96 protein-coding genes, 2 pseudogenes and 1 riboswitch (1 of these 99 only partly in view) are annotated in these 115343 nt (G+C 73.3%); of the genes and pseudogenes, 59 read left to right on the top strand and 39 right to left on the bottom strand.

The window, feature by feature from the left end; translation table 11 throughout:
* From HOY81_RS01645 to HOY81_RS01625, 5 genes are all read left to right on the top strand, one after another.
* Window positions 1-1330: the 3' portion of an aspartate aminotransferase family protein gene (locus HOY81_RS01645; RefSeq protein ID WP_237317198.1), read on the top strand. The gene continues 14 nt to the left of window position 1, outside the view; the window shows 1330 of its 1344 coding nt (coding positions 15-1344); its start codon lies off the left edge, out of view; it ends in the stop codon at window positions 1328-1330.
* Window positions 1323-1790, top strand: a complete 468-nt coding sequence (locus HOY81_RS01640; RefSeq protein WP_237317196.1) for a type II toxin-antitoxin system RatA family toxin — start codon at window positions 1323-1325, stop codon at window positions 1788-1790. The genes HOY81_RS01645 and HOY81_RS01640 overlap by 8 nt, the downstream gene beginning before the upstream one ends.
* Window positions 1791-1836: 46 nt before the next feature.
* Window positions 1837-2850 carry a beta-ketoacyl-ACP synthase III gene (locus HOY81_RS01635; protein WP_237317195.1) on the top strand — a complete coding sequence of 338 codons (1014 nt, stop codon included), beginning with the start codon at window positions 1837-1839 and terminating at the stop codon, window positions 2848-2850.
* Between the two features lie 68 nt (window positions 2851-2918).
* Entirely contained in the window at window positions 2919-3155 is a 237-nt protein-coding gene (locus HOY81_RS01630; RefSeq protein WP_237317193.1) for an acyl carrier protein, read from the top strand.
* Complete coding sequence (locus tag HOY81_RS01625) at window positions 3155-4405, top strand: beta-ketoacyl-[acyl-carrier-protein] synthase family protein (protein ID WP_237317191.1); 1251 nt, start codon at window positions 3155-3157, stop codon at window positions 4403-4405. The genes HOY81_RS01630 and HOY81_RS01625 overlap by 1 nt, the downstream gene beginning before the upstream one ends.
* A 188-nt stretch (window positions 4406-4593) precedes the next feature.
* On the opposite strand, the gene HOY81_RS01620 is transcribed toward HOY81_RS01625, so the two are convergent.
* From HOY81_RS01620 to HOY81_RS01610, 3 genes are all read right to left on the bottom strand, one after another.
* The gene (locus HOY81_RS01620) at window positions 4594-4911 is read right to left on the bottom strand and encodes a RedY protein (RefSeq protein ID WP_237317189.1); all 318 of its coding nucleotides are present in this window, start codon (window positions 4909-4911) and stop codon (window positions 4594-4596) included.
* Between the two features lie 125 nt (window positions 4912-5036).
* Window positions 5037-6179 carry an L-prolyl-[peptidyl-carrier protein] dehydrogenase gene (gene redW / locus HOY81_RS01615; protein WP_237317186.1) on the bottom strand — a complete coding sequence of 381 codons (1143 nt, stop codon included), beginning with the start codon at window positions 6177-6179 and terminating at the stop codon, window positions 5037-5039.
* Window positions 6176-9052 (bottom strand): polyketide synthase, encoded by a 2877-nt coding sequence (locus tag HOY81_RS01610; protein ID WP_237317183.1) that lies wholly within the window; start codon window positions 9050-9052, stop codon window positions 6176-6178. Before HOY81_RS01610 ends, redW begins: the two co-directional genes overlap by 4 nt.
* 417 nt (window positions 9053-9469) lie before the next feature.
* On the opposite strand from HOY81_RS01610, the gene HOY81_RS01605 reads away from it, so the two are divergent.
* The 6 genes from HOY81_RS01605 (at window position 9470) to HOY81_RS01580 (ending at window position 18022) form a co-directional block, all read left to right on the top strand.
* A complete protein-coding gene (locus tag HOY81_RS01605; RefSeq protein WP_237317181.1) occupies window positions 9470-9730 on the top strand; it encodes an acyl carrier protein in 261 nt (86 codons plus the stop codon).
* Window positions 9727-11574: an aminotransferase class I/II-fold pyridoxal phosphate-dependent enzyme gene (locus tag HOY81_RS01600; protein WP_237317179.1), complete on the top strand. Its 1848-nt coding sequence runs from the start codon at window positions 9727-9729 to the stop codon at window positions 11572-11574. The genes HOY81_RS01605 and HOY81_RS01600 overlap by 4 nt, the downstream gene beginning before the upstream one ends.
* Window positions 11575-11655: 81 nt before the next feature.
* Complete coding sequence (locus HOY81_RS01595) at window positions 11656-13317, top strand: amino acid adenylation domain-containing protein (RefSeq protein ID WP_237317177.1); 1662 nt, start codon at window positions 11656-11658, stop codon at window positions 13315-13317.
* A gap of 19 nt (window positions 13318-13336) precedes the next feature.
* Window positions 13337-14209, top strand: coding sequence for a thioesterase II family protein (locus HOY81_RS01590; protein ID WP_237317175.1), 873 nt, complete (start codon window positions 13337-13339; stop codon window positions 14207-14209).
* A complete protein-coding gene (locus HOY81_RS01585) occupies window positions 14206-15306 on the top strand; it encodes a cyclopropane-fatty-acyl-phospholipid synthase family protein (RefSeq protein ID WP_237317173.1) in 1101 nt (366 codons plus the stop codon). The genes HOY81_RS01590 and HOY81_RS01585 overlap by 4 nt, the downstream gene beginning before the upstream one ends.
* Window positions 15307-15325: 19 nt before the next feature.
* The gene (locus tag HOY81_RS01580; RefSeq protein ID WP_237317171.1) at window positions 15326-18022 is read left to right on the top strand and encodes a PEP/pyruvate-binding domain-containing protein; all 2697 of its coding nucleotides are present in this window, start codon (window positions 15326-15328) and stop codon (window positions 18020-18022) included.
* A 443-nt stretch (window positions 18023-18465) separates the two neighbouring features.
* Here HOY81_RS01580 and dnaG read toward each other — a convergent pair whose 3' ends face one another.
* The 5 genes from dnaG to HOY81_RS01555 all read right to left on the bottom strand — a co-directional run bounded on the left by dnaG (window position 18466) and on the right by HOY81_RS01555 (window position 24985).
* Complete coding sequence (gene dnaG, locus HOY81_RS01575; protein ID WP_237317169.1) at window positions 18466-20391, bottom strand: DNA primase; 1926 nt, start codon at window positions 20389-20391, stop codon at window positions 18466-18468.
* Between the two features lie 110 nt (window positions 20392-20501).
* A complete protein-coding gene (locus HOY81_RS01570) occupies window positions 20502-20975 on the bottom strand; it encodes a GNAT family N-acetyltransferase (protein ID WP_237317167.1) in 474 nt (157 codons plus the stop codon).
* A 9-nt stretch (window positions 20976-20984) separates the two neighbouring features.
* Window positions 20985-22256, bottom strand: coding sequence for an FAD-dependent oxidoreductase (locus tag HOY81_RS01565; protein WP_237317165.1), 1272 nt, complete (start codon window positions 22254-22256; stop codon window positions 20985-20987).
* Window positions 22257-22377: 121 nt separating this feature from the next.
* Window positions 22378-23922, bottom strand: coding sequence for a deoxyguanosinetriphosphate triphosphohydrolase (locus HOY81_RS01560; protein ID WP_237317163.1), 1545 nt, complete (start codon window positions 23920-23922; stop codon window positions 22378-22380).
* 97 nt (window positions 23923-24019) lie between these two features.
* A complete protein-coding gene (locus HOY81_RS01555) occupies window positions 24020-24985 on the bottom strand; it encodes a sirohydrochlorin chelatase (RefSeq protein ID WP_237317161.1) in 966 nt (321 codons plus the stop codon).
* A 207-nt stretch (window positions 24986-25192) separates the two neighbouring features.
* Here HOY81_RS01555 and HOY81_RS01550 point away from each other — a divergent pair, with 207 nt between their 5' ends.
* A complete protein-coding gene (locus HOY81_RS01550; RefSeq protein WP_237317159.1) occupies window positions 25193-27601 on the top strand; it encodes a molybdopterin oxidoreductase family protein in 2409 nt (802 codons plus the stop codon).
* Here HOY81_RS01550 and cutA read toward each other — a convergent pair.
* Together cutA and HOY81_RS01540 are read right to left on the bottom strand one after the other, a co-directional pair.
* Entirely contained in the window at window positions 27544-27906 is a 363-nt protein-coding gene (gene cutA, locus HOY81_RS01545) for a divalent-cation tolerance protein CutA (RefSeq protein WP_237317157.1), read from the bottom strand. The two genes, HOY81_RS01550 and cutA, sit on opposite strands and share 58 nt — an antisense overlap.
* Window positions 27907-27956: 50 nt before the next feature.
* The gene (locus tag HOY81_RS01540; protein WP_237317154.1) at window positions 27957-28991 is read right to left on the bottom strand and encodes an MBL fold metallo-hydrolase; all 1035 of its coding nucleotides are present in this window, start codon (window positions 28989-28991) and stop codon (window positions 27957-27959) included.
* 133 nt (window positions 28992-29124) lie between these two features.
* On the opposite strand from HOY81_RS01540, the gene HOY81_RS01535 reads away from it, so the two are divergent.
* The 14 genes and pseudogenes from HOY81_RS01535 (at window position 29125) to HOY81_RS01465 (ending at window position 46969) form a co-directional block, all read left to right on the top strand.
* The gene (locus tag HOY81_RS01535; RefSeq protein ID WP_237317152.1) at window positions 29125-30096 is read left to right on the top strand and encodes a LysR family transcriptional regulator; all 972 of its coding nucleotides are present in this window, start codon (window positions 29125-29127) and stop codon (window positions 30094-30096) included.
* Between the two features lie 47 nt (window positions 30097-30143).
* Window positions 30144-30986: a serine hydrolase gene (locus HOY81_RS01530; protein WP_237317262.1), complete on the top strand. Its 843-nt coding sequence runs from the start codon at window positions 30144-30146 to the stop codon at window positions 30984-30986.
* A 457-nt stretch (window positions 30987-31443) separates the two neighbouring features.
* Window positions 31444-32337, top strand: a pseudogene (locus tag HOY81_RS01525) (ATP-binding protein); the annotation flags it as partial.
* 113 nt (window positions 32338-32450) lie between these two features.
* Window positions 32451-32735 (top strand): annotated as a pseudogene (locus tag HOY81_RS01520) (DUF742 domain-containing protein); the annotation flags it as partial.
* Window positions 32736-32822: 87 nt separating this feature from the next.
* On the top strand, window positions 32823-33410 hold the full coding sequence (locus HOY81_RS01515) for an ATP/GTP-binding protein (protein WP_237317260.1): 588 nt from the start codon (window positions 32823-32825) through the stop codon (window positions 33408-33410).
* Window positions 33407-34657 (top strand): cytochrome P450, encoded by a 1251-nt coding sequence (locus HOY81_RS01510; RefSeq protein WP_237317150.1) that lies wholly within the window; start codon window positions 33407-33409, stop codon window positions 34655-34657. Before HOY81_RS01515 ends, HOY81_RS01510 begins: the two co-directional genes overlap by 4 nt.
* A 113-nt stretch (window positions 34658-34770) precedes the next feature.
* Window positions 34771-36000 (top strand): cytochrome P450, encoded by a 1230-nt coding sequence (locus HOY81_RS01505; RefSeq protein ID WP_237317257.1) that lies wholly within the window; start codon window positions 34771-34773, stop codon window positions 35998-36000.
* Between the two features lie 67 nt (window positions 36001-36067).
* The gene (locus HOY81_RS01500; RefSeq protein WP_237317148.1) at window positions 36068-37702 is read left to right on the top strand and encodes an NAD(P)/FAD-dependent oxidoreductase; all 1635 of its coding nucleotides are present in this window, start codon (window positions 36068-36070) and stop codon (window positions 37700-37702) included.
* 14 nt (window positions 37703-37716) lie between these two features.
* A complete protein-coding gene (gene nirB, locus HOY81_RS01495) occupies window positions 37717-40341 on the top strand; it encodes a nitrite reductase large subunit NirB (RefSeq protein ID WP_237317255.1) in 2625 nt (874 codons plus the stop codon).
* A complete protein-coding gene (nirD, locus tag HOY81_RS01490; protein ID WP_237317146.1) occupies window positions 40338-40760 on the top strand; it encodes a nitrite reductase small subunit NirD in 423 nt (140 codons plus the stop codon). The genes nirB and nirD overlap by 4 nt, the downstream gene beginning before the upstream one ends.
* A gap of 142 nt (window positions 40761-40902) precedes the next feature.
* On the top strand, window positions 40903-41691 hold the full coding sequence (locus tag HOY81_RS27240) for a response regulator (protein WP_272892203.1): 789 nt from the start codon (window positions 40903-40905) through the stop codon (window positions 41689-41691).
* 424 nt (window positions 41692-42115) lie between these two features.
* Window positions 42116-42298: riboswitch (cyclic di-AMP (ydaO/yuaA leader) on the top strand.
* 5 nt (window positions 42299-42303) lie between these two features.
* Window positions 42304-43623, top strand: a complete 1320-nt coding sequence (locus HOY81_RS01475) for a peptidoglycan DD-metalloendopeptidase family protein (RefSeq protein ID WP_237317144.1) — start codon at window positions 42304-42306, stop codon at window positions 43621-43623.
* A gap of 425 nt (window positions 43624-44048) precedes the next feature.
* A complete protein-coding gene (locus HOY81_RS01470; protein ID WP_272892225.1) occupies window positions 44049-45665 on the top strand; it encodes an SPFH domain-containing protein in 1617 nt (538 codons plus the stop codon).
* Window positions 45662-46969: an SPFH domain-containing protein gene (locus HOY81_RS01465; protein ID WP_237317140.1), complete on the top strand. Its 1308-nt coding sequence runs from the start codon at window positions 45662-45664 to the stop codon at window positions 46967-46969. Before HOY81_RS01470 ends, HOY81_RS01465 begins: the two co-directional genes overlap by 4 nt.
* A 309-nt stretch (window positions 46970-47278) precedes the next feature.
* Here HOY81_RS01465 and HOY81_RS01460 read toward each other — a convergent pair whose 3' ends face one another.
* The 4 genes from HOY81_RS01460 to dacB all read right to left on the bottom strand — a co-directional run bounded on the left by HOY81_RS01460 (window position 47279) and on the right by dacB (window position 51992).
* The gene (locus HOY81_RS01460; protein WP_237317138.1) at window positions 47279-47752 is read right to left on the bottom strand and encodes a hypothetical protein; all 474 of its coding nucleotides are present in this window, start codon (window positions 47750-47752) and stop codon (window positions 47279-47281) included.
* Window positions 47753-47813: 61 nt separating this feature from the next.
* The gene (locus tag HOY81_RS01455) at window positions 47814-49616 is read right to left on the bottom strand and encodes an alpha/beta hydrolase (RefSeq protein WP_237317136.1); all 1803 of its coding nucleotides are present in this window, start codon (window positions 49614-49616) and stop codon (window positions 47814-47816) included.
* Window positions 49617-49622: 6 nt separating this feature from the next.
* A complete protein-coding gene (locus HOY81_RS01450) occupies window positions 49623-50159 on the bottom strand; it encodes a hypothetical protein (RefSeq protein WP_237317134.1) in 537 nt (178 codons plus the stop codon).
* 219 nt (window positions 50160-50378) lie between these two features.
* A complete protein-coding gene (gene dacB / locus HOY81_RS01445) occupies window positions 50379-51992 on the bottom strand; it encodes a D-alanyl-D-alanine carboxypeptidase/D-alanyl-D-alanine-endopeptidase (protein WP_237317132.1) in 1614 nt (537 codons plus the stop codon).
* 148 nt (window positions 51993-52140) lie between these two features.
* On the opposite strand from dacB, the gene HOY81_RS01440 reads away from it, so the two are divergent.
* Together HOY81_RS01440 and HOY81_RS01435 are read left to right on the top strand one after the other, a co-directional pair.
* Window positions 52141-52440: a hypothetical protein gene (locus HOY81_RS01440; protein WP_237317130.1), complete on the top strand. Its 300-nt coding sequence runs from the start codon at window positions 52141-52143 to the stop codon at window positions 52438-52440.
* Window positions 52437-52838, top strand: coding sequence for a PIN domain-containing protein (locus HOY81_RS01435; protein ID WP_237317128.1), 402 nt, complete (start codon window positions 52437-52439; stop codon window positions 52836-52838). The genes HOY81_RS01440 and HOY81_RS01435 overlap by 4 nt, the downstream gene beginning before the upstream one ends.
* Before the next feature lie 72 nt (window positions 52839-52910).
* On the opposite strand, the gene HOY81_RS01430 is transcribed toward HOY81_RS01435, so the two are convergent.
* The 5 genes from HOY81_RS01430 to HOY81_RS01410 form a co-directional block, all read right to left on the bottom strand.
* Window positions 52911-53906, bottom strand: coding sequence for an ArsA family ATPase (locus tag HOY81_RS01430; RefSeq protein WP_237317126.1), 996 nt, complete (start codon window positions 53904-53906; stop codon window positions 52911-52913).
* Complete coding sequence (locus HOY81_RS01425) at window positions 53897-54157, bottom strand: cory-CC-star protein (RefSeq protein WP_237317123.1); 261 nt, start codon at window positions 54155-54157, stop codon at window positions 53897-53899. The genes HOY81_RS01430 and HOY81_RS01425 overlap by 10 nt, the downstream gene beginning before the upstream one ends.
* A complete protein-coding gene (locus HOY81_RS01420) occupies window positions 54154-55854 on the bottom strand; it encodes a carbon starvation protein A (protein WP_237317121.1) in 1701 nt (566 codons plus the stop codon). The genes HOY81_RS01425 and HOY81_RS01420 overlap by 4 nt, the downstream gene beginning before the upstream one ends.
* A 556-nt stretch (window positions 55855-56410) precedes the next feature.
* Window positions 56411-58261, bottom strand: a complete 1851-nt coding sequence (locus tag HOY81_RS01415) for an ATP-dependent endonuclease (RefSeq protein WP_237317119.1) — start codon at window positions 58259-58261, stop codon at window positions 56411-56413.
* 105 nt (window positions 58262-58366) lie between these two features.
* Window positions 58367-58681: a hypothetical protein gene (locus HOY81_RS01410; RefSeq protein ID WP_237317117.1), complete on the bottom strand. Its 315-nt coding sequence runs from the start codon at window positions 58679-58681 to the stop codon at window positions 58367-58369.
* 187 nt (window positions 58682-58868) lie between these two features.
* Between HOY81_RS01410 and HOY81_RS01405 the strand changes: the two genes are divergently transcribed.
* From HOY81_RS01405 to HOY81_RS01385, 5 genes are all read left to right on the top strand, one after another.
* A complete protein-coding gene (locus HOY81_RS01405; RefSeq protein ID WP_237317115.1) occupies window positions 58869-61055 on the top strand; it encodes an N-6 DNA methylase in 2187 nt (728 codons plus the stop codon).
* Between the two features lie 87 nt (window positions 61056-61142).
* Entirely contained in the window at window positions 61143-63155 is a 2013-nt protein-coding gene (locus HOY81_RS01400) for a class I SAM-dependent DNA methyltransferase (RefSeq protein ID WP_237317113.1), read from the top strand.
* Window positions 63152-64441, top strand: a complete 1290-nt coding sequence (locus HOY81_RS01395) for a restriction endonuclease subunit S (protein WP_237317111.1) — start codon at window positions 63152-63154, stop codon at window positions 64439-64441. Before HOY81_RS01400 ends, HOY81_RS01395 begins: the two co-directional genes overlap by 4 nt.
* On the top strand, window positions 64438-67647 hold the full coding sequence (locus tag HOY81_RS01390) for a type I restriction endonuclease subunit R (protein ID WP_237317109.1): 3210 nt from the start codon (window positions 64438-64440) through the stop codon (window positions 67645-67647). The genes HOY81_RS01395 and HOY81_RS01390 overlap by 4 nt, the downstream gene beginning before the upstream one ends.
* Before the next feature lie 86 nt (window positions 67648-67733).
* A complete protein-coding gene (locus HOY81_RS01385) occupies window positions 67734-69320 on the top strand; it encodes a serine/threonine-protein kinase (protein ID WP_308340938.1) in 1587 nt (528 codons plus the stop codon).
* A gap of 26 nt (window positions 69321-69346) precedes the next feature.
* Here the strand turns inward: HOY81_RS01385 and HOY81_RS01380 are convergent, their stop codons facing one another.
* Entirely contained in the window at window positions 69347-69787 is a 441-nt protein-coding gene (locus HOY81_RS01380) for an ATP-binding protein (protein ID WP_237317107.1), read from the bottom strand.
* Between the two features lie 154 nt (window positions 69788-69941).
* On the opposite strand from HOY81_RS01380, the gene HOY81_RS01375 reads away from it, so the two are divergent.
* From HOY81_RS01375 to HOY81_RS01360, 4 genes are all read left to right on the top strand, one after another.
* Window positions 69942-70790 (top strand): helix-turn-helix transcriptional regulator, encoded by an 849-nt coding sequence (locus HOY81_RS01375; protein ID WP_237317249.1) that lies wholly within the window; start codon window positions 69942-69944, stop codon window positions 70788-70790.
* Window positions 70787-71005 carry a DUF397 domain-containing protein gene (locus tag HOY81_RS01370; protein WP_237317105.1) on the top strand — a complete coding sequence of 73 codons (219 nt, stop codon included), beginning with the start codon at window positions 70787-70789 and terminating at the stop codon, window positions 71003-71005. Before HOY81_RS01375 ends, HOY81_RS01370 begins: the two co-directional genes overlap by 4 nt.
* A 62-nt stretch (window positions 71006-71067) precedes the next feature.
* The gene (locus HOY81_RS01365) at window positions 71068-71337 is read left to right on the top strand and encodes a hypothetical protein (protein ID WP_237317103.1); all 270 of its coding nucleotides are present in this window, start codon (window positions 71068-71070) and stop codon (window positions 71335-71337) included.
* Between the two features lie 288 nt (window positions 71338-71625).
* Window positions 71626-71853 carry a DUF397 domain-containing protein gene (locus HOY81_RS01360; RefSeq protein ID WP_237317100.1) on the top strand — a complete coding sequence of 76 codons (228 nt, stop codon included), beginning with the start codon at window positions 71626-71628 and terminating at the stop codon, window positions 71851-71853.
* Window positions 71854-72127: 274 nt separating this feature from the next.
* Here HOY81_RS01360 and HOY81_RS01355 read toward each other — a convergent pair whose 3' ends face one another.
* Window positions 72128-72349 (bottom strand): hypothetical protein, encoded by a 222-nt coding sequence (locus tag HOY81_RS01355; RefSeq protein ID WP_237317098.1) that lies wholly within the window; start codon window positions 72347-72349, stop codon window positions 72128-72130.
* Between the two features lie 477 nt (window positions 72350-72826).
* On the bottom strand, window positions 72827-73438 hold the full coding sequence (locus HOY81_RS01350) for a hypothetical protein (protein WP_237317096.1): 612 nt from the start codon (window positions 73436-73438) through the stop codon (window positions 72827-72829).
* Between the two features lie 490 nt (window positions 73439-73928).
* On the opposite strand from HOY81_RS01350, the gene HOY81_RS01345 reads away from it, so the two are divergent.
* The 4 genes from HOY81_RS01345 to HOY81_RS01330 all read left to right on the top strand — a co-directional run bounded on the left by HOY81_RS01345 (window position 73929) and on the right by HOY81_RS01330 (window position 78934).
* Window positions 73929-74264 (top strand): helix-turn-helix transcriptional regulator, encoded by a 336-nt coding sequence (locus HOY81_RS01345; RefSeq protein WP_237317094.1) that lies wholly within the window; start codon window positions 73929-73931, stop codon window positions 74262-74264.
* Window positions 74261-74737, top strand: a complete 477-nt coding sequence (locus HOY81_RS01340) for an SRPBCC domain-containing protein (RefSeq protein ID WP_237317092.1) — start codon at window positions 74261-74263, stop codon at window positions 74735-74737. Before HOY81_RS01345 ends, HOY81_RS01340 begins: the two co-directional genes overlap by 4 nt.
* Window positions 74734-75360: a dihydrofolate reductase family protein gene (locus tag HOY81_RS01335; RefSeq protein WP_237317090.1), complete on the top strand. Its 627-nt coding sequence runs from the start codon at window positions 74734-74736 to the stop codon at window positions 75358-75360. The genes HOY81_RS01340 and HOY81_RS01335 overlap by 4 nt, the downstream gene beginning before the upstream one ends.
* A gap of 193 nt (window positions 75361-75553) precedes the next feature.
* The gene (locus HOY81_RS01330; RefSeq protein WP_237317088.1) at window positions 75554-78934 is read left to right on the top strand and encodes a pyruvate carboxylase; all 3381 of its coding nucleotides are present in this window, start codon (window positions 75554-75556) and stop codon (window positions 78932-78934) included.
* A gap of 126 nt (window positions 78935-79060) precedes the next feature.
* On the opposite strand, the gene HOY81_RS01325 is transcribed toward HOY81_RS01330, so the two are convergent.
* Complete coding sequence (locus HOY81_RS01325) at window positions 79061-79525, bottom strand: nuclear transport factor 2 family protein (RefSeq protein ID WP_237317086.1); 465 nt, start codon at window positions 79523-79525, stop codon at window positions 79061-79063.
* 139 nt (window positions 79526-79664) lie between these two features.
* Between HOY81_RS01325 and HOY81_RS01320 the strand changes: the two genes are divergently transcribed.
* Complete coding sequence (locus HOY81_RS01320) at window positions 79665-80492, top strand: helix-turn-helix domain-containing protein (RefSeq protein ID WP_237317084.1); 828 nt, start codon at window positions 79665-79667, stop codon at window positions 80490-80492.
* 177 nt (window positions 80493-80669) lie between these two features.
* Here HOY81_RS01320 and HOY81_RS01315 read toward each other — a convergent pair whose 3' ends face one another.
* Together HOY81_RS01315 and HOY81_RS01310 are read right to left on the bottom strand one after the other, a co-directional pair.
* The gene (locus HOY81_RS01315) at window positions 80670-81794 is read right to left on the bottom strand and encodes a cation diffusion facilitator family transporter (RefSeq protein ID WP_237317082.1); all 1125 of its coding nucleotides are present in this window, start codon (window positions 81792-81794) and stop codon (window positions 80670-80672) included.
* A 147-nt stretch (window positions 81795-81941) separates the two neighbouring features.
* On the bottom strand, window positions 81942-82454 hold the full coding sequence (locus tag HOY81_RS01310; RefSeq protein ID WP_237317080.1) for a DinB family protein: 513 nt from the start codon (window positions 82452-82454) through the stop codon (window positions 81942-81944).
* 178 nt (window positions 82455-82632) lie between these two features.
* Between HOY81_RS01310 and HOY81_RS01305 the strand changes: the two genes are divergently transcribed.
* A complete protein-coding gene (locus HOY81_RS01305) occupies window positions 82633-83211 on the top strand; it encodes a dihydrofolate reductase family protein (protein ID WP_237317078.1) in 579 nt (192 codons plus the stop codon).
* A gap of 29 nt (window positions 83212-83240) precedes the next feature.
* Window positions 83241-83642, top strand: a complete 402-nt coding sequence (locus HOY81_RS01300) for a DUF6193 family natural product biosynthesis protein (protein WP_237317076.1) — start codon at window positions 83241-83243, stop codon at window positions 83640-83642.
* A 9-nt stretch (window positions 83643-83651) separates the two neighbouring features.
* Here HOY81_RS01300 and HOY81_RS01295 read toward each other — a convergent pair whose 3' ends face one another.
* Window positions 83652-85283 (bottom strand): phosphatase PAP2 family protein, encoded by a 1632-nt coding sequence (locus HOY81_RS01295; protein WP_237317075.1) that lies wholly within the window; start codon window positions 85281-85283, stop codon window positions 83652-83654.
* A 131-nt stretch (window positions 85284-85414) separates the two neighbouring features.
* Between HOY81_RS01295 and HOY81_RS01290 the strand changes: the two genes are divergently transcribed.
* On the top strand, window positions 85415-86218 hold the full coding sequence (locus HOY81_RS01290) for a hypothetical protein (protein WP_237317072.1): 804 nt from the start codon (window positions 85415-85417) through the stop codon (window positions 86216-86218).
* 97 nt (window positions 86219-86315) lie between these two features.
* On the opposite strand, the gene HOY81_RS01285 is transcribed toward HOY81_RS01290, so the two are convergent.
* Complete coding sequence (locus tag HOY81_RS01285; protein ID WP_237317070.1) at window positions 86316-87311, bottom strand: GlxA family transcriptional regulator; 996 nt, start codon at window positions 87309-87311, stop codon at window positions 86316-86318.
* Window positions 87312-87363: 52 nt separating this feature from the next.
* On the opposite strand from HOY81_RS01285, the gene HOY81_RS01280 reads away from it, so the two are divergent.
* Both HOY81_RS01280 and HOY81_RS01275 read left to right on the top strand, forming a co-directional pair.
* Window positions 87364-87759 (top strand): cupin domain-containing protein, encoded by a 396-nt coding sequence (locus tag HOY81_RS01280; protein WP_237317068.1) that lies wholly within the window; start codon window positions 87364-87366, stop codon window positions 87757-87759.
* A 315-nt stretch (window positions 87760-88074) separates the two neighbouring features.
* Entirely contained in the window at window positions 88075-88509 is a 435-nt protein-coding gene (locus tag HOY81_RS01275; RefSeq protein WP_237317066.1) for an excalibur calcium-binding domain-containing protein, read from the top strand.
* 79 nt (window positions 88510-88588) lie between these two features.
* Here the strand turns inward: HOY81_RS01275 and HOY81_RS01270 are convergent, their stop codons facing one another.
* From HOY81_RS01270 to ppdK, 3 genes are all read right to left on the bottom strand, one after another.
* Window positions 88589-89266, bottom strand: a complete 678-nt coding sequence (locus HOY81_RS01270; RefSeq protein WP_237317064.1) for a TMEM175 family protein — start codon at window positions 89264-89266, stop codon at window positions 88589-88591.
* Window positions 89267-89486: 220 nt separating this feature from the next.
* A complete protein-coding gene (locus tag HOY81_RS01265) occupies window positions 89487-90473 on the bottom strand; it encodes a BtrH N-terminal domain-containing protein (protein ID WP_237317062.1) in 987 nt (328 codons plus the stop codon).
* Between the two features lie 191 nt (window positions 90474-90664).
* Window positions 90665-93388, bottom strand: coding sequence for a pyruvate, phosphate dikinase (ppdK, locus tag HOY81_RS01260; protein WP_237317060.1), 2724 nt, complete (start codon window positions 93386-93388; stop codon window positions 90665-90667).
* 479 nt (window positions 93389-93867) lie between these two features.
* Here ppdK and HOY81_RS01255 point away from each other — a divergent pair, with 479 nt between their 5' ends.
* Window positions 93868-94092 (top strand): dodecin, encoded by a 225-nt coding sequence (locus HOY81_RS01255; RefSeq protein WP_237317058.1) that lies wholly within the window; start codon window positions 93868-93870, stop codon window positions 94090-94092.
* A gap of 211 nt (window positions 94093-94303) precedes the next feature.
* Here the strand turns inward: HOY81_RS01255 and dusB are convergent, their stop codons facing one another.
* The 3 genes from dusB to HOY81_RS01240 form a co-directional block, all read right to left on the bottom strand.
* Complete coding sequence (gene dusB, locus HOY81_RS01250) at window positions 94304-95479, bottom strand: tRNA dihydrouridine synthase DusB (protein ID WP_237317056.1); 1176 nt, start codon at window positions 95477-95479, stop codon at window positions 94304-94306.
* Window positions 95480-95686: 207 nt separating this feature from the next.
* Complete coding sequence (locus HOY81_RS01245; protein WP_237317054.1) at window positions 95687-96835, bottom strand: MBL fold metallo-hydrolase; 1149 nt, start codon at window positions 96833-96835, stop codon at window positions 95687-95689.
* A gap of 202 nt (window positions 96836-97037) precedes the next feature.
* On the bottom strand, window positions 97038-98420 hold the full coding sequence (locus tag HOY81_RS01240) for a glycine--tRNA ligase (RefSeq protein ID WP_237317052.1): 1383 nt from the start codon (window positions 98418-98420) through the stop codon (window positions 97038-97040).
* Window positions 98421-98580: 160 nt separating this feature from the next.
* Here HOY81_RS01240 and HOY81_RS01235 point away from each other — a divergent pair, with 160 nt between their 5' ends.
* From HOY81_RS01235 to HOY81_RS01220, 4 genes are all read left to right on the top strand, one after another.
* On the top strand, window positions 98581-99687 hold the full coding sequence (locus HOY81_RS01235) for a metal ABC transporter substrate-binding protein (protein WP_237317050.1): 1107 nt from the start codon (window positions 98581-98583) through the stop codon (window positions 99685-99687).
* Between the two features lie 68 nt (window positions 99688-99755).
* The gene (locus HOY81_RS01230) at window positions 99756-100535 is read left to right on the top strand and encodes a metal ABC transporter ATP-binding protein (protein ID WP_237317048.1); all 780 of its coding nucleotides are present in this window, start codon (window positions 99756-99758) and stop codon (window positions 100533-100535) included.
* Window positions 100532-101458 carry a metal ABC transporter permease gene (locus HOY81_RS01225; protein ID WP_237317046.1) on the top strand — a complete coding sequence of 309 codons (927 nt, stop codon included), beginning with the start codon at window positions 100532-100534 and terminating at the stop codon, window positions 101456-101458. The genes HOY81_RS01230 and HOY81_RS01225 overlap by 4 nt, the downstream gene beginning before the upstream one ends.
* Window positions 101459-101537: 79 nt before the next feature.
* Window positions 101538-101954, top strand: coding sequence for a Fur family transcriptional regulator (locus tag HOY81_RS01220; RefSeq protein ID WP_237317044.1), 417 nt, complete (start codon window positions 101538-101540; stop codon window positions 101952-101954).
* A gap of 87 nt (window positions 101955-102041) precedes the next feature.
* Here the strand turns inward: HOY81_RS01220 and HOY81_RS01215 are convergent, their stop codons facing one another.
* Window positions 102042-102869: an isoprenyl transferase gene (locus HOY81_RS01215; protein WP_237317042.1), complete on the bottom strand. Its 828-nt coding sequence runs from the start codon at window positions 102867-102869 to the stop codon at window positions 102042-102044.
* Window positions 102870-102951: 82 nt separating this feature from the next.
* Complete coding sequence (gene recO, locus HOY81_RS01210; protein ID WP_237317040.1) at window positions 102952-103707, bottom strand: DNA repair protein RecO; 756 nt, start codon at window positions 103705-103707, stop codon at window positions 102952-102954.
* A gap of 268 nt (window positions 103708-103975) precedes the next feature.
* On the opposite strand from recO, the gene HOY81_RS01205 reads away from it, so the two are divergent.
* Together HOY81_RS01205 and HOY81_RS01200 are read left to right on the top strand one after the other, a co-directional pair.
* On the top strand, window positions 103976-104860 hold the full coding sequence (locus HOY81_RS01205) for a lysozyme (protein WP_237317038.1): 885 nt from the start codon (window positions 103976-103978) through the stop codon (window positions 104858-104860).
* A gap of 141 nt (window positions 104861-105001) precedes the next feature.
* The gene (locus tag HOY81_RS01200) at window positions 105002-105667 is read left to right on the top strand and encodes a peptidoglycan recognition family protein (RefSeq protein ID WP_237317036.1); all 666 of its coding nucleotides are present in this window, start codon (window positions 105002-105004) and stop codon (window positions 105665-105667) included.
* A 48-nt stretch (window positions 105668-105715) separates the two neighbouring features.
* Here HOY81_RS01200 and HOY81_RS01195 read toward each other — a convergent pair whose 3' ends face one another.
* On the bottom strand, window positions 105716-106420 hold the full coding sequence (locus HOY81_RS01195; protein WP_237317033.1) for a TerB family tellurite resistance protein: 705 nt from the start codon (window positions 106418-106420) through the stop codon (window positions 105716-105718).
* 249 nt (window positions 106421-106669) lie between these two features.
* On the opposite strand from HOY81_RS01195, the gene HOY81_RS01190 reads away from it, so the two are divergent.
* Window positions 106670-107161 (top strand): general stress protein, encoded by a 492-nt coding sequence (locus HOY81_RS01190; RefSeq protein WP_237317031.1) that lies wholly within the window; start codon window positions 106670-106672, stop codon window positions 107159-107161.
* A 95-nt stretch (window positions 107162-107256) separates the two neighbouring features.
* Here the strand turns inward: HOY81_RS01190 and HOY81_RS01185 are convergent, their stop codons facing one another.
* A complete protein-coding gene (locus HOY81_RS01185) occupies window positions 107257-107412 on the bottom strand; it encodes a hypothetical protein (protein ID WP_237317029.1) in 156 nt (51 codons plus the stop codon).
* Between the two features lie 214 nt (window positions 107413-107626).
* Between HOY81_RS01185 and HOY81_RS01180 the strand changes: the two genes are divergently transcribed.
* Window positions 107627-108640, top strand: coding sequence for a MarR family transcriptional regulator (locus HOY81_RS01180; RefSeq protein ID WP_237317027.1), 1014 nt, complete (start codon window positions 107627-107629; stop codon window positions 108638-108640).
* 60 nt (window positions 108641-108700) lie between these two features.
* Here the strand turns inward: HOY81_RS01180 and leuA are convergent, their stop codons facing one another.
* Window positions 108701-110479 carry a 2-isopropylmalate synthase gene (leuA, locus tag HOY81_RS01175; protein WP_237317025.1) on the bottom strand — a complete coding sequence of 593 codons (1779 nt, stop codon included), beginning with the start codon at window positions 110477-110479 and terminating at the stop codon, window positions 108701-108703.
* 315 nt (window positions 110480-110794) lie between these two features.
* On the opposite strand from leuA, the gene HOY81_RS01170 reads away from it, so the two are divergent.
* Together HOY81_RS01170 and HOY81_RS01165 are read left to right on the top strand one after the other, a co-directional pair.
* On the top strand, window positions 110795-111901 hold the full coding sequence (locus HOY81_RS01170; RefSeq protein ID WP_237317023.1) for a M4 family metallopeptidase: 1107 nt from the start codon (window positions 110795-110797) through the stop codon (window positions 111899-111901).
* A gap of 73 nt (window positions 111902-111974) precedes the next feature.
* Window positions 111975-112244: a protealysin inhibitor emfourin gene (locus HOY81_RS01165; protein ID WP_237317021.1), complete on the top strand. Its 270-nt coding sequence runs from the start codon at window positions 111975-111977 to the stop codon at window positions 112242-112244.
* Window positions 112245-112475: 231 nt separating this feature from the next.
* On the opposite strand, the gene HOY81_RS01160 is transcribed toward HOY81_RS01165, so the two are convergent.
* Window positions 112476-113804 (bottom strand): 6-phospho-beta-glucosidase, encoded by a 1329-nt coding sequence (locus HOY81_RS01160; RefSeq protein ID WP_237317019.1) that lies wholly within the window; start codon window positions 113802-113804, stop codon window positions 112476-112478.
* 96 nt (window positions 113805-113900) lie between these two features.
* Here HOY81_RS01160 and HOY81_RS01155 point away from each other — a divergent pair, with 96 nt between their 5' ends.
* Complete coding sequence (locus tag HOY81_RS01155) at window positions 113901-115121, top strand: PfkB family carbohydrate kinase (protein WP_237317017.1); 1221 nt, start codon at window positions 113901-113903, stop codon at window positions 115119-115121.
* Window positions 115122-115343: the final 222 nt, after the last annotated feature.

Here is a 115343-nt window from a genome sequence, read left to right as displayed (position 1 = left end):
GACATCCGGCGACGCGCCGGGAGCCCGTCCCGCCGCCGGGACCGGGCCGCACACCCACCCGGACGGGGACGCCGACACGCTCATCCGGCTCTACCGCTCCCACATGAACAAGGGCCGCGCCACCCTCGGCGAGCTCTTCGGCAAGCACGTCGAGCTGGAGTCCCAGGGCGCCTGGGTCACCGGTGAGGAGGGACGCCGGTTCCTCAACTGCGGGGGCTACGGCGTCTTCCTCATGGGCGCCCGGCACCCCGCCGTCGTCCGGCACGTCGAGGAGCAGCTCCACCGGCACCCCGTGGCCACCCGGCTCTTCCTGGAGCCGCAGGCCGCCCGGGCCGCAGAGGCCCTGGTCGCGCACACCCCGCAGGGGCTGGAGCGGGTCCACTGGGCCTGCGGCGGCGCCGAGGCCGTGGAGGCCGCCATCAAGCTCGCCCGTACCCAGGGCCGCGACCGCCTGATCGCCACCCACGAGGGCTACCACGGCAAGACCATGGGGGCGCTCAGCCTCACCGGCAAGGACGTCTTCCAGCAGCCCTTCCGGCCGCTGCTGCCCGACGTCGACCATGTGCCCTACGGCGACGCCGAAGCGCTGGAGGAGCTGCTGCGGACCGTCCCGGGCCGGGGCTGCGTCGTGGTGGAGCCGGTGCAGGGCGAGGCCGGTGTGGTGCTGCCGCCGGACGGCTACCTGCGCGCCGTGCAGCGGCTGTGCCGCGAGTACGACGCCCTCTTCGTGCTGGACGAGATCCAGACCGGCCTGGGCCGGCTGGGGGCCTGGTGGGGCGCCGACCTCGAGGGCGTCACCCCCGACATCCTGCTCACCGGCAAGGGGCTGGGCGGCGGCGTGCTGCCCGTCTCCGCCGTGGTCGCCACCCCGCGGGCGTTCTCCGCCTTCGACAAGGACCCGTACCTGCACACCTCCACCTTCTCCGGCGCGCCCCTGGCGATGGCCGCGGTGCGCGGCGCGCTCGCCGCCGTGGAGGAGGACGACCTGGTGGGCCGGGCCGGCAAGCTCGGCGAGCAGATCCTCCCCGAGATACGCCGCATCGCCCGCGAGCACCTGGGCGAGGTGGTCCGGGAGGTCCGCGGCCGCGGACTGCTCATCGGCCTGGAGTTCACCGAGCCGGGCCTCGCGGGCGAACTGCTCATCGAACTCATCGAGCAGGGCGTGATCGCCAACCACTCCCTCAACTCGCACATGGTGCTGCGCTTCACCCCGCCGGCCGTCCTGGAGCCCGCCGACGTGGAGTTCCTGTGCGAGGCCTTCGACCGTGCCTGTCGCGCGCAGGCAGCCCACTACAACCCGACTCACCGAGGGGGAACCGCAGATGCGTAGCGTTCACGTGGCGCTGGACCTGCCCGGCACCGATCCGGAGACGGCGTTCGACGGGATCCGGGAGTTCGAGCGCTACCCGGACCTGGCCCCCGACGTCCGTTCCGTGGTGGCGCACGACGATTCCAGCGACTGGGAGGTGTACTTCCGCAACGGCATCCTGCGGTGGACCGAGAAGGACACCGAGGACCGGGAGCAGCGGGTCATCACCTTCGCCCAGGACGACGGGGACTTCGAGGACTTCGGCGGGGAGTGGCGGGTCCTGCCCCAGGACGACGGCTGCCGGATCGCCTTCCGTGCCGACTTCGACTTCGGCATCCCGAGCCTCGTCGGCATCCTCGACCCGGTCGCCGAGCGGGTGATCAAGGAGACCATCGCCCGGGTCGTGAAGGGCATGTTCGACGGCGCCCGGGTCGTGGACGACGAACAGCTCACCCGGGCCCTCGCGGCCGCGGGCGTCTGACACCCGCCTACGGGCCTTCACCGGCCGAAAGGGAACGGAACGGATGATGGCGTCTGCGCACCCTCCCGCACCCGTCCTGTGCGGCCTGGGCACCTGGCTGCCCCCGCACGTGGTCACCAACGACGACCTGAGCCGGGAGCTGGACACCTCCGACGAGTGGATACGGAGCCGCACCGGCATCGGCAGGCGGCATGTGGCCGACCCGGGCACCGCCACCTCGGACCTGGCGGTGGAGGCCGGCCGGCGGGCCCTGAAGTCCGCCGGGCTGGACGCGGCGGACACGGTGGTGGTGGCCACCACCACCCCGGACCGGCCGTGCCCCGCCACGGCCCCGCTGGTCGCCTCCGAGCTGGGCCTGGGCACGGTTCCGGCGTTCGACGTCGGAGCCGTCTGCACCGGCTTCCTGTACGCGCTGGCCACCGCGGCCGGCTTCCTGGCGGCCGGCTCCGCCGGCACCGTCCTGGTCATCGGGGCGGACACCTACTCCAGCATCCTCGACCCCGCCGACCGCTCCACCCGGGCGATCTTCGGGGACGGTGCCGGGGCGGTCGTGCTGCGCGCCGGCGACCCGGACGAGCCGGGGGCGCTGGGGCGGGTGGAGCTGGGCAGCGACGGGCGCGGCTGCGACCTCATCACGGTGCCCTCCGGGGGCTCCCGGGACCCGATCCGTGCGGAGACGGCCGACCGGGCCGACCCGTTCTTCCGGATGGAGGGCAAGAAGGTCTTCCGCAACGCCGTGGAACGGATGGCGGAGTCCTCGCAGACCGCGGCGGAACGGCTCGGCTGGGGCGTCGGCGACGTCGACCTGCTCGTCGCCCACCAGGCCAACATCCGCATCATGCACGCGGTGGCCGACCGGCTGTGCCTGCCGCGCTCCCGCTGCCACGTCCATCTGGACCGGGTGGGCAACACGGCCGCCGCCTCCATCCCGCTCGCCCTCGCCGACGCCGCGGCCACCGGGCGCCTCCAGCCCGGCGACCGCATCGTGACCACCGCCTTCGGCGGCGGTCTCACCTGGGGGGCCGCCGCTCTCCGCTGGCCGGACGTCAGCCCGGCCTGACCACCGCACACCCGTCCCGGCGACCGAGACCGGGCCGGACCTTCGACCGAGACATACGGAGTAATGCGATGAGCGATGTGTACGAGCGCTTCGTGGGCCTGCTGAGCGGCTTCGGCATCCAGGCGGACGAGGTGCAGCCCGACAACACCTTCACCCAGCTCGAGTTCGACTCCCTCGCGCTGGTCGAGCTGACCCTCGCCGTCCAGCAGGAGTTCGGCGTCTCCGTCGGGGACGACGAACTCGCGGCCGACGACACCATGACCCAGGCCTCCAAGGTGATCGAGGCCAAGATGGTGAGCGTCTGATGCCCACGGCCGGACCCGCTCGAGCCGAGCCCTTCGACGCCGCCGTCACCGGCATCGGCATGGTGACGGCGGGCGGGGTGGGCACGCCGGCCACCTGGGAACGCGTCCGCGAGGCCGCCGGCACGGCGGCCCGCGAGGTGCCGGAGCTGGCCGGGGTGCCGGTCGGCTTCGGCTGTGTCGTCCCCGGCTTCGACGCCGCCGCGCTGATCGGGCGCCGCAAGGCCTGGCGGCTGGACCGCAGCAACCAGTTCGCCGTCGCGGCCGCCCTGGAGGCCGTGGCCGACGCCGGGCTCGACCCGTCCGGCTGGGACGGCGCCCGGGTCGGCGTCGTGCTGGGCTGCGGCCTCGGCGGCGCGGGAAGCTGGGAGAAGCAGTACGACGTACTGCGGGAGACCGGCCCGCAGAAGGTCTCCCCCATGCTCATCCCCATGCTGGTGCCCAACATGTCGGCCGGCTACGTGGCCATGGAGGTCGGCGCCCGCGGGCCCAACCTCGTCACCGCCACGGCATGCGCCTCCGGCACCACCGCCGTCGGCACCGCCCGCGAGCTGCTGCGCAGCGGGGCCTGCGACGTGGTGATCACCGGGGGCACGGAGTCCTGCGTGGTTCCCTCGATCTCCACCGGCTTCAGCCAGATGGGGGCGCTCTCCGAGCGCCACGACGACCCGGCCGGCGCCTCCCGGCCGTTCGACTCCGGCCGGGACGGCTTCGTGCTCGCCGAGGGCGCCGCCGTGCTGGTCCTGGAGCGGAGCGGGGACGCCGCCGCCCGCGGCGCCCGCGTACGGGCCCGGGTCAGCGGCTACGGCGCCTCGGGGGACGCCCACAACGCCACCGCCCCCGACCCGGAGGGCGCCGGCGCCGAACTGGCCGTACGGGCCGCGCTGGCCGACGCCGGGCTGGAACCCGGCGACATCGACCACGTCAACGCGCACGGCACCTCCACCCCGCTGAACGACATGATGGAGTGCCGGCTGATCCGGCGGGTCCTGGGCGACCGGCCCTCCGTCACCTCCGTGAAGGGGGTGCTCGGCCACGCGCTGGGCGCCGCGGGCGCCATCGAGGCGGCCGTGACGGCGCTGACGCTGGAACACGCCCTGGTGCCGCCGACCGCCAACCTGGACAGCCAGGACCCGGAGATCGACCTCGACGTGGTGGCCAAGGCGCCGCGCGAGGGCGAGGTGCGGGCCGCGGTCAGCAACTCCTTCGGCTTCGGCGGGCAGAACGCGGTGCTGCTGCTCACCCGCGCCTGAGCCAGGGGGCGGGCCGCGCGCCCCGGGCCCGCCCCCGCCCCCCGACGGCCCCGGCCCCCGACCACACCAGCGGTCGGGGGCCGGGGCCGTCGGGCGTTCCCGGCGGTTCGCCGGGCCGGCTGCCGTTGTCGCGAACTCAGCCCACTGCGTCTTGTCGCGGGCTCAGCCCACTGCGTCTTGTCGCGGGCTCAGCCCGCGACGTAGCCCGGGTCGATGCGCTCGCCGGCGATCTCGTCCACCACCTCGGCCATCTTGCCGAACTCCGCCTCCAGGGCGTGGAAGGCGTCCCGGCCCATGTCGGCCTCGAATGCCTGGCGGTCGGTCACACCGATGATCTCGAAGTAGTGGACCGGGGCGTCCGGCTCCACGGACACCCGCTGCACGCTGAACGTGCGCACGCTGGGAAGCTGCGGGCAGGTGGCGTAGTCGACGTCGCGCACCCAGGACTCGAAGCGCTCGCGCTCGGCGATGTCCCGCAGCCGGATCCGGTGGACGATGTACTCCATGTGTGTGCTCCTCGGTGAGTGAAGGACCGGGTCGGAAGCCCGGGAGAGCGGACCGCCGGTGCCGCCGGACGGACCGGTGGCACCGGCGGACGGCCGCGCCCCCGGACGCCGCGCGCGGCACGCTGCTAGCGGCGGGCGAGCCCCATCGCCCGCGCGATGTTGTTCTTCTGGATGTCGTTGGTGCCGGAGAAGATCCGGGAAGGCAGGGCGTCGCGCACCAGCGTCTCGGCCTCGCCGTCGAGGATGCCGAGCGCGCCCCGCACCTGGACGGCGTCCAGCCCGAGCTGCACCGCCGCCTCGCTGACCGCCAGCTTGGCCAGCGCCGGGGCGATCTCGTCCTGGGAGCCGTCGTCCAGCCCCGCCGCCGCCTTGTAGAGCATCAGCCGTGCCGACTCCAGCCGGAGCGTCATGTCCACGATCCGGTGGCTGACGGCCTGGAACCCGCCGATCGGGGAGCCGAACTGACGGCGCTCCTTGGCGTAGTCGACGGTGGACTCCGTCACCCGCCGCATCACGCCCAGGAAACCGGCGAAGAGGCAGGTGCGCTCCCACTTCATGGAGGAGGTGAAGACGCTGGCCCCGGCGCCCTCGGAGCCGAGCACCTGGTCGGCCGGGACCCGTACGTCCTCCAGGTGCACGTCGGCCATGGGGGAGCCGCGCAGCCCGACCTTGCTGTACGGGGGGCCGACCGTCAGCCCGGGGGTGTCGGCCTCGACCAGGAACGAGGTGAGGCCGAAGAAGCCGCCGCCGGGCCGGGTGACGGCCTGCATCACGAAGACGTCCGCCACCGGGGAGTTGGTGGTGAAGCACTTGTCGCCGTTGAGCACGTAGTGGTCGCCGTCCCGGACCGCGCGGGTGCGCAGGCCCAGCGCGTCCGAGCCGGCCTCCGGCTCGGTGATGCCGTGCGCCGCGATCCGCTCGCCCGAGCAGAGCGCCGGCAGCCAGCGCCGCTTCTGCTCCTCGGTGCCGAACTCCACCACCGGCATCAGGCAGGCGAAGAGGTGTGCCGCGACGGAGAAGGTGAAGCCGGTGTCCCGGCAGCCGTAGCCCAGCGCCTCCATCAGCGCGGCCGCGGTCACCGCGCTCTGGCCCAGGCCGCCGTACTCCTCGGGGATGGCGGTGCCCACGACGCCCTGCTTGCCGGCGAGCAGCCAGCGCTGCCGGAACTCCTCCGGGTCGAACTCGGCGGGGGCGCCGAGCTTGTGCCGCGCGAAGCTCGCGATGGCGTCGCGCATCTCTTCGGTTTCCGGATCGAGATCGAAGTTCATCGCTGTCCGTCCGTGTGTGCGGTGTGTGCCGTCTGCGGTGCCACGTCTGCCTCGTCTTCCTCGATGAGCAGGTGGTAGTTGATGCCGCCGGTGCCGAAGGAGCTGACACCGGCCCGGCGCGGGCGGCCGTCGGCCTGCGGCCAGGCCCCCGCCCGGGTGGAGACCGTGGCGGGGATGGCGGACAGGTCGAGTCCGGGGTTGAGGTTCTCCAGGTTGGCGTTGGGCGGCAGCGTCCCGGCGCGCATCGCCAGCAGGGCGCGCAGCAGCCCGGCGCTGCCCGCCGCGGCGAAGGTGTGCCCGAAGAAGGACTTGACGGAGCCGATGTCCAGCGGCCGGGTACGCCGGGGCCCGCCGTACACCTCTCCGGAGGCGCCGACCTCCACCCGGTCCCCGACCTTGGTGCCGGTGCCGTGCGCCTCCAGGTAGTCGACCTCGGCCGGCGGGAAGTCCACCTGCTCGAAGGCCTGCCGCATGGCCCGCACCTGCCCGTCGGCGTCGGGCGCGATCAGCGACTTGGCGTCGTTGGAGGCGCCGATGCCGCGCAGCAGGCCGAGCGGCCGGTCGCCGTCCCGGCGGGCGTCGCCCAGCCGCTTGAGCAGGAAGAGCGCGCAGCCGTCGCCGGGGGTGAAGCCGTCCGCGGACGTGTCGAACGGGGTGATGCGGTCGTGCGAGAGCAGCCCGAGCGAGGAGCACAGCACCATGTCCCGCTCGTTGCAGGGCAGCTCCACCCCGCCGGCCACCGCGTAGTCGACGGACCCGGAGCGCAGCGCGCCGATCGCCACGTCCAGCGCGGCCAGCGAGGAGGCGCAGGCCGCCTCCACCGCGAGCGGCACCGCGTCCAGCCCGAACTCCCCGGCGATCAGCGCCGCACTGCCGCTGGCCAGGCAGGAGTCGAGCAGGTCCGGGGTGACCACCGCGTCCGGGCCGGGGTAGTGCCGGTGCACCGCCGCGAGCAGTGCGTCCCGCTCGGCGGGGGAGAGGTGCTTGAGCGCGGTGAGGTCCGCCGCGGCCGCGTCCAGCCGGGGCAGGGAGAGCGCGGTGTCCGCCCGGCGGTCCCGGCCCAGCCCCAGGTTGCTGCCCAGCGCGATCAGCCCCGGGCGGCCGGTCAGCCGGGCCGCCTCCGGGGAGCGCCGGGCGAAGAGCTCCGCGGCGACGGTGAGCGCGAGCCGCTGTGCGGCGTCCAGCGCGGCGAACCGTTCCCTGCCGAGGTGCAGCCCCTCCGGCGGCTCCTCCGGCACGCTCACCGGAGCGCCGAGGTCGGTGTAGCTGCGGTCCAGGCTGAGCGCCCCCGGCGCGTAGTAGAGCTCCGGGTCCAGCAGTGCGGCCGGCAGCGGGGTGAAGCGGTCCTGCCCGGAGAGGATGGTCTCCCAGAAGGACTCGGCGTCGGGGGAGCCGGCGAAGCGGCCGCCCAGCGCCAGCACCGCGATCGGTTCGGACTCCCGTACGGCCGTGCGTGCCGCCCGGGCGGGCCCGCCGGCGCCGGCCGCCGGGGGCCGGTGCTCCTCCAGCACCAGGTGGCAGACCGAGCCGGTCAGCGAGGCGCCGACGACCAGGGCGCGCCGCGGCTCCTCCGGCCCGGCCGCGGCCCATTCCGCGGCGGGACCGGACCGCCGGAACGGCGCCGCGGGACCGTTGTCGTCGGCGCCCTCGCCGGCCTCCCCGGACGCCGTCCCCGTGGCGGCGGCCGTCGCGGGCAGCGTGCGGTGGTGCAGCGCGAGCGCGGCCGTGGTCACCGCGGCCAGGCCGGCGTTGGCCAGCGTGTTGCCCAGCCGGGCCGCGGTGCTGCCCAGCGCGACCTGCTCTTCGGGGGGCCCGTCCGGCGCGCCGGGGGCCCCGAGCTCCGCGGCGAGCGCCTCCAGCGCGGCGCCGGCGGGTGGGGCGCCGCCCGCGTACTCGACGTAGCCGACGTGTCCGGCCCCGGTGCCGCAGGCGGCCAGCGCCCGGCGTACGCCCTCCCGGTGCGCGGCGGGGGAGAGCGCGTAGCCGAAGGCGCCGGGCCGGGCGGTGTGCCGGAGCACGCAGCCGCGGAGGGTGGCGTAGATCCGGTCGCCGTCCCGCTCGGCGGTGGAGAGGCGCTTGAGCAGCAGCGCGCCGACGCCCTCGCCCAGCGGGGCGCCGCCGAGACCCTTGGCCGCGAGGGCGCGGGGCAGCAGCTCGCTCTCCCGGCGCTGCCCGGTGACCACCAGGGCGGCGTCGGAGGCCCGGCCGCGTAGTGCGGTCACCGCGTGCGCCAGCCCCAGGAAGGAGGTGGCGTCCGCGGACTCCAGCGCCAGGGTGCGGCCGCGCAGCTTGAAGGCGGAGGCGATCCGGGCCGGGATGGTGCTGGCCATCTCGCCGACCCGGTCGTGCGGCGAGGCGCCGAGCCGCTGCCGCAGCAGCGAGCGCAGCTCCTCGGCCGCCTGTTCCGCGTTCTCCCGGGTGAGCGGGTCGTCCGAGGCCTCGGCGGACCGCTGGAGTTCCCGTGCGTAGCGGCTGCCCTCGATGCGCAGCGCATTGGCGTACTGCCGGTCCAGGCCGCCGCAGGTGCCGACGACCACGTCGGTGCGGTCCCGGTCCACGGCGCGCTCCACGCCGCCCGCGTCCTCCAGGCACCGGCGGGCCGCCTCCAGCATGAGGAGCTGCATCCGGGCCATGGCGCCGGCCTGGGCCGGCGGGATGCGGAAGCGGGCGACGTCGACGGTGATGCCGTCCAGCCCGCTGCCGCCGTCGTCGGTGCCGCCGCCGGACGGCGGGTGCGGGGGCTGCCCGCTCGTCAGCCGCCAGTAGTCCTCGACGCCCTGGGCCTCCGGGTAGAGCGCGGCAATCCCCACGATCGCCACCGGCTCCGCCGCCGCCCCTTCTTCAGTGCCGCTCAACTCCGCTGCGGAGTGCATGATGTGGCAACTCCCGTATTCCGATCCGATGGTTCATCGAGACCCGTGGCAGGTAGACAGAAAGTAGACAGAGAAACGCTGGGCGGAGAATTCACGAGTCGTCCGCCGGGGGCCCGGGCCGGCGCTCCGGCCGCCGGCCGCAGAAAAATGCATCCCGACTCTGTTTACCCGAGCACTCTCGAACCTGTCCACCCCGTCAGGGGCCGTACCGTTGCCGGGATTTACGGCGTCAGGGCAGGTCACCGGCGTGGCGGGGCCGGGTGTCGGGGGGCCGCCAGCCCCCTGACACTCCCGTCTCAGCGGGCTGCAAGGGGCCGCTGGCACTGTGGTCAGCGCGAGTCCACCGGAGCACCAGTCTCTCTTTTTCCCAATGGCTACGCTGCGGCGATTCTGAAGAATTCCGAGTCAAGGACGGCCATGACAACCGAGCAGTCGATCATCAACCACATAGCCAAGGTCCTGCTGGACGGCGACAGCGACGGTCTGGACAGTGAAACCCCGCTGACCGAACTCAACATCATCGACTCGGCCGGAATCTTCGACCTCGTGCACCACTTGCAGAGCGAGTTCCGCGTCACCGTGCCGCTGCCGGAGGTCTCGCCGGAGAACTTCGCGACCGTCAGCGCCATGGCCGCCCTCGTGGACCGGCTGCGCGAAGACCAGGGAGGTGCCCGATGACGGGCCGCACCGAGAGCACGCCTCAGACGGGACCGATCGAGCAGCAGGTGCTGCGGATCGTCGCCGCCCGCACCCTGTACGACGAGGCGCAGCTCTCGCCGGACAGCGACCTGGAGGGCGAGCTCGGCATCGACTCGATCATCCTGGAGTCGGTGCTGGGCACGGTGAAGGAGCACTTCGGCATCGAGGCCGAACTGCCCTCGACGCCGGCCACCCTCCGCGAGCTGATCGACGCCGTGGCCGAGGCCGTGGGCGACGGCCCGCTCCCGCAGGGCGCTCCGGCCGCCCCGGCAGCGGAGGCCGGAGACGCCGAGGACGGCCTGCTGGAGACCGTCCTCGCCTCCGCGATGCGGCACACCCAGTACGAGCGTCACCAGCTCGACGTCGACGCCGACTTCGAGAGCGAGCTGGGCATCGACTCGGTGATCCTCACCTCCATCACCGGCGACGTCGCCGACGCGTACGGTCTGCCGGACGGCGCCACCGGCTCGGTCACCGCCACCACCCTCCGCAAGCTCGTGGCCGAACTGGACGCGCTGCGCACCGCCCAGGCACCGGCCGCCGCGGAGGGCTCCTGGGACGACCGCTCCATGAAGGACTTCCTGGAGGAGCGGAGCACCGACCTGTTCGCCAAGGCCCGCAGCTTCGCCGCCTACCGGCGCAAGCGCGAGGAGGACCGGCTCTACTGGTACGGCATGCCGACGCGGTCCCGCAGCGAGAACCGCGCCGTCATCTTCGACGAGCTGGAGGGCCGGGAGCGCGAGTTCCTGCACTTCGCCTCGAACAACTACCTGGGCCTGGCCAACCACCCCAAGGTCGTCGAGGCGGTCTGCGACGCCACCCGTCGCTGCGGCGCCACCCACACCGGCTCCCGCATCATCGGCGGCACCAACATGCTCCACAAGGAGCTGGAGCGCCGGCTCGCCGCCTTCAAGAAGGCCCCGGCCTGCGCGGTCTTCCCCGGCGGCTACTCCGCCAACCTCGGCGTCATCTCCGGTCTGGTGAAGAGCTACGACGCGCTGGTCATCGACAAGCTCAACCACATGAGCATCGTCGACGGCTGCAAGCTCTCCGGCGGCATCCGGAAGATCTACCGGCACAACGACATGGCGGACCTGGAGCGTGTCCTGCAGCGCTGCTCGGAGCCCGGCTCGGGCGTGCTCGGCAAGCTCATCGTCGTCGACGGCGTGTTCAGCATGCACGGCGACGTCTGCGACCTGCCGGAGATCGTCCGGCTGGCGAAGGAGTACGACGCCCGGGTGCTCGTCGACGACGCCCACGCCACCGGGGTGCTCGGCGCCACCGGCTCCGGCACCGCCGAGCACTTCGGCCTCAAGGGCCAGGTCGACCTGGAACTGGGCACCATGAGCAAGGCCCTGGCCGGCATGGGCGGCTTCGTCGTCGGCGACGAGGAGGTCGTCGACTACCTCCGCTTCTACGCCAACTCCTACGTCTTCGCCGCCAACATCCCGGCCGGGGTCGCCGCCGGGCTGATCGCCTCCCTCGACGTCATGGAGGCCGAGCCGGAGCGGCTGGAGCGCCTCTGGAGCAACATCCGGGACCTGCGCGGCCGCCTCAAGGAGGCCGGCTTCGACCTGGAGCACACGGAGAGCGCCATCCTGCCCATCGTCGTCGGCGACGAGCGCCGGGCGATGGAGATGGGCCGCGCGGTCCGGGCCCGCGGGCTCTTCTGCCAGACCGTGGTCTTCCCCGGCGTCCCGCTCGGCGACGCGCGGCTGCGCATCAGCGTCACCTCCGAGCACACCCCGGAGGACCTGGAGGAGGCCGCCGGGATCTTCATCGAGGCAGGCCGCGAGACCGGCGTGCTTCCCCCGTCCGCATGAGCCAGGCCGCGTGAGGCCGTACGTCCCTCCCGCCCCGTACGGCCTCGCCCGGCCGCCGCCGAACGAAGGAACGCTTCAGACATGGCAGTGACCACCACGTCCTCAGGGCTCCCGGTCACCCGCACCCTCGGGCTGCCGGAGCCGCTGACCGCCGAACAGGCCGCGCGCCCGGCGCTGCTGGGCCGGGAGCGGGTGACGTACGGCGAGCTGGCGGAGCGCACCGGCCGGCTCGCCGCCGGGCTGGCCGGCCTCGGCGCCCGGCCCGGCGACCGGGTCGCGATCTGGATGGACAAGCAGCCCCGGTACGCCGAGGCCGTCCTCGGCACCCTGCGGGCCGGCGGCGTCTACGTGCCGCTCGACGGCAACCAGCCGGCGGGCCGGGTGGAGACCATCCTCGGCGACTCCGCGCCGGTGGCGCTCTTCACCGACCGGCGGCACCTGGAGGCGCTGGCCGGCTGCACGCTCCCCGCCTCGCTGCAGGCCGTCGTGGTGGTGGAGGAGGGGACCGCCGCCGGGGACGACGCCGTGCCAGGGGAGTGCGGCGGGGTGGCGGTGCGCACCCTCGCCGGTCTCCTCGACGGCGCAGCGGGGAGCGCCCCGCCCGCCGGGCGGGCCGCCCCGGACGCGCTCGCCGCCCTGCTCTACACCTCCGGCTCCACCGGGGTCCCCAAGGGCGTCAAGATCTCGCACCGCAACCTGACCAACTTCGTCGGCTGGGCCCGCACCGAGCTGGACGTCGGCCCGGACGACGTCTTCTCCAACCACGCCTCCTTCAACTTCGACCTCAGCACCTTCGACCTCTTCACCGCGCTCTCCGCCGGCGCCGCCGTCTGGATCGTGGAGGACGCGCAGGCCCGCGACGTCGCGGCGCTCGCCGAGGGCATCCGGGAGCACGGGGTCACGGTCTGGTACTCGGTGCCCTCCATCCTGGCGCTGCTCACCCGCGCCGACGCGCTCACCCCGGAGATCGCCAAGGGTCTGCGCTACGTCCTCTTCGCCGGCGAGGTCTTCCCCATGCCGCACCTGCGGGAGCTGGCCGCCCGGCTGCCCCGCGACACCGCGCTCTACAACCTCTACGGGCCCACCGAGACCAACGTCTGCACCTACCACCGGGTCCGCGAGCAGGACCTGAACGGCCCTGACCACCTGCCCATCGGCACGGCCGTCACCGGGGCCCGCACCCGGGTCGTGGACGAGACCGGCGCCACCGTGGACACCCCCGGCGCGCTGGGCGAACTCGTCGTCGAGGGCGACTGCGTCACCCCCGGCTACTGGGGACGGGAGCACGAGCCGATGGCCGACGAGCACCGTGCCCACCGCCACCCCACCGGCGACATCGTCAGCGTCGAGGACGGGCTGCTCGTCTACCGGGGCCGCAAGGACCGCATGGTGAAGCTCAACGGCTACCGCCTCGAACTCGGCGAGATCGAGGCCGCCGCGCTCCGCCACCCGGACCTGGAGGACGTCGCGGTGGTGGTCGACGGCGAGGGCTCGGACGCCCGGCTGGCGCTCTACTACACGCTGCGGGACGGCGCCCCGAAGCCCGGGCTGCTGAAGCTCAAGCAGCACTGCGCCCGGCACCTGCCGAAGTACATGGTCCCGCACACGGCCACCTGCCTGCCCCGGATGCCCCGCAACGCCAACGGAAAGACCGACTACCGCAGGCTCGCCGAGACCGCCGGCGGAGCGGCCGCCGCCCCGCAGCCGCCCGCCGGCCCGGCGCCCGCCGCGGCCGGCGCCTAGTCGCGGAGAGGACGACGACGTGCCCTTCACCGACCGCACCCGCAGCCGCTCCGGCTCCCCGGACGGCGGGCCGCCCGGCGGCGAGTCCGGGGCCGTGTCCCCGATGCGGCCCCGCCCCGCCGCCGCCTGGTTCCCCGGCACCCCGGCCGGGCCGTACGACGTGCTGCCGCTGATCTCCTTCCCGTACGCGGGCGGGACGCCCTCGGCGTTCCACGACTGGCCGCAGCACCTCGGGGAACGGGTCCGGGTGGTGCCGGTGCTGCTCCCCGGCCGCGGGCTGCGGCTGCGCGAGGAGCCCTACACGGTCCTGGAGCCGCTCGCCCGCGACGTCGCCCGGGCGCTGCTCGACCACGGGCTCACCACCGGCGGATACGCCTTCTTCGGGCACAGCATGGGCGCCCTGCTGGCGTACGAGGTCGCCTGCGAGCTGCGCCGCCGGGGCGAGCCGGAGCCGCTGCACCTCTTCGTCTCCGGCAGCCGGGCGCCGCACCTCTACGGCGACCGCGCGGACCACGCGCTGGACGACGACGAACTCCGCGCCGTGGTCCGGGACCTCGGCGGGCTGGGCCCGGACGAGAACGTCGGCCGCGCCTACCTCGACCGGCGGCTGCCCGCGCTCCGCGCCGACCTGCGCGCCTGTGAGCTCTACCGCTGGCAGCCGCGGACCCCGCTCACCACCCCGGTGACCGCCGTCTCCGCCACCGACGACCCGGTCGCCACCGAGGTGCAGGTGGACGCCTGGAAGATCACCACCGCGGGCCCCTTCGCCCGGCTGCACCTCCCGGGCAACCACTTCTTCCTCAACGGCCCCTCCCGGTACCGGCTGCTGCGCGAACTGCGCAGGACCTGCGACCACCTCCGTCCCCAGACCTCCCAGAGGAACGCCTCATGAACGCAACGCCCCCGGCGGGCAAGGGCGCACCGCAGAGCGCCAGGAAGGGCGGGGGCGGCTCGTCCCTCGCACAGCTCCGCACCCTCGCCCAGGTCGTCCGCGACCGGCAGATACGGCTGCTGCTCTCGCTCTCCCGGAAGCTCGTCACCCCGCTCTACCGCGCCGCCTTCCTCTCCGGCGCCGCCGGCAGCGGCCTGCTCCGCGCCCTCGGTGAGCGCCCCCGGGACCTGCGGGAGGTCGCCGCGGAACTCGGCGGGACCCCCGACGTCCACCGGCTGCGGGTCTGGCTGGACGTCGGCGTGAAGCTCGGCGAGCTGGAGCGGCGGGACGGCCGGTACGGGCTGAAGAGCCGGCTGGCGAAGGGCCTGGCCGAGCGGGAGAACGACGCCCTCGCCGGCGCCCTCCAGGAGGTCACGCACTTCCACTACCCGGTGCTCATGGAGGCGCCGCAGATGGTGCGCGACGACCGCTACTTCTCCCTCAGCGACCAGGACGGCGAGATCATCGCCCGCTCCTCGCTGATCGTCCGCCCCTTCATCGAGGAGGCGATCGCCCGCACCCTGCCCCGGGACCGGCCGGTGCGGCTCCTGGAGATCGGCTGCGGCAGCGGGCTCTACGTCCGGCACGCCGCGGCGCTCAACCCCCGCCTCACCGCGCTCGCCGTGGACCTGCAGCCCGAGGTCGCCGAGCAGGCCGCCGCCAACATGTCCGACTGGGGCCTCTCCGACCGGGTGCAGACCCGCCAGGGCGACCTGCGCAAGCTCGACCTCGACGAGCAGTTCGACCTGGTGACCATGCACAACAACATCTACTACTTCCCGGAGGCGGACCGGGTCGAGGTGCTGAAGCAGGCCCGCTCCCTGGTGGCGCCCGGCGGACGGCTGCTGCTCACCACCTCCTGCCAGGGCGGGGGCCCCGAACTGGAGGTGCTCAACCTCTGGTTCGAGTACGCCGACTTCGGCGGGGCCCTGCCGTACGAGCACGAGCTGGTCGCGCAACTGGAGGAGGCCGGCTTCGCCGACGTCTCGGCGTCCCGGATCATCCCCGGCGAGCAGTTCCGCGCCTTCACGGGAACCCACGCGCACGCCGCACACTGAACCCTCCAGGAGGCACACCATGACAGTGCAGAACGACAGCCCGGCGGCCGTGGATCCGGGCGGGGACCACATCGTCGTCCTCGGGCGGGACAGCCGTGCGCGCACCGAGCACCTCGGCGGCAAGGCCGCCCGCCTCGGGGAGATGCTCGCGGCCGGGCTGCCCGTACCGCCGGCCTTCTGCCTCACCACCGAGCTCTTCCGGCGCTTCCTCGACGACACCGGTCTCGCCAAGGAGATCGAGGAGGCCGCGGGCACCGGCTTCGCCGCGATCCGCAAGGAGATCACCGCCCGGCCGGTGCCGGAGCCCCTCGCGCGGGCGATCCTCGGCGCGTACGAGGAGCTCGGCCGCCCCCGGGTCGCGGTGCGTTCCTCGGCCAGCAAGGAGGACTCGGCCGCCCAGTCCTTCGCCGGGCAGCACGACACCCTGCTCGACGTGCAGGGCGACGACGCGGTGCTGGACGCGGTCAAGGAGTGCTGGGCCTCGCTCTGGTCCGACCGCGCCGCCGTCTACCGCGACGACCCGGCCTCCGTCGGCTCCATCGCCGTCGTGGTGCAGGAGATGGTGCACGCCGACGCCAGCGGGGTGCTCTTCACCGTCGACCCGATGAACGGCCGCCCGCACCGGATGGTCATCGAGTCCTGCTGGGGACTGGGGGAGGGCCTGGTCTCCGGCAAGGTCACCAGCGACCTCTTCGTCGTGGACGACCGCGACTTCACCCTGGCCGAGAACCGGGTGCGCTACAAGGTCACCAAGTGCGCCGCCGTCGAGCCCGGCCGCACCGGCATGGTCAAGGTCGACCCGGAGCTGCGCAACGCGCCCAGCCTCACCCACGACCAGGCGATCGAGCTGGCCCGCCTCGCCGACCGGGTGCGCGAGAGCTACGGGGCCGAGCAGGACATCGAGTGGGTGCTGCGGGACGGCACCTTCTACCTGCTCCAGACCCGGCCGATCACCACCAGGCCGAGCACCGAGACCCACCACAGCCCGTACATCACCAAGGTGTCGGACAAGGTGCGCACCCGGACCCTGTGGTCCCGGATGGACATCGGCGAGATCTTCGTCGGCCGCATGTCGCCGCTGGGCATCAGCTTCGCCCAGTACTACCAGCAGAACATCCACGGCGGCTGTGCGAAGGCCATCGGCATGCGGGACCACGGCGACATGGACCTGCACATGGGCTACCTGCAGGGCCACGTCTACCTGAACGTCTCCTACACCTCCTACATGCTCAGCCAGGCGCCCGCCACCAAGGACCAGAGCGTCTTCACCGAGCGCTTCGCCAGCGAGGAGGTCGACCTCGGGGAGTACCGCAACCCGTTCGGCCAGTGGCCGGGCGGCGTCAACGGCTTCCTCTCCGCCACCCACTGGCTGCGCGACACCGTCGTCGAGATGGCGACGATGAAGAAGCGGGCGAAGAAGATGGCGTCCTCCCGGCTCGCCGAGTTCGACCGGGCCAAGCGGATCGACCTGAAGACCCTCGGCCGCCGTGAGCTGAACGGCGAGTTCCAGCGGTACCTGCGGTACTGCTACGCCATGAACGTGGGCTACATGCCCTACTACATCAACGCGTTCGGCTTCTACGACGTGCTGAGCGAGCTGTGCGGCAAGTGGCTCGGCGACGAGGGCACCAACCTGCAGAACCACATCAAGACCGACATGTCGAACCTGCGCACCGTCGAGTCGGCGCGCGACATGTGGGACCTGGCGCAGGCCGCCAAGAAGGACCCCGAGGTGCTGCGGATCATCCGCGAGACCCCGCTCGGCGACATCACCGCCGCGCTCCAGGCCTCCTCCGCCGGGCGCAGCTACCTCAGCCGCCACCTCGACCCGTTCATGCGGGTCAACGGCACCCGCGGCCGCCAGGAGATGGAGCTCACCCACCCGCGGTGGATCGACGACCCGTCGTACGTCTTCCAGATGATCCGGCGCTACGTCGCCGACGACGCGGTCTCGCCCGACGCGACGCTCCAGCAGAGCCGCGGCTTCACCGAGCAGGACTCGGCGGCCGTGCTGCGGAAACTGCCGGGGTCCCGGCGCGCGGTGCTGAAGAAGGTCATCGGGCTCTACTCCAAGTGCAGCGAGCTGCGTGAGATCACCCGGATGGCGATGATCACATCGGTCTGGCTGGTCCGGAACGTGGTCTACGAGGTCGGCCGCCGGCTGGTCGAGGAGGGCGTGCTGCGCGACCTGGACGAGGTCGCCTACCTCGACTTCGAGGACGTCCGCACCTATCTCGCCGGCGACGCCCCGGCCCCGCAGGTCTTCTCCCGCGCCAAGCTGGACGAGCGGCGGCGGACGTACGAGTACCACAACCGGCTCCCCGAGCCGCCGCTGACCTTCATGGGCGAGTACGACATCACCCGCGCCCTGCAGCCCGTGGCGGGCGGCACCCGGCTGGAGGCGCTGGGCGCCAGCCCCGGGCAGGTCGTCGGGCGGGCCCGCATCATCGAGGACCTGGCCTGGCAGGCGGACGAGTTCCAGCCCGGCGAGGTCCTCATAGCCCGCTACACCGACGCCTCCTGGACCCCGCTCTTCGCCATCGCCGGCGGTGTGGTCACCGACATCGGCTCGATGCTCTCGCACAGCTCGATCGTCTCCCGCGAGTTCGGCATCCCGTCCGTGGTGAACACCAAGCACGCCACCCAGAAGATCAACACGGGCGACATGATCAAGGTCGACGGGGACGCCGGCACCGTCGAAGTCGTCGAAGGCTGACCGCCGGTGCGGTACGCGGCCCCCGCGGGCCGGGCGATCCGGGAGGTTCGGGCCGGGGCCGGCGCGTCCCCGGAGTCCCGGCGTCCGGCAGCGGGGGCGTCGCGGCCGGGCCGGGCGGCTCCTGCCGCCCGGCCCGCCGCCGGCGCCCCCGGGCGGCGCTCGCCCGGTGGCGCGGCAACCCACGGACAGCCCGGCCACGGCGCTCCCCGTTCCGGCCGGCCGGGGCAGTGGCCGGCCACGGGCCCCGCCCGGCTTCCCGGCCCGGGCCGCGCGCTGCCGCGGGACGACGGGGGGACGACGCAGAGCGACGCGCGACGACGCGGGACGGTCCCGCCTGCCGCCCCGGCCACGGGGCCGTACGGACATCGATCGCGCCGGTGACCAGCCCGGGCCCCAGCCGCACCGCCGGCGCCGGGCGGCGATCTCCGAGCCGGGCCGGAATGCTAGAGGGCGGCGGCGCCGCGGTCGCGCAGGGCGCGGGCGTACTGCTGGAGCACCCAGAGCTGCTCCCGCACGGGAGCCGCCCGCTCGTGGTCGTGCTGGGCCTCCAGCCGGCGGGCGGACCCCTCCAGCTCGGCGATCCGTGCGTGGACGGCCGCCAGCCGGACGGCGACGAGCTGCTCGCCCGCGTACGCCTGGTCCACCTCCCGGCCCCGGGCACTGCGCAGCGGCTCCACGGCGAGCTCGGTGACCAGGCTGCGGACGGTGTCGTCCGGGGCCGCCTCCCGTACCCGCGTCAGGAAGCCCCCGTCGGCGCCCGTCACGCCGCCCGCCGCCGCCACGGCCTCCCGCACCACGGCGTACGGCGGGGCGGTGAACTCGTCGGCCCCGTAGGCGTCGAAGGCCGGCGCCACCAGCTCGGGGCGCTGCAACGCCAGCTTGAGCAGCTCGCGCTCCACCCGGTGTGCGGGACTGCGCAGATGCAGTGCCGGCCCGCGCGGCCACCGCTGCGGCGCGGCATCCGCGGGCGCCGCGGCGTGCGGTCCCCCGCCCGGGGCGCGCCCGGACGCCGCACCCGGGCGGGCCGTGGCCCGCTCCCGTGCCCAGCGCGCGAGCTGCCCGACCCGGCGCACCACGAACTGGGTGTCGAGGATGCCCAGCAGCCCGGCCAGCCAGACGGCGTACTCGTGCTGGATCGCGCCGTCCTTGATCCGCGCGACGATCGGCGCGGCCTCCTCCAGGGCGGCCGAGCGGCCCTCGGCGGTGTCCAGGTTGTGCTCCCGCACCACCGACCGGATGGCGAACTCGAACAGCGGGGTGCGCCCCTCCAGGAGCTGCTGCACCGCAGCGTCGCCCTCCGCGAGCCGCAGCTCGCAGGGGTCCATGCCGCCCGGCGTGACGGCGATGGAGGTGCGGGCCGCGAACTTCTGGTCGTCCTCGAAGGCCCGCAGCGCGGCCTTCTGACCGGCGGCGTCGCCGTCGAAGGTGAAGACCACCTCGGACCGCGAGTTGTCCATCAGCACGCGGCGGAGGATCTTCACGTGGTCCCCGCCGAAGGAGGTGCCGCAGGTGGCGATGGCCCCGGTCACCCCCGCGAGGTGGCAGGCCATGACGTCGGTGTACCCCTCGACGACCACGGCGCGACCGGCCTTCGCGATCTCCCGCTTGGCCAGGTCGATGCCGTAGAGCACCTGCGACTTGCGGTAGATGGGGGTTTCGGGGGTGTTGAGGTACTTGGGCCCGTTGTCGTCGTCGCGGAGCTTCCGCGCGCCAAAGCCGACGACCTCCCCGGTGATGTCCCGGATCGGCCACAACAACCGGCCACGGAAGCGGTCGATGGGCCGCCCGTTGCGGCTCTCCTGCGCCAGCCCGGCCTGGATCAGCTCCCGGTCGGAGAAGCGCTTGCCGCGCAGAAAGCGCACCAGGTGGTCCCAACCGGCCGGAGCGTACCCGACGCCGAAGTGCCGCGCCGCGTCCTGGTCGAACCCCCGCCGGGCCAGGAACTCCCGGCCCGTCGCGGCCTCCGCGCCGTCGAGCTGCTCGGCGTAGTAGGCGGCGGCCGCGCGGTGCGCCTCGACCAGCCGGGTGCGCTCCCCGGCCTGGCTGGCACGCCCGTACCCGCCCTCCTCGTAACGCAGGGTGATGCCGGCCTGCGCCGCCAGCCGCTCGACCGCCTCGGAGAAGGAGAGGTGGTCGACCTTCTGGACGAAGTCGAGGGTGTCGCCGCCCTCCTGGCAGCCGAAGCAGTGGTACAGCCCCTTGCTCGGGCTGACGTGGAAGGACGGGGACTTCTCGTCGTGGAACGGGCACAGGCCCTTGAGCTGGCCCCCGCCGGCGTTGCGGAGCTGGAGGTACTCCGAGACGACGGCGTCGATCGGCACGGCGTTCCGTACCGCCTTCACGTCCTCGTCGTTGATCCTTCCCGCCACGCCCGGAAGTCTACGGCCCGCCACCGACGGGCCCGGGGCACGGGGCGCCGGACACCCGCACCCCGGGGCGCGGGGAGCGGACGGGGCGCGGAGGCGGCGGCGGGCGGCGTTCAGCCCAACTTGCGGAGGAAGACGTGGTGCGGACCGACCCCCTCGATGACGAACTCCTCGCCGACCGCCTCGTACCCGTGCCGCTCGTAGAAGCCGCGGGCCTCGGTGCGGCCGTTGCACCACATCAGCACGGCGCCGCGGGCCGCCGCCTCCTCCTCGCCGGCCCGCAGCACCGCCGCGCCGTACCCCCGGCCGCGCGCCCGGGCCGCGCTGGCCATGCCGCGGATCCGGTACGCCGGACCGGCGCCGTCCGGGGCCGGCTCCGGGTAGAAACTGCCGCAGCCGAGCACGCCGACACCGGCCCCGGCACCCTCGCCGGGTTCCGCGTCACCGTCGTAGGCGGCGACGTGGAAGACGCCGGGCTGGGCGTCCCCGGGGAACTCCGCGGACTCCCTCGGCAGTCCCGGGCGCAGCACCTCCCAGCGCAGCGGGAAGACCTCCGGCAGCGGCACCACGGCGGTACGGATCGTCATGCCGTCACCCTACGGTGCCTGTGCGCCCTCCAGCAGAGCGGTCAGCGGGACCCCCGGGTCCGCCAGCCGCGCCTGGTCCACCGGCCGCCCGGAGCGGACCAGCGCCTGGATCTGGTCGGTGACGTCCCAGACGTTGACGTTCATCCCCGCCAGCACCCGGTCCTCGCGCAGCCAGAAGGCGATGAACTCGCGCTTGCCGACGTCGCCGCGGCAGAGCACCTCGTCGTAGCTGCCGGGCGGCGCCCAGCCGGCGTACTCCATGCCCAGGTCGTACTGGTCGGAGAAGAAGTACGGCACCCGGTCGTAGCGCACCGGGCGGCCGAGCATGGCGCGGGCCGCCTCCGGGCCGGACTCCAGGGCGTTCGCCCAGTGCTCCACCCGCAGCCGCTCCCCCACCAGCGGGTGGTCGACGGCGGCCACGTCGCCGGCCGCGAAGACGTGCGGGTCGCTGGTGCGCAGGGAGGAGTCCACCGCGATGCCGCCCCGGCCCCCGGCCAGCGCCAGCCCGGACGACTCGGCGAGCGCGGTCCGGGGCGCGGCACCGATGGCCGCGAGGACCTCGTGCGCCGGGTGCTCCTCCCCGTCGTCCGTCCGCACGGCCTGCACCATGCCGTCCTGCCCGGTGATCTCCGTCAGCCGGGCACCGAAGTGGAAGCGCACGCCGTGCTCACGGTGCAGGTCGGTGAAGAGCGAGCCCATCTGCGGACCCAGGATGCCGTGCAGCGGCGTGGGATCCGGCTCGATGACCGTCACCTCCGCGCCGTACCCGCGGGCCGCGGCCGCCACCTCCAGCCCGATCCAGCCGGCCCCGGCGATGACCAGATGCCCGTTCTCCCGCCCGCGGGCCGCCAGCACCCCTCGCAGCCGCTCCGCGTGCGCCAGCCGCCGCAGATGGTGCACACCGGCCAGATCGGTCCCGGGGATGTCGAGCCGGCGCGGCTCGGCGCCGGTGGCCAGCAGCAGCATGTCGTAGTGGATCCGGGCGCCGTCCCCGAGGCGCACCGTCTTCGCCTCACGGTCGAGCTGCACGGCGGGCTGACCGAGGTGCAGCTCGATGTCGGCACCGGCGTACCAGGCGGGCTCGTGCACGAAGACGCTGTCGCGCTCCTCGGCGCCGGTGAGGAATCCCTTGGAGAGCGGGGGGCGCTCGTAGGGGTGGTCGCGTTCGTCACCGATCAGTATGACGCGGCCGGTGAAGCCCTCTTCTCTGAGGGTCTCCGCCGCTTTCGCACCCGCCAGGCCACCGCCGACGATGACGAACGTCCGATGTGCGTCGACCACGTGTCTCCTCCTCGCTGAGAGCATTCCCCCCGGTCTTCACCTTGCCGTTCCCTGGGAGCCTCCCGCATCGGCCGGTCGACGGGAAGGGGCGACGGAGCGGGCCGCGGCGCCGCCGGTGGGACTACGCCCGTAGACCCGCGCTCCCGCCGCCGCGCGCGGGCGCGCCGCGCCCGCGCGGGGCCTCCGGCGGGGTGCCCGGCGGGGCGTCGGTCGAGGCATCCGCCGGGTCGTCCGTTCGGGTGCCCGGAGCCGGTTCCCGGGCCGTGCCCGGTGCGGGCTCGCGAGCGGGGGCCGGGGCGGTGGAGGGGGTGGCGGTCCCGCCCCCGGCCGGGCGGGTGAGCCGGGCGTGCAGCGCACGGGCCGACGCGTCGGTGAGCGACGCGATCTGGTCGATGAGGACCCGCAGCCGCTCCGCGTCACCACCGGCGGCCGCATACAGTGCCCGGTACTGCGGGTCCAGCCCGTCCGGCGCCCGCGCCGCCAGCGCGTCGGCGAGCTCCCGGAGCAGTTCCCGCTGCTCGGCACGGAGTCGCGCCTGGTCGGGGCGCTGCATGACATAGCGGTCCGCGACCGCCTTCAGCACGGCGCACTCCAGCCGGATGCCGTGCGGCACCACCAGTTCCGCGGCGTAGCGGGTCAGCCGCCCGCTGCCGTACGCCGCCCGGGTGGCGCCCTCCGCGGCCAGGCAGAACCGGCCGATGAGCTGACTGGTGGCGTCCTTGAGCCGGGCCTGCGCCGGTGCGGTGCCGTCGTAGCCGTGCGGCCACCACTCCTGGTCCAGCAGCCGGTCCAGCGCGGCGGCCAGCTCCTCCAGCGGCGCGCCGGGGGCGTAGCGGGCTGCGGCCAGGGCGAAGACGTCCCGTCGCTCCGGCTCGGCGAGCAGCAGGTTCGGGTCCAGGTGCCCGGCGTGCAGCCCGTCCTCCACGTCGTGCACCGAGTAGGCCACGTCGTCGGCCCAGTCCATCACCTGGGCCTCGAAGCACCGGCGGTGCTCCGGGGCGCCCTCCCGTATCCAGCCGAAGACCGGGAGGTCGTCCTCGTACACGCCGAACTTCGGCGACCCGGGGTCGCGCGGACGGCCGCCCCGCGGCCACGGGTACTTGGTGGCCGCGTCCAGCGCGGCGCGGGTGAGGTTCAGCCCCACGCTGCGCAGGTCCCCGTAGGCGCCGGGGGCGCCGGGACCACCGCGGCCGGCACCAGGACCGTCGGGGCCCGCCACGAACCGCTTGGGCTCCAGCCGGGTGAGCAGCCGCAGCGACTGGGCGTTCCCCTCGAAGCCGCCGCAGGACGCGGCGAGCTCACTGAGCACACCCTCCCCGTTGTGGCCGAACGGCGGGTGGCCGAGGTCGTGCGCGAGGCAGGCCGTCTCCACCAGGTCGGGATCGCAGCCCAGCGCCGCCCCCAGCTCCCGCCCGACCTGGGCGCACTCCAGCGAATGGGTGAGCCGGGTCCGGGGGCTGGCGTCCCAGACGGTGCCCGCGGCGTCGTACGGGGCCGGGGCTGCGGGTACGACCTGCGTCTTGCCCGCGAGGCGCCGGAGCGCGGCCGAGTGCAGCACCCGGGCGCGGTCCCGCTGGAATGCGGTGCGCCCGGGCCGCTTGTCGGGCTCGGGCGCCCACCGCTCGAGGTCCGCGGGGGCGTAGTGCCGGTCGTGTTCGCTGCGCATACGCCGACGGTACGGCGCTCCGTCCACACCCCGCGACGGCGGAGGTCCGGGACACCGCGCCGCCGAGGCGCGGCGACGCGGTCAGGCTGCGGCGCCGTCAGGCCGCGGCGAGCCGGTACGGGCCGTGCGGGCCGGCGGCCACGGCGAGGTCGTAGCGGTGCAGCACCAGCCGGGCCAGCGCCGGATGCGCGCCCAGCGGTGCGGCCACCACACCGGGTGCGGCCTCGGCGCACTGCGTGGCGAAGTACCCGGGGGCGGTGAAGTACGAGGCCAGCCCGATCCGCCGGTACCCGTCGCGCCGCAATCGCGCCACCGCCTCGGGCACGGTCGGCTGCGCGGCCGACGCGTACGCGGGGACTACCGGCACCCCGCCGAGCCGGTCGCTGAGCAGTGCGGCGCCGGCCTCCGTGCCGGCGGCCGACTCCGGGTCCCGGGAGCCCGCGGCCGCCAGCACGACGGCGTCCCGGGAGGACCCGGCCGGGTGCTCCCCGCCGGCACCGGGCTCTCCGGCACAGCGCCCTCCCCCGGCCGTGCCGGGCGCCGGGCGCCGTTCCGGCCAGCCCGCCTCCCGCAGCCGGTCGTGCAAGGCGCGGGCGAGCAGCGGGTGCGGGCCCAGCGGCGCCGCGACCTGCACCGCGTCCAGGTGCGGCGCGGCGGCCGGCGCGGCCGGGAGGTCGTGCTTGACGTGGTAGCCGCGCCCGAAGAGGAGCGGCACCAGCACCGCGCGGCTTCCGTCCGGCAGGGCGGCCAGGGTGTCCGCGAGCAGCGGCTCGTTCAGCTCGATGTGCGCCGCCTCGACCCGCAGGCCGGGGCGCAGCGCCCGTACCCGCTCCAGCAGCGCCCGCACCGTCCGCCCTGCACGCGGATCACGCGACCCGTGCGCGACGGCCACCAGGGTGGGCGCGAGCGGGGAATCCGCAGCGGCTGCCGGGGCCGGGCGGAGGGTGCCGAGCTGGGTGTGCAACTGAGCGGTCAGTCGGGACATGAGCTGCGCCGTACTCTCCAGGTCGGGCGGGGCGGACGAGGGGCCGAGGACGTGATCCGGGGTGCGGGACGCCGTCATGCGGTGAGTCTGGCGCGCGGCCATTGCACCCGTGTTGCCTGCGCGTATCCGAAGGTTGCCCCCAGCTCACGAGGGGCGGTGGGCAGTGAACGGCGTCGCGGCCGGGGTGCCGCTCACGCTCCTCCTCCGCACCCGCTGAGGGCGGGTTGCCGTGGCCGTAACGCGGCCGGTCGGGCGGTGTAACACGGCGGGCCGAGCATGGGCCGCATGCTCCAGCCCTCCTCAGCCGCCACCGCACCCGCGGCGGCGACCGACACGCACTGTCCGTACTGCGCCCTCCAGTGCGGCATGACGCTGCGCCCCCGCACGGGCACCGGGGACGGCGCGGACGGGGACGGCGCGCCGGCCGTGGAGGTGGCGGAGCGCCCCGGGTTCCCCGTGAACCGGGGTGCGCTGTGCGGCAAGGGCCGCACCGCGCCCGCCGTGCTCTCCTCCGCCGCCCGGCTGACGGAGCCGCTGGTGCGGCGCCGCCCCGGCGGCGAGCTGGAGCCGGCCGGCTGGGAGGAGGCGCTGGACCGGGTCGCGGCGGGACTTGCGCGGACCCGGGAGGCGTACGGCCCCGACGCCGTCGGCGTCTTCGGAGGCGGCGGGCTGACCAACGAGAAGGCGTACGCGCTGGGCAAGTTCGCCCGGATCGTGCTGGGCACCTCGCAGATCGACTACAACGGCCGGTTCTGCATGTCGTCGGCCGCCGCCGCGGGAATCAGGTCCTTCGGCCTGGACCGCGGCCTGCCCTTCCCGCTGTCCGACATCCCGCGCACCGGGTGCGTCATCCTCGTCGGCTCCAACCCGGCCGAGACCATGCCGCCCGCGCTGCGCTACTTCACCGAACTGCGGGAGAACGGCGGCACGCTGATCGTCGTCGACCCGCGGCGCACCCGTACGGCGGAGCAGGCGGACCTGCATCTCGCCCCGCGTCCCGGCACCGACCTCGCGCTGGCGCTGGGGATGCTGCACCTGGTGGTGGCCGAGGGGCGGGTGGACCAGGAGTTCGTCGACGCCCGCACCACGGGCTGGGCGGAAACGCGCAGCGCGGCGATGGCGCACTGGCCGGAGCTGGTGGAGCGGATCACCGGGGTGCCGCTCCCGCAACTGCGGGAGGCGGTGGCGCTCTTCTGCGACGCCCGCGACTCCATGGTGCTCACCGCCCGCGGTCCCGAGCAGCAGTCCAAGGGCACGGACACCGTCGGCGCCTGGATCAACCTCTGCCTGGCCACCGGCCGGGCCGGCCGCCCGCTGTCGGGATACGGCTGCCTCACCGGGCAGGGGAACGGGCAGGGCGGCCGCGAGCACGGGCAGAAGGCCGACCAGCTCCCGGGCTACCGGAAACTGACGGACCCGGCCGCCCGCGCCCATGTCGCCGAGGTGTGGGGGGTGGACCCGGACTCGCTGCCGGGCCCGGGGCGCAGCGCGTACGAGTTGCTGGACGCGCTCGGCCGGGACGTGCGAGCGCTGCTGCTGACGGGCTCGAACCCGGTGGTCTCGGCACCGCGGGCCGCGCATGTGGAGGAGCGGTTCCGTTCCCTGGACTTCCTCGCCGTCGCGGACGTCGTGCTCTCCGACACGGCACAACTGGCCGACGTGGTGCTGCCGGTGACCCAGTGGGCGGAGGAGACCGGCACCACCACCAACCTGGAGGGACGGGTGCTGCTGCGCCGGAAGGCGCTGGACCCGCCGCCGGGGGTCCGCAGCGACCTGGAGGTGCTGGGCGGGCTCGCCGCACGGCTGGGCCGGGAGAAGGGGTTCCCGGCGGACCCGGAGGAGGTGTTCGAGGAGCTGCGCCGGGCGTCGGCGGGCGGGCCGGCGGACTACTCGGGGATCACCTACCGCAGGCTGGCCGCGGGCGACGGGGTGTTCTGGCCCTGCCCGGAGACACCGGACGGACCTGACGGACCGGACGGACCGGACGGGCCAGGCGGGCCGGGCACGGTCAGCGGGCCGTACGGGTCCGGGGCACCGCACATGGTCGGTGCGCCGGACGCGGACGGCGCACGGCAGGCCCCGGACGCGTCCCCCGGGCCGCAGGTGCCACACCACGCACCGCGGCCACCGCGGCCACCGCACCCGTCGGCGGCACCGCACTCCCCGCATGCACCGGGGGACGAGGAGGGCACGCCGCGGCTGTTCCTGGACCGTTTCGCGACGCCCGACGGGCGGGCCCGGTTCGCGCCGGTGACGCACCGGCCCGCGGCGGAGGAGCCGGACGCGGAGTACCCGGTGTACCTGACGACCGGGCGGGTGCTGTCGCAGTACCAGTCGGGGGCCCAGACGCGCCGGGTGGCGGAGCTGAACGCCGCCGCGCCGGGGCCGTTCGTCCAGCTCCACCCGCGGCTCGCAGAACGGATCGGCGCGGCGGAGGGGGAGCCGGTGGCGGTGGTCTCCCGCCGGGGGCGCGCGGTGGCGCCCGCGCGGATCTCCCGCGAGATCCGCCCGGACACCGTCTTCATGCCGTTCCACTGGCCCGGCGAGGGCCGGGGCAACACGCTGACCAACCCGGCGCTGGACCCGGTCTCCCGGATGCCGGAGTTCAAGGTCTGCGCGGTGCGGCTGGAGCGCGTTCAGGCCCCTGTGGTCGCGGACGGGCCGGCGCACTCCTCGGCCACCCAGCCGAGGTAGTCGGCGCCACCCCGCACCACCGGGGTGGCGATGATCTCCGGCACGTCGTAGCTGTGCGCCTCGCGCAGATACGCCTCCAGGTCCGCGTACCGGGTCGCCGCGGTCTTGAACAGCACCTGCCACTCGGGGTCGGTCTGCACCGCGTCCTCCCAGCGGTAGACGGAGGTCACCGGCCCGCCGATCTGCGCGCAGGCGGCGACCCGCCGCTCCACGGCGCCGCGGGCCAGGGCTTCCGCCTCCTCCGCGCTGCCGGTGGTGGTGAGGACGGTGAGGACGGACGGGGTCTCCGGAAGGATCTCGGCCATGCCCCCACCGTAACCACCCCACCGCGGCCGCGGCGCCGTGCGGCGGGACGTCACAGCGTCAGCGTCTCCAGATGGTCCAGGACCAGGAAGCGGCTGCCCGGGGAGGCCTCGCGTACCGCGCGCCGCAGGGAGTCCAGGCCGCCCCAGTCCCGGGCCGGCTCGTCCAGCGGGTGGTCGATGTCGTCCCAGTGCGTCGGCACCACGTAGGCGGGGTGGTCCAGTGCCCGCAGCATCCGGGGGACGAGCGCGTGGATCGCGCTTCCTCCGGGCTGCATCAGCACCAGGTCGGCCCGGACCCCGGCGAGGCCGGCCTCGCTGAAGTTGGAGCCGCCGAAGTTCACGATGCTGAAGCCGTTCACCGTGACGCGGTAGGCGAGGGTCCCGCCCTCCACCAGGTCGGAGATCACCCGGGGTCGGGGCGGCACCTCGGCGGGCCGGGTGCCGGGGAACGGCACCCGGGGGTGCTCGCCCACCATGGAGTGCAGCGAGGGCAGCACCTGGACGGTGTATCCGTCGCACTGGAGCAGTTCCCCGCCGGAGACCACGGAGAGCTGTTCCTCGGGCGCGCCCATGGCCCGCATCATGTTGACGTGGCTCTCGGTGCCCAGCACCGTGGCGCCGGTGGTGGCCGCGAGATGCGGCACGTCGGGCAGATGGTCGTAGTGGCCGTGGGTGACGAGGATCTGGTCGGCCCGCAGCCCGTGGCGGTCGATCAGCGGCTTGTCCACGGTCACCGGGGTGTCGGGGTCGGCGCCCTCCGGGGTGTAGGTGCCGGTGCGGAACCGGGTCAGCCAGGGGTCGATCAGCACCGTCCGGGTGTGCCCGTCCCGTTCGATACGGATCTCCCAGCCGTTGTTGCCCAGCCAGCGCAGCCGTACGGCGCCGCCCGCGGAGGGCCGGGGCCGCCCGGAGCGCTGCTCCGCCGGCCTCTCCTCCCGCCGGCCGCCGGCTGCTCCGGCGCCCGTGGCCCCACCGGTGGCCGCGAGGCCGCCGGCCAGCGTGGCTCCCAGCACCCCGCGCCGGGAGACGGGCCGGGGACGCGTGCCGTCGCGTCCGGGTACGGCTGTCCGTCGTCGCATCTGCATCACGAAGCCCTCCCTGAAGACCGGGCCGCACGGTGCGTCCGGGGCCCGGGCGACGCAGCAGAGCACGGTCCGCGGCGCGGCGTCCAAGAGCGACGGCCTCCGCGATCCATAGCGCGGTCGATATCGTCGCAGCGTGGACCTGCTGCGACACCTGCGCTACTTCGTGGTGACCGGTGAAGAACTGCACTTCGGCCGGGCCGCCGAGCGGCTCGGCATCGCCCAGCCGCCGCTGAGCCAGCGCATCCGGGGGCTCGAACGCGAGCTGGGCGTACGGCTCTTCGACCGCTCGCGCCGTCAGGTGCGGCTGACGGCCGCCGGCGAGGTGCTGCTCGCCGAGGCGCAGGCGGTGCTGGGCCGGGTGGCGCGCATGCGGGAGCTGACGGCCCGGGCGGACGCCGGGACGTACGGGACGCTGCGGGTCGGGGTACCGCCGGAGATCCCGGGGAGCGTCCTCGGGGCGGTGCTCACCGAGTTCGCGGCGGCCGCCCCGGACGTCCGGCTGGAGCTCAGGGAGCTGGCCGGGACGGAGCAGACCCGGCTGCTCGGGGACCGGCGGCTGGACGCGGGGCTGGTGCCGCCTCCGGTGGACCCGGGCGGCGGCCTGGCGAGCGGCCCGGAGATCGACTTTCCGCTGGGCGTGGTGGTCCCGCGCGGCTCGCCGCTGGCCGGGGCGGCGGACGTCCCGCTGGCGGAGCTGGCGGGCGAGTCGCTGGTGACGTTTCCCCGAGAGGTCTCGCCGGGGCTCTACGACGCCGTGCTGGCGGCCTGCAGGGAGGCGGGCTTCCATCCGGCGGAACTGCCCACGGCCCACAGCCCGGAGGTGATGCTCGGGCTGGTGATCGCCGGCTACGGAGTGGCGTTCAGTCATCCGGCCATCGCGCGGAAGGAGCCACGGGTGGTGTGGCGACGGGCGGCGCCGCGGGCGCCGGAGTGGCGCCTGGTCTTCGCCTGGCCGGAGCGGGGCGCGCATCCGGCGGTACCGCTGCTGGTCCGTACGGCGACCCGGGTGCTGCGGGCGGACGGCGCCGGCGACCCGCCGGCCGGGGACGCCGCACCGCCGGACGCCGCGCCCCGGCCGTGGAACGTCGTCTACGGGGCCGGGTGAGCGCCGTGGCGCCTCCACCGCAGGTGGGGCCGTTCACCGGACTCGGCGTGCGGGTGCGGCTGCACGCCCGGTGTGTGGACTGCGGCCGGGACACCGGGGTCGAGGCGGACCGCCCGGTGGTGCTGGCCTCGGTGGTCAAGGTGCTGCTGGTGCTGGAGTTCGCCCGGCAGGCCGCCCGCGGGCAGCTCGATCCGGCCGAGCGCGCACTCGTACGGGCGCCGGAGCGGCTCGGCGGCACCGGCACCGCGGGGTGCGCCGACGACGTGGAGATGAGCCTGCGCGACCTGGCCCGGTTCGCGCTCTCCGTCAGCGACAACTCGGCGGCGGACGTGCTCTTCCGGCGGGTCGGCGCGGACACCGTGCAGAGCCTGGCCCGCGAACTCGGGCTGATCCGGACACGGGTGCTGGGCGGCCCGCGGCTGCTGCTGGAGTCCATGCTCGAGGACGTGGGGGCGGCGAGCGCCGAGGAGTTCGCCGCCTCACTGCCCGCGCTGCCCGCTGAGCGGTTCCGCGCCCTGCGCATCCTGGACCCGGCCCGCACCAACGCCTCGACGGCGCGCGAGATGACGCGGCTGCTGGCACTGGTGTGGACGGACCGGGCGGGGCCGCCCCGGGCGTGCGCGCGGCTGCGGTCGCTGATGACGGAACAGGTCAGCAGGAGCCGGCTGGAGGCGGGCTTCCCCGAGCAGGTCACCGTCGCCGCGAAGAGCGGCACCCTGCCGGGCGTGCGGAACGAGATCGGGGTGGCGTCCTATCCGGACGGCGGGCGGTACGCGGTGGCCGTCTGCACGGAGACGGAGTCGCTGACGACCCGGCGCCCGGACCTGGACGCGGCGATGGGCGCCGCCGCGCACACGGCCGTCTCCCGGCTGCGCGGCTGCTGTGCCTGACGCCGTGCCCGCGGTGCAACGCGGTGCGCACCGGCGCACAGGGGTGCGCAGGGGCGCGCAGGGCGGGCCGCGCCGGGCGGCGCCGCACGCCGGCGCCGTGCACCGTACGCCGGCCCCGGGCAGCCCGTCCCGCCCCTCCCGCGACGTCTCCCCCGGCGTCTCCCCCGCGTCTCGGCCGCGCTCCCGCCACACCGTCCCGGCGGGAAGCGGAATCCCCGCCCGGCCCGGAACCGTGCAGGAGTTCTCAACTCTCGACCATGGAAAGAGCACTTGATCAGTAGTATCGAAGCGTTCCCGAACGGACCCGAGCACTTGAACGCTTCCTACCGAGAGGGCGTTGTCTGGCGTGGTGAGTCGGCAAGCGAGGAGTCCGCGGTTCTGGTGGCCGATCGCCACGGTGTCCGCCCTCGGCTGCGGCGTGGCTGCGGACGTCCTGCTGGACCCGGAGGTGGGCGCGGTGTGCGCCGCCGCAGGCGGCGCCGCCGCGGCCGCGCTGGTGCTCCTGCTGCTCTGGGTGCTGCGCCTGCGGCGGCAGCTCGCCGCGGCCCGCGCCGACGCGGCGCGGGCGCACCGCGAGACCGCGGCCCGCAGCGCCGAGCTGGAGCACCTGTCGACGGTGCGGCTGCCCGCGGTCACCGAGACCGTCGTACGCCAGGAGCGCCGGCTGCGGGACTCCGTGCAGGCGGCTTTCGAGGGGGTGGCGAGCGGCATGCACGCGATGGCCACGACGCAGCAGCAGGTGCTGGACCGGGTGGAGCAGCTCATCGACGACCCGCGCCTGATGGCGGAGGTGATGCGCGCCGACCATGCCGCCGCCCAGCTCACCCGCAAGGCGCAGACGCTGCTGGTGATGTGCGGCCACTGGCCCGCGCGCCGGGAGACCCGGCCGGTGTCGCTCTTCGACTGCGTGCGCGGGGCGCAGTCCCGGATCGTGGAGTTCGGGCGGGTGGAGGTGCACGGCGGGCAGACCCGGTTCGCGGTCCCGACGGCGGTCGAGGGGCTGATGCACACGATCGCGGAACTCCTGGAGAACGCCACGGTGTTCTCCCCGCCGCGCGCCCAGGTGCTGGTCTCGGTGCGGGAGACGCTGGAGGGCGCGGTGATCGAGATCGAGGACGCCGGCCCCGGGATGGCGCCCGACGTCCTGCAGCAGGCCACGGCGCGTCTCCGCCACGAGCTCGACCTGGCGGAGCTGGGTGCGGTGCCGCGGCTGGGGCTGGCCTGTGCGGGCCGCTGGGCCCGGGAACTGGGGTTCGGGGTGGAGCTGACCGGGACCTCGGCGTTCGGCGGCATGCGCGTGGTGGTGTCCGTGCCGCACGGGCTGCTCGCGGAGCCCGTGCCGCCCGGTCCGGCCGCCGCGCAGGCCGGGGGCGCCGGCGGCGGCGCGGGCGGACCGCACGGGGGCCCGGACCCGGCGGGCGGGCCCGGCGGCCCGTCGGCCGGACGGCCGGTGACCCCCTCCTCATGACCGAGCCGCAGGAGGAGCTTCCCGCCTCCGCCGTACGGCCGTACGTCATCACCGGCGGCCGGGCGGGAGCCGCGCGGGAGCCGCTGCCCTGGGAGGCGCTCGTGGTGGCCTCGGGCATCCCGGCGCCGCCGACGCTCCAGCCGGAGTACCGGCGCATCCTGGACTGCTGCCGCGGGCTGCTGTCGGTGGCGGAGGTGGCCGCGCATCTGGGGCAGCCGCCGACGGTGCTCCAGGTGCTCCTGCACGACCTGCTGGAGTGGGGGCTGCTGGACGCGCGGACCCCGCTGCGCCCGGACGAGCGGGCGGGCCGGCTGGACGTGCTGCCGGGCGCGGTCCCCGGTCCGGGGCCGGCGGCCGATTCCCGGCCGGTGGACGGGGGTCGCGGGGGCGCCACCTACGTACGGCCGAGCGTCGCGGGCTCGGCGAAGATCCTCGTGGTGGGGCCGCTGGGGGTGGGCAAGACCACGCTCATCGGCTCCGTCTCGGAGATCGAGCCGCTCTCCACGGACGCCGTGATGAGCGAACTCGGCGCCGGCGTGGACACCGCGGGCACGCCGACCAAGACGACCACCACCGTGGCTCTGGACTTCGGGCGCCTCACCCTGGACGGTGAGCTGGTGCTGTATCTCTTCGGCACCCCGGGGCAGCCGCGGTTCCTGCCGGTCTGGCAGGAGCTGGCCCGTGGTGCGCTGGGCGCGCTCGCCCTGGTGGACACCCGGGACCTGGAGGCGTCGTTCGCGACCATCGGACAACTCGAGGACCTCGACGTGCCCTTCTCCATCGCGGTGAACGACTTCCCCGGCAGCCCGCGCCCGGAGGCCGAGGAACTGCGCACGGCGCTGGACATCCTGCCGCACACCCCGGTGGTCAACTGCGACGCCCGCGACCGCTCCTCCTCCGTACGGGCGCTCATCGCCCTCGTCAGCCATCTACTCGCCATCAGGGAGAGCTCGTGACCGCTCCGCCCGACGACCGCACCCCCACCCCGCTGTACGGCCCGGAGCTGCACGGCGACGCGCTGCCCGCGCTGTACGAGCGGCTGCGGCAGACGCACGGCCCGGTGGCGCCCGTGGCGCTCGCGCCGGGCCTGCACGCCTGGCTGGTCCTGGGGTACCGGGAGTTGCTGCGGCTGTGCCGGGAGGAGCGGGACTTCTCGCACGATCCGCGGCTGTGGAACCTGTTGCGGGAGGGCAGGGTGCCGGCGGACACCCCGGTGCTGAGCTTCGTGGGGTGGCGGCCGGCGCTGCTCTTCGCCGACGGGCGGCAGCACCGCCGGATGCGGGCGGCCGTCGCGGACGCGCTGGCCGGGATCGACGGGCACGAGCTGCGCCGCCGGGTGCGCCGGGCGGCCGAGGATCTGATCGCCTCGTTCGCGGGGCGGCACGAGGCGGACCTGGTGCCGCACTACGCGAACAAGCTGCCGGTGCAGATCCTCATGCAGCTTCTCGGCGTGACCGAGGAGCGCACCGTGCAGCAGCTCGTGGAGGCGGTCACGGGCACCGCGGCCGCCAACGCCGACTCCCCCAACGCCGCCCGCCGGATGGCCGGGTTGCTGAGGGATCTGGTGCAGGAGAAGCGCCGGGCGCCGGAGGACGACGTCACCTCCCGGCTGCTGGCCCACCCCGCGGGCCTCACCGACGAGGAGGTGCTGCACAACCTCGTCGTGATGATCGTCGCGGGCAACCAGACGACGCGGAACTGGATCACCACGGCGCTGCGGCTGCTGCTCACCGATCCCGGTCTGCGCACCTCGGTGACCGGCGGCCTGCTCACCGTGGACGCCGCCCTGGATCTGGCGCTGTGGCGCTTCCCGCCCACCCAGAACTTCCCCGCCCGGTACGCCACCCGGGACCTCAGCTTCGGCGGCCAGCCGGTCCGGGCCGGGGACATGCTCATCCTCGGGCTGGCCGCCGCCAACCAGGACCCGGAGGTGCTGCCGCCCGACGGCCGCCCCGTGCCGGGCAACCGGGCCCACGCCGCCTTCGGCTTCGGTCCGCACACCTGCCCCGCCCAGGACCCGGCCCGGCTGATCGCCCGTACGGCCGTGGAGACCGTGCGGCACCGGCTGCCCGGCCTCACGCTCGCCGTCCCGGAGGACGAGCTGGTGTGGGCCAGCTCGCCGTGGACCCGGGGGCTGGCGGCACTGCCCGTACGGTTCACCGCCCCGCATCTCACCGCAGCGCCCGCAGGAGGCCACAGTTGAGCACCGCATCGCAGGACCGGCCGCAGCAGAACTCCCCGTCGGACGCCGGGCGGCCGGGGGAGGCCGACGCCGCGCGGCCGGACGGTGCAGCCGCCGCCCGGGAGCCGCACCGGATGGACGCCTCCGGGGGCGACCCGCACCCGGACAACGCGCGGCTGCGGGAGCGCGGCGCCGCCGTGCCGGTGGTGCTGCCCGGCGAGGTGTCCGGCTTCGCCGTCGTCCGCCACGCGGAGCTGCGGGACTTCCTGAACCACCCGGACGTGGGCAAGAACGCCTGCCACTTCGCCGCGCTGGAACGGGGCGAGATCCCCGAGGGCTGGCCGCTGCGCACCTTCGCCACGGTGCGCGGCATGACCACCGCGGACGGCCCGGACCACCGGCGGCTGCGCTCGCTGGTCAGCCGTGCCTTCACCGCGCGCCGCGTGGAGGCGCTCCGCCCGCGCGTCGAGGAGCTGACCGAGCGGCTGCTGGACGACCTGGCGGCGGCCGCGGCCGCCGACCCCGACGGGGTGGCCGACCTGCGCCGGCACTTCGCCTTCCCGCTGCCGATGAGCGTGATCTGCGAACTGCTGGGCGTGGACGCCGAGCTGACGCACCGGCTGCACGTGCTCTCCAACCGGATCGTCAGCACCGACCTCCCGCCGGCCGAGATGGTCGCCGCGAACCAGGAGATGCTCGCCATCCTCGCCCAGGTGGCGGCGGCCCGCCGTGCCGCCCCCGGCGACGACCTGACCAGCGCGCTGCTCGCGGCCCGCGAGGAGGACGGCGACCGGCTCAGCGAGGAGGAGCTGATCGGCACGCTGCTGCTGATGGTCGTCGCCGGGCACGAGACCACCCTGAACCTGGTCAGCAACGCCGTGCGCGCCCTCTGCGCCCACCGGGACCAGCTCGACCTGGTGCTGGCGGGCTCGGCGAGCTGGGAGAGCGTGGTCGAGGAGACGCTGCGGTACGACAGCCCGGTCAGCTTCTTCCCGTTCCGCTACCCGACCCGGGACCTGGAGATCGACGGCACCGTGATCCCGCAGGGCACGCCGGTGCTGGCCGGCTACTCCGCGGCCGGCCGGGACCCGGAGGCGCACGGCCCGGACGCCGACCGGTTCGACGTGACCCGCAGCGGCGGCGAGCGCCACCTGTCGCTCGGCCACGGCCCGCACTACTGCCTGGGCGCTCCGCTGGCCCGGCTGGAGGCCACCACCGCGCTGCGCCGGCTCTTCACCCGCTTCCCCGGGCTGGTCCTCGCCCGCCCGGAGGGCGAGCTGCCCCGGCACCGCAGCTTCGTCGGCAACAGCACGCACACGCTCCCCGTGCGGCCGGGGCTCACAGCGGAGGGCGCCACCGGCTGAGGGCAGCGTTGCCCCCGGGAAACAGCGGGGATCCCGCCGGGTAACAGCCGCCGCGCACGCTTCCTGCATGACCTCGAAGAAGCGTGTGGTGGTGATCGGCGGCGGCATGGCCGGTGCCCGGCTCGCGCAGCAGCTCGGCACCGCCGGCGACCGCGTGGACCTCACCGTCGTGGGTGAGGAGCCGCACCCGGCCTACAACCGGGTGCTGCTCGCCGAGGTCCTGGCCGGGCGGTACGCCCCGGAGGTCGCCGCGCTCCCGGAGGGGGTCGCGGGCCGCCGGCTGCGCGGGGTGCGGGCGGTGCGGATCGACCGCGCCGAGCGCCGGGTGCTCTGCGACGACGGCGCCGCACTGCCGTACGACGCGCTGGTCCTGGCGACCGGCTCGAACCCGGTGCTGCCGCCGCTCCGCGGGCTGTTCCCGGCGGACGCCCCCGCCGGCGCTCCGGCGGACGGCGCGGCACCCGGCGGCCGCGAGCTGCCGGAGGGCGTCTCCGCCTTCCGCACCCTGGACGACTGCCTGTCGCTGGCCGCGGCGGTGCGTACGGGCACCCGCGCCGTGGTGATCGGCGGCGGGCTGCTCGGCGTGTCCGCGGCGCGGGCGCTGGCGGCCCGGGGCGCCCAGGTGGTCCTCGCCCAGCAGGGCGAGCACCTCATGGAGCGGCACCTGGACGCGGAGGCGTCCGGGCTGCTGCGCCGGCACCTGGAGTCGCTGGGCGTGGAGGTGCACACCGGCTGCCGGGTACGGGGCCTGCGCACCCGGCCGGCGGACGGCGCCCCCGCGGGGGGAACCGGGGGCGCCGCGACGGTCCGGGCGGCCGGGGCGACCCGCGCCGTCCGGGCCGTGGAGCTGGCGGACGGCTACCGGCTGGACTGCGAGCTGGTCGTACTGGCCTGCGGGGTACGCCCGCGGACCGGGCTGGCGCGGGCGGCCGGGCTGGCGGTGGCGCGCGGCGTCGTCGTCGACGACGAGCTGCGCACCGGTGACCCGCGGATCCACGCGATCGGCGACTGCGCCGAGCACGCCGGCGTGCTGTACGGGCTGGCCGGCGCCGCGCAGGATCAGGCCGACGTGCTGGCCCGGCTGCTGACCGGACAGACCCTGCCGGGCGGCGCCCGGCCCCGCTACACCGGCACCCGGGCCCTGACCCGGCTCACTCTGGCGGCCCCGGCCGCCGCCTCTCCCGGAACGCCCGGAGCTGCCGCGTCCGCACTTACCGGACCCGGCCCCGACTCCGGCGCGTCCGCACCCGCCGGCCCGGGGGCCCCGGCATCCGCTCCCCCGGCCCCGGGTGCCGCGGACACCGCACACCCCGCGAACACCGCAGGCACCGCGGCCCCCGAAGGCACCGCGGTGCCGCCCGTCCCACCGGGCGGCGCCCCCGGGACCGGCGCCGCCACGGCGGCAGGCGCCGGGGCCCCGGGCACCGCCCCGGGCCCGGGCGCCGCGCCCGGTCCCCTCGACCTGGCCGCGTTCGGTGAGACCGAGCCCGGCACGGACGACGACGTCCTCCATCTGCACGACGCCACCCGCCGGGTCTACCGGAAGGTCGTCGTCCGCGGCGACCGGCTGGTCGGCGGCATCCTCCTGGGCGACCTCGCCACCGTCGGCACGCTCGCCCGCACCTGGGAGGAGGACGCGCCGCTGCCCGGTGCGCCCGCGCACCCGCTGCTCCACCTGCTCACCCCTGAGGGAGGCCACTGAACATGGCTGCCGAGATGTCCCCGCCCCAGGCGTCGCCGCCGGGCCCACCGCCCGGAGCGCCGGTGATCGTTCTGGTCGGCCACGGCATGGTGGGCCAGCGCTTCCTGGAGGCGCTGGCCGAGCGCGGCGTTGCGGAGCGCGCCCGGGTGGTCGTTCTCTGCGAGGAGCCGCGCCCCGCCTACGACCGGGTGCAGCTCACCTCCTACTTCTCCGGCACGGCGCCGGAGGAGCTGTCCATGGTGGACGAGGGCTTCCTGGAGCAGCACGGCATCGAGCTGCACCTGGGCGACCCGGCCGTCGCCGTGGACCGCGCGGCGCGCACCGTCACCGCCCGCTCCGGGCGCACCGTCGCCTACGACACGCTGGTGCTGGCCACCGGCTCGTCCCCGTTCGTGCCGCCGGTGCCGGGCAGCGACAGCGAGGGCTGCTTCGTCTACCGCACCATCGAGGACCTGCTGGCCATCGAGGCGTACGCGAAGAAGGCCCGCACCGGCGTGGTGGTCGGCGGCGGGCTGCTCGGGCTGGAGGCCGCCGGGGCGCTCCAGGGGCTCGGCCTGGCGACGCACGTGGTGGAGTTCCACGACCGGCTGATGGCGATCCAGGTGGACCCCGGGGGCGGCGCCGCGCTGCGCCGGAAGATCGAGAGCATGGACATCGCCGTGCACACCGGGGTGGCGGGCAAGGAGATCCTCGCCGACGGTTCCGGCGCGGTGCGCTCCCTGGTGCTCTCGGACGGCTCCGAGATCGGGACCGACCTGGTGATCTTCTCCGCGGGGGTGCGCCCCCGCGACCAGCTCGCCCGCGAGGCCGGGCTGGAGGTGGGCGAACGCGGCGGCGTGGTGGTCGACGAGGCGTGCCGGACGAGCGACCCGCGGGTGTTCGCGATCGGCGAGTGCGCCCGGGCCGTGGACGGGACGGTCTACGGCCTGGTGGCCCCCGGCTACGAGATGGCCGGGACCGCCGCCGGCGCGATCGCGGAGGGCACCGCGGGCACCCCGTTCACCGGTGCCGACACTTCCACCAAGCTGAAGCTGCTCGGGGTCGACGTCGCCTCCTTCGGCGACCCGCACGGCACGGCCGAGGGCGCGCTGGACGTCGTCTACTCCGACTCGCGCGCCGGGGTCTACAAGAAGCTGGTGGTCGGCCCGGACGGCACGCTGCTCGGCGGCGTGCTGGTGGGGGACGCGGAGACGTACGGCATGCTGCGGCCGCTGACCGGCTCGGTGCCGCCCGTACCGCCCGAGTCGCTGGTGCTGCCGGCCGGAGCGGGCGCGCCCGCCGCGCTGGGCCCCGCCGCCCTTCCCGACGACGCGATCGTCTGCAACTGCCACAACGTGAGCAAGGGCACGGTGCGGGAGGCGGTGACCGCGCACGGCTGCACCGGCGTGCCCGAGGTGAAGAAGTGCACCAAGGCGGGCACCGGCTGCGGAAGCTGTGTGAAGGTTCTCGGGCAGCTCGTGGACGCGGAGCTGGAGGCGAACGGCGTCACCGTGGACAAGGGCCTGTGCGGCTGCTTCGCCTACACCCGGGCCGAGCTGTACGAGATCGTCCGCAGCCTGCGGGTGACGAGCTACGCGGCGCTGCTGGACTCGCACGGCCGGGAGGAGGCCCGCAACGGGGAGGGCTGCGAGGTGTGCAAGCCGGCCGTCGCCTCGATCATCGCCTCGCTGGCGCCCTCCATCGGCGCCGACGGGCACGTGCTGGACGGCGAGCAGGCGGCGCTGCAGGACACCAACGACCACTTCCTGGCGAATCTGCAGAAGAACGGTTCCTACTCCGTGGTCCCGCGGGTGCCGGGCGGCGAGATCACCCCGGAGAAGCTGATCGTCCTCGGCGAGGTGGCCCGCGAGTTCGGGCTCTACACCAAGATCACCGGCGGCCAGCGGATCGACCTGTTCGGCGCCCGGGTGGACCAGCTCCCCCGGATCTGGGCGCGGCTGGTCGACGCGGGCTTCGAGTCCGGGCACGCCTACGGCAAGGCGCTGCGCACCGTGAAGTCCTGCGTGGGGCAGACCTGGTGCCGCTACGGGGTGCAGGACAGCGTCCGGATGGCGATCGGCCTGGAGCTGCGCTACCGGGGCCTGCGGGCGCCGCACAAACTCAAGTCCGCCGTCTCGGGCTGCGCCCGGGAGTGCGCGGAGGCCATGGGCAAGGACTTCGGCGTGATCGCCACCTCCGCCGGCTGGAACCTCTACGTCGGCGGCAACGGCGGCGCCACCCCGCGCCACGCCGACCTGCTGGCGCAGGACCTCTCGGACGACGGGCTGGTGCGGCTGATCGACCGCTTCCTGATGTTCTACATCCGCACCGCCGACCGGCTGGAGCGCACCTCCACCTGGCTGGAGCGGATCGAGGGCGGCCTGGAGCACGTACGGGACGTGGTGGTGCACGACACGCTCGGGATCTGCGACGAACTGGAGGCGCTGATGGCCGCCCATGTCGCGGGCTACCGGGACGAGTGGGCGGAGACGCTGAACGACCCGGAGCGGCTGCGGCGCTTCGTCTCCTTCGTGAACGCGCCCGACGCGCCCGACCCGACCGTGCGCTTCGTCCCGGAACGGGACCAGATCAAGCCGGACCTCACCCTGCTGGCCGGCCCCGACCTCCCCGTCCGCACTCTCGAAGGGACACCCGCATGACGACCTTCGCCCCCGAGCAGACCCCGTCCCGGACGACCGTCCCGGACGCGCCGGACGGATCCGCCGGGCCCGCCGGCCCCGCCGCCGGACGGCTGGAGGTGCACACCCCGGAGGGCTGGCACCCGGTGTGCGACACAAGTGTGCTGGTGCCGGGTCGCGGGGTGGCCGCGCTGCTGCCGGACGGCACGCAGATCGCGGTGTTCACCGACCGGTCCGGCGGCTGCTACGCCATCGGCAACCGCGACCCCTTCACCGGCGCCTGTGTGCTCTCCCGCGGCCTGCTGGGCACCGCGGACGGATGTCCGTACGTGGCCTCCCCGCTGCTGAAGCAGCGCTTCGACCTGGCGACCGGGCGCTGCCTGGACGACGACACGGTGTCCGTGCCCGTCCACCCGGTGCGCCTCGGCCCGGCCGCCTGAACCGGCCGGGCGGGCCCCCGGCCCGGCCTCCGCGCGCAGCACGGCCCCTCGCCTCCACGGAGTGCCCCACTTACCCTGTGCCCTGCAGGGGCCTCCGCGGGGGCCGAGGTCAGCAGGCCGGCACGGTGAGGGAGGCCCGGCGATGGACGAGCCGACCGTGCCGCTCCGCGTGCTGGTCGTGGACGACGACTTCATGGTCGCCCGCCTGCACCGCACCCTCGTCGAGCGCACCCCCGGCTTCACCGTGTCGGGCGAGGCCCGTAGCGGCGCGGAGGCGCTGGCGGCGGTGCGCGACCGGGCGCCGGACCTGCTCCTGCTGGACATCTACCTGCCGGACATCTCGGGCCTGGAGGTGCTGCGCGAACTGCGGTCCGGGCGGTACGCCGACGATGCCGGCCAGGGTGTGGACGTCCTGGTGGTCACGGCCGCCCGGGACGTGGAGACGGTACGCCGGGCCCAGCACGGCGGCGCGGTCCACTACATCGTCAAACCGTTCGAGGGCCGCACCCTGCAGGAGCGGCTCCAGCTCTACGCGCGCCGCCGCCGGGAGCTGACCGCCCCGGCCGTCCCGGGGCAGGAGGCCGTGGACCAGGTCTTCGGCACACCGCCGCCGGCGGCGGCCCCCCGTACGCCGGACCGGCCGGGGAGCCGTGCCGCACTGCCGAAGGGCCTGACGGCGCAGACCGCCGCGCTGGTCGGCCGGACGCTGGAGGGCAGCCCGCAGGGCCTCTCCGCCTCCGAGTGCGCGGAGCGCAGCGGGCTGTCCCGGGCCAGCGCCCGGCGGTATCTGGAGCACTTCGCGGCCACCGGCCGCGCCGAGGTGACCCTGCGGTACGGGACCACGGGCCGGCCGGAGCGCCGTTATCATGCGGTCCGCCCGGCCCGGGTCGCGGGGTCGCCCCCGGCGGCCGCTCCGCCCGGCACGGCATGACCGTGGTGTCCGTCTCGCCCAAGTGCGCCCGGCACACGGAGCCCTGGAGCAGAGTCACCCCTCAACCCCCATAGGCGACATGTCCGTTTCGGGCGGTAGGCGCGCTTATGGAGTGCTCTGCTCCGCGAGGTGACGGGAGTAACAAGGCCACGCTCCGCACGGGTGACCGAGCACGGCCGGACTTTCCACGCTCGGTCAACTCCTGTGCTGAAGCGGCCGGTTGACGGCTCCGGCGGCGCGCGGGCGCACCACGCGACGCTTACACGCCGACACTCCGGGTGACGACGTCACGCTGCGGAATCCCCGGGGCCCTCTGCACCAGCCTGTCCTTTCTTGCCGCGCCGTAACCGTTGTGTTTTCGTTTCGACGTTTCCGCCGCACTTGAGCGGCGGGCCTGAGCCGGGACGCCGAGTCCTGCCGCCCGGCGCAGGAGCCACCGTGACCGCAACGGCAGGAGCGGGGGAACCAGGTAAGTGCCCGACCGGCGCCCGCGCCGGGACGGCTTGGGGTGAAGTCGCGTACGCGTGTGCTCGTCACACACTCCCGCGCGACCGGGCAACTCCAGCCCGAACCCGACAGCTCACCTCGTAGGCGTAGGAGAGGAACACACCTATGTCTGCACGCGGACGTCATCGCCGCCCCAAGTCTCTGCGCTTCACGCGACGCGCCGCGACCCTCGCGCTCAGCGCGGGCGGCGCCGGCATCGTCCTCCCCCTCATGTCCGCCGGCGGCGCCCAGGCCGCCTCGGTCGACACCTGGGACAAAGTCGCCCAGTGCGAGTCCAGCGGTGACTGGAGCATCAACACCGGCAACGGCTTCTACGGCGGCCTGCAGTTCACCCAGTCGAGCTGGGAGGCTGCCGGCGGCACGCAGTACGCACCCCGCGCCGACCTGGCCACCAAGGAGCAGCAGATAGCCACGGCCGAGAAGCTGCTCGCCATGCAGGGCCCGGGCGCCTGGCCGAACTGCGGCCCGGCGGCGGGGCTGCAGCAGAACAGCGGCGCCCCGGCCATCGACCCGGACGGCGGTGAGGAGCGCGCCGGCCGCAGCGGCGACAAGCAGCAGGTTGCCGGGGCCGAGAAGGCCCAGCAGGCCGAGAAGTCCGGCAAGTCTGAGAAGTCCGAAAAGGGCGAGAAGGCGGAGAAGTCCGCCGGTAAGCCGGCGAAGGCCGAGACCTACACCGTGGTGAGCGGTGACACGCTCTTCAAGATCGCCCGCGACCACGGTGTGGACGGCGGCTGGCAGGAGCTGTACGCCGACAACCGTGAGGTCGTCGGCGAGGACCCGGACCTCATCTTCCCGGACCAGCGGCTGACCGTGCACGGCGGCGGGGGCGAGGCCAAGGCCCCGGCCCCGGAGAAGAAGCAGTCCGCGGCCAAGCCCGAGAAGAAGCAGCAGCCCGAGAAGGCGGAGAAGGCCGAGGAGCCGCGGGACGAGCAGGCCGGCAAGGCCTCCCGGTCCGGCGGTGAGCAGGCCGCCGAGGCCGCCGAGTCCACCCAGTCCTCGGGTGCCGCCCAGAGCGACGCCTCCGGCTACGTGGCCCCGGTCGACGCCGGGACCAGCACCCCGTACCGCGCCACCGGCAGCAGCTGGTCCAGCGGCTACCACACGGGTGTGGACTTCTCCGCCGCGACCGGCACCCCGGTGAAGGCCGTCACCAACGGCACCGTGGTCTCCGCCGGCTGGGGCGGCGCGTACGGCAACCAGGTCGTCATCAAGCACGACGACGGCCGGTACAGCCAGTACGGCCACATGTCCTCGCTGTCCGTCTCCGCCGGCCAGTCCGTCTCCGCCGGCCAGCAGATCGGCAGCGTCGGCTCCACCGGCAACAGCACCGGCCCGCACCTGCACTTCGAGGTGCGCACCGGTCCGTCGTACGGCTCGGACATCGACCCGGTCGCCTACCTGCGGTCCCACGGCGTCTCCCTCTGAGACACCGCTCCGGCACACCGCTGACGCCGCCCGGCGCCCTCCCCTCACGGGGAACGGCGCCGGGCGGTGTCGCGTTCCGGCGGCCTTCCGGCGCCGTTCCGGCTCGGCAGGGTCCCGGTCGCGTCACGATCGCCGCGCCCGGTTCGGCGCCCGTGCGCCGGATGGTGTGAGATGGAGACTCACCCAGCCAGAACAGATCGAAGGGGGAGTTCGTGGCACGGGGCCAGAACGTACGCGAGAGGGTCGCCGGCGCAGCGCGCGCCGTGGCCCAGGGGGAGGACCCCCGGAGCGTCGCCGTCGACGAGTGGCACCGGTACGCCGGTGGCCGGCAGGGCGGAGCGCAGCAGCAGGGCGGCGGCGAGCCGGGCCCCGCAGACCGCGACCCGGGAGGCCGGGGCGGCGGGGGCGGCGGCCGTGAGGACGGCATGGACCCCGCGGACTTCCCGGCCGCCCGGGAACAGGGCGGGAGCATCGACACCGTCATGGCCGAGCAGACCGTCCCGCTCGACGAGGCCGGCGAGGCGCTCAACCGCAGCCGCCAGGCCCGCGAGGACGGCGCGCAGGTGCACGCCATCTGCCCGATGGTGATGCCCCGCGGGCGTTCCTTCCTGAGCATGCTTCCGGTGTCGCTGCTGCTGGTGGTGGGGATCGTCGGCACCGCCGTCGCGGCCGCCACCGCCGACGCCACGGGCGTCGGCACCCTCACCCACCCCCTCTTCGGCCTGCACTACTGGGTGATGGCCGTCGCCGCCGTGGCCTTCGTGTGGTGGCGGCAGGGCATGGTGATGGTGCCGGACGGCAGCCAGGCGCTCATCACCCGCTTCGGGAAGCTGGAGAAGGTCGTCGGACCCGGCCGGGTGGTGCTGCTCAGCCCGTTCAAGCGGGTGTCCTACATCATCAACACCACCCGCGAGTACCCCTTCAACGCGCCGGTGCGGGAGGCGCCGACGCGCGGCGGGGTGAAGGCCTCGATCGACCTCTTCATCCAGTTCCGGATCAGCGACCCGCAGGAGTTCGTCTACACCCTCGGCGCGGTCCGCGGCTTCGAGGAGAAGCTGAACAACGCCGTCAGCGAGACCATCCGCTCGCTCATCTACGAGCAGGAGGCCGCCGGCATCTACGACATGGTCGGCGAGGACACCGGCCGGCTGCTGGAACAGCTCAACCAGCAGTTCCGCCCGGCCGTCGAGCTGACCAACGCCAACATCACACACGCCGAGCCCTCGGACCGCGGCTACCGGATGGACCTCGCCTCCCCGGAGATGGTCCGGATGGCCAAGGAGGCGTACACCCACGAGTACGCCCTCCAGCTCCGCAAGGAGCAGGACGAGGGCGACCTCACCAAGGAGCTGGCCACCCGGCACGAGACGCTCTCCGCGATCCAGGCCGAGATCGCCCAGCACCAGGCACAGATGGACACCGCGGTGGAGCGGGAGACCAACCGGGCGCAGGCGCTCGCCCGCCAGCGGTACGTGCAGGCCGAGTCCGAGGCGAAGGCCAACGCCGCGCTGCTGGAGGCGCAGGCGCTGGACATCCGCGCGGTGACCGCCGCCGAGGCCCCGGAGATCCTGGAGTACCGCTACCAGCAGCAGGTGCTGGACACCCTGGAGGAGGTCGCCGACCACCTGCCGCGGCTGGTCCGCATCGGCGGCGCGGGCGCCGCCGGCGACCCGGACGAGTCCGCCGGGGTCGACTTTTTGGCGCTGGCCCGGGAACTGGTCGGCGAACGCGGCGCCGAGCTCTTCACGGACGCCGACATGGCGGCCGTTCGGGCGCGGCTGGAGGAGGTCTCCGCACGCATCGCCGAGCGCGAGCCGGAGATCAGCGCGCTGCGGGAGGCCGAGCGGCCGACCGTGCCGGGCACCGCGGGCCGTACGCCCGAGCAGGAGGCCGAAGAGACCGGAGACACCGGGGACACCGGGGATGCCTCGGACGCCGCCGGGGACACCGGGGCCACAGGCGCCGGTGCGGCAGCCGGCGACCCGGCCACCGGGACGGCCACCGGGACCAGCGACCACGAGTCCGGGGAGGGCACGGCATGAGCGCCACACGCAACCGCAGGTCGGTCATCTCCGAGGAGGTGGCGCCCTGGTCGGAGATCCCGCGGCTGCTGCGCGGCGGCGAGGCGGGCACCCTGGTCCCGGTCATCATCCCGCGGCACCGCCGCCGGGTGTGGTGGATGCTGCCGCTGTGGCTCGGCGTCTTCGCCGTGCTGACCGGCGTGATGCTGGCGGTCCAGGACGCCTCCACCGACGCCGGCGACCTGGCGTACGGCGCGCTGGCCACCACCGCGTACGTCATCGGCGTCCTGCTGCTGCTCGGCGGCGGGCTGTGGTGGTGGCGCTCCTCGATCGTCGAGATCGAGCAGGGCACCACCGGCATCCTCACCCGCTACGGCGCCATCGTCCGCACCCTCGACCCGGGCCGCCACTACCTGTGGCACCCCTGGTCGCGGGTGGACTTCGTGGTGGACACCGCCACCGAGATCCCGTACTCCGCACCCGTGGTGGCCTGCCCGACACGGGAGAACGTGCCGCTGCGGTCCATCGAGTTCTTCCTGAAGTTCCGCATCACCGACGCCGTGCTCTTCGTACGGACCATCGGCGCCGGCAACTTCGACCTGGTGCTCTCCAGCGCGGTGCAGGACGCCATCCGGCAGCGCGGGCGCCAGGTGCAGACCGAACGGGCGTACGACCTGCGCGGCTCCGACGTGGCCGACATGCAGGAACTGCTCAACCGGCAACTCGACCGCTACGGCGTCCGCATCACCGGCAGCAACATCCCGGACGTCCAGCTCCCCGCGCAGTACCAGCAGCACCTGGCCACCCGGGAGCGGGTCGCCAAGGAGCGCACCGCGTACGAGCAGGAGTGGGGCCTGATCCGCAAGCGCCGCATCGACCAGCTCGGGATGGACATCGAGCGGGCGAAGAAGGTCCGCGACGCCCGCATCGTCGAGGTGAAGGCGGCCCTGAACCAGGCCCGCGAGCAGGTCGCCCAGCTCCTGGAGGAGCAGGAGACCGAGGCGCAGAAGGTCCGCTTCGAGATCGAGACCCGGGGCCGCTCCGGGCTCATCGCCGCGGAGAACGAGGCCCGGGCCCAGCGCCGGCTGGCCCAGGCCTACCGCGACAACCGCGCGGTGCTCCAGTACGAACTGGCCCGGCGGCGGCTGGACGTCGGCGCGACGCTGGCCGCGTCCGCGCCGCAGCCGGTCGTGGTCCGCACCGACGGCTCCGCCGCCGGCGGCGACCACTCGGCGCTCACCACCCTGCTCACCGCCCAGCTCCTCCCCCGCCTCTCGGCCCTCCCGGGTCCTGCGGCGGACGGTGAGGACGGCACCCGGGACTGACCGCAGACCGCGCCTGCGGACGGCGGCGCCCCGCACCTGCGGGGCGCCGCCGTGCCGTGTCGCCACCCGCGCCGACGGGGCTCCATGTCTTCCGGCAGCAGGCGGAACGCCGCATGACGGGTGAGCGGCCGTTCGGCCACCGCCACCTCTGTCATGACCCCATGCCCCGGAGCGCGTCCTCGATCTCGTCGTCACTGAAGTCGGGAAGCCCGAGCGCAGGCAGCTCCACGTCACCGATCGGACCGGTGGGGTACGGCGCCACGTGGCTCTCCTCGTACGGTCGCAGCACGTCGACGGGCCGCCCGTTCGTCAGTACTCGTCGACTGTTTGCCCCTCGGGCACCTGGAAACATGCGGAGACGAGAGTGACCGTGATTCCGGACGGATGATCGCTGCGCCCTCGGCGATCGAGAAGCTTGACCTGAGCCGTGAACTTCTTCTCAGTCGAGTCGGCAAAGAGCGTCAGACTCTTGGCGCGACTCTCGTCCGGACCGTAGCTCGTCACTTCCCAGCCACGCTCAGGAAGAGCTTCTCTGAGCTTCTCCATGGCCCTTTCCATGTCTTCCACTGGAACATCGTAGACACTCCATGGGTGACGAATCTTGAAGAACTTGTCGGTGTCCCTCCCTTCGCAGAGGGACACCCCGGGGCCAGGTTCAGTCACTTTGCCGTCAAGGTTGAGGATGTCAAGCAGCTGACTGGACAACTGCTTTGCATCGCTGCGGGCAGCCCCAATTTCGCGCCTCTCAGGCGTGTATCCGAGGTCTCCGTCAGTGCCATTCACATTGGAACATCCCATCAGTGCACTAGCCAAAACCACAGTAAGTGCCGCAGTCCCCCCGCGCCTAGCCAAGCTCCACCTCATCGTAGTTCCCTGTCACCACAGCTGCTTGATTCCAGAGGCTCGTGGAATCAGCATTCCAATAGTCGCTATGGCCACTGGTGTCGACCGCCATTCGGTGAGCGCCGAAAGCCTCATCCGAAGGCACGAGCTGGACGTATCCAGCATTGTAGGGAATCCCGTTCCATGTCTCGGTGGCCCATTCGTAGCCACCGAGCCCTGCGGCCTTCCCTCCAGCGGGAACCAGGTCATCCGACGCTGCCTCGGACCACACATGGGCCTTGCCGACATCGAGGTCGCCCGCTTCGCCGACGAGCATTCCGGGGCTGCCGGCGACCACGATGTCATCGGCCTTCAAATCGCCCTGTTCGGAGGCCGCGCCGACGGTGGTGCTCCCGTAGCTGTGGCCGATGACTGTCGTGTGACTGCTGTCTGCACCCCCCTGCACCGTCTGCATCCCGTCGAGGAACCGGTTGAGCTTGGGCGCACCGTCGTGCGCCCAATGCTTCTCCATGGCCTCCGGCACAATCGTCTGTGGGGCATCGTATCCGAGCCAGGTGATGGTCGAAACTTCTGGACCGCCAGGCATCGCACTTGCTTCCCGCCACAGGTTCGTCATACGACCGATGTCGCCATCAATCGCCTCCAGCCGCGCCGTCGTCCCGGGCACGTACACCGCTGTGTGGTCTGCGGTGTCCGGATTCCCGTTGGCAACGATCGCCCGGCCGTTCCGCTCCGCGTCGAAGCCGAGAAGATACGCTTCGGGGAGCCCTTCCTTCCCCGTGTCGTCGAAGCGCTGCTCGATCGCCTCCATACCCTTCAACGAAGCGATCAGGTGAGCCTTCTTGTCACCGTACTTCTCATCCCACCGCTTCCACTCTTCCCGCTCGACGCGAACGTTGTCCTTGTGGGTCAGCCGGTACTTCTCCGGTGCCGGCGGGATGGCGTTCAACTGTACCTGGTAGGCACCCTTCTTCTCGGCCAGGACCGCACGGTTCGCCTCGTCCCGTACCTCTGACGGCAGGCCGTCGAGGGCGCCCACGGAAGCGGGGTAAAGCGCAACGTAATCAGCCTTCTCGTCAGCGGTCAGGCTGTTCCACCACTTGGCGTTGTCCCCAGGTGACTTGCCCTGTGGTATGTCCTCCCTGGCAAGATAGTCACCCGCGACCTTCTGCAACGCGCCTTGGTCACCGTGGACATCAGCCCAGTCCTTCGCCGAGACGTTCAGGTCGTTCTGGGCCATGAGGCGCCGCAACTTCGGCCCCCACTTCTGGTCCGCTTCCGCTGCATCGCCCAGGGCCTCGCCAATCCGGTCCGCGTAACCCTGCGCCTTCACGCGCTTCGGGTCCGGGTCCGCCAGCGGAACAAGGCTGTCCTGAGCCGTCACGCTCTGCTCGGGATTGATCGGTGTCGGCGTACGGTCGGACACCCAGCGGACCGAACCATCCTCCCCCACCGTGAAGCCGGCGCTCCGGGCCTCGTCCACCGCTGCCGTGAGCTTCTTCTGCGCCGCCCGCAGGTCCGAAGCCAAGCCGTTCAGCGCCGCGCTGATCAAACCGCACTCGACCTGTGTGTAGTGGAAGTTCTTGGCCAACCGTGTCAACCGGTCCCGAGCCGCGCTTGCGCCCTCACCGCTGAGGCCCTTCGCCCCGTCTGGGCCACCGTCGACGGGAAACACCTTGGCCACGATCTGGCGCTCGAGCCGGTCCTTGGACGCGCCCGCCGCACTGCTGACCTTGTGGTAGCCGTCGGCGGCCTCTTCGAACTCGGATACCTTCAGGTCACGCAGCGTCGCGAAGTGCACCATTCAGGTTCACCGCCCCTGGGAGGGGTGACCACCGGTGGACGGATGGCCTCCCCCGCTCGCGGGTTCTTCGGGCTTGGTCCGTTGCTGCTGGAACGCGGCACTGATCTCTTCGTCGTTCTTGTAGTGATCGTTGCCGGCCTTCTCCAGCTTGCCGGTGAGCTCGCCGCACTCACGACTGACCAGGTCCAGGTAGCGATCCCAGGACTGGTAGACACTCAGCTGCGCCGCGCCACTCACGAAACCGGTGACAGCGAGGTCACCGGCTCCCAAGCCCTTCTGCCCCTCGTCCAGCTTCGTCATCGCCTTCTTGAGGTTGGTACGCAGCGACTCGACGCCCTGGGACACCCCCGTCCATAACTTCCTGTCGGAGCTCAGCCCGCCTCTCCCGTCACCACTACCGTTCGCCGCCCAGCCGGGATCGTCGTCGCTGGAGGCCAGTGACATGCGGGTCTCTGTTCCGGCACGGCCGTCGGACTCCCCCTGATGGAGCCGGCCCTCCACGCCGATGTAGTCGTAGAGCGCCGATCGTTCCCCAGCTCCCACGAAGTCCTCCCCACACTCCGAAAAGGCCGTTCCTGCCGCGGCATTGCTCCTCGTAGAGCTCGCCCGAAACGCCCCACGGCAAGCTCCCTGTCCTCACTCTGCCTCTCACCGCAGTCCGGCGCATGAGTACGCGTACTCATGCGCCGGAGCAGCCGACACCGTGAACAACTCGGGCAAGGTTTCGGGGCTTGCCTCAGGAGTGCGGGCTGCGCCACCTCCTCAGCAGCGCAGGGGCTTCTGCCAGGAGCACTCCAGGGACGGGACGGGCGCGCCGCGGTCCGGGGCGGCGGACTCCGGGCCGCCCGGGTTCCGCTCCGCGGGAGCATCCCCGCTCTCCCCGCCGTACGAGGCCAGCGCGACCACCAGCTCGTCCTCCAGACTCTTCACCGAGGAGGCGAGGTAGTTGTTGGTCAGGATGCTGAACACCAGCTCCCGGCCGTTCGCGTCGGTCACGTAGCCGGAGAGCCCGGAGGCCCCGGTGAGCGAGCCGGTCTTGGCGTGCGCGTTCCGCGCCGCCGGGGTGTCGCACATCCGGGAGCGGAGGGTGCCGCCCACCATGCGTTCGCTCTCGCAAGCCACCGGCAGCGAGGCGTACCAGGCGTCGTACCAGGGCGCGTCCCGTACGGACACCAGCAGATCGGCCAGCTCCCCGCCGGGGAAGAGGTTCATCCGGGACAGCCCGGAGCCGTCCACCTGCCGCAGCTCGCCGGTGTCCACGCCCTCCTTCTTCAGGTAGCCCTCGATGGCCTCCAGGCCCGCCTCCCAGGTGCCGTGGCCGGTGGCCTGGGCGCCCATGGCCTTGGTCAGCACCTCGGCGTGGTTGTTGTTGGAGAGCTTCATGAACGGGATCATCAGCTCGGAGAGCGGCATGGAGTCGTGGTGCGCCAGCCGCCGGGCGTCCGCGGGCGTCGCCCTTCCCAGACGGGTCCGCCCCTGCACCCGTACGCCGTGCTCGGCCAGCGCGTCGCGGAAGACGGCGGCGGCGTAGCCCGTCGGCTCCCAGACGCTGGTCCAGGAGCGGGTGGGGTTGGCGCCGACGGGGATGTCGCCGTCGATCACGATGGTGTTGTTGCCGTGCTCGCGCTCGATGCCGAGGGTGTCCCGCTCGCCCTCGGGGACGGTGGTGCCGCGGACGTCGATCGTGACGTAGTCGTTCGGCGGGGTGACGGTGACTTTCGGCTCGTCGCCCGGCCGGTCGCCGGGGGCGGCCTCGATGTAGACCGTGCCGGCGTCGTAGTCGGTGTCCGGGGCGACGCTGAGCGGGGAGATCTGCGACGAGTAGTACGCGCTCTCGTCGTCGGCCGCCCACGACCGGCCGAGCCGCTGGTCGTCGAAGCGGGTGTCGTCGGCGACCAGCCGCCCGGTCACCCGGCGGACGCCGGAGTCCGCCAGCTGCTTCGCCAGCCGGTCGTAGTCCTCGGCCAGCATGGTGGGGTCGCCGGTGCCGCGCAGGTAGAGGTCGCCGCGGAGCACCCCGCCGTACCGGCGGCCGTCGGTCAGCACGTCCGTACGGAACCGGTGGTCCGGGCCGAGCAGGGCCATCGCGGCGACGGAGGTGGCCAGCTTGGTGTTGGAGGCGGGCATCAGCCGGGTGCCGGACCCGTGCTCGTAGAGCACCCGGCCGGACTCGGCGTCGCTGACCACCACGCTCGCCGCGCCGCCGTCCAGCCGCTCGTCGGCGAGGACGCGGTCCAGGGTGCGCTCCAGTCCGGGGTCGCCGGCGGCGCCCGCTCCTGCGGGTGAGCCGAAGGAGAGGGTGAGTCCGAGCCCGGCGACGGCCAGCCAGGCTCCGATGCGCCTACGGGATCTGCCGCTTGCACTCAGTCGTGTCATGCCACGAGAGGATCCCGCACCGCGGGCCGCCGCGACAGACGGCGTGCCGCAGCGCCGCGCAGACGGCCCACGCCCGGGTGCGGCACGTGAGACGGACACGCCGGTCCAGCGGTGGCCGGCCGCCCGGGCCACCGGTATGGTCGATGGTATGGCAACCAGGAAGTACACCGTGACCCTGCCCGAGGAGCTGGCCGAAGCCGTCCGCGCCGAGGTGGGGACGGGTGGCTTCAGCCGCTACGTCACGCAGGCGATAGAGCGTCAGCGCGAGCGGGACCGGCTGCGTGAGGCCGTCGCGTGGTGGGAGTCGGAGTACGGCGAGGTCACGGAGTCGGAGATGATCGACGCCGAAGCCGAGCGCCGGGAGATCGAGCGGCAGCACGCCGAACTCGCCCGTTCCCGGCACGAGGGCCCGGACGACACCGCTCCCCCCGGCCGGCGCGCCGCATGACCGCGCACACCGGGAGCTATCTGCTCGACAGCGAGGGCCTGTCCCGGTGGGTGAGGGGCGAGCGCCGCATGGGCCTGCGCCTCAAGGACGCCGACCGCGCGGGTATCCGCGTCCTCACCACATCGATGACGCTCATCGAGGCGTACGACATGAAGACGTACCGGCCGGCCTGGCACGGGGCGCTGTCCCGCTTCCACGTCGAGCCGGTGACCGAAGAGGTCGCCAAGGAGGCGATCGGGCTTCTCCGCGAGGCCGGGCTGCACGGCCACAAGTACGCCATCGACGCCGCGCTGGCGGCCGTCGCCCTCCGGCAGCGCGGCCCCGTCACCGTCTTCACGTCCGACGAGGACGACATGCGAGCCCTGTGCCGCGACCGCGCCGTGGTCAGGAAACTCTGACGCCACAGGCGGCAGCGGGGGCGGCACCGTGATGCGGCACGGGCCGGCAGGTGGTCCGGAACCCTCCCGGGCTCAGAGAGCGGAGGGCCCGAGCCGGTCGGCCAGGGCGGTCAGCGCCTCCGTGCCCACCAGGTCCCCCGGCAGCAGCGGCACGTCGAGCAGCGGTACGTCCGGGACCTGCCGCCGCAGCCGGGCGAGGTGCGCGTCCTCCTGCTCGCGGCGGCGGGCGAGCAGCTCGCCGGCGTCCGCCGGGGAACGGCGGTTGGCGACGAGGGCGGCCACGTCGACGCCGAGGCCGGTGAGTTTCCCGTACACCTCCAGCGTCTCGGCGACCGGGAGGCGTTCGGCGGTCAGCACGAGCACGAACCCGGTCCGCGCCGGGTCCGTCACCACCTCGCGCAGCCGGGAGAAGCGGTTGCGCCGGCGCAGCAGGATGCGGCGCAGCTCGGCGTCGCGGTCGGTCTCCTCGCCGCCGCCGAGGCCACGCACCGCGGCGCCGAACCGCTCGGACCGGTCCCGGTTGGCGAGCAGGGTCTCCGTCCAGGAGGTGAGCTGCTCGGGCAGCGCCAGCAGCCGCAGCGTGTGGCCGGACGGGGCGGTGTCGAAGACGACCAGGTCGTAACGGTCCTCCCCCAGCTCCACCGCCTCGGCGATCCGTTCCAGCACCGCCGACTCGTGGGTGCCGGGCGCCTGCCGGGCCAGCTCCAGGTGGCGGGCGGCCGGTGCGTGCATCCGCTCGGGGAGCAGCCGCCGCATCGTCCCGGCGACCGCGGAGAGGTGCCGTTCGACCGTGCGCTCCGGGTCGATCTCCAGCCCGTCGACGTGACCGGCCGTACCCCCGGCTCCGGGGGCGAGGTCCCCGGGGCCGGCGAGGCGTACGGGCTCGTCGCCGACGGGGCGGTCCCACAGGTGGCCGAGGTTGTGGGCGGGATCGGTCGAGACCAGCAGCACGCGGGCGCCCGCCCGGGCACGGCCCAGGGCGAGCGCCGCGGCGACGGACGTCTTGCCGACCCCGCCCTTGCCGCCGGTGAAGACGACCCTGCGCGGGGCGAGGAGGTCTAGCAGCACCCGACATGCTCCAGCGGTGAGCGGTCCATGCCCATCCGGCGGTGCCAGGCGTGGAAGTCCTCGTAGAGGGCGGGCATGAGCTCGGCGGTGTAGTACGCCGCCGGGTCGGGCACGCCCAGTGCCTCCGCGAGGACGACCATCCGGAAGAGGTCGTCCTCCTCGCGCCGGGCGCGGGCGAAGGTACGCCGGTAGGGACCGGCGTAGAACTCCTCCAGCCCGGCCCGGAACGCGGCCCAGCGGGACGGTGTCATCCCTTCAGCTCCGCCGTCTCCGTCACATCGGCGTCCAGGGCCTCCGGCGGCTCCTGGGACGCCCGCCGCATCGCGACGACCGCCTCGAAGGCGACCCACACGGCGGCGACGATGATGACGACGTCGATGACCAGCAGCAGCCAGTCCCGGGCGTCGTAGAGGTCGCCGAGCTGCACGAGCGCGGCCCAGAACGCCATCACGAACACCACCGCGAGCGGCACCAGCGCAGGCAGGGGATTGCGCCGCTTGCGGATCAGCATGACCGCGACGATGGAGAGGGTCAGGGAGGCCAGAAGCTGGTTGCTGGTGCCGAACAGCGGCCAGATGCGGAGGCCGCCGGCGCCCTCGGCGCCCTGACTGAAGGTCAGCCCCATACCGGCGACGAGCGCGACGAGGGTGCCGACACCGTTGTTGATCTTCACCTTGGCGACCTCGCCGGCCTCCTGGACGACGAAGCGCAGCAGGCGCAGACCGGTGTCCATGGTGGTGGCGGCGAACAGGATCGCCATGGTGGCCAGGACCGTCGAGCTCAGCGAGGTGGGCAGGCCCAGACCGCTGTGGACGATCGCGCCGCCTCCGTCGACGAACGCCCCCACGCCGCCGTCGCCGAAGGCGGTGTAGACGGCCTCCCAGTCGGCCAGGGTGCGGAAGCCCGCGACGGCGGCGATGATCGCACCGAGCGCGAGCAGGCCCTCACCGATGGCACCGAAGTAGCCGACGAACCGGGCGTCGGTCTCCTTGTCGAGCTGCTTCGAGCTGGTGCCCGAGGAGACCATGCCGTGGAAGCCGGAGATCGCGCCGCAGGCGATGGTGACGAAGAGCAGCGGCAGCAGGTCCGGGGTGCCCGCGGGCACGGCGTCGTTGAAGGCCGGGGCGACGATCGACGGTGCGCTCAGCAGCACCGAGACGAACAGGATGCCGAGCCCGACGAAGAGCTGGACGCCGTTGATGTAGTCACGCGGCTGGAGCAGCACCCACACGGGCAGCAGGGAGGCTATGCCGGCGTAGACGAAGAGGGCGACGATCCAGAAGGTCGCCGGGGACATGCCCAGGATCGGGTCGGGCAGCTCCACCGGGACGGCGTCGCCGAGCAGGATCAGGCCGTAGAGCGCCGCGACGCCGACCACGGTGACCAGGCCGAGGCTCATCTTGTAGCGGTAGACCGCCTGGCCGACCAGCAGTGCCACCGCGACCGCGCCCCAGGCGGGGATCACCGCCGAGGGCGTGGAGATCAGCAGGTTCTTGATGACCACCGCGAAGGCCGCGACCACCATCAGGAGCAGCAGGAAGATCACGACGAGGAAGAGGTTGGCGCCCCGGCCGCCGATGTAGCGGCCGGAGAGCGCGCCGATCGAGCGGCCCTTGTTGCGCGCCGAGGCCCACAGGGCGCCCAGGTCGTGCATGCCCGCGAAGAAGACCGTGCCGAGGGTGACCCACAGGAACGCGGGCAGCCAGCCCCAGATCACGGCGACGGCAGGGCCGACGATCGGCGCCGCGCCCGCGACCGAGGTGAAGTGGTGGCCCCACAGCACGAACTTGTTGGTCGGGACGTAGTCCACGCCGTCCTGCAGTTCGTGCGCGGGCGTCCGGAAGGACGCGTCCAGCTTGTAGACGCGGTTGCCCAGGAACTTCGAGTACAGGAGATATCCGCCCGCGAACATCGCAAGGCCGATCACGAGCAACGGAAGTGCATTCATAGGAGACGCCCTCTGGTTCTGGGAGATGAGGCCGCCGGCCAGCACGCGAAAGGGACGTGGCAGGCAGTCGGTGGGGACGGCGGGGCGTGGCCTTCCTCGGCCGAGGGAGGCCGGTGGCCGGAACGGGATACCGGGCGCTCACGCCCCTGTGGCACAGCGTGGCGGCGTAACCGGACAGGGTGTGCCGCGCCCGGGCGGTGGCCGCGCGGCAGCCCCCGGTGAGCAGCAGTGACAGGACGAAGGCCGGCCCCGGGCACCGCGGGCAGGTCCCGCTGTGCACACCGTTGCCGGTCTCGCCGCTGCCTCCGCCCTCAACGGGGGCTCCGCCATGATGACCGAAAGGAAGTTCGCTTCATTGGCCGCTCATGCTAAGGGACCGGCCTGCCGATGAGGACCCCCTGGATCTCTGCGGTGAACAGCACGCTGGGTGCACACCCTTGGGGCCTTCATGCGGTGTTATGGAGCGTTATGTCCTGATAACGGACGAGGCGGTCACCGTGGGCATCCCACTCACCCGGCCGGCGCGTGGCGTGCCCGGCTGGGAGCGGGCGCCCGCTCAGGAGCGCGCGAGCGCCTGCACGTTCTCCAGGAGTGCGTGGATCAGGTCCGGCGGCTCGGTCGCCGCGGTGCGCGCCGCCTCTCCGTAGGTCACGGCGTTCTTCGTCTTGTGCCCCTGTCCCGAGGCGATGAGAGCGTCACGCCGCTCCTTCCACCCGGGCCAGTACAGGGAGAGATACGCCTCGAGGTTCCTGGCGAAGACCGTGTGGTGCTGCTCGGATGTGGTGTCCGGCCAGGCCCGTCGCTCGCCCCCGAGGTAACCGAGCAGGTTGACGTTGTCGCGGGCCTTCTTGTCAGCGTCCTTCTCCCCCGCGTCACCGTCGAAGACGGTGTAGCAGCGGACGCCGAGCGCGGTGAGCACGGCATGGCTCAGCATCAGGTTGTCCTTGCCGCCGGCCCGCACGAAGACGATCCCGCGGGCGCCGAGGTTCAGCCCCTGCCGCTCCGCGCACGCCTGGAGGACGGCGATGTCGGTGTTCCCCTCCACGAGCACGGCGACGTCCGCGAAGAACCCCTCGGCGAGGTTCTCCACACACTGGAGACCCGCCCGCCTCCGGATGGCGTCCGCCCGGACCCCGAATTGCCCGAGGACCTCGATGAGCATCTCCTCCGCCACATGCCCCACCTCCGTCACCGGGTGACCGTCTGCCCGGGCACGGCCCAGCCGGCGCACCTGGTGGAAGCTCCGCTGGTCGATGAAGGCGGGGCTGTGCGTCGCGTACATCACCTGCGCCCGGCCGTCCGACGAACCGACCAGGGCGCGGAGCACCTGGGCGAACGTCCGGGCCTGGGCCGGGTGCTGGAAGAGCTCCGGCTCCTCGATCGCGAGGCACAGGGCCCGCGCGCTGTCCTCCGGCTGCCGGCGCTCGGCCAGGTGCTTCAGGGCGGCGAGGATCAGGGCCCGCTGGAAGCCGTGGCCCTGCCGGTCCACCGTGGTGTCCGCGAAGCCGTCCTGGACGCGCACGCCGAACTGGGTCCGGGGCGGTTTGGGCGCCTGCACCGTCGGCGTGACCCGCACCTTCCGCCCGGCCGTGAGCGTCTCGATCTCGCGGGAGAGCGCGCTCGACAGCTCCTCGAGCACCGCGCCGTAGACGTCGAAGTGTGCCTTCTCGCGGTCGGCGGCGACGCTCTCCTCGATCTTGTTGATCCGCTCGGTGACCTCCGTGCGGTCCACGGCGTGATCGAGGAGGCGTCCGAGCGCCGTGGACTTCCCGTCGTGGGTCTCCTCCGTGGCACGGAGGTCCGCGGAGACGAAGACGAAGTCGACCAGCTCCGCCAGCTTCCCCTGGCCCGCGAAGCCGAAGAAGTGGGTCCCGGCGATCTCCGTCTCCTTGAGCTGGTCCCGGTGCTCCAGCTCCCAGGTGCGCATCGCGTCGTCGACGGCACCGGCGCTGCCGGCCGCCGGAAGGCCGAGGTCGGGATGTGCCTCCCGGAGGGCGTTGTACGCCCTGCGCTTCGGCATCGCACCGGACTCCTGCCGGATCTCCTCGAAGGGCGGATAGGCGAGGCCCTTTGCCGTGATCTTGTCCTCGCCGCTCTCCCAGCTGCGCCACACGATCAGGCTGCCCGCCTCCTGAGGTGCGTACCGAGGGCCCAGAGCCTCCCGGTCCGCCGCGGTCAGGTCGTCGAACTCGACCTCGACGGTGATGCGCGTCCCGTCGCCGGACGAGTGCAGGTCCTCGTCGCTCAGCCCGACGGACTTCTCCCCGTTGAAGAACCAGTCGAGGGCGCGCAACACGGTGGACTTGCCCGCCCCGGTCGGTCCGAGGAAGGAGGTGATGTCCTCCATCGCGATGTCCACCTCGTGCAGGCAGCGGAAGTTCTCGATGCGGACGCGCTTGATCTTCATGAGCGGTTTCCTGTCGTGAATGAGGGCAGGAGCGGGCGGCCCTGGGCGCACCGCTGCTGATCGCTGTGACGGACCGGACGAACCGGAGGGGCCGGAGGGACCCGGTCAGATGCCGTGCACCGTCGTGTAGACGGTGAGGAAGAGCTCCAGGTCGGCGGCCTCGGCGGCGGTGAGGGTGCCGGAGTCGAGCTGTTCCCGTGCTCCGTCGTGCACGCGCTGGAGGTACCCGGTGGATTCCAGGTGGCGCCAGAGAAGCCGGAACGCCTGCATGTGGTCGTAGAGGGTCGTCTCGTACGTCCGGCCGGTGATGTGGCGGGCCTGGGCCAGCAGCGCCCGGAAGGTGGCGTCGTCGTCGCGCTCCGGTAGCTCCGCCCGGTGCCGGGCGTACACCGTCGGCTCCCGGCCGTCCTGCTCGGTCACGCCGCTCTCCCTCGTTCGCCATTGTGCGCAGGCGCTTCCACGGGCTGCCGCGCAACGGTCGGGGCGGCAGCCCCCTGGAAGCGAGAACAGCGAAGCACAGCCGTGAAAGCACCGTCAAACGGTTCCGCGGAAGAGAGTAACGGTGTAATCTGCTGAGCACCTGCCTCCCCCACCCGACAGGACCGCCATGCCGAAGCCATCCGCCCAGGTGACCGCTGCCGAGGTCTCCCGTATCGCCGGGGTCACGCGCGCCACCGTCAGCAACTGGCGCCGCCGGCACCCGGACTTCCCCGCCCCCGCAGGCGGCACGGAGTCCAGCCCGCTGTACGACCTGCGGGCCGTACGCGCCTGGCTCGAGGCCCGCGGCCATGTCGCCGCGGCCTCCCCCGCCGAGGAGTTGCGCACCGTGCTGCGCCTCCACCCGGGAGGCGGCTGCGCGGCGACCCGGGCCCTGCCGCTGGTCCTCGCCGCCGCCCACCGGGACGAGGACGAGCTGACCGCATGGGCCGGGCTGCCCGAGGCGGAGCTCACCGCCGAGGCCCGCAAGGCCGCGACCGGCCTGGCGGGCACCGTCCCCGGCGCCGGCCTCCTGAGCTACGGCCGGCAGGACGCCGACCTGGTGCGCGCGCTCATCCGCTGCGTGCGTGACGAGGGCGGCGAAATCGCCCTGGACGTGCTCGCCGAACGCGAACTCGACGACAGCGCCGCCTCCGGCGCCTACCAGACCCCCCGGTGGCTGGCCGACCTGATGGCCCGCCTCCTCACCCCCGCCACCGGCACCTTCCCGGCCCGCGTGCTCGACCCGGCCTGCGGCAGCGGCACCACACTCGCCGCAGCCGCCCGCCACGGCGCCACGCATCTCCACGGCCAGGACCTGCTGCCCGTCCAGGCCCGGAGGAGCGCCGTCGCGCTGGCACTCGCCGCCCCCGACGCGACCGTCACCGTGCGGGACGGCGACAGCCTGCGCGCCGACGCCTTCGAAAGCGTCACGGTGGACGGCGTGCTCTGCACACCCCCGTACGGCGACCGCGACTGGGGCCACGACGAACTGGCCTACGACCCGCGGTGGGCGTACGGGCTGCCGCCGCGTGCCGAGTCCGAACTCGCCTGGGTCCAGCACGCGCTGTCCCACCTCGCCCCGGGAGCCCTCGCGGTGATGCTGCTGGCGCCCGGTGCCGCGGCCCGCCCCTCGGGCCGCCGGGTCCGTAGCGAACTGCTGCGGGGCGGTGCGGTGCGCGCCGTGATCGCCCTGCCCCCGGGAGCGGCCGCACCTCTGCACATCGGCCTGCACCTGTGGGTGCTCCGGCGCCCGGGCGACGACGGCGCGAGCGGCCAGGACCCGGTGCTCTTCGTCGACACCCTCGACGACCCGGCGCAGGACGTGCAGCGGGTGGTCATGAGCGGTGCCCGCCGGATCGCGGACACCGCACGCCAGGCCCGTGCCGCCACGGACTGGGACCGGCTGAGCGAGACGGCGCTGAGCCGGTGGCGTACGTTCGCCGAGGACCCGGCGGGCTTCGCCTCCGTGCCCGGCACCGCACACGCCGTGCCCGTCATCGACCTGCTGGACGACGTCACCGACCTGACCCCGGCCCGCCATGTCCGCACCGCCGCCCCGGCCGCGGACCCGGACGAGACGGCACGGCAGGTCCGCGCACTCCGCGATCGCCTCGCCGAGAGCGTCGCCTCCCTGACGAGGTCCGGCGCCTACGGCGACCCCCGCCCGGCCGGGGAGGAGCCCCGCTCCTGGCGTACGGCCACCGTCGCCGACCTCACCCGCGGTGCCGCCCTCACCCTGCACCGGGCCACCGTGGCGGCCGCGACCCGCACCGGCCAGCCCAGCGGGGAGGACGGCGGACTGCCCGAGGAGTACGCCGGCCGCGCCGTCCTGACGGCGGACGACCTGGCCGCGGCACGGCCCGCCTCCGGTGACGCGGAAGCGCTCCAGCTCGTCTCGACCGTGCGCGTGGAGACCGGGGACGTGCTGCTGCCGGGCGTGCTCGGCGGCAGCCGGACCGAAGCCCGCGTCGCGGACGAGCAGGACGCGGGCTGCCTGCTCGGCCCGCAGCTCCACCTCTTCCGGCCGGACCCGGAGCGACTGGACTCCTGGTTCCTGGCCGGCTTCCTCAGCGCCGAGGAGAACGTCAGCGGCGCCAGCACGGGCAGTACCACCGTGCAGCTCGCCCCGCGCCGGCTGCGGGTGCCGCTGCTGCCGCCGGACGAGCAGCGCCGCTACGGCGAAGCGTTCCGGCGCCTGTACGTCCTGCGCACCGAGGCGCGGCGTGCGGCGGAACGGGCCGAGGAGGCGGCCGGCCTCGCGGCGCTCGGCCTCACCAGCGGGGCGTTGCTGCCGCCGGACGGCGAATCGTCCTGAATCCCGCGCAACCGGCCACGACATCCACCACACTGGCTCACCTCGCCGCCCCCCCAGGGACGGATCGTGAAGGGAACCCGAGAAGCGTTGAACAGCAGCAAGCACACCGAACTGGCGAACCACGCCTGGTCGGTCGCCGACCTCCTGCGCGGCGACTACAAGCAGTCCGACTACGGCAAGGTGATCCTGCCGTTCACCGTGCTCCGCCGCCTGGAGTGCGTCCTGGAACCGACGCGGGAGAAGGTCGTCGAGACCGCCGCGGTCTACGCCGAACGGGAGATCGCCGACCCCGACCGCTTCCTGCGCAAGGCGTCGGGCCAGCGCTTCTACAACACCAGCGACCTCACGCTGAAGAAGATCGCCCGCGACCCGTCGCACGCGGCCGTCAACCTCCAGCACTATGTGAGCGCGTTCTCCGACAACGCCCGCGAGGTGCTGGAGACGTACGACTTCGCGCAGCAGGTCAAGCGGCTGGAGGGCGCGGACCTGCTCTACCGGGTGGTGGGCCGGTTCGCCGACCTCGACCTGCGGCCCGAGACCGTCTCCAACCACAACATGGGCTACATCTTCGAGGAGCTCATCCGCCGCTTCGCGGAGCAGTCGAACGAGACGGCCGGTGAGCACTTCACGCCCCGCGAGGTCATCCAGTTGATGGTCAGGCTGCTGGTCGCCCCGGACGGGGACGCGCTCGCCGTACCGGGCACGGTGCGCAAGGTCATGGACCCGGCCTGCGGGACGGGCGGCATGCTCAGCGCGGCAGAGGAGCACATCACCGAGCTCAACCCGGACGCCACCGTGGAGGTGTACGGGCAGGAGCTCAACCCGGAGTCCTGGGCGATCTGCCGGTCCGACCTGATGATCAAGGGCCAGGACCCGGAGAACATCGTCTTCGGCAACTCCTTCTCCCACGACGGTCACGCCCGGGAACGCTTCGACTACCTGCTGGCCAACCCACCGTTCGGGGTGGAGTGGAAGAAGGTCAAGGAGGACGTCGAGTACGAGCACCGGCACCTCGGCGACGCCGGGCGCTTCGCCGCCGGGCTGCCGCGGATCAACGACGGCTCGCTGCTCTTCCTCCAGCACATGCTGTCGAAGATGAAGCCGGTCGACGTGCACGGCGGGGGCGGCAGCCGCGTCGCCATCGTCTTCAACGGCTCACCGCTCTTCACGGGCGCGGCGGAGTCGGGCGAGTCGCGCATCCGGCAGTGGATTCTGGAGAACGACTGGCTGGAGGGCATCGTCGCCCTGCCGGACCAGCTCTTCTACAACACCGGCATCTCGACCTACTTCTGGATTCTCACCAACCGGAAGTCGCCCGACTACAAGGGCAAGGTGGTGCTGCTGGACGCCCGCGACCACTGGGTGAAGATGCGCAAGTCGCTGGGCGACAAGCGCAAGGAGCTCGGTGACGGGAAGGGCGGCCGGCCGGACCACATCGGCGAGATCACCGAGCTGTACGGGGAGGCGCTGGAAGTCGCCGGGGACCCCGAGCACCCGCTGCACGGCAAGGTGAAGGTGTTCCGCAACGAGGACTTCGGCTACCGCCGGATCACGGTCGAGCGCCCGCTCAAGCTGCGCTTCGAGCTGACGGAGGAGACGCTGGCGGCACTGGAGGCGTCCAAGCCGTTCCAGAAGCACCCGAACGCGAGCGTGCTGCTCGACGCCTTCAAGGGGATGGGCGAGCAGAGCTGGGCGACCAAGTCGGAGGCGTGGCTGGCCCTCAAGGACGCGGCAGTCGCGGCCGGCACGACCTGGCCGACGGGCGCGCCGTTCAACAAGGCCCTTCGCGACGCGCTCGGCGTCCGCGACCCGGAGGGCGAGGTCCAGCAGGTCAAGGGCAAGCCCGAGCCGGACGCGGAGCTGCGCGACTTCGAGAACGTCCCGCTGGACGAGGACGTCGAGGCGTACCTCCAGCGCGAGGTCCTCCCCCACGTCCCGGACGCCTGGATCGACCACACCAAGACCAAGATCGGCTACGAGATCCCCTTCACCCGCCACTTCTACGTCTACAAGCCCCCGCGGCCGCTCGCGGAGATCGATGCGGAACTGAAGTCGCTGGAGGCGGAGATCCAGACACTCCTGGGAGAGGTGACGGAATGAGCACTGCATGGAACACGCGCCCCCTGTGGTCCATGGCCACGGAGGTTCGCCAAGTCGTAGAGCCGTCCACCCTGGGGGAGGAGGTGGTCCATTACAGCATTCCCTCCTTCGACGAGATCGGTGCAGGACAGGTCGAACAAACGGAGAACATCAAGTCCGCCAAACTGCGCCTTCGGGGCGGGGAAGTGCTCATCAGCAAGCTCAACCCACGGAAAAGCCGTGTGCTGCTGGTGCAGCCAGACTCCCAGCTCCCAATGGTCTCCTCGACAGAGTTCGTTGGACTGCAGGTAGGCGCCACCTTGAACCCCCGTTACCTTGCCTACGTACTGCAATCGCAAGCCGTGAGGCAAGAACTGGACTCTCGCGTATATTCAGTGACACGTAGCCACCAGCGCGTCGCCCCAGAGGACATCACTCATCTGGATGTCGCCGTGGCGGGTGAGCAAGAGCAGCGCCGCATCGCCGACTTCCTCGACGCCGAGACCGCCCGCATCGACGGCCTTAGCAACGTCCAGCACCGAGTTCTGGAGCGTCTCGCAGAGCGCCGAAATGCGGGAGTCGCAGCGGCTGTCTCTGGTAGCCGACACACCTCGCGCCGTGAGTCGCGGATTCCCTGGCTGGAGACGATCCCCGAGGCATGGCAGGAGGTTCGTGTCGGACTCGTTGCCCGGATGGGCAGCGGCCACACACCCAGCCGCTCCCATCCAGAGTGGTGGACGGACTGCACGATCCCGTGGGTCACGACCGGTGAGGTGAAACAGGTGCGTGACGATCGCCTCGAAGATCTATGCGAAACTCGGGAAAAAATCAGTACTGCTGGCCTCGCCAATTCCGCTGCCGAGCTTCACCCAAAAGGAACCGTATTCCTGTGTCGCACAGCCTCGGCAGGCTACTCCGGCGTCATGGGGTTGGACATGGCCACGAGTCAGGATTTCGTGACCTGGACCTGCGGCCCACGTTTGGACCCCTACTACCTCCTTTGGTGCCTTCGCGCCATGCGCCCTGACCTCCTGGGACGACTAGCGATCGGCTCAACACACAAGACTATTTACGTGCCCGATCTGCAGATGCTGCGTATTCCATTGCCACCGATTGACGAACAGCGCGAAATCGTCACAACCATCCGCCACCAAAACGCACGCGTCGATGAGCTGTCTGACAAGGTTCGCCGCCAGACGGATCTGTTGCGGGAGCGCCGCCAGGCGCTCATCACCGCTGCCGTCACCGGCCAGTTCGACGTGTCCACGGCCAGCGGGCGCAACGTCACGGAGGGAGTCGCGTCATGAGCCCTGCGCACCACGAGTCCGCGTTCGGGGACGCGATCGTCGCCGCCATGCTGGAGCGGGGGTGGCAGGAGGGGAGCCGGGAGGACTACCAGCCCGACCTCGCCCTGGACACCCACCAACTGTTCAGGTTCATCGGCGCCACGCAGCCCCGCGAGTGGGACGAGCTCCAGGCCCTCTACGGCAACGACCCCAACGAGGCCCAGCGCGGCTTCGCCAAGCGCCTCGACCAGGCGATCGCCACCGACGGCCTGCTCGACGTGCTCCGCAAGGGCGTCAAGGACCGGGGCGTCCGCCTCCGCGTCGCCTACTTCAAGCCGAACCTCGTCACCGACGCGTCGGTGCTGGCGCCCTACCGCGCCAACCGCCTTACCGTCGTCCGCGAGCTCGCGTACGCCACCAAGCAGGCCGACTGGGGCAACCGGCTCGACCTCACCCTATTCCTCAACGGCATCCCCGTCGCCACCGCCGAGCTGAAGAACCCGCTCACCGGTCAGGGCGTCGAGCACGCCAAGGCGCAGTACCGGTCCGACCGCGACCCCACCGAGCCGCTCTTCACCCGCCGCGCGATCGCGCACTTCGCCGTCGACCCGGACCTGGTCTTCGTCGCCACCCAGCTCCGCGGCTCGAAGACCCGCTTCCTCCCCTTCAACACCGGCTCTCAGGGCCCCGGCAACCCCGGCGGCGCCGGCAACCCGGTCCCCACCGCGCACGGCACGTACGCGACCTCCTACCTCTGGGAGCAGATCTGGCAGCCGGACAACTGGCTGGATCTCCTCCAGCGGTTCGTCCACGTGCACAAGGCCAGGACGCCCGGCGGCGGCACCACCAGGACGGTGATCTTCCCGCGCTTCCACCAGTGGGACGCCGTCAAGAAGCTCACCGCGCACGCCGCCCGCCACGGCGCGGGCGAGCACTACCTCGTCATGGCCTCCGCCGGCTCCGGGAAGTCGAACACCATCGGCTGGCTCGGTCACCGCCTGAGCGATCTGCACACGCCCACCGACCCCGCCGAGCTCGCCCCGGAGGCCAAGGCCAGAGGCCTCAAGCCCGGCACACCCGTCTTCGACAAGGTCCTCATCATCACCGACCGCCGCAACCTGGACGCCCAGCTCCGGGAGACGGTCGGCAGCTTCGAGCAGGTGGAGGGGCTCGTCGTGAAGGTCGACGAGAAGCAGGGCGCGAAGTCGGGGCAGCTCGCCAGGGCGCTCTCCCGCGAGACGGGGAAGATCGTCACCGTCACCCTGCACACCTTCCCCGCGCTCCTCGACTACCTGAAGCGCAACCCCACCGAGATCCAGGGCCACACCTTCGCGATCATCGTGGACGAGGCGCACTCCTCCCAGTCGGGCGACGCGGCCACCGCCGTACGGGCCGCCCTCCGCGATCTGGGCCTGGACTCGGACTCCGACGACCCGGGCGCCACCCGCACCGAGACGTCGGCACAGCAGCCCACCACCGAGGACAAGTTGCGGCGCAAGGCCGAGGAGCGCGGCCGGGCGGCCAACCTCTCCTACTTCGCCTTCACCGCCACCCCGAAGGCCAAGACCCTCGAGAACTTCGGTACTCCCGAGGTCGTCGACGGGAAGACGACGTACCGGCCCTTCCACACGTACTCCATGCGGCAGGCCATCGAGGAGGGCTTCATCCTCGATCCGCTGCGGAACTACGTCACGTACAACACGTACTGGAAGCTGGTGAAGGAGAGCCCGGAGGAGCGGGAGGTGGACCGCTCGAAGGCGAGCACGCTCCTCGCCCGCTTCGCACTCACCCACGACTCGACCGTCACCCAGCACGCCCAGGTGATCGTCGAGCACTTCCTCGCCCACACCCGCGGCCGGCTCGGCGGGCGCGCCAAGTCGATGGTGGTCACCGCCTCCCGGCAGAGCGCCGTGCAGATGGCCCGGGCGCTCAAGAGCTACATCCGCGACCGGGAGTACGACACCAGGTACCCGGACCTCGGTGTGCTCGTCGCCTTCTCCGGCACCCTCACCTACGAGGGCGAGGAGACCACCGAGTCGAAGGAGAACGGCGGCCTCTCGGAGAGCGCCCTGCCGAAGGCGTTCGCGTACACCCGCGCCGACGACAAGGCGACGAGGTCGGGCGGCGTTGGGCAGCCCGAGTACCGCATCCTGGTCGTCGCCGAGAAGTACCAGACGGGCTTCGACCAGCCGCTGCTGACGACGATGTACGTCAACAAGAAGCTCAAGGGCATCTCCGCCGTCCAGACGCTCTCCCGGCTCAACCGCACCGCCGACCGCAAGACCCAGGCGGACCTCGCCGTGCTGGACTTCGCCAACGAGGCCGAGGACGTCCAGGAGTCCTTCCGCCCGTACTTCGAGGAGGCGATGACGCTCCCCTCCGACCCGAACCTGCTCTACACCGCGCAGAGCCGGGTGATGGCCGCTCCGGTCCTCACCGAGCGGGAGATGCAGGAGTTCGCGGAGGCGTATCTGGCGGCGGAGGAGAAGGCGGCGGGCTCGCAGGCGAAGTGGGAGCGGCTGCACGCCGAGCTGTACCGGCTGCTCGCTCCTGCCGTCGCCCGCTTCACCGCGCTGGCCGAGAGCGAGGACGAGGTCGATCAGGAGACCGCCGAGGCCTTCCGCAGCGACCTGGGCGACTACGTGCGCAAATACGGCTTCCTCTCGCAGATCGTGCCGTACCACGACCCGGAGCTGGAGCGGCTGCACCTCTACGGCCGGCACCTCCTCAACCGCCTCCCGCCGCGCGGCGACGGCGCCGTGGACATAGGCGAGATCGACCTCAGCCACCTGCGGGTGGAGCGGACCGGGGAGCACGACCTCGGCCTGGCCCCCGACGGCCCGACGATGATGCCGGGCTTCTCCGACGGCACGGGCGGGGGCAAGGAGCCGGAGAAGTCGCTGCTGTCGGAGCTGATCGAGAAGTTCAACGAGAAGTTCGGCACGGACTTCACCGAGCAGGACGTGATCCGGCCGTTCGAGGAGGCCAAGGCCGACCCGAAGGTGCGGCTGGCGGCCGTCGCCAACAACGACCCCGAGAACTTCGGCGTGGTCTTCGACGATGTCTTCGAGGACAAGATGGCCGACCACATCGACACCATCGCGGGTCTCGGCCGCCAGTACTTCGGCCCGGACCGCAGCTTCCGGAGCTCTCTCAACCGCAGCGCCCGGCGCGCGGCCTGGCGGATGATCCGCGAGGAGGAGGGCGTCGACGACGACGCGGCATGAACAGCCGGCCGTGCCGCGAGGCCCCGTGGCACGGCCCACCACCCCGAGCACACGAGCGGACAGGCCAGGACCCACCCGGGGGCGCAGTGCAGAAGCGGACGATCGGCGACCGTTACGAGCTCATCGAGGAGATCAGCTCCGGCGGCATGGGAACGGTGTGGCGGGGCTATGACGCCGTGCTGGACCGGCCCGTCGCCGTCAAACGCATCCGGCCCGACGCCGTGCAGACCCCCGAGGTGGCCGAGGAGTTCGCCAAGCGCTTCCGCCGCGAGGCGCGGGTCACCGCCCGGATCGGCCACCACGGGGTGCCCGAGGTGTACGACGCGGTGCTGGACAGCTCCTTCGAGCAGCTCTATCTGGTGATGGAGCTGGTCCGGGGCGCCTCGCTGCGGACCTTCGTCAACCCGGCCCGGCCACTCCCGTTCGCCTGGGCCGCCGCGATCGCCGCCCAGGTGTGCACGGTCCTCTCCCACGCGCACGCCGTCCCCGTGGTCCACCGGGACCTCAAGCCGGACAACGTGCTGGTCTGCGCGGACGGCGCGGTGAAGGTCCTGGACTTCGGCGTCGCCGCGATCCTCCGCACCGACGTCACCCGCATCACCGCGACCGGCAACCCGGTCGGCACCAGCCAGTACATGTCGCCCGAGCAGGTGCAGGCCGTACAGATCACCCCGCAGAGCGACCTGTACGCGCTGGGCTGTGTCCTGCATGAGCTCCTCTGCGGGCAGCCGGTGTTCAGCGGCAAGAACGGCTTCCAGCTTATGCGGCAGCACGTGTACGAGCCGCCCGCCCGGCTCAGCGACCTGCGCCCGGACGTGCCCGAGGCGCTGGAGAGGCTGACTCTCGACCTGCTGGCGAAGGCGCCGGAGCAGCGGCCGGCGGACGCGTACGAGGTGTACGAGCGGCTGCTGCCCTTCCTGCCGCCGCCCGGGAGCGAACCGCCGGCCGCAGAGCGGGCGCCGGCGGACGCGCCCGACCCCACGCTGCTGTACCGGCGGCCGAACGCCCCGCGGCCCCGGCCCGGCACGCCGCCCACCGCCGTCGAGCCCGCGACCGCCGGCCTGGCACCCACGCTGCCGGAGACGGCCCCGGAGACCGCCCTGCGCGACGCCCTCCGCGACGCGTACGCCCGGTCCAGGGCGCTCATGGAGGACGAGCGCTTCGCCCAGGCCGCCGAGGTGCTCCAGGACGTCGTCACCCCGGCGGCGGAGGCGCTGGGAGCCGAGAGCCCGCGGGTGCTGAAGCTCCGCCGTCGCCGGGCTGCCGTCCTCGTCATCGGTGGGGACTTCCGTACGGCCCTCCCGGAGTTCGACGCGCTCGCGTCGGCGTACCGGCGTACGGCCGGGCCGGGCAGCAAGGACGCGCTGGAGTGCCTGCGGCAGGCGGCGCACTGCCGGGCCGAGCTGGGCCAGGTGACGGCCGCGCTCGGCCAGTTCCGCGCCGTGCTGGACCAGGTGACGGCCTCCGAGGGCGACGCCTCGGAGACCGCGCTGGACCTGCGGCACAACATCGGCATCCTGCTGCTCTCCGAGGGCAAGGCGACGGAGGCGGCAGCCGTCCTGCGCCCGCTCCACCAGGACCTCTGCGTGGTCCACGGTCCGCGGGACGAGACGGCGCAGGAGGTCGCCGCCATCCTCACCCGCCTGCGCATGGCCGGGGACGCCGACGGCTGACCGCCTCCGCCTCACCGGACGGACGATCACCGGACGGACGAGAGGTCCAGCTCGGCCCACACCGTCTTGCACGGCGCGGGCCCGAGCTCGGCGCCCCAGCGGTCGGCGAGGGCACGGACGATGACCAAGCCGCGGCCGGTCTCCGCCAGATCGTCCGCGGTGCCCGCCGGTCCGGGCGGCAGCCGGTCGAAGCGGGCGTCGATCACCTCGATACGCAGCCGGTCACCGTCGCTGAGGAGCAGCCGGAGCCGGAAGTCGCGTCCGGGGACGCGTCCGTGCTGGACGGCGTTCACGGCCAGCTCCGCGACGAGGTGCGCGGCGGCGTCGGAGGCCGGCGAGCCGTGGGGCCTGCCCCATTCGGCGAGCTGCTGTACGGCGAGCCGTCGGGCGAGGCGCGCACCGCGCCGGGTGGCCGAGAGCTGCACGGAGAAGTGGCGCCCCGTTACGGGGGAACTTTGCAGATTCACGTCACCCAGCGTGTTCGCGCGTGCTCTCATCTGAGAAGTGATGCAGCCGGTACGCACGGTGACCGTCCGGCGGGGTGTCCGGCCCTGTCCGGTCTGCGCAACGTGACGCCGTGCCGGGACCGGCGGTTGGGCACGAGCAGCTACGGAGGTGGAGATGGAGGACGGGACGGAGCAGGTGCCCGGAGTGCCTGCTGTGGAGGAGGACGACACGACGGCCGTCGTGCGCACGGTCGGGAAGCTGGTGAAGCTGTGCCGGGAGCGAGCGGGCATGACGCAGGCCGACCTCGGTACGGCCATCGGCTACAGCCTGGAGCAGGTCTCCTCCGTCGAACGCGGACGCCGGGTGCCGAAGCCGGAGTTCCTGAGCAAGGCGGACGAGGTGCTGCACGCGGACGGCCTCCTCGCCGCCCTCCAGAAGGACGTGGCCGAGGCCCGCTACCCGCGCAAGGTCCGGGATCTGGCCAAACTGGAGGCTGACGCCGTCGAACTCGGGGCCTACTCGAACCACAACATGCACGGGCTGTTGCAGACGGAGGAGTACGCGCGAGCGTTGTACGGCATGCGCTGGCCGGCGTTCTCCGAGGAGCAGATCGACCAGCATGTCTCGGCTCGTATGGCCCGACAGGAGGTCATCCGGCGTGCGCAGCCACCGATGCTGTCCTTCGTCCAGGAGGAGGTGACCCTGCGCCGTCCGATCGGAGGCAGGATGGTCCTACGGCGCCAGCTCGAGCATCTACTGGAGCTCGGAGGGCTTCGGCACGTGAGCATCCAAGTGATGCCTACCGACCGGGACGAGCACGCGGGGATGGCGGGGGAGATCCGGCTGATTAAGCTGAGTGACGGCAAGACACTGGGGCACTCAGAGGCCCAACTGGCCAGTCGCGTGATCTCTGCGCCCAGGGACGTGCACATCCTGGAGACGCGTTACGGGATCATTCGAGCCCAAGCGCTCTCGCCTCGGGAATCGCTGTCCGCCATCGAGAAGATTCTGGGAGAGACATGACGCTCAGGACCGCCGCTGCCGACAACGGAGCACCGCTCACTTGGGTCAAGAGCAGCTACAGCAGCAACGACGGCCCTGACTGCGTCGAGGTCGCCGCGGCGCCCGGCGCCGTCCACGTGCGGGACTCCAAGGACACCACCCGCCCCGGCCTCACCGTCTCCCCCGCCTGCTGGACAGCCTTCACCCGCCACGCGGCATCCAAGGAGGCCCACTGACCCAGCAGGGAAGCAGAGCTGCGCAGTCGTCGCGCGTGGCGTCGGCCTGGTCTGTGGCCGATATGAGCACGGAAGACAAGACCGAGACCGCGTGCCGGGTCTGCGGATACGACGACGGTGACGAGCTGTTCAACGAGTACGGGGCACCGCAGTACGTCATCTGCCCTTGCTGCTACAGCGAGTCCGGGATCGGCGACGACCACCTGTCGCAGGTCCGCGAGGTGCGCGGGTACTGGGTCGCCTGCGGCGCCCGGTGGCACGAAGCGAACCGCAAACCGGCCGACTGGGATGTGCTGGAGCAGCTCGCCAACATCCCGCCCGAGTGGCGCTGACCTGGATCGCCGGCGGGTTGAGGCACCTGGTGAGGCGCCGGCGGTAGGTGAGGTCCGCGGCGAGAGCACGTGCCGGACAGTGCTGGGAGAGCCCTGGCCGACCAGGCGACGGCGAACAGCGGTGCAAGCCTGCTTACCGGCGGTGGTGGGTGAAGGGTTGAAGCACTGGGCGAGCAGCCGGCGCCCGGAGCCCCGGCCTGCCCCGGTGAGCGGGCTGGTTCCGATCCACCACAGCACCCCGATTCATCGTTACGCTGTGTGCCATATCGAGAAGGTGCGGGGAGAGAGATGACGCTCAGGACGGCCGCCCGGGACACACCCTCACTGCGGTGGACGAAGAGCAGCTACAGCAGCAACGACGGGCCCGAGTGCGTCGAGGTCGCCGCGGCGCCCGACGCCGTGCACGTGCGGGACTCCAAGGACACCACCCGTCCCGGCCTCACCGTCTCCCCCTCCTGCTGGACTGCCTTCACCCGCCACGTGGCGGCTCAGGACTCCTGCCGCGCCTGCGCGTAACGGCGGTGGATCTCCGTGAGCGTCACCCGGTCTCCGTCCACGTGGTTCTCTGTGTTGACAGGTCTGTCGGCCCGGTCCCTGTACTTTTCGATCTTGGCGGCACACTGCCGTAGTGTCTCGTGCAGCTCCGTCATCCCTGCCCCTCGAACCCCCTGAGTGCTTGTCAGGCCGATTCTCCCGGAGCTGATGGCGCCCTCAGGCGATCCGCGAGTAGTGACGCCCCGGCCTCCGCTCGCCGGAGGTTCCGCATGGGCCCGGCTCCCCCGTCGCAGGGTTACCGCCTTCGCCGACCGAGGGTCGGCAACCCTCCCGAGAACGCCCGCACGCTGGTGCCGCGCTCCTCCATGTCCCGGAACTCCTCCCGGAACTCCTCAGCGGCCATGCGGTCGTCGTCGTACAGCGGTCTCTCGCCGCGTTCGACCGGCCGAGGAGCCTGCCGCTTCCTGGGCTGGCCCCCGTTGCCCAGGGTCTTCCCGTTCGTGCGGGTGGCGACCACCTTGCCGGCCTTCGGTACCGCATTCCTCGTCGCTGCCTGAGCCCGGCGCCGGGTGCCCCCGCGACGGCTCCGGCGTTTCCGCGGAGGGCAGGCGCACCCCATCCCCACCAGCAGTTCGCATCGCTCGCATCTGATCTCTGCCACCGTGCCCCCAACCCTTCGCATGACGACGCGAGGTGGAGAGCGTTCACACGTGAGCCGAACCCGCCATGCGCACGCCGTCACCATGAACTCTTCACGAGTTCTTCATGTATAGGGACGGCACGACACAACGTCAATGGTTTTGACGATGCTTTCATGCACGCTCGTTGAGTCGCTTGTTTTGTGACACGGCGGCGGGGAACGACTCCCGCGTAGCGGACGGCTCCCCTCGACGGACTGTTCCGCCTCCGTGGGGCGCCAGCCCCCGTGGGCCATGCCGAGAGCCTGCGCTCTGAACCGGCCAGGCCGGGGCGCGATGCCCCCCGCGCCCGCCGACTACGTGAACCGCGAGGCAGGTACGCCGCATGCGCCGAGCAGGGCCCTGAGGGATGCGGCCGGGTCCGGTGCGGCGGTGACGGTTTTGACCTCCGTGTCGCTGAGCCGGAGGGTCGGGAGCCAGCCGTACACGGGTGGCAGCAGGTCCGCCAGCGCGTCGCGGAAGGCGCGCTGGCGGTGGCGGCCGCCTTCGCCGGGGAACAACGGCGGCCTGGGCTTGGCGAAGCCGCCGCCGGGTTCGCGTCCGGTCAGGTCCCGGGAGCGGGCCAGCCACCGGGACGCGTCGAAGCCGAGCTGCACGTCCGCCGGGTAGTGCTCCAGGGTGAGGGCGCGGGCGGCGGTGAAGTGCTGCTTCTCGTCGACCTCCAGTATCTGCCGCTGCCCGTCCTCGTAGGTGAGCAGCACGTCCAGGCTGCGCCGCTCCCGCGGAGGGGCCTGTTCGGGCAGGACCAGCCCGGTGAGCGCGTGGTAGAGCGCCGACACCGTCTCCCACCTGTCGGCGCACTCGGCCCGTCCTGGCCGCCGCAACCAGTCGGGACAGCTCTCCGGCTGGATATCGGCCTTCACCACCTCCGGCAGGAGGTGTGTGACGGCGTTCTGCAGGTCTCTCATCCCTGGCTCCCTTCGACCGCCCGAGTATCGGCGACGGGTCTGACAACCGCTCCCGTCGGTGCGCCCGGACGTACCTCTCCGATGCGGAGAGCCCGAGGAGCGCGGCCCGATGCTGGGCCGCACCGGCCGGGCTGACGTCAACGACCGGCGGACGCTGCCGGGTTCGGGCAATGTGCCCGGGCTCAGGGGCTTCTAGCGTCCTCCGCACCGGGGTCCGGACGGGCCCTGGGAAGGCAGTGAGGGGGGCCGTCGCATGGACGTGCGGAGGGCGAAGGCGTCGCCGGCACGCGGTCGGCCACGGGAGGCCCTCGGTCCCGTTGCGGAACCCCGCTCCCGCCGGGGCGGCCACGGTGAGCGCTGAGCTCGTCCACGGTGAGCGCCGAGTTCGCCGGCACGGCCACCGCACGGCCACCGCACGGCACCGGCGCCTGCCGGCCGCCTCGGTGCTCAGCCGTTGCGCGCACCGCCGCCCTCGGCAATACTTAGCCGCATGGCACAGTATTCGGGGCAACTGGACGGCGTCTTCGTCGCCCTCGCCGACCCGACCCGGCGCGCCGTCATACGCCAGCTCGGGCACGGGCCGAGGACCGTCGGTGACCTCGCCCGGGCCTTCCCCATGACGCTTCCGTCGTTCATGAAGCACGTGCGGACGCTCGAAGGGAACGGACTCATCCGCACGGTCAAGTCCGGACGGGTGCGCACCTGCGTGCTCAACCGCGAGCGGCTCGCTCTCGTGGACGACTGGCTGGCGGAACAGCGCCGGGTCTGGGAGGAGCGCACCGACCGCCTCGAACAGTTCGTCACCGCCCCGGAGGAGAACCCGTGAACCCCGACCTCGACCTCAGCCTGGAGCGCGTCATCCGCGCACCGCGCGCCACCGTGTGGAGCGCCTGGGCCGACCCGACCCGGCTGGAGCAGTGGTGGGTCCCGGCTCCGTCCCGCTGCCGGGTGGAGCATCTGGAGCTGCGGCCCGGCGGGGCGTTCGTGACCCGGCTGAGCGACGACGGGGAGACCTTCGTGCCGCATCTGGACGCCTGCTTCCTGGCCGTCGACGCAGGCCGGCGGCTCGTGTTCACCAACGCGGTCGACAGCACCTGGCGTCCGGCGCACCCCGCTCCGGTGGCGATGACGGCCACGGTGACGCTGGGCGACCATCCGGACGGCACGGACTACCGGCTGGTCGTCCGGCACGGCGACCCGGAGTCCCGCGCCCGGCACGAGAAGCTCGGCTTCGCCGAGGGCTGGGGTTCGGTCGCCGGCCAGCTGGCCGCGTTCGCCGAGAGCACGGCACCGCGATGAAGATCACCCTCACCCAGTTCGTCACCCTCGACGGCGTCTGCCAGGGGCCCGGCTCGCCGGAGGAGGACACCAGCGACGGTTTCACCCGCGGCGGCTGGCTCGTGCCCCACATCGACTCCACGTTCGTCCGGCGCACCTCCGACTGGCTCGACCATGCCGACGGTCTGCTGCTCGGCCGGCGCACCTACGAGGCGTTCGCCCGCGACTGGCCGGAGATCACCGACCCGGCCGACCCGTTCACGGAGCGGATGAACACGCTGCCGAAGTACGTCGTGTCGAACACGCTCACCGAGGGGGCCTGGCACCCCACGACCGTGCTCCCGGGCGACCCGGTCCACACGGTCGCCGGGCTCACGGCGCAACCGGGCCGGGAGCTCCAGATCCACGGCAGCGCCCGCCTGGGCGACGCACTGCTGGCGGCGGGGCTGATCGACAGGCTCCGCCTCGCGGTCGCACCCACGGTGCTCCGGACCGGCCGGCGCCTGCCGGCCGGCCCGGGCGCCCCGTCCGGTCTCCGCCTGGTCCACCACGAGTCGACGCCGAAGGGTCTGCTGCTCCTCGAATACGAGGCGGCGGGCGCCTCTCTCCAGGGCGCGTACGAGGGCGTCACCGGCTTCGTCTGAGCGGCGGCCGGCGGGGTAGGAGCCGCCGCCGTACCCGTCCGGGCGGACCTCCCGGGCCGCTCCGCGGGGCGTGCGGCTCACATCGTGAGATCCGAGGCGTGAGGCGTGACGAATGGCACTCAGTGCCACCCGTGCCAGGAGGCCCGGCAGCCTCTACGATCACCGCATCCGGACCCGGCAGAGAGGGAGCCGCATGTTCCGCAAGGTGCTCGTCGCCAACCGGGGCGAGATCGCGATCCGGGCGTTCCGCGCCGCCTACGAACTGGGTGCCGCGACCGTCGCGGTCTACCCCTACGAGGACCGCAACTCGCTGCACCGGGCCAAAGCCGACGAGGCGTACCAGATCGGCGAACCGGGGCACCCCGTGCGGGCGTACCTCTCCCCCGACGAGGTGATCAAGGCCGCCCGGAAGGCGGGCGCCGACGCCGTCTACCCCGGTTACGGCTTCCAGTCGGAGAACCCGGAACTCGCCCGGGCCTGCGCGGAGGCCGGCATCACCTTCGTCGGCCCCTCGGCGGACGTCCTGGAGCTCACCGGCAACAAGGCACGCGCGGTGGCGGCCGCCCGGGAGGCGGGGGTGAGCGTGCTGCGCTCGTCGGAGCCCTCGGACGACGTGGACACCCTGATGGCCGCGTCCGAGGAGATCGGCTTCCCGGTGTTCGTGAAGGCCGTCGCGGGCGGCGGCGGCCGCGGCATGCGGCAGGTCGCCGAGCCCGGGCGGCTGCGCGAGTCGATCGAGGCCGCGATGCGGGAGGCGGAGTCGGCCTTCGGCGACCCGGCGGTCTTCCTCGAGGAGGCCGTGGTCAACCCGCGCCACATCGAGGTGCAGATCCTCGCCGACGCCGAGGGCGACGTGGTGCACCTCTACGAGCGGGACTGCTCGGTGCAGCGCCGCCACCAGAAGGTCGTCGAGATCGCCCCCGCGCAGAACCTCGACCCGGAACTGCGCCGCCGCATCTGCGACGACGCGGTCGCCTTCGCCCGGCACATCGGCTACGTCAACGCGGGCACCGTCGAGTTCCTGGTCGACGAGCGGGGCCGGCACGTCTTCATCGAGATGAACCCGCGCATCCAGGTGGAGCACACCGTCACCGAGCAGGTGACCGGCCGCGACCTGGTCATCGCCCAGCTCCGGGTGGCCTCCGGCAGCACCCTCCCGGAGCTCGGCTTCGTGCAGGAGGACATCGCCCTGTCGGGGGCGGCGCTCCAGTGCCGCATCACCACCGAGGACCCGGCCAACGGCTTCCGGCCCGACACCGGCGTCATCAGCGCCTACCGTTCGCCGGGCGGCCCGGGCGTACGGCTGGACGGCGGCACCACCCACACCGGGGCCGAGACCAGCGCGCACTTCGACTCCATGCTGGTCAAGCTGACCTGTCACGGCCAGGACTTCGAGGCCGCGGTGCGGCGGGCGCGGCGCGCGATCGCGGAGTTCCGCATCCGCGGGGTGGCCACCAACCTGCCGTTCCTCGCCTCCGTGCTGGACGACCCGGACTTCGCTGCGGGCCGCATCACCACCGGCTTCATCGACGCGCACCCGGAGCTGCTGGAGGCCCGCAAGCCCGCCGACCGCGGCACCCGGCTGCTCACCTATCTGGCGGATGTGACGGTCAACCAGCCGAACGGCCCGCGGCCGCAGATCGCCGACCCCGCGCTCAAGCTCCCGCCGGCCGACCTGGGCGCCCCTCCGCCGGACGGCTCCCGGCAGCTCCTGCGCGAGCTGGGCCCGGAGCGGTTCGCGGCCCGGCTGCGCGAGCAGCGCGCGGTCGCCGTCACCGACACCACCTTCCGGGACGCGCACCAGTCGCTGCTGGCCACCCGGGTGCGGACCCGTGACCTGCTGGCGGTCGCCCCGCACCTCGCGCGGCTCGCCCCGCAGTTGCTCAGCTTCGAGTGCTGGGGCGGGGCCACCTACGACGTGGCGCTCCGCTTCCTCGCCGAGGACCCCTGGGAGCGGCTGGCGGCGCTGCGCGAGGCGGCCCCCAACCTCTGCACCCAGATGCTGCTGCGCGGCCGCAACACCGTCGGCTACACGCCCTACCCGACCGAGGTCACCGACGCCTTCGTGGCGGAGGCCGCGGAGACGGGCATGGACGTCTTCCGCATCTTCGACGCGCTCAACGACGTGGAGCAGATGCGCCCGGCGATCCGCGCGGTGCGGGAGACCGGCACGTCCCTGGCGGAGGTGGCGCTCTGCTACACCGCCGACCTCTCCGACCCGGGCGAACGCCTCTACACCCTGGACTACTACCTGCGGCTGGCGGAGCAGATCGTGGAGGCCGGCGCCCACGTGCTGGCCATCAAGGACATGGCCGGGCTGCTGCGGCCGCCGGCCGCCCGCACCCTGGTCACCGCGCTCCGGGAGCGCTTCGACCTGCCGGTGCACCTGCACACCCACGACACGGCAGGCGGCCAGCTCGCCACCCTGATCACCGCGATCGACGCCGGGGTGGACGCGGTGGACGCCGCGGTCGCCAGCATGGCCGGGACGACCAGCCAGCCCTCGCTCTCCGCGCTGGTCGCCGCGACCGACCACACCGACCGGGCCACCGGCCTGGACCTGGCGGCGGTCGGCGACCTGGAGCCGTACTGGGAGGCCGTACGGAAGACCTACGCGCCCTTCGAGGCCGCGCTGCCCTCCCCCACCGGGCGGGTCTACCGGCACGAGATCCCCGGCGGGCAGCTCTCCAACCTCCGCCAGCAGGCGATCGCGCTGGGTCTCGGGGACCGCTTCGAGCTGGTCGAGGAGTGCTACGCCGCCGCCGACCGCATCCTCGGGCGGCTGGTCAAGGTCACCCCGTCGTCGAAGGTCGTCGGCGACCTGGCGCTGCACCTGGTCGGCGCCGGGGTGGACCCGGCGGACTTCGAGGGCGACCCGGGCAAGTTCGACGTCCCGGACTCGGTGATCGGCTTCCTCCGGGGCGAGCTGGGCGACCCGCCCGGCGGCTGGCCCGAGCCGTTCCGCACCCGCGCGCTGGAGGGCCGGAAGCCGGGCCATGCCGGGCCGGTGCCGCTGACCGGCGAGGACCGGGAGGGGCTGCGCGCGGACCGGCGCGCCACCCTGAACCGGCTGCTCTTCCCCGGGCCGGCCGAGGAGTTCCGCTCCCACCTCGCCTCGTACGGCGACACCTCGGTGCTCACCAGCCAGGACTTCTTCTACGGGCTGGAGCCGGACCGCGAGCACACCGCCGAGCTGGAGCCGGGCGTCACCCTGCTGATCCAGCTCGAGGCGATCTCGGAGCCGGACGAGACGGGTCACCGCACGGTGCTCACCACGCTCAACGGCCAGCTCCGGCCGCTCTCCGTCCGGGACCGGTCGATCGTCACCGACGTCAAGCCGGCGGAGCGCGCCGACCCGGCGAACGACCGGCATGTCGCGGCGCCGTTCGCCGGCGCCGTCACCCTCCAGGTCGGCGAGGGCGACGAGGTGGCCGAGGGCGACACGGTGGCCACCATCGAGGCGATGAAGATGGAGGCGTCGATCACCGCGCAGCGCTCCGGGACGGTGGCGCGGCTCGCCATCAACCGGGTGCAGCAGGTGGAGGGCGGCGACTTGCTCCTCGAACTGGACTGAGCAGCCCGCCCCGGCGGGGGCGGCCCGGCGGCGGTGCGCCGCGGGCCGCCCCCGTCCGCGCCGGAGCCCGGAACGGCGGCGACCGGCCCGGCGAGGCAGCCGCCGACCGCGCCGGCGGCCCCGTGCCTAGTGGTGCGCCTCGGGGTCGAAGCCCTCTGGGGCCCGGTCCAGGAACACGGTGACGGAGCTGATCCGGCCGTCCTCCTCGAACTGGAGCACATCGGTTCCGGTGGCGAAGGACTCGCCGGCGCCGTCCCCGGTCAGGATCTCCCACTGGAACCTGGCGCGGTCGTGGTGGACCTCGGGCTGCCGGCGCGGGCGGAGTGCGACGGTGCCCATGTGGTCGGCGAACTGGTTCCGGAAGTCCATCAGCGCCTGTGCCCCGCTGAGGACTCCGATCTGGGCGCGGTACTCGACGTCGTCGGTGAAGGCGGCAGCCGCGAGCCGGCGCTGCTCCTCCTCGGTGCCGGCGTTCCAGAACCGTACGTACTGCTCGAGCTGCCCGAAGTCCTCGGTGGCGGCCCCGGTCTCCGTCCCGTTCCCGGTCTCGGTCTCGGTCTCGGTCCCGGAGTGTGCTGTCGTCTCGGCCATCGTTCGGTGTCCCTTCCTTCCGGTGGTGCCCTGCGCACCGGCTGCGCTGACGGTCAGGACTCTGCGGGCCGGCGGCGCGGGCTGTCGATGACCTGCGAGGTCATTGCCGTCACCCGCACGGCGGGGCAGCCTGACGGTCATGACGACCACCACCGAACCGGTCGGGGAGCTGCTGCGGAGCTGGCGCCGGCGGCGCCGCCGCTCGCAGCTCGACGTGTCGCTCGCCGCCGAGCTGTCCACCCGGCATCTGAGCTGCATCGAGACCGGGCGCGCCAACCCGAGCCGGGACATGATCCGGCGGCTCTGCGACGAGCTCGACGTGCCGCTGCGGGAACGCAACGCGCTCTACCTGGCGGGAGGCTTCGCCCCGGTGCACGCCGAGCGCGCCTTCGCCGACCTCGGCTCGGCGCGTGAGGCGGTGCGGGCCGTCCTGACCGGGCACGAGCCGAACCCCGCGCTCGCGGTCAACGTGCGCTGGGAGCTGCTGGCCGCGAACCGCGCCATGGGGCTGTTCCTCGGCGACGCGGCGGGCGACGGCGACGCGGGCGACGGTGACGCGGCGGGCGACCCGGCACGGGCGCCGTTCAACGTGCTGAAGGCGACCCTGCACCCCGCCGGTCTTGCCGGACGCATCCGGAACCTCGCGCAGTGGCGTGCACACGTGCTGCGCCGGGTCCGCCGCCAGCTGGAGCGGACGTCGGCTCCCGGCCTGGCCGAGCTGCTCACCGAACTGGAGAGCTACCCCCTGCCCGAGGCCGGTGCGGAGGAGCTCTCCCCGGACGGGTCGTCGGCGCACGACCTGGTCGTCCCGCTGCGCATGGCGTCCGACCACGGCGAACTCGCGTTGCTGTACACCACCACGGTGTTCGGTTCCCCGCGGGACGTGACGCTCGACGAGATCGCCATCGAGACGTTCTTCCCTGCCGATGCGCGGACGGCGGCCGCACTACGGGCGGCGACGGCGTGAGCCCGTCTCCGTGCGGCGTCCCGGAGCCGCGGCACTGCCGGGCCCGGCCCCGGGACGTCCCCACCCCGTAGGGCGGCTGCGTCGGTCAGCGCCTCCCGCAGCGCGGGGCTGACGTGGGCGGGGTCGGTGTGCTGGGTGAACGTCAGGCCGGACGCTCCGGTCCTCGGGGTGAGGGTGTCATCGGGCACGGACGGCCTCCCGTCCGGACGGGCCCGCCGCGGCCAGGTGGTGGTGGAGGGCGGCGTGCGGATCCCCGCCGACCGGGGTGTGGTCGGTGTGCACGGTGGCGGCCGTGAGCCGTGGCACGGCGTGGATGAGGGCGTGCTCGGCGTCCACGGCGAGTTCGTGCGCGGCGACGACGGTCAGCTGGGAGTCCACGACGATGTCGGCCTCCGCGCGCAGGGCGTGGCCGATCCACCGCATCCGCACCTGCCCGATCCCGCGCACCCCGTCCACCGCGCCCAGCGCCTCCTCGGCCCGTTGCACGAGCTCGGGGTCGACGGAGTCCATCAGCCGCCGGTAGACCTCGCGGGCGGCGCCGACGAGCACGAAGAGGATGGCGGCGGTGATGAGCAGGCCGATCACCGGGTCGGCGAGGCGCCAGCCGAGCGCGGCACCGCCGGCGCCGAAGAGGACGGCCAGCGAGGTGAAGCCGTCGGTACGGGCGTGCAGGCCGTCGGCGACCAGGGCGGCCGAGCCGATACGGCGGCCGGTGCGGATGCGGTACCGCGCGACCCACTCGTTGCCGGCGAACCCGGTCGCCGCGGCGGCGGCCACGGCCCACAGGTGGGTGATGTCGCGGGGGGCGAGGAGCCGGTCGATCGCCGCCCACGCGGCGAGGGCTGCGGAGGCGGCGATGGTGACGACGATGAGAATGCCGGCCAGGTCCTCGGCGCGACCGTAGCCGTAGGTGTAGCGGCGGTCGGCCGCCCGCCGCCCGAGCACGAACGCCACCCCTAGCGGTACCGCGGTCAGCGCGTCGGCGGCGTTGTGGACGGTGTCGCCGAGCAGCGCCACCGAACCGGACAGGGCGACGATGACGGCCTGGACGACGGTGGTGAGCCCGAGGACGGCGAGGGAGATCCACAGGGTGCGCATCCCCTCGCGCGAGGTCTCCATCGCGGGGTCGACCTTGTCCGCGGCCTCGTGGCTGTGCGGGGTGACCAGATGTGCCAGCCGGTGTCGCAGCCGGGCCCACCGGGACCCGCCATGGGCGTGCACATGCCCGGGGTCATGGCCCGCTTGCGGGTGCTCGTGGTCGTGGTGGTGGCCGGGTACGAGATCGTTCAGGTTCCCCTCCATGAGCACACCGTGGCACGGGAAGGCCGCTGCAGCCACTCCCGTCATACCCTCCCTGACCAGGTGCGACGCCCTCGCAATTGCCCCCGGCCGGTACAGGCGCCACGACCGGGCACACAGGGTGCGGCCCGGCGCCCGGGACCGACACGGTCAGTAGTAGCCGCGCTCGCCGTCGAGGAGCTCACGGATCGCGTCCGCGTGCCCGGCGTGCCGGGCGGTCTCCTCGACCATGTGGAAGAGGATCCACCGCAGCGTCGCGTCCCGCGCGAACTCGGGATGCCGGCTGACGTCGGCCAGGGCGTGGTCCGCGATGATCTCGTTGGAGCGGACGCACTGCCGCTCGTACTCCTCCAGAAGCTGCGCCAGCGGCACGCCCTCGACCTGCATGTCGGCGTCCTCGGGGGCGTCCTGGTCGAACTGCGGGCTGTCGGCGGGCCCGCCGAGCAGGATCACCTCGAACCAGGCGTGCTCCACCCAGCGCAGGTGGGAGACGAGCCCGGCCATGGTCATCAGGGGCGACGACGGCAGCACGGGCCGGTGGGCGTCCTCGTCGGACAGCCCCTCGCACTTCCACGGGATGAGCGCGCGCTGCATGTCCAGCCAGCCGAGGAGCTGGGTGCGTTCGTCTGCGGACTTGGGCGGGCGCGTACGGGAGAAGGTCATGGGCGCGGACGCTACTCCGGACGCCTGTGCCCCGCACCGGGTTTTCGCGGGACGGGGCCCGCCCGGCGCGCGCCGCGCGGCGCCGGCTCACGGCGGGCGTATCCTGAGCGCGACGACGGCGGCGGCGCCGGCGGCGTCCCGCTCTCCAGACCCCTCGGAACCCGGGTGAGGACCCGCGATGCCACGGATCGTGCAGATGATGTCGGTGTCCCTGGACGGCTACTTCGAGGGGCCGGAGCGGGAGATCGACTGGCACCGGGTGGACGAGACGCTGCACCGGCACTTCAACGACCTGGTCCGGACGATGGGCGGCATCCTCAGCGGACGCGTCACGCACGAGCTGATGGCCGGCTTCTGGCCGACGGCGGACTCCGACCCGGAGAGCACTCCGGCGATGGTGGAGTTCGCGGGTATCTGGCGGGAGATCCCCAAAGTGGTGTTCTCGCGCACCCTGGAGCGGGCCGACTGGAACACCACGGTCAAGCGGGAGGTCGACCCGGCGGAGATCCGCGCCCTCAAGGCCGGGTCCGGCGGGGACCTCGTGCTCAGCGGCGCCGACCTCGCCACGACGTTCCGCGAGCACGACCTGATCGACGAGTACCGGCTCTACGTCCATCCCGTCCTCATCGGCCGCGGCAGGCCGCTCTTCCCGCTCCGGGACACCCGGACGGCCCTCGACCTTGCCGAGACCCGCCCGTTCCCCAACGGCGTCGTCCTCCTCCGCTACGAGCGCGCGGAGCCGCCGGCCCCGGCGTGACCGCTGAGGCTGCCCTGCATGATGGAGCCATGACGAAGGAAACGACGAGTGAGGCCCTGGTGGAGGCCGGCTGGCAGGCGGTCCGGGAGGACGGGCGGGTACGCACCGAACTGCTCGAACTGGCCTACGCGGAACCCCGCCTGCGACGCCTGTTCCCCTGGACGGGCATGGGCGAACTGCACTTCAGCCGCTGTACGGGATACGGGTGGACCTGGGACGTCCCCTACATCCAGCCCGCCGCTGGAGGCACCTACTGGGTCTCCGGGCCTCACCGCGACCAGACGGTGGGCCCGGCGGCCACGGCGCAGGAGGCCGTCGCCATGGTGGTCGAGCGCCTCCCTCCGGGCTGCGGCCCCGCGTTCGCGGGCACGCCCGAGGAACTCGCCGCCTACGAGGCGGCAGGGACGGAGCGGCAGCCCGAGGGCGGGTGAGCACCCGGCTCAGGAGGCGCCCGGAGCCCGGCCGGGAGAGGGGGTACGGGGCGGTCCGGCGGGAGGCCGGTCCTGCTCCTGGGCGGCAGCGCCGGGTGGGGGCACCGGGTGCCGTGGCGGGCGGGTCACCCAGCAGGCGACGGCCGTCCAGGGGAGCGCGAGCAGCAGGGAGCCCGCCAGGTCGCCGGGGTAGTGGGCGCCCGCGTAGAGGCGCTGGAAGGCCACGGCCGCCGGTACGACGACCGCCACCGCCAGGGCGACGGCGCGCGCAGCGCGGCTCCGGGTGGCCCGCCGGACGATCACGAGGGTGCACAGACACAGCGTCAGGACGGCGGCCGCATGGCCGGAGGGGAAGCTCGACGTCGGCGGCAGGCCCGGCCCGAGATGGGGGACGTCCGGGCGGCTGCGGGCGACGGTCTCGGTGAGGACCAGGAAGAGCGTCACCTCGCCGGTCAGACCGACGGCGAGCAGCACCAGCGGCCGCCAGTTCCGGGTGACGGCGACGGCGAGGGGCCCCACCAGCAGCGCTCCGCCGACGGCCCCCGGGGTGCTGCCGACGAACTCCAGGGGCGCCAAGGCGGTGTTCAGCCAGGGCGTACGGAGGCCGGCGGCCCAGTGCGCGGCCGTGCGGTCCCAGGCGGGCGGGGCCGGTTCCGGGCCGCCTCCGGTCAGCCAGGTGCCCAGGGCGTAGAGCAGGCCGGCCAGCAGGCCCCAGGCGACCAGCAGTTCGGCCAGGGCGTGCACCGGGTGCGGGAGGGCGGGCGGATGCCGGGGCGGGACCGGCCGCAGGTCCGCCTCGGGGGCGTGCGCCCCGGGTGTCCCGGCCCCGGGGAGCGGCGCCGCCGTGTGCGGGGCGGGAGCGGACACCGAGCCCGGTGTCCCGGACCCGGACGCCCCGGACCGGGGTGCCCCGGGCAGCCCGTTCCGCGGCGCCTCGGGCCGGCCCGGTGACGGCGCATCGGCGCCGGCCGGTGGCACCTGAGGGGGCCACCGGCGGAAGACGACGGCGGTCAGCGCGAGCCAGACCAGCCCCAGGAGCCACCCGGCGAGCACATCGCTGACGTAGTGCACCCCCAGCGCCAACCGGGTGAATCCCACGAGGAGGACCACCGCCGCCACGGCCGCGGCGAACCAGGGCCGCGCCCGGCGCCCGGTGACGGGCGCGAACACCAGCAGCAGCACCCCGTACGCCACCACGGACCCGAGGGCGTGCCCGCTCGGGAAGCTCAACCCCGCGGGGTCGGACAGCGGTTCGGCGACGACCGGCCGCAGACGCCCCACCAGTTCCTTGACCACCCCGGTGAGGGCCAGGGCGCCCAGCGCGGTGACGGCCACGTATCCGGCGGTCCGCCACTGACCACGGATCAGCAGCCAGAGCACGCCCACGCTCAGCAGCCACAGCAGCATCGGGGTGCCGCCCAGGTCGGTGAGCAGGCGCAGAGCCTTCACCAGGCGCTCGTCCTGGCCGAGGGCGGAGTTGAGGGCGTCCGCGAGGGCCTGGTCGGCCCGCCGCAGCGGCTCCCAGCGGGTACGGACCAGCAGGAGCAGCAGGGCGAAGCCCACCCCCGCGGTCAGGGTGACCGTCCAGGCCGCCAGGCCGCGGGCGGCGGCCCGGGTCCCCGGGTGCACACCGTGCTGCACGCGTCGTCCCTCCCGGCGCCGTGTCGTCCTTGCAGCCACCGACGGAGCGGCGGGGTACCCGGCAGGCCGCGGCAGGAATCCCGGCCGCCGAACCGGATTGGCCCCGGCCGGGTGCGGCAACCCGGAGGGGCATGAGCAACGGGTCCCGCAGCACCGGCGTCTCCCTCGCCGGCCGCGTCTGCCGCGCAGGCGCCGACCTGGTGCGGGTCGCGGCCGTGGTCTCCGCGCTCGTCGCCGCGTTCTCCCCCGTCTCGAAGGCGGTCGCGTTCGGGCTGGTGTGCGTGGTCCTCGCGGTGCCCCGGCTTGCGCGGCTGCCCGCCGCGCTCGACCTGGTGCTGGGCACCGCGCTGCTGGCCGCCGTCTGGGCCTTCCCGGCCGGCTGGTACGCCGCGGCGCCCTGGCTGGACACGGCGCTGCACCTGGTGCTTCCGGGTGCGGTGGCGGCCACGCTGCACCTGCTGCTCGTACGGGCCCGCCTGCTGCCCCCGCCGCACGCGGACGGGCTGCGGGCCGGGTCGGTGCCGCTGATCACCGTGGCGCTGGGCGCGGTCGTGGCCGTGGTGTGGGAGTTCTACGAGTGGTTCGGCAAGGACGTGCTCGGCGCGGCCATCCGGGCGCACTACGACGACACGATCGCCGACCTGGCCGCGGGGCTGACCAGCGCGCTCGCGGCCGGGCTGCTGCTGGCCGCCCGCGCCCACCGTACGCACCGGCTCGCGGGCGGCGGGCCGCCGGAGGCCGCCGGGGCGCCCGGTCCTGCCCCCGGCGGGGAGCCCGCGGAGCGGCCGGCGCCCGCGGGTCGTACGGACCACCCGGCGCACGGGAAGCCCCGAGCAGGCCCGGCGCACGGGGCTCGCGTGTCCCGGCCGGGGCGCGCCGGGGCGCCGGAGGACGTACGCCGCACGGGGCCCGGCGGCCCGTCCCGGCGGGCGTGACGGGCCGGGAGAGCACAGGGGACGGGGCCCGGTCGCGCGTGGGCCGGCCGGGCATACGCCGGTCGCGCGCGCACCGCACCGGCACGACGCGCCCTCGTCACACCACCCCGGCCCCGAAGCGCCGAAGGTACGCCGACGGGGTGATCCCGGTCTCGCGCCGCATCAGCGTGCGCAGATGGGCGGCGGTGCCCAGCCCGCTGCGCCGCGCCACCACCTCGAAGCGGGACTCGCCTCCCTCGATCAACCGGCATGCCAGGGCGAGCCGTTCCCCCGTGAGCCACGCGAGCGGCGTGGTACCGAGCTGGGCCTGGAAGCGGCGGTGCAGCGTCGCCGGGCTGACCGCCGCCTGTGCGGCCAGGTCGGCCACGCTGAGCGGGGCGTCCAGCCGTTCCTGGGCCCAGGCGAGGACGGGAGCCAGGGACTCGTCCGGCAGGACGGGCATGGGGCGTTCCACGAACTGCCGCTGCCCGCCGTCCCGGTGCGCCGCGAAGACCAGCCGGCGGCTGACGGCGTTGGCGACCTCCGCGCCGTGGTCGCGACGGACCACGTGCAGTCCGAGGTCGAGCGCGGCAGCGCTCCCGGCAGCGGTGAGGATGTCGCCGTCGTCCACGAAGAGCACGTCCGGTTCGAGCCGGACGGAGGGGAAGCGGGCCCGGAAGGAGTGTGCCCACTGCCAGTGCGCGGTGGCCCGGCGCCCGTCGAGGACGCCGGCCTCGGCCAGGGTGAAGGCTCCACTGCAGAAGCCGAGCAGCCGTGCTCCGCGCGCGTGCGCCCGCCGGACGGCGTCGAGCACGTCCGGGCGGCGGGGCGCCTCGATGTCGGGGCGGTTGGGGACGATCAGGGTGTCCGCGGTGCCGGCCGCATCCAGGCCGGCGACTCCGGTGAGCGTGAAGAACCCGTCCCGCATCCGGGTGCGCGGCTCGGGTGAACACAGCCGGAAGTCGTAGAGATCGCGGCCGATCTCGGGCCTGCGGAGGCCGAAGACCTCGGTCGCGCAGCCCAGCTCGAACGGGTTCGAGTCGGCGTCCACGAGTACGACGACGCGATGCAGCTCCGCCGGGTCCGCACGACGGTGCGAGGATTCTTGCGTCATATGCGATTCCTAGCACTCCCGCGGCCCGTGCGGAACGGCGGAGGATGAACCCATGAGCGACGTACCCGTTTCCCTCCGCGCGGCGCTGGCCTCCTTCGACGCCCTGTGGAGCCCCCGCATCGTCACGCGCGTGAACGACTACGACGTCCGCATCGCCAAGGTCGAGGGCGAGCATGTCTGGCACGCGCACGAGGACACCGACGAGTTCTTCCTCGTGCTCGACGGGGAGCTGCACCTCTCCCTGCGGGAGCCGGGCGGGGAGCGCACGGTCGTGCTCCCGCAGGGCTCGGTCTTCACCGTCCCCCGGGGCACGGAGCACCGGCCGTACGCCCCGTCCGGCGCCGCCATCCTGATGTTCGAACCCGCCGGCACCTCGTCGGTGGGCGACCGCCACGACGCGCTCCCGGACCACGTGGACGCAACGACGGGGCACGCGCTCGACGACTGAGCCGCGCGGCTTCCGGCGGGCCCGCCTGCGCCGGGTGCCGGCCCGTCACCCGGCCATGCGAGGGGGCGCGCTTTGGTCCCGTACGCCGCCCGGTGCACGCCGATCATGCGCCGGGAGCGCGCGGCCCATCGTTCGCGCCCCCGGGCTGACCTGGGCCGACGGAAGCCGACAGAGAGCTACCAAGCGGTCACGTCACGTTCCTGTCACACTGCCCCTTCATGCAGTCGCCACACACCGGGCGCACCACTACCTTCAAGCCCTCACATATCCGACGTGCCGCGGGAAAACCCGCGCACACCGAAAGAGGGGCGCCCTGTGAACCTGCTCCGCAAGCCTGCCGCCGTGACCGTCGCCGCACTGGCGCTGGCGGCGATGCCGTCGGTCGCCGCAGCGCACGAAGGCGAAGGCCACCCGTTCGAGAACTGCACCGCGGCGTACGAGGCCGGGTACGCGGACATCGAAGCGGGCAGCGAGCACTACGGAAAGCACCTGGACCGCGACGGCGACGGCCTCGGCTGCGACCAGCCGCCGAGCGACTTCACCCCGGCCGAGGACCAGGGCACCACCGACGACGCGGCCTCCGACGACGGCGCCGCGCAGGACGGCTCCGCCGGCGCCCAGGACGACACGGCCCTGGCCGAGACCGGCGGCGACGACACCACCCCGTACCTCGCCGGTGCGGGTGCCGTGGTGCTCCTCGGCGGCGCCGGCGTGCTGCTGGCGGTCCGCCGGCGCCGCGCCGGGAACTGAGCCGGCCCCCGCACGCACCGCGGGAACGCCCTCGCCCACCCCCGGGCGGGGGCGTTCCGCCGTACGGGGTGCCGGCCCGTCAGGACCCGCCGGGGCCCGTGCCGTCCGGGCTGTGGCCGGGGCGCTGCGCGTGCCGGCCGGCGTGGCGGTCGGCGAGCGCGGAGAGCGGGATGGCGGCGATCCAGGAGTAGAGGGCTGCCGACGGCGAGACGACCGCCACGCCGATGGACGCCAGGAACACCAGCCCCTGCGCCGGCAGCGGCACGCTGCGCCACCCCCGGCCGCGGCTCCGGCCCACCCACACCTCCAGGGCGTACAGCACCAGCGCGGCGACCCCGATGACCAGCCCGTACAGCCCGGGCCCGAGGGAGCGGTCCCCGTAGTCCTGCAGGACCGACGTGGGGAACGGAATCAGGGCCATCAGCACGAGAAAGGTGATGTTCAGCCAGAACAGCCCGTGCCCGAGGTCCTCCGCCTCCCGCATGACGGCGTGGTGGGCGCGCCAGAACAGCGCGATCACCACCGCACTGAGCAGGAAGGCGCCCACCTGGGGCAACGCGTCGGAGAGGGCGTCGTTCAGGGCCTGCCCGCGCAGGCCGTCCGGTACCTCGATGTCGAGCACCAGCAGCGTCATCGCGATCGCCACCACGCCGTCGGTGAGGGCGAGCATGCGGTGCTTCGGCACGAGGTGGTCCGGCTGCGCTCCCGTCCGGGGACGGCCGGCCGCCGGGCCGGGGCTCTGCGAGGGGTGGGTCATGCGCCTTCTCTACCGCACCCCTCCCCGCGCCGCCCCGCACCGCGCCGCGCCCGCCGGCGGCCGTCCGGGGCACCGGAACCGCGCGCTACCCGGCCGGGGCGTCGGGTCAGGGGCCCAGGACGCCGGCGACGGTGCCACGGAGACCGGCCGGGGCCCCGGTCGGCGTCGGACGCGTTCCGGGCTGCCTGGGCTGCACCGGCCGTCCGGGTGCGCTGCACGCTCACTCCCCCAGGCGGCTCAGCGCCTCCATGGCCTCGCGCTCGATACGGGAGAGAGCGCCGAGGAGGGTGCCCGCCTGTACGAGGTGCTGCGCGTCGCCCGACACACCGGCCTCGGTGATCAGCGCTGCGACCTCCGTCCACAGGGTCGCTGCCTCTGCGTACAGCCGGTGTCCGGTGCGCAGGTGGCCGCTGTCGAGCAGCGCGGTGCACTCGCCGAGGAAGTCGCGGTAGAGGTTGCGGAAGAGGGCGCCGCCGGTGCCTGCCTTCTCCATCAGGAGGGCGGCCTGCGGCAGGTCCCGCTGCGGGGTGTCGGTCCGCCGGAGCCAGGTGGGCACCAGTGTGCCGGCCTTGTCGATGCCCCGGTGGCCGAGGTTGGCGATGGGGGGGTGAAGGAAGGTCTCGGCACAGGCGGTGACGGCAGGGACGATCCGGCTCTCGGGTGAGGGAGGCTGCCCCGGGACGGTGAGGGTGAAGGACCGGTGCCTGGCGGTCATCGGGCCACGCGCGGCCCTGGCCCGGGCGAGGCTCGTCAGGCTGGTGGAGACCGTGCCGCCCTGCTGGTGGGTGTCCACCAGGTAGGCGTCCTGGTCGTCGTAGCCGTACATGGCGACGATATGACCGCCGAAGTGCACCTTCGAGGTGAAGTAGTCGAGGTGGTAACTGTCGAGCTGGAGTCCGACGGGGTGGCCGGCGTCGAGCGGTGCGGCCACGTTCTCCCATGCCTTGCGAGGGGAGGTGGTCTCGTGGACGCGCAGCTCCAGCCCGAGCCCGGCGGCGAGGTTTCCGGTGAGGTCGAAGGGCCTGACCCGTCCCCCGAGGAAGGGGAAGTCCATGTTCCTGCCGTCCCAGTAGACGAAGGACAGACCGGAGCCGAGGCCGAAGAGCATGGGCTCGGAGAGATCGAGGCCCTGGTGTCGCAGCAGCACTCCCAGAGCGGTCGTCTCACAGTGCTGCATCCCGCGGGCCTCGGCTTCGACCGTGGCCATGCCTCACCATCCCCTCGTACCCCCTCGCACACCATCATGACGGACTCTCCGGCGGCGGGGGGAGTCCGCGAGCATCCCGCGGGGAGGGGGAAGGGGGCGGCACCTCCGCACAAGGTGCCGCCCCCTTCAGGGGTCCGGGGACGCCCGCCGCGGTGAGGGTCGGGGTACGGCGGGCGCGGTCCCCGGAAGCGTTACGCCTCCGCGGCGGCCGCGCGGCCCGCCTCCAGGCGGGCGACCGGGATGCGGAAGGGCGAGCAGGAGACGTAGTCGAGCCCGGCCTCGTGGAAGAAGTGCACGGACTCCGGGTCGCCGCCGTGCTCGCCGCAGATCCCGAGCTTGAGGTCCGGCCGGGTGGCGCGGCCGGCCTCGACGGCGCTGCGGACGAGGGAGCCGACGCCGTCCTTGTCGATCGTCTCGAACGGCGAGACGCCGAAGATCCCCTTCTCCAGGTAGGCGGTGAAGAAGCTGGCCTCCACGTCGTCCCGGGAGAAGCCCCAGACGGTCTGGGTGAGGTCGTTGGTGCCGAAGGAGAAGAAGTCGGCGGACTCGGCGATCTGGCCGGCGGTCAGGGCGGCGCGGGGCAGCTCGATCATGGTGCCGAGGGTGAGGCCGAGGTCGACGCCGTAGCTCTGCTCGACCTCCGCGATGACCTGCTCGGCGTCCTCCCGGACGATCTCCAGCTCCTGCACGGTCCCGACCAGCGGGATCATGATCTCGGCGCGGGGGTCGCCCCCGGCCCGGCCCTTGCGCTCGGCGGCGGCCTCGGCGATGGCCCGCACCTGCATGGTGAAGAGGCCGGGGATGACCAGGCCGAGGCGGACGCCGCGCAGCCCGAGCATGGGGTTCTGCTCGTGCAGCCGGTGCACGGCCTGGAGGAGCCGCAGGTCGTTCTCGTTGGCGTCCTTGCGCGACTCGGCCAGCGCGACGCGCACGGACAGCTCGGTGATGTCGGGCAGGAACTCGTGCAGCGGCGGGTCCAGCAGCCGTACGGTCACCGGGAGGCCGTCCATCGCCTCGAAGAGCTCGACGAAGTCGTCCTTCTGGTGCGGGAGCAGCCCGGCGAGCGCGCTGTCCCGCTCGTCCTCGGTGTCGGCGAGGATGAGGCGTTCGACGAGTTCGCGGCGCTCGCCGAGGAACATGTGCTCGGTACGGCAGAGCCCGATGCCCTGGGCGCCGAAGCGTCGGGCGCGGGCGGCGTCCTCGGCGTTGTCGGCGTTGGCCCGGACGCGGAGCCGGCGTACCCGGTCGGCGTAGGCCATCATCCGGTGCACGGCCTTGACCAGCTCGTCGGCGTCCTCGGCGCCGGCGTGCATGCGGCCCTCGAAGTACTCCACGACGGGTGAGGGCACCACGGGGACCTCGCCGCGGTAGACCTTGCCGGAGGAGCCGTCGAGGGAGACGACGTCGCCCTCCTCGATCACCGTGCCGGCGGCGGTGGTCATCCGGCGGCGTTTGGTGTCGACCTCCAGCTCCTCGGCGCCGCAGACGCAGGTCTTGCCCATGCCGCGGGCGACGACGGCCGCGTGCGAGGTCTTGCCGCCGCGGCTGGTGAGGATGCCCTCGGCGGCGAGCATGCCGTCCAGGTCGTCCGGGTTGGTCTCGCGGCGGATGAGGATGACCTTCTCGCCGGAGCGGGACCACTTGATGGCGGTGTAGGAGTCGAAGACGGCCTTGCCGACGGCGGCGCCGGGGGAGGCGGCGATGCCGCGGCCGATCAGGTCGGCCTGGGCCTCCATGTCGAAGCGCGGGAACATGAGCTGGGCGAGCTGGGCGCCGTTGACCCGCTGCAGGGCCTCCGCCTCGTCGATGAGGCCCTGGTCGACGAGTTGGGTGGCGATACGGAAGGCGGCCGCGGCGGTGCGCTTGCCGACCCGGGTCTGGAGCATCCAGAGCTTGCCGCGCTCGATGGTGAACTCGATGTCGCACAGGTCCTTGTAGTGCGTCTCGAGGGTCTCCATGATCCGCATGAGCTCGTCGTACGAGGTCTTGTCGAGCTGTTCGAGCTCGGCGAGCGGCACGGTGTTGCGGATGCCGGCGACGACGTCCTCGCCCTGGGCGTTCTGCAGGTAGTCGCCGTAGACGCCCTGCTGGCCGGAGGCGGGGTCGCGGGTGAAGGCGACGCCGGTGCCGGAGTCGGGGCCGAGGTTGCCGAAGACCATGGAGCAGACGTTGACCGCGGTGCCCAGGTCGTGCGGGATGCGCTCCTGGCGGCGGTAGAGCCGGGCGCGGTCGCCGTTCCAGGAGTCGAAGACCGCGCGGACGGCGAGGTCCATCTGCTCGCGCGGGTCCTGCGGGAAGTCGCGTCCGGTCTCCTTGGCCACGATGCCCTTGAAGTCGTCGACGACCTGGCGGAGGTCGCCGGCGGTCAGGTCGACGTCCGTCGCGGCGCCCCGGGACCGCTTGGTCTCCTCGAAGGACTCGTCGAAGAGCTCCCCGTCGACGCCGAGGACGGTCTTGCCGAACATCTGGATGAGCCGCCGGTAGGAGTCCCAGGCGAACCGCTCGTCGCCGGCCTGTGCCGCGAGGCCCTGCACGGAGGCGTCGGAGAGGCCGATGTTGAGGACGGTGTCCATCATGCCGGGCATGGAGAACTTGGCGCCGGAGCGGACGGAGACGAGGAGGGGGTCGTCCGCCTGGCCGAGCTTCTTGCCCATCTTCTGCTCGAGGGCGTCGAGGTGCGCACTCACCTCGTCGCGCAGTTCCGGGGGCTCGGTGCCGGAGTCGAGGTAGACCTTGCAGGCCTCGGTGGTGATGGTGAAGCCGGGAGGGACCGGCAGGCCGAGGTTGGTCATCTCGGCGAGGTTGGCGCCCTTGCCGCCGAGCAGGTCCTTGAGGTCCTTGTTGCCCTCGGTGAAGTCGTAGACGAACTTCCGGCCTTGGCGGGATGGTGCTGTCTTTACCGCGTGTTCCGACACGGGAATCGACTCCTCGTAGACGGCTGCCCTGACGGCGGGGAGCGTACCCAGATCGAAGGGTTCTGAGGACGTCCATCACCACGCCATGCGGGTGTAACCACCCATCCGCCGAGAGATCAAAAGTGGTGGGCGTTTCCTGCGGGTTACGCAGCGCCTTCACCACCTGAATGGAGGCAGGGACGACTCAGGGCTTCCGCCCGCTTTGCTCCCCTTCTGGAGCCGCCTTCGGTTCGTATCATGAACCAAGGAACGGTAAACCCCTGGTCCGCTCCTTGGAGAACTGGAGCTCACATCTGAGCGCTCATATGAGCGCCACTCTGATCAAGGTGGCGAGAATCACGCGCTCTCCGTCAGCTTCGTCCCACCATGCGGACGCCCCTCCGTGCGCCCGGCAGCCCGCCCTCCGCACGGGCGCGTAAGAACTCCGCCGCGGGGCACCGTGGAGGGGCAGACCGTCCCCGACAGCAGCGGAGACCGCCATGAGCGACCACACCTACCGGGTCACCGAGATCGTCGGCACCTCCCACGAGGGAGTGGACGCCGCCATCCGCAACGGCATCCACCGTGCCTCCGAGACCCTGCGGCACCTGGACTGGTTCGAGGTGACCGAGGTGCGCGGCCAGATCGAGGAGGGCCGGGTCGAGCACTACCAGGTCGGCCTCAAGGTGGGTTTCCGGCTGGAGGAGGGCTCCTCGGCCGGGTAGGGGCGACGGCGGCGGGCCGTCACCCGCTGGGCCGGGCAGGCACGTGGTCGCGGGCGGCGACCGCACCGGGCGGGCGCGCGCCCGCGCGGAGGCGAGAGCCCGCGCACCGGCGGCCCGCACACCGCGGACGGCGGCCGTCCCGGCCCCCACGGGCGGCCCGGCGTGACCGGCCCTCCCGCCCCACGGGCAGCCGCCCGGCGGCCCGTGCGGGTCAGCCGCCCGAGGTGTCCTGCTCCGCGTCCACGGCCACGGCGGCGCAGTCGTACGGGTCGTCCAGCCAGCCGTCGGGCAGCGCGACCCGGTCCCGGCTCGAGCTGCGCCCGCGCGGGCCGTCCGCGCCGGGCGGCCACTCCTGGTCCAGGTCGAGCTCGCCGAGGAGCGCCTCGAGCTCCTCCAGCGAGGCCGCGACGGCCAGCTTGCGGCGCATGCCGGAGCCCACGGAGAAGCCCTTCGTGTACCAGGCGACGTGCTTGCGGAAGTCGATCACCCCGCGCGCCTCGTCCTCCAGCCACTCGCCGAGCAGCCGCGCGTGCCGCAGCATGGTGGCGGCGACCTCGCGCAGCGTCGGGCGGGCGTACGCGGCCGGGCCGGCGCCCGGTACGCCGTCGCCGCCGAAGGCCGCCACCAGGTCGGCGAAGAGCCACGGCCGGCCGAGGCAGCCACGGCCGACCACCACGCCGTCGCAGCCGGTCTCCCGCACCATCCGGACCGCGTCGTCGGCGGACCAGATGTCGCCGTTCCCGAGCACCGGGACCGCCCGGCCCGCGTCCTCAGCGGCCGCGGCCACGGTCTCCTTGAGGCGGGCGATCGCCTCCCAGTCGGCGGTGCCGCCGTAGTGCTGGGCGGCCGTACGGCCGTGCAGGGCCACCGCGGTCACGCCCTCCTCGACGGCGATGCGCCCGGCGTCGAGGTAGGTCAGGTGGCCGTCGTCGATCCCCTTGCGCATCTTCATCGTCACCGGCAGCCGGCCGGCGCCGGTGACGGCCTCCCGGAGGATGGCCCGCAGCAGCGGCCGCTTGTAGGGCAGCGCCGAACCGCCGCCCCTGCGGGTCACCTTGGGCACCGGGCAGCCGAAGTTGAGGTCGATGTGGTCGGCCAGGTCCTCCTCGGCGATCATGCGCACCGCCTTGCCGACGGTGGCCGGGTCCACCCCGTAGAGCTGGATCGAGCGCGGCCGCTCGGTGGTGTCGAAGTGCACCAGCCGCATGGTCTTGGCGTTCCGCTCGACCAGCGCCCGGGTGGTGATCATCTCGCTGACGAAGAGCCCGCGGCCGCCGGAGAACTCCCGGCAGAGCGTCCGGAACGGGGCGTTGGTGATCCCCGCCATCGGTGCGAGCACCACCGGGGGCTGCACGGTGTGCGAACCGATCTGGAGCGGCTGCGGCATGGCGGGGGCGACCTCCGGTCCTGCGGTCGGGGGCCGGCGGTGCACCGGGCGCTCGGGCCGGTGCCCGCGGCGGCGGTACGGACAGACTCCCCATTGTCACCCATCCGGGGTGTGCCGTGGCCGGGCCGGGCAGGGCCCGGCGCCTCGCCGCCCGTACGGGGACGCGGCCGGCCGGCCGGACCGCGGCCCGCCGGCGCTCCCGGAGGGTCAGCCGCCCGTGGGGGCCCGGACCTCGTCCGCCGTCCCGGCGGCCGGGCGCGCGACCGTCCGGGGCGCCGCGGGCGCGCCGACGGAGCGCCACCAGGGGGCCGCGGGCAGCTTCCCGGCGGGCTCGAAGGAGCCGCCGGGCACCGGGACGGCGAGCCGCACGTCCGCCTCGGCGGCGGCGGTGAGCATCCGCTCGGCGGGCTCCTGCCACCGGTGTGGCGCGAGGTTGAAGGTGCCCCAGTGGATGGGCAGCAGCACGCTGCCGGTGGCGCTCACGGCCCCGCCGGCCAGGTCCAGGTGGGTGCGCACGCCCTCCTCTGGCGTCATGTGGATGTCCGGCCAGTAGTCGCTGTACGCCCCGACCTGGATCATCGTCGCGTCGAACGGGCCGTACCGGGTGCCGGTGCCGGCGAAGTCCGGGAAGTAGCCGGTGTCGCCGCTGTGGAAGACCCGGTGCCCGGGGCCGGTGACCACCCAGGAGGCCCACAGGGTGCGCTGCCGGTTCCGCAGGCCGCGGCCGCAGAAGTGGCGGGCGGGGGTGGCGGTGAGGGTGAGCCCGGCGAGCTCGGTGGACTCGTGCCAGTCCAGCTCCGTGAAGCGGTCCGGGCGCAGCCCCCAGCGTTCCAGGTGGGCGCCGACGCCCAGCGGGACGGCGAAGTGCACGCCGGAGCCGGCCAGGGCGCGGACCGTGGGCAGGTCGAGGTGGTCGTAGTGGTCGTGCGAGATCACCACCGCGTCCAGCGGGCCGAGCGCGTCGAGCGGGAGCGGGGCCGGGTGGAAGCGGCGCGGCCCGGCGAACGCGAAGGGGGAGCAGCGCTCGCCCCACACCGGGTCGAAGAGCACCCGGCGGCCGTCGATCTCGGCGAGCACGGTGGCGTGCCCGAGCCAGGTCAGGCGGAGCCCGGAGGCGGGGGCCCGGTCCAGCTCGGGGCGCTGCACCGGGAGCGGTCCGGCCGGGGTGCGGCCGTCGCGGCGGAGCAGGGTGCGGAACATCTCCCAGCGGGTGCCGGTGGGCCGGGGCGCGGTGCCGGCCGGGACCGGGTTGCGGAAGGTCTCGGTGACCGGGTCGTACTGCGGCGAGCGGCGGATGCGTGCCAGCCGCTCACCCGACGGCTCGGCTCCGAACGCTGCGGGGCGCCATGCCCTCATGTGACCTCGACCTCCCGTGACAGTGCGACACCGGGGGAAACGTGCGCCGTACCTCGCATTGTTCCGCGCCGGGGGCGCGGGCGCGCGGCGGGCGCAGGCAGGCCCCAGCGCGCGGCGGGCCCGGACCCGGCTCCGTGGCCGGGGTCCGGGCCCGCCGCGCACTGCTCGGGCAGTGCCGCGGGCGGCAGTGCGCGACCGCCGCTCAGCAGCCGAGCAGGCGGCTCGCCAGGTACCCCTCGATCTGGTCGAGGGAGACCCGGTCCTGCTTCATGGTGTCGCGCTCGCGCACGGTCACCGCGTTGTCGTCCAGGGTGTCGAAGTCGACGGTGACGCAGAACGGGGTGCCGATCTCGTCCTGCCGGCGGTAGCGGCGGCCGATGGCGCCGGCGTCGTCGAACTCGATGTTCCAGTGCTTGCGCAGGGTGTCCGCGAGGCCACGGGCCTTCGGCGACAGCTTCTCGTTGCGGGAGAGCGGCAGCACCGCGACCTTGACCGGGGAGAGCCGGGGGTCGAGCCGCATCACGGTGCGCTTCTCCATCTTGCCCTTGGCGTTCGGCGCCTCGTCCTCGACGTAGGCGTCGAGCAGGAAGGCCAGCATGGCGCGGTTGACGCCGGCCGCGGGCTCGATGACGTACGGCGTCCAGCGCTCGCCGGCCTCCTGGTCGAAGTAGGAGAGGTCCTGGCCGGAGGCCTTGGAGTGCGCGGAGAGGTCGAAGTCGGTGCGGTTGGCCACGCCCTCGAGCTCGGAGAACTCACTGCCGCCGAAGTTGAAGCGGTACTCGATGTCGGCGGTGCGCTTGGAGTAGTGGGAGAGCTTCTCCTTCGGGTGCTCGTACCAGCGGAGGTTGCCCTCCTGGAGACCGAGGTCCCGGTACCAGTTCCAGCGCTGCTCCATCCAGTACTCGTGCCACTTCTCGTCCTCGCCCGGCTTGACGAAGAACTCCATCTCCATCTGCTCGAACTCGCGGGTGCGGAAGATGAAGTTGCCCGGCGTGATCTCGTTCCGGAAGGACTTGCCCATCTGGGCGATGCCGAACGGCGGCTTCTTCCGGGAGGTCTGCTGGACGGCCGCGAAGTTGGTGAAGATGCCCTGGGCGGTCTCCGGGCGCAGGTAGGCGACGGAGCCGGAGTCCTGGGTGGGGCCGAGGTGGGTGGCGAGCAGCCCGGAGAACTGCCGGGGCTCGGTGAAGGCGCCCTTGTTACCGCAGTGCGGGCAGTTGACGTCGGCAAGGCCGTTCGCCGGCAGGCGGCCGTGCTTGGCCTCGTAGGCCTCCTCCAGGTGGTCGGCGCGGAACCGCTTGTGGCAGGAGGTGCACTCGGTGAGCGGGTCGGTGAAGGTGGCGACGTGCCCGGACGCCTCCCAGACCTCGGGGGCCAGGATCACCGATGAGTCGATGCCCACCACGTCCTCGCGCGAGGTGACCATGGCACGCCACCACTGGCGCTTGATGTTCTCCTTGAGCTCCACGCCCAGCGGTCCGTAGTCCCAGGCGGCGCGCTGGCCACCGTAGATCTCGCTGCAGGGATAGACGAAGCCACGGCGCTTGCTGAGGCTGACGATGGTGTCGATCTTGTCGGCGGCCACGGTGCTCTCTTCATCAACGACGACGGAATACCTCAGATTACCGGCGGAGACGGGGCCCGGATCAAATCGGTGCCGGACCGGGCGCCGGGGCCGGGCGGTGAGGACCGGCTCCCGGGGCGGCATTTGACAATCATTTCCAACTGGTATGAAAATCAGTGTCATGAAGGCTCGACGCTCCTCCCTCCTCCGCCCCCTCATACGCCCCGCCCGGCGCTCCCGCGGGCCCTTCCGGCAGCGAGTTCCCCTCCGCGCGGTCGCGTTGGGCGGCGCGCTCACCCTCGGCGCCCTGACACTCACCGCCTGTGGGGGCGACTCCGCGGCGGACGACGGGAAGGTGAGCGTCGTCACGTCCTTCTATCCCATGGAGTTCCTGACCCGGGAGATCGGCGGCGACCACGTCTCGGTCAGCACGCTCACCGGGCCCGGCACCGAGCCGCACGGCCTGGAACTCTCCCCCCGGCAGGTCGGGGAGATCGGCGAGGCCGACCTCGTCGTCTACGTCAAGGGGCTCCAGCCCGCCGTCGACACCGCCGTCGAGCAGTCCGGCGCGGAGCATCTCGCGGAGGCGACCTCCTTCGTCTCCCTGGAGAAGAACGGTGCCGGGGAGCACGGCGAGGAGCACCGGGAGGAGCAGGCCGGAGCCCACGGCGAGGAGCACTCCGGTGAGCACGGGCACGGGGACGAGCACACCGGGGAGGACCCGGGCCACGAGGAGTCCGGGCACGAGGGACACGACCACTCCACCGCGGACGGAGACCCCCACGTCTGGCTCGACCCGGTCCGCTACGCGAAGATCGCCGAGGGCGTGAGCAAGAAGCTGGCCGAGGCCGACCCGGAGCACGCGCCGGCGTACGAGAAGAACGCCGACCGCCTGGTGCAGCGTCTGGAGAAGCTGGACCGGGACTTCACCGCCGGCCTGAAGGACCGCACCGGCGACACCTTCCTCACCACCCACGCCGCCTTCGGCTACCTCGCCGACCGGTACGGCCTGCACGAGGAGTCCATCGCGGGCCTGGACCCGGAGTCCGGCTCGGTCAGCGGCGCGCACCTCAAGGAACTGCACACGCTCGTCGAGGAGGACGGCGTCAGCACGGTCTTCACCGAGCCCGGCGCCGAGAAGGGCACCGCACGGGCCCTCGCCGGCGACCTGGACCTGAAGACGGACGTGCTGAACCCGGTCGCCGTGGTGCAGCCCGGCGAACAGGACTACTTCACGGTGATGCGGCAGAACCTCCAGGCCCTGCGCACCGCCCTCGGCGCGGCATGAACGGCGTCGCGGAGGCCCCGGACGGCAGCGTCCACGGCCGCAGCCACCGCCACGGCGAAGGAGACCCCATGGGACACCCGGAAGCCCGCCCGGCGCCGGAACCCGCCATCGCGCTGCGCGGCGCCACCGCCGCGCTCGGCGGACGCACCGTGCTGCGCGGCATCGACCTGACCGTGGACCGCGGCGAGGTCGTCGCGCTGCTCGGCGCGAACGGCTCCGGCAAGTCCACGACCGTCCGCACCGTCACCGGCCGGGTCCCGCTCACCAGCGGCACCCTGGAGCTCTTCGGCACCCCGCTGGCCCGCTTCCGCGACTGGCGGCGGGTGGGCTACGTCCCGCAGCGCTCCACGGCCGCCGGCGGCGTCCCGGCCACCGTGCGGGAGATCGTCGCCTCCGGGCTGCTGGCCCGTACCCGGCTGCGCCCGCTGCGCCGCACGGACAAGGCGGCGCTGGAGAACGCCCTGCGCCTGGTGGGCCTGGCCCACCGCGCGGGGGACCCGGTGACCGCGCTCTCCGGGGGCCAGCACCAGCGGGTCCTGATCGCCCGCGCGCTCGTCGGCGCCCCCGACCTGCTGATCATGGACGAGCCGCTGGCCGGTGTGGACCTGGAGAGCCAGCAGGTGCTCGCCGGCACCCTGCGCGAGCAGGTCGCGGGCGGCACCTCGGCGCTGCTGGTGCTGCACGAGCTCGGCCCGCTGGCTCCGCTGATCGACCGGGCGGTGGTGCTGCGCGACGGCCTGGTGGAACGCGTCGACCGGCCGGAGCAGCTCCACGACCTCGCCTGCCACCCGCACGACACGCCCGGGGCCCTCCAGGCCCCCCGGATCGGGACCGGACTCCTGCCATGACCGAGATGCTCCAGTACGACTTCATGCAGCGGGCACTGCTCGCCGCGGTGATCGTCGGCGTCGCCGCACCCGCCGTCGGGATCTACCTGGTGCAGCGCCGGCAGGCGATCATGGGGGACGGCATCGGCCATGTCGCGCTGACCGGGGTGGCGCTCGGCTTCCTGCTGAGCACCAACCCCGTCTGGACGGCCGTGGTGGTCGCGGCCCTGGGCGCGACGGCCATGGAGCTGATCCGCTGGTACGGCAAGACCCAGGGCGACGTCGCGCTGGCCCTGCTCTTCTACGGCGGCATGGCCGGCGGCGTCATGCTGGTCAACGTCTCGGACGGCGGCTCCAACGCCAACCTGCTGACCTATCTCTTCGGCTCCATCACCACCGTCGCCCCCTCCGACCTGATCACCATCGTCGGCTTGGCGGTGGTCGTCCTCGGCGTGTCGCTCGGCCTGCGGCGGCAGCTCTTCTCCGTCTGCCAGGACGAGGAGTTCGCCCGGGTCACCGGGCTGCCGGTGCGGCTGCTCAACCTGGTGCTGGCGGTCACCGCCGCGATCACCGTCACCGTCGCCATGCGCGTCGTCGGACTGCTGCTGGTCAGCGCCCTGATGGTGGTGCCGGTCGCGGCCGCCCAGCAGGCGGCGCGCGGGTTCGCGGCCACGCTCGGGACGGCCATGGGCTTCGGGGTGCTGGTCACCCTCTCCGGCACCACGGTCTCCTACTACCAGGACGTGCCGCCCGGGGCCAGCATCGTGCTGCTCGCCATCGCGCTGTTCGCGCTGGTGACCGCGGTCGCCACCCCGCTCGCCCGGCGGCGCGCCCGGCGTGCCGGCGCCGGCGGCGGGGAAGGCGAAGGGAAGGACGGCTGCGACGGCAGTGAGAGCGGCAGGGACGGCACCGGCGAGCGGACGCACATCCCGGCGCAGACGTAACGACTGCTCCCCGGCCGCGCCCACCACACCTGGCACAATGGCCGGGCCGGTCCCGATGCAGTCGACGAAGGAGGCAACGGTGGCCACCGCAGGACCCCCCGTCCGCGGACGGTCGACGCGCCAGCGCGCAGCCGTGGCGGCGGCGCTGGCCGAGGTCGAGGAGTTCCGCAGCGCGCAGGAGCTGCACGACATGCTCAAGCACCGCGGCGACTCCGTGGGCCTGACCACCGTCTACCGCACCCTGCAGTCCCTCGCCGACGCGGGCGAGGTGGACGTGCTGCGCACGGCCGAGGGGGAGGCGGTCTACCGCCGCTGCCACAGCGACGACCATCACCACCACCTGGTCTGCCGGCACTGCGGCAAGGCCGTGGAGGTGGAGGGCCCGGCCGTGGAGCGGTGGGCGGACGCCGTCGCCGCCGAGCACGGGTTCGTGGACGTCGGGCACACCGTGGAGGTCTTCGGCACCTGCGGGGAGTGCGCCGCCGCGCGGCGGTGAGCCGGCGCCGGGCGGACGGGACCGGCCGTCCGGTGGAGCAGGACCGGCACCGTCCGCGCCCGCGGCTCCGGGCCCCGGGTGGGGCCGTCAGCGGGCCGCGGTCACCTCGTTCGGCTGGGCGCCGCCGAAGCGCCGGTCCCGCTTGGCGTACTCCAGGCAGGCCCGCCACAGGTCGCGCCGGTCGAAGTCCGGCCACAGCACGTCCTGGAACACCATCTCCGCGTACGCGCTCTGCCAGATCAGGTAGTTCGAGGTGCGCTGCTCCCCGGACGGGCGCAGGAAGAGATCCACGTCGGGCATGTCGGCGAAGTACAGGTACTTCCGCAGCGTCTTCTCGTTGACCTTCGAGGGGTCCAGCCGCCCGGCCCGCACCTCCTCGGCGATCGCCTTCGCCGCGTCCGCGATCTCCGCCCGGCCGCCGTAGTTGACGCAGAAGTAGAGCGTCATGGCGTCGTTGCCCCGGGTCTGCTCCTCCGCGACCTGGAGTTCCTGCACGACCGACTTCCACAGCTTCGGCATCCGGCCCACCCAGCGGATGCGGATGCCCAGGGCGTCCATCTCGTCCCGGCGGCGGCGGATGACGTCGCGGTTGAAGTTCATCAGGAAGCGCACCTCCTCGGGCGAGCGCTTCCAGTTCTCGGTGGAGAAGGCGTAGAGCGAGAGGTTCCGCACGCCGAGTTCCAGGCATCCCTTGAGCACGTCCAGCACGACGCCCTCGCCCACCTTGTGTCCCTCGGTGCGCGGCAGGCCGCGCTCCTTGGCCCAGCGGCCGTTGCCGTCCATGACGACGGCCACGTGGTTCGGCACCAGCTCCGCCGGGATCTCGGGCGGCCGCGCCCCCGAGGGGTGCGGCTCGGGGACTGCGTGGTCGGCGGATACGCGACGCTGCCGGGACAGCATTCCGCGACGGGCCATGGGTGCCTCAGCTCCATCGGGTCGTGCGGGAGACTCACCGAGTGAGCCTAGCCGACCCGGCGGCGTGGGCGTTCCGCCCGGTTCACCCCTGGGACTGGCGCACGTAGCGCAGCGAGCGCAGGCCCCGCTCCAGGTGCCAGTGCAGGTAGGCGGAGACCAGCCCGCTGCCCTCCCGGGCGTGCCGGGCCTCGGTGGCGTCCGCCGTCGGCCAGTCCCCGGCCAGCAGCGCGCCCAGCAGCCGCAGCGCCTCGGGCGAGGGGACGACGCTGCCGGGCACCCGGCAGTCGCCGCACACGGTGCCGCCGGCCGAGACGGAGAAGTGCCGGTTCGGCCCGGGGAGCCCGCACCGGGCGCAGTCGCCGAAGCTGGGCGCGTAGCCGTTGACGGCGAGGGAGCGGAGCAGGAAGGCGTCCAGCACCAGGCCGGGCGCGTGCTCGCCCCCGGCGAGCGTGCGCAGTCCGCCCACCAGCAGCAGGTACTGCTGCACGGCCGGCTCGCCCTCGTGGTCGGTGAAGCGCTCGGCGGTCTCCAGCATGGCGGTGCCGGCCGTGTAGCGGTCGTAGTCGCCGACGATGCCGCTGCCGTAGGGCGCGATGGTCTCGGTCTGCGTGCACAGCGGCAGCCCCCGGCCCAGGAGGTCGCTGCCGCGGGCGAAGAACTGCACGTCGACATGGCTGAACGGCTCCAGCCGGGCGCCGAACTTGGACTTGGTGCGCCGCACGCCGCGCGCCACCGCCCGCACCCGGCCGTGCCCGCGGGTCAGCAGGGTGATGATCCGGTCCGCCTCGCCCAGCTTCTGGGTGCGCAGCACGATGCCGTCGTCGCGGAACAGACTCATGCGGCCATTCTCGCCCATGCGGGTGGGGCGGCGGGCGCCGCCCGGTGGACCCGTACGGCGAGCCGCCCGGAGGGGGCGGCTCGTTTCCATACCGTGAAAGTTTCCGACATCGGACCCCGTTCTCGCAGCTCCTCTGCGTCCGCAGAGGTCCAGACCACAGGGGGTGTGTGGAAAGTCTTTACGCCACTTCCGCCGAGGGCATCGTGTGACGAGTACACGTCAACCACAGGACTCCCGTACGTCCTTCACGACGCATCAGGAGGCAGGCATGCTCTCGCAGAGATCCCGCACCCCCCGCCGCAGGCTGCGCGGGGCCACCGTGGCCGGCGTCCTCGGCGCGGTCCTGGCACTGCTGCTCGGCACGGCAGGCACCGCCCTGGCGGCACCTCCGGCCGGCGCGAAGCCGATCCAGGAGGGCGACGCCTACATGGGCGTGGGCCAGCGCATCCACGAGGGACAGGGCCCGGAGCAGGCGCCCTCCCCCGGTACCCAGAGCCACGGCAGCGGCGTGCAGGGGATCGACGTCTCCCACTGGCAGGGCGCCATCAACTGGAACTCGGTGCGCAACTCGGGTATCCAGTTCGCCTGGATCAAGGCGACCGAGGGCACCAGCTACGAGGACCCGCGGTTCAACAGCAACTATGTGGACGCCTACTACGCGGGCGTCATCCGCGGCGCCTACCACTTCGCCCGCCCCGACGTCTCCGGCGGCGGCACCCAGGCCAACTTCTTCGCCTCCAACGGCGGTGCCTGGTCGGCGGACAACCGCACCCTGCCGGGCGTGCTCGACATCGAGCACAACCCCTACGGAAGCATGTGCTACGGCAAGTCGACCACCCAGATGCGCGCCTGGATCAACGACTTCTACAACACCTACAAGGCGCGCACCGGCCGCGACGTGGTGATCTACACGACCGCGAGCTGGTGGAACACCTGCACCGGAAGCTGGGGCGGCATGTACAGCAAGAGCCCGCTCTGGGTCGCGCACTGGACGAGCAACCACAGCCCGACCATCCCGAACGGCTTCCCCACCTGGACGGTCTGGCAGTACACCAGCACCGGCAGCGTCAGCGGCATCTCCGGGAACGTCGACCGCAACAAGTTCAACGGCGACCGGTCCCGGCTCCTGGCCCTGGCCAACAACACGCCGTGATCCCGGGCCCGTCCGGGCCCGCACCCCACCTCGCGGCCCGGCGGGACCGCACCACGCGGCGGAGCCGGCCGCGGCCGGCTCCGCCCCCTCTCCCCTCCCCCACGCCTCCCGGCGCACCCCCACCGCCTCCAGGAGAAGAACGTGACCCCTGAGAACCCGCTCCGCCGCCGCCTGCTGCTCGCCGGTGCGGCCGGCGTCGCCGCCGCCTGCGCGCTGCCGGGCACCGCCCACGCCGCCGGCCGTACCGCCGCGACAGTGATCGAACCGGACATCGACAGCACCGCGGAATGGAACGCCCGGCCGCCCCGCTACGGCGTGAACGTCCTGTACCGACGGCCCACCAAGATCATCGTCCACCACACCGTCGGCGAGAACACCTCCGACTTCTCCCGCGCCCAGGCCCATGCGCACGCGCACTGGGTCCAGGACCTCCACATGGACCGCAACGGGTGGACGGACACCGGCTACAACTTCGTGGTCAGTCGCGGCGGCTGGATCACCGAGGGCCGGCACCGCAGCCTGGAGACCCTCACCGGCGGCACCAGTTTCGTGCAGGGCGCCCACACCTCCGGCCAGAACGACCAGGCCGTCGGGATCGCCAACGAGGGCGCATACCACGACGGCGCCGTGCCGCCGGACGCCCAGTGGGAGGTGCTGGTGCTGCTCTGCGCCTACGTCTGCGAGCAGTACGGCATCGCGCCGCACCGGATCGACGGGCACATGGACTACTCCGACACCCTGTGCCCCGGCGTCCTCCAGGACATGCTCCCGCAGCTCCGCAGCGAGGTGGCCGGAGAGCTCGGCTGAGCCGCTTCCGCCGCGCGGCACCGCACCGGCACCGCGGCATGCGGGCCCTCAGGAGGAGGGGGCGCGGGCGGCGGCGAGCAGGCGCTCGGTGTCCGCGGGGCGGATCGCCAGGGTGCGGGCGACGGTCTCCAGCACCTCCCGCTCAGCCGGCTGGTACGGCCCGTCCGCGAGCGCGATGGCGGCGCCGTGCAGCAGCAGCCTCTCCCGGCCCGGCGCCGCCAGGTGCGGGGCGAGCGGCTCCAGCACCTCGCAGAGGCCGATATGCACCGCGAGCTGCGGGTCCGGCTCCTCCAGGGCGGCGGCCGCGGTGTGCAGCGGCCCGGCCCGCACCGCGGCGAGCAGCGCCAGCAACTGGTCCTCGGTGCACTCCGGATAACCCGCGGCCCGTACGGCCTCGACGGCCGCCTCCCGGGTCGTACGGGAGCCGCAGCCGCTGGCGGCGAGCACGGCGAGGGCGACCGAGTGCACCGCGTCCCGCAGCAGGGCGCTCAGCCGGTGCGTGGTGAGGCCTTCCAGCGCGGCGGTCCCGAAGTGCCCCCGGCACGCGGCGCATTCGACGACCGGGGGCGCTGTGCCGCGGGGCAGCAGCGGCAGCCCCAGCAGCACCAGCCGCCGGTGGCCGGTGCGGTGCCGGAAGGCACGGTCGCCGCCGCAGGCGGGACAGAAGAACTCGCCGTCGCCGGTGGTGCGCCACGCGGTACGGACGCCCGCGAGGCACGGGAGCCGACCTCGCCGGACACGGGAACGCAACACCGCACCTCCACCATTTCGGCGACGTTCCGGCAACGCTGCCGGGACCGACGTGATGTTAACCACACCTCCCGGCCGTCGTCAGCCCCTCCGTCGGCCATTCCCGCGCCGCCCGGCGCGCGTCCGCACCGGCCGCGCCCGGCCCTCACGGTGCTCCGCCGGGGCCGGCGGAGCATGGGACCGCCCGGGCGGGTCACCCGGGAGTGGACAGGGATGTCCGCCTTCGAGGGACTTTCCATGGAGGAACCACACATGTCCCAGATCGATCCTCAGCCCAGAAACCCGGTCAGCGACGAGTGGAACACGGTGGCGAGCTACGAGGCATACGAGAAGGCTCAGGAGGCCGTCGACCGGCTCTCGGACCGCGAGTTCCCGGTGCAGTACATCGACATCGTCGGGTCCGGCCTGCGGCTGGTGGAGCATGTCACCGGGCGGCTCACCAAGGGCCGCGCGGCCGCGGCGGGGGCCGCCAGCGGCGCCTGGTTCGGGCTCTTCATCGGCCTGCTGGTGGGCCTCTTCACCACGGGCCCGGTGTGGCTCGGGCTGATCCTGGGCGGACTGCTCATCGGTGCGCTGTGGGGCGCGATCTTCGGATTCGCCGGGCATGCGGCCACCGGCGGCCACCGCGACTTCGCGTCCACCCGGGCCCTGGCCGCCGCACGCTACGACGTGATCGCCCAGGGCGGCCGGGCCGGCGAGGCCCGCGAGATCCTGCAGCGCGAGGGGCTGATCCCGGCACCGTAGGGACGGCGGCCGGCGGCGACAGGAGGCGGCCCCCGGTCCCCGCCCCCGGAGGCCGCCGCCGGTCGCAGCCGACCGCCACCCGGGGGCGGTACCGGTCACTCGCCCTGGAGCGCGGCGAGCCGGTTCAGCAGTTCCCGGCCCTCGTCGGTTATGGAGTAGACCTCTTCGTGGACCTCCGGGTCTTCCGGGGCGAAGACGGTCGCGCCGTCGCCGTCCGTTATCTCGGGGGCTTGTTGCAAAGTCGTTTCCACGGCTCCTCCGATTCCTCGCTCCGGGCGGCCCCTTTCTACCCGAGGCTTCTTCCGCGGTGTGTCCACACCTGGCCGCTGGCTGGAATGGGCGGGTACCCGGCATCCGCTTCCGGCCGGGCCCTCCGGCCCCCGGAAGGTCACGGGTGGTGCCCGCCCGTCCCGTACCACCGGCGATAATGTGCGGGTGCCGTCCGCCGGCCGGGAAGGGATCAGTGTGGGAGACGACGCGCTTTCTTCGGAGCTGATACGCCTCGGCCTGGCCGGACCCGACATCGGCGTGTACCGGGAGCTGCTCCGCTCCGGACCCGCGCCCCGGGCGGACCTCGCCCGGCGCCTCGGCCGGAGCCCCGGGGAGGTGGCCGGGTCGGCCGCGCGCCTCATCGAGCTGGGCCTGCTGGCCACCGTGGGCCCCGACGAGGACGGTCTGACGCCGGTGGAGCCGACGCTGGCGCTGGAGTATCTGGCCGGCGCGCGCACCGCGGAAATTCAGGGGGCGCGCCTCGCCGCGCTCAACGCCTACCGGGATTTCCGTCGCACGGTCCACCCGCAACCCACCGAGGATCTCCTCGAAGTCGTCACCGGACCGCAGATCGTGGAGCGCATCCACAACATCGAGAAGTCGGCGCGTCACGAGGTGATGCGGTTCGATTCGCCGCCTTACCACACAGGCGGAGGCCCGAACCCGATAGAAATCGACGGCCTGGGCCGCGGAGTGGCCTATCGCGTCGTCTATGCGAAATCCGCTGTCCGGAATCCGGACTACTACGCGGAGAACATTCAGCCCTGCATCGCCGCCGGGGAACAGGCACGGGCACTGCCGACCGTCCCGGTGAAACTCACCGTGTTCGACCGGAAGGTGGCGATCGTCTCGATGACGTTCGTCGGAGAGGACCTGATGGAGGAGGAGAGCGTGGCGGCCGAGAACAACGACTCCATGCTGGTGGTGCACCCCTCCAGCCTGCTCTCCGCCCTCACCGGGCTGTTCGAGAGCTCGTGGAAGTCGGCGTTCCCGCTGCACTTCGGGGACCGGATCCCGTCCGCGCTGACGCCCATCCAGGGGCGCATCCTGGAACTGCTCGGCAGCGGGCTGACCGACGAGACCATGGCCGGGCTGCTCGGCGTCAGCCGGCGCACCCTCTCCCGGCACCTGATGGACCTGCACGCCCGCGCCGGATCGACCACCCGCTTCCAGCTCGCGCTGCACGCGGCGCGGGAGGGCTGGATCTGACCGGACCGCAGGGGCCCGCGGCCGGCACGCCCCGGGTAGCGTGCCGGCCGCGGGCCCGGGTCAGCGCCGTGCCGCGCGGTTCACCGCGGAGACGACCGCCTTGAGCGAGGCCCGGACGATGTTGGCGTCGATGCCGACACCCCACAGGACCTTGTCCCCGATCGCACACTCGATGTACGCGGCGGCCTGCGCGCCCGCGCCCTCGCTCATGGTGTGCTCGACGTAGTCCAGCAGCCGCACGTCCACCTCGATCGCCTGCAGGGCGTCGAAGAAGGCCGCCAGCGGACCGTTGCCCGTCCCGGTCAGGACGGTGTCCTCGCCGTCCACCGTGGCCTCGACGGTCAGCGCGTCGTGGCCCTCGGTCGTGCTGGAGGTCTGGGCGCTCCGCAGGGCGATGCGGCCCCAGCTCTGCCCCGGGGTCGGCAGGTACTCGTCCTGGAAGACCGCCCAGATCTCCGCCGGGGTCACCTCGCCGCCGCCGGTGTCGGTCTTCTCCTGGATGATCCGGGAGAACTCGACCTGCATCCGGCGCGGCAGCGACAGGTTGTGGTCGCTCTTCAGGACGTAGGCGATGCCGCCCTTGCCGGACTGCGAGTTGACCCGGATGACCGCCTCGTACGAACGCCCCACGTCCTTGGGGTCGATCGGCAGGTAGGGCACCTCCCAGGTGAGGTCCTCCACCGCCGTGCCGCGCTCGGCGGCCTCGGCCTCCAGCGCCTCGAACCCCTTCTTGATGGCGTCCTGGTGGGAGCCGGAGAACGCCGTGTAGACCAGGTCGCCCACATAGGGGTGCCGCGGGTGGACCTCCATCTGGTTGCAGTACTCGGCGGTGCGCTTGATCTCGTCGATCGCGGAGAAGTCGATCTGCGGGTCCACGCCCTGCGAGAAGAGGTTCATGCCCAGGGTCACCAGGTCGACGTTGCCGGTGCGCTCGCCCTGGCCGAACAGGCAGCCCTCGACCCGGTCCGCACCGGCCATCAGCGCCAGCTCCGCGGCCGCCACCGCCGTCCCCCGGTCGTTGTGCGGGTGGACCGACAGGCACACGTGCTCCCGCCGGGAGAGGTTCCGCGACATCCACTCGAAGCGGTCGGCGTGCGTGGACGGCGTGGAACGCTCCACCGTCGCCGGCAGGTTCAGGATGATCTCCCGCCCGTCCTCCGGCTGCCACACGTCCATCACGCCCTCGCAGACCTCCAGCGCGAAGTCCAGCTCGGTGTCGGTGAAGATCTCCGGGCTGTACTGGTAGCCGAAGACGGTCTCGTCCCCCAGCAGCTTCTCCGCGTACTCCATCACCAGCCGGGTGCCGTCCACCGCGATCTGCCGGACCTGCTCCCGGCTGCCGCGGAAGACGACCCGGCGGAAGACCGGGGCGGTGGCGTTGTACAGATGCACCGTCGCGCGGTGCGCGCCGCGCACCGACTCCACGGTCCGCTCGATCAGCTCCTCGCGGGCCTGGGTCAGGACGGAGATCGTCACGTCCTCCGGGATCGCGCCCTCCTCGATGATCGAGCGCACGAAGTCGAAGTCGGTCTGGCCGGAGGAGGGGAAGCCGACCTCGATCTCCTTGTAACCCATGCGGACCAGCAGGTCGAACATCTCCCGCTTGCGCGCGGGCGACATCGGGTCGATCAGCGCCTGGTTGCCGTCCCGCAGATCCGTGGACAGCCACCGCGGCGCCCGGGTGATGCGCTGCTCCGGCCAGGTACGGTCCGGCAGCCGCACCTGCTCGTACGGGCGGTACCGGTGGACCGGCATGCCGGAGGGGCGCTGCCGCACGGTCGCGGCGGTCACGGGCGTGGCAGGGCGTACGGCGCCGGAGGCAGGCTCGGAAGGGGTCATGATGCGCGGGGCTCCTGAGGCTGTGGTGGCTGGGGGCCGACGGCGAACAGCACCGGTCTCCGCGGGGAGGGGGTCGGCCGTAGGACTTACGGACCCTCGCCGCGGCAGCTAAGAAGAAGCAGCCCGAAACGCATGATGGCCCTCACGGTAGCGGACCGGGACGGAACGCGCGGGTGCGTATCACCATGCGGACCCCGGCGCGTCATGCGAGCCCGGCGCGTGGCCGGGCGCCGGGGCGCCGCCCCGGACACTCCTTCTCATGAATCCCCGCCACAAGCGGTGACAAAGACGTGACCCAGTGCCACATTGCCTGGTATGGACGCTTACCGGAGCACCCACCCGACCCGCTGCGGCGTCGTGCCGCCGCACCTGCTGGACCGGCTCGCCCGGACCGACGACGACCGCCTCGCCCTCCCGGCCCGCCGCACCCTGGAACAGGACGCGCTGCGCCGCACCCGGCGGGAGCTGACCGCGGCCCGCACCCTGGCCGCCGCACCCCCGGCGTCCCGCTCCCGGGCCACGGCCGCGCCGCAGCGCACCGTCCACGACGCGGAGCACGCCGAGCGGCTGCCGGGGCGTGAGGTCCGCGGCGAGGGCGACGAGCCCGGCACGGACGCGTCGGTGAACCGCGCCTACGCCGGCCTGGGCGCCACCTTCACCCTCTTCTGGGAGGGCTTCGAACGGGACTCCGTCGACGGCGCCGGGCTGCCGCTGGACGCCACCGTGCACTACGGCGAGCAGTACGCCAACGCCTTCTGGGACGGCGAGCGGATGGTCTTCGGCGACGGGGACGGCGAGGTCTTCCGGGACTTCACCCTGGCCCTGGACGTGATCGGGCACGAGCTGGCGCACGGGGTCACCCAGTACACCGCGAACCTCGAGTACTACGGGCAGTCCGGCGCGCTCAACGAGTCGGTCTCCGACGTCTTCGGATCACTGATCAAGCAGCGCGAGCTGCGGCAGACGGCGGCGCAGGCGGACTGGCTGATCGGCGCCGAGCTCTTCACCGACCGCGTGCAGGGCGACGCACTGCGCTCCATGAAGGCCCCCGGGACGGCGTACGACGACGACGTGCTCGGCCGGGACCCGCAGCCGGCCCACCTGGACGACTACGTGCACACCAGCAGCGACAACGGCGGCGTGCACATCAACTCCGGCATCCCCAACCACGCCTTCTACCGGCTGGCGACCGCGCTCGGCGGCCACGCCTGGGAGCGCGCGGGCCGCATCTGGTACGACACGCTCACCGGCGGCACGCTGCGCCCCGACGACGGCTTCGCGGCCTTCGCCGGCGCGACGCTCGCCGCGGCCCGCGCCCGCTACGGCGGCGACACCGGAGAGGAGACGGAGGAGGAGAAGGCGGTCCGGCAGGCCTGGACGGACGTGGGCGTCACGCCCGGGGAACCCGCCGGACGGGGGTGAGATCGGGGTGAACCGCGGCACGGACCGGCGCGGCCCCTTACCTTCCCCCGGCCGCCCGCGCCAGGATGGACGTATGCGCATCACCGTCATCCGCACCGGCGGGTTCGGGGGCCTCGCCCGCCGCGCCACGCTCGACACCGCGGGCCGCGCGGACGCCGCGGAGCTGGACTCGCTGGCCAAGACGGCGCTGGCCGAGGGCCACCGGGAGGAACGGCCGGTCGGTGTGCCGGACGGCTTCCACTACGAGATCGAGGCGGACGGGGAGACGTCGTACTGCGCCGACCCGCGCCTGACCGAGGCCCAGCGCACACTGATCACCCGGGTGCTCAAGGAGGGGGCCTGAGGACGGCCGGGCGCCCGCGGCCGGCGGGGGCGCGCTGACGGCCGCGCGCATCGACCGGGTGGTCGTCCCGGTCGTCGCCTCCCCCGGCGGTGCGCACCGGCCGGAGCCGGCGGACGCCGCGGGCACCGGGCCCGCGGAGTCCGGGAAGTCCCGGGCCCTGCCCGGGCCCGGTCCGGGAGGCCCAGGGCTGCCGGAAGGCCGCACGGCCGCGCCGGAGCGCCGTGCCGCCGGTCAGCCGAAGGGGGCCGCGCGGTCCAGGATGCGGGCGGCGACCGCCGGGGAGTCCACCAGCGGATGCAGCCCAAGGGCGCGCAGCGCGGCCCGCCGCGAGCCGCTCACGGCGGCCTCGACGGTCGCCCGCTCCACCGCCTTGACCTGCAGCATCAGCCCCAGCTCCGCCGGCCCGGGCGGGGTGCCGGGCAGCGGCCGTACGCCGTCCGCGCCGGCCGTGCAGACGGTCTCCACCACCGCCTCCCCGTCCAGCCCCGGGACCGCGCCGCGGTTCGGCACGTCGAGGATGAGCTCGGCACGGGTGTCGTGCGCGACGGCGTGCATCAGGGCGAGCGCGACCCGGTCGTAGCCACCGCCGTCCAGGTCGCAGCCGTCCCGCTGCCAGCCGCCGGACGCCTCCCGGCTCTCCGCGAGATAGGTCTCCTCGCGCTCCCGGCGGGTCTGCTCCCACAGCTCCGGGGCCCGTTCCGGCTCCTCGGCGGCGGTGGCGAAGAAGTCGCTCTGCCGGCGGTGGAGGAAGGCGCCGCGGGTCTCCGCGGCGTCCCGCACGGCGGCGAGGGTCTCGCGACGGAAGTAGTAGTAGTGCAGGTACTCGTTGGGCAGCGCCCCCAGGGCGCGCAGCCACTCCCCGCCGAAGAGCCGCCCCTCCTCGAACGACGCGAGCGCCGCGTCGTCGGCGAGCAGCCCGGGCAGCAGCTCGCGGCCCTCGTGCCGCAGTGAGCGCAGCCAGCCCAGGTGGTTGAGGCCGGTGTAGTCGTAGCGGACGGCGTCCGGATCGGCGCCGGCCGCGCGGGCGGCGCGGCGCACCAGGCCCACCGGGGAGTCGCAGATGCCGATGACGCGGTCGCCCAGCACCCGGCCCATGGCCTCGGTGACGATCCCGGCCGGGTTGGTGAAGTTGATGACCCAGGCGTCCGGTGCGACGGCGCGCACCCGCTCGGCGACGTCCAGCGCCACCGGCACGGTGCGCAGCGCGTAGAGCACCCCGCCCGCACCGACCGTCTCCTGTCCCAGCACGCCTTCCTCCAGCGGGACCCGCTCGTCCCGCACCCGGCCCGCCGTGCCCCCCACCCGGATCGCGGAGAAGACGAAGTCCGCCCCGCGCAGCGCCTCGTCCGGGTCCGGCTCGACCCGTACGGCGGGCGCGCCGGGCACGTCCCGCGCCTCCCGGGCGAGGATCCCGGCGACCACCTCCACCCGCCGGCGGTCGGTGTCGTGCAGCACCAGTTCGGTGCAGCGGCCGGGGGTACCGCGGCGCGCGTCTGTCAGTAGCGCGCGGTAGACCAGGGGTACGCGGAAACCGCCTCCGCCGAGAATCGTGAGCCGCATGCTGCGGAACCTAACCCACCTCGAGGCCGCAGCGCGATGATGCGAAGCCGCGGGCCGGTGCAGACTGGCCGGGTAGGGCGCGACAGGGAGAAGCACGTGAGCACGGGCGAGACGCACGACAGGCGACGCATCCGGGAGCCGGGGCGGCCCGGCCGGTACGGTCCGGCGGGCCCTGCCGGACCGGACGGCGTCCCGGGGCCGGGCGGGACGCCCGCCGGCGGCCCCAGCGGCTGGCTGGACCCGCTGGCCGGGCTGCGGCGGCCGGACGACCCCGCGTGCGACGTGTACCTGACCGGGACGGTCTTCCTGGACATCATCTTCACCGGGCTGGACGCGGCGCCGGTGCGGGGCACCGAGTCCTGGGCGCGCGGCATGGGCTCCAGCCCCGGGGGTGTGGCCAACATGGCCACCGCGCTGGCCCGCCTGGGACTGCGCACCTCCCTCGCCGCGGCCTTCGGCGACGACATGTACGGGGACTACTGCCGGGACGCGCTGGAGCGCGGTGAGGGCATCGACCTGTCCATGTCCCACACGGTCCCCGGCTGGCACTCCCCCGTGACGGTCTCCATGGCCTACGAGGGCGAACGCACCATGGTCTCGCACGGGCACGTGGCCCCGCCGAAGGACGCGGCCCTGGAGGACGAGCGGGAGTGCCCGCCGCCGGCCCGGGCCTGCGTGGCGTCGCTGGTTCCGGGCGAGCCCCAGGAGTGGGTGGCCACCGCGGCCGGGCGGGGCAGCCGGGTCTTCGCCGACGTCGGCTGGGACGACTCGGGCCGCTGGGACCTCGGCGCGCTCGCCGACCTGACGCACTGCGAGGCGTTCCTGCCGAACGCCGCCGAGGCCATGCGCTACACCCGCACCGACTGCCCACGGCGGGCCGCCCACCGTCTCGCCGAGCGGGTGCCGCTGGCGGTGGTGACCATGGGCGCGGACGGCGCCTGCGCGGTGGACGGGCGCACCGGCGAGACCGCGGAGGTGCCCGGAATCGCGGTGGAGGCGCTGGACACCACCGGGGCCGGGGACGTGTTCGTGGCGGGCTTCCTCACCGGCACCCTGGCGGACTGGCCGCTGGCGGACCGGCTGGCCTTCGCGGGGCTGACGGCGGCGCTCTCGGTGCAGGAGTTCGGCGGGTCGCTCTCCGCGCCGGGCTGGGTGGAGGTGGCCGCCTGGTACGAGCGGGTGCGGTCGGCGGCGCTCGCCCGGGACGGGCACGCGGCGCTGCGGCGCTTCGCCTTCCTGGACGCGCTGCTGCCCGGCTGCCGCCGGGACTGGCCGCTGCGCCGGGCGGTGCCGACCATCGGCTTCCGCGCCCACTGACCGGAGCGCCCCGCGCGTCCGCCCCCGCCGGGTGCCCGGCTCCGGGGCGGCTCGACCACCGCGGTCACCGTGGCTCCCGGGGCGCGGCGACCACCGCGCCCCGTCTCCGAGGCACGGCGGGCGCCCCTCCGCCCGGGGTGCGCCCCGCGCCCGTACGGGACCGGCCGCTCCTGACCGCGGAGCGCTCACGTCTTCCGGAGCGGACCGGATCCGTCACCCCGG

Origin of the sequence: Streptomyces sp. JJ36, from assembly GCF_021696945.1 — a bacterium.
Classification (GTDB): Bacteria; Actinomycetota; Actinomycetes; order Streptomycetales; family Streptomycetaceae; genus Streptomyces.
Note: the sequence above shows the minus strand (reverse complement) of the source record. Positions and strands in the feature narration are given on the sequence as shown.

Coding starts and splice junctions, on each gene's coding strand:
- HOY81_RS01560 (WP_237317163.1), bottom strand. CDS start 23,922: ATGCGCAGCGAACACGACCGGCACTACGCCCCCGCGGACCTCGAGCGG.
- HOY81_RS01330 (WP_237317088.1), top strand. CDS start 75,554: ATGTTCCGCAAGGTGCTCGTCGCCAACCGGGGCGAGATCGCGATCCGG.
- HOY81_RS01555 (WP_237317161.1), bottom strand. CDS start 24,985: ATGACGGCGTCCCGCACCCCGGATCACGTCCTCGGCCCCTCGTCCGCC.
- HOY81_RS01595 (WP_237317177.1), top strand. CDS start 11,656: ATGGCAGTGACCACCACGTCCTCAGGGCTCCCGGTCACCCGCACCCTC.
- HOY81_RS01170 (WP_237317023.1), top strand. CDS start 110,795: ATGGACGCTTACCGGAGCACCCACCCGACCCGCTGCGGCGTCGTGCCG.
- HOY81_RS01270 (WP_237317064.1), bottom strand. CDS start 89,266: ATGACCCACCCCTCGCAGAGCCCCGGCCCGGCGGCCGGCCGTCCCCGG.
- HOY81_RS01600 (WP_237317179.1), top strand. CDS start 9,727: ATGACGGGCCGCACCGAGAGCACGCCTCAGACGGGACCGATCGAGCAG.
- HOY81_RS01635 (WP_237317195.1), top strand. CDS start 1,837: ATGGCGTCTGCGCACCCTCCCGCACCCGTCCTGTGCGGCCTGGGCACC.
- HOY81_RS01320 (WP_237317084.1), top strand. CDS start 79,665: ATGACGACCACCACCGAACCGGTCGGGGAGCTGCTGCGGAGCTGGCGC.
- HOY81_RS01370 (WP_237317105.1), top strand. CDS start 70,787: ATGACGCTCAGGACCGCCGCTGCCGACAACGGAGCACCGCTCACTTGG.
- HOY81_RS01580 (WP_237317171.1), top strand. CDS start 15,326: ATGACAGTGCAGAACGACAGCCCGGCGGCCGTGGATCCGGGCGGGGAC.
- HOY81_RS01420 (WP_237317121.1), bottom strand. CDS start 55,854: ATGAATGCACTTCCGTTGCTCGTGATCGGCCTTGCGATGTTCGCGGGC.
- HOY81_RS01465 (WP_237317140.1), top strand. CDS start 45,662: ATGAGCGCCACACGCAACCGCAGGTCGGTCATCTCCGAGGAGGTGGCG.
- cutA (WP_237317157.1), bottom strand. CDS start 27,906: ATGGCCGAGATCCTTCCGGAGACCCCGTCCGTCCTCACCGTCCTCACC.
- HOY81_RS01605 (WP_237317181.1), top strand. CDS start 9,470: ATGACAACCGAGCAGTCGATCATCAACCACATAGCCAAGGTCCTGCTG.
- HOY81_RS01305 (WP_237317078.1), top strand. CDS start 82,633: ATGCCACGGATCGTGCAGATGATGTCGGTGTCCCTGGACGGCTACTTC.
- HOY81_RS01365 (WP_237317103.1), top strand. CDS start 71,068: ATGAGCACGGAAGACAAGACCGAGACCGCGTGCCGGGTCTGCGGATAC.
- HOY81_RS01625 (WP_237317191.1), top strand. CDS start 3,155: ATGCCCACGGCCGGACCCGCTCGAGCCGAGCCCTTCGACGCCGCCGTC.
- HOY81_RS01280 (WP_237317068.1), top strand. CDS start 87,364: ATGAGCGACGTACCCGTTTCCCTCCGCGCGGCGCTGGCCTCCTTCGAC.
- HOY81_RS01425 (WP_237317123.1), bottom strand. CDS start 54,157: ATGACACCGTCCCGCTGGGCCGCGTTCCGGGCCGGGCTGGAGGAGTTC.
- HOY81_RS01610 (WP_237317183.1), bottom strand. CDS start 9,052: ATGCACTCCGCAGCGGAGTTGAGCGGCACTGAAGAAGGGGCGGCGGCG.
- HOY81_RS01345 (WP_237317094.1), top strand. CDS start 73,929: ATGGCACAGTATTCGGGGCAACTGGACGGCGTCTTCGTCGCCCTCGCC.
- HOY81_RS01390 (WP_237317109.1), top strand. CDS start 64,438: ATGAGCCCTGCGCACCACGAGTCCGCGTTCGGGGACGCGATCGTCGCC.
- HOY81_RS01640 (WP_237317196.1), top strand. CDS start 1,323: ATGCGTAGCGTTCACGTGGCGCTGGACCTGCCCGGCACCGATCCGGAG.
- HOY81_RS01395 (WP_237317111.1), top strand. CDS start 63,152: ATGAGCACTGCATGGAACACGCGCCCCCTGTGGTCCATGGCCACGGAG.
- HOY81_RS01315 (WP_237317082.1), bottom strand. CDS start 81,794: ATGGAGGGGAACCTGAACGATCTCGTACCCGGCCACCACCACGACCAC.
- HOY81_RS01225 (WP_237317046.1), top strand. CDS start 100,532: ATGACCGAGATGCTCCAGTACGACTTCATGCAGCGGGCACTGCTCGCC.
- HOY81_RS01285 (WP_237317070.1), bottom strand. CDS start 87,311: ATGACGCAAGAATCCTCGCACCGTCGTGCGGACCCGGCGGAGCTGCAT.
- HOY81_RS01405 (WP_237317115.1), top strand. CDS start 58,869: ATGCCGAAGCCATCCGCCCAGGTGACCGCTGCCGAGGTCTCCCGTATC.
- HOY81_RS01335 (WP_237317090.1), top strand. CDS start 74,734: ATGAAGATCACCCTCACCCAGTTCGTCACCCTCGACGGCGTCTGCCAG.
- HOY81_RS01190 (WP_237317031.1), top strand. CDS start 106,670: ATGTCCCAGATCGATCCTCAGCCCAGAAACCCGGTCAGCGACGAGTGG.
- leuA (WP_237317025.1), bottom strand. CDS start 110,479: ATGACCCCTTCCGAGCCTGCCTCCGGCGCCGTACGCCCTGCCACGCCC.
- HOY81_RS01245 (WP_237317054.1), bottom strand. CDS start 96,835: ATGAGGGCATGGCGCCCCGCAGCGTTCGGAGCCGAGCCGTCGGGTGAG.
- HOY81_RS01375 (WP_237317249.1), top strand. CDS start 69,942: ATGGAGGACGGGACGGAGCAGGTGCCCGGAGTGCCTGCTGTGGAGGAG.
- HOY81_RS01310 (WP_237317080.1), bottom strand. CDS start 82,454: ATGACCTTCTCCCGTACGCGCCCGCCCAAGTCCGCAGACGAACGCACC.
- HOY81_RS01325 (WP_237317086.1), bottom strand. CDS start 79,525: ATGGCCGAGACGACAGCACACTCCGGGACCGAGACCGAGACCGAGACC.
- HOY81_RS01235 (WP_237317050.1), top strand. CDS start 98,581: ATGAAGGCTCGACGCTCCTCCCTCCTCCGCCCCCTCATACGCCCCGCC.
- HOY81_RS01500 (WP_237317148.1), top strand. CDS start 36,068: ATGACCTCGAAGAAGCGTGTGGTGGTGATCGGCGGCGGCATGGCCGGT.
- HOY81_RS01215 (WP_237317042.1), bottom strand. CDS start 102,869: ATGGCCCGTCGCGGAATGCTGTCCCGGCAGCGTCGCGTATCCGCCGAC.
- HOY81_RS01165 (WP_237317021.1), top strand. CDS start 111,975: ATGCGCATCACCGTCATCCGCACCGGCGGGTTCGGGGGCCTCGCCCGC.
- HOY81_RS01350 (WP_237317096.1), bottom strand. CDS start 73,438: ATGAGAGACCTGCAGAACGCCGTCACACACCTCCTGCCGGAGGTGGTG.
- HOY81_RS01470 (WP_272892225.1), top strand. CDS start 44,049: ATGGACCCCGCGGACTTCCCGGCCGCCCGGGAACAGGGCGGGAGCATC.
- HOY81_RS01550 (WP_237317159.1), top strand. CDS start 25,193: ATGCTCCAGCCCTCCTCAGCCGCCACCGCACCCGCGGCGGCGACCGAC.
- HOY81_RS01230 (WP_237317048.1), top strand. CDS start 99,756: ATGGGACACCCGGAAGCCCGCCCGGCGCCGGAACCCGCCATCGCGCTG.
- HOY81_RS01620 (WP_237317189.1), bottom strand. CDS start 4,911: ATGGAGTACATCGTCCACCGGATCCGGCTGCGGGACATCGCCGAGCGC.
- HOY81_RS01540 (WP_237317154.1), bottom strand. CDS start 28,991: ATGCAGATGCGACGACGGACAGCCGTACCCGGACGCGACGGCACGCGT.
- HOY81_RS01455 (WP_237317136.1), bottom strand. CDS start 49,616: ATGGTGCACTTCGCGACGCTGCGTGACCTGAAGGTATCCGAGTTCGAA.
- HOY81_RS01435 (WP_237317128.1), top strand. CDS start 52,437: ATGACCGCGCACACCGGGAGCTATCTGCTCGACAGCGAGGGCCTGTCC.
- HOY81_RS01570 (WP_237317167.1), bottom strand. CDS start 20,975: ATGACGATCCGTACCGCCGTGGTGCCGCTGCCGGAGGTCTTCCCGCTG.
- HOY81_RS01415 (WP_237317119.1), bottom strand. CDS start 58,261: ATGAAGATCAAGCGCGTCCGCATCGAGAACTTCCGCTGCCTGCACGAG.
- HOY81_RS01585 (WP_237317173.1), top strand. CDS start 14,206: ATGAACGCAACGCCCCCGGCGGGCAAGGGCGCACCGCAGAGCGCCAGG.
- HOY81_RS01440 (WP_237317130.1), top strand. CDS start 52,141: ATGGCAACCAGGAAGTACACCGTGACCCTGCCCGAGGAGCTGGCCGAA.
- HOY81_RS01630 (WP_237317193.1), top strand. CDS start 2,919: ATGAGCGATGTGTACGAGCGCTTCGTGGGCCTGCTGAGCGGCTTCGGC.
- HOY81_RS27240 (WP_272892203.1), top strand. CDS start 40,903: ATGGACGAGCCGACCGTGCCGCTCCGCGTGCTGGTCGTGGACGACGAC.
- HOY81_RS01300 (WP_237317076.1), top strand. CDS start 83,241: ATGACGAAGGAAACGACGAGTGAGGCCCTGGTGGAGGCCGGCTGGCAG.
- HOY81_RS01265 (WP_237317062.1), bottom strand. CDS start 90,473: ATGGCCACGGTCGAAGCCGAGGCCCGCGGGATGCAGCACTGTGAGACG.
- HOY81_RS01255 (WP_237317058.1), top strand. CDS start 93,868: ATGAGCGACCACACCTACCGGGTCACCGAGATCGTCGGCACCTCCCAC.
- recO (WP_237317040.1), bottom strand. CDS start 103,707: ATGAGTCTGTTCCGCGACGACGGCATCGTGCTGCGCACCCAGAAGCTG.
- dacB (WP_237317132.1), bottom strand. CDS start 51,992: ATGACACGACTGAGTGCAAGCGGCAGATCCCGTAGGCGCATCGGAGCC.
- HOY81_RS01475 (WP_237317144.1), top strand. CDS start 42,304: ATGTCTGCACGCGGACGTCATCGCCGCCCCAAGTCTCTGCGCTTCACG.
- HOY81_RS01205 (WP_237317038.1), top strand. CDS start 103,976: ATGCTCTCGCAGAGATCCCGCACCCCCCGCCGCAGGCTGCGCGGGGCC.
- HOY81_RS01290 (WP_237317072.1), top strand. CDS start 85,415: ATGAGCAACGGGTCCCGCAGCACCGGCGTCTCCCTCGCCGGCCGCGTC.
- redW (WP_237317186.1), bottom strand. CDS start 6,179: ATGAACTTCGATCTCGATCCGGAAACCGAAGAGATGCGCGACGCCATC.
- HOY81_RS01160 (WP_237317019.1), bottom strand. CDS start 113,804: ATGCGGCTCACGATTCTCGGCGGAGGCGGTTTCCGCGTACCCCTGGTC.
- nirD (WP_237317146.1), top strand. CDS start 40,338: ATGACGACCTTCGCCCCCGAGCAGACCCCGTCCCGGACGACCGTCCCG.
- dusB (WP_237317056.1), bottom strand. CDS start 95,479: ATGCCGCAGCCGCTCCAGATCGGTTCGCACACCGTGCAGCCCCCGGTG.
- HOY81_RS01360 (WP_237317100.1), top strand. CDS start 71,626: ATGACGCTCAGGACGGCCGCCCGGGACACACCCTCACTGCGGTGGACG.
- nirB (WP_237317255.1), top strand. CDS start 37,717: ATGTCCCCGCCCCAGGCGTCGCCGCCGGGCCCACCGCCCGGAGCGCCG.
- HOY81_RS01505 (WP_237317257.1), top strand. CDS start 34,771: ATGGACGCCTCCGGGGGCGACCCGCACCCGGACAACGCGCGGCTGCGG.